Source organism: Mycolicibacterium doricum (genome assembly GCF_010728155.1).
Taxonomy (GTDB): domain Bacteria; phylum Actinomycetota; class Actinomycetes; order Mycobacteriales; family Mycobacteriaceae; genus Mycobacterium; species Mycobacterium doricum.
This window is the reverse complement of record NZ_AP022605.1, coordinates 230,218-343,288: the sequence shown is the minus strand read 5'-3', so window position 1 is coordinate 343,288 and position 113,071 is coordinate 230,218. Positions and strand designations below refer to the sequence as shown.

Annotated in this window: 116 protein-coding genes, 4 pseudogenes and 1 riboswitch (2 of these 121 running past the window's edge); of the genes and pseudogenes, 58 read left to right on the top strand and 62 right to left on the bottom strand. The window is 68.2% G+C overall.

Going from position 1 to position 113,071, the window contains the following annotated elements; genetic code table 11:
• Positions 1–198 carry the 5' portion of a hypothetical protein gene (locus tag G6N07_RS01650; protein ID WP_163784041.1) on the bottom strand. The gene continues 147 nt to the left of window position 1, outside the view, so 198 of the gene's 345 nt are visible here — the first part of the coding sequence; its start codon is at positions 196–198; its stop codon lies beyond the left edge, outside the window.
• Between the two features lie 348 nt (positions 199–546).
• Here G6N07_RS01650 and G6N07_RS21130 point away from each other — a divergent pair.
• Positions 547–675 (top strand): annotated as a pseudogene (locus tag G6N07_RS21130) (zinc ribbon domain-containing protein); the annotation flags it as partial.
• Between the two features lie 237 nt (positions 676–912).
• Here G6N07_RS21130 and G6N07_RS01640 read toward each other — a convergent pair.
• Positions 913–1,965 (bottom strand): UDP-N-acetylmuramate dehydrogenase, encoded by a 1,053-nt coding sequence (locus G6N07_RS01640; RefSeq protein ID WP_085192927.1) that lies wholly within the window; start codon positions 1,963–1,965, stop codon positions 913–915.
• Positions 1,966–1,991: 26 nt separating this feature from the next.
• On the opposite strand from G6N07_RS01640, the gene G6N07_RS01635 reads away from it, so the two are divergent.
• The 5 genes from G6N07_RS01635 (at position 1,992) to G6N07_RS01615 (ending at position 5,622) form a co-directional block, all read left to right on the top strand.
• Positions 1,992–2,501 carry a DUF2505 domain-containing protein gene (locus G6N07_RS01635; RefSeq protein WP_085192926.1) on the top strand — a complete coding sequence of 170 codons (510 nt, stop codon included), beginning with the start codon at positions 1,992–1,994 and terminating at the stop codon, positions 2,499–2,501.
• Positions 2,502–2,524: 23 nt separating this feature from the next.
• Positions 2,525–3,040: a DUF2505 domain-containing protein gene (locus G6N07_RS01630; RefSeq protein ID WP_235849954.1), complete on the top strand. Its 516-nt coding sequence runs from the start codon at positions 2,525–2,527 to the stop codon at positions 3,038–3,040.
• 5 nt (positions 3,041–3,045) lie between these two features.
• On the top strand, positions 3,046–3,849 hold the full coding sequence (locus G6N07_RS01625) for an SAM-dependent methyltransferase (RefSeq protein WP_085192924.1): 804 nt from the start codon (positions 3,046–3,048) through the stop codon (positions 3,847–3,849).
• An 88-nt stretch (positions 3,850–3,937) separates the two neighbouring features.
• Entirely contained in the window at positions 3,938–4,753 is an 816-nt protein-coding gene (locus tag G6N07_RS01620) for a carbon-nitrogen hydrolase family protein (RefSeq protein WP_085192923.1), read from the top strand.
• A complete protein-coding gene (locus G6N07_RS01615; protein WP_085192922.1) occupies positions 4,750–5,622 on the top strand; it encodes an LmeA family phospholipid-binding protein in 873 nt (290 codons plus the stop codon). The genes G6N07_RS01620 and G6N07_RS01615 overlap by 4 nt, the downstream gene beginning before the upstream one ends.
• A 64-nt stretch (positions 5,623–5,686) precedes the next feature.
• Here the strand turns inward: G6N07_RS01615 and deoC are convergent, their stop codons facing one another.
• The 6 genes from deoC to G6N07_RS01585 all read right to left on the bottom strand — a co-directional run bounded on the left by deoC (position 5,687) and on the right by G6N07_RS01585 (position 9,666).
• Positions 5,687–6,367, bottom strand: coding sequence for a deoxyribose-phosphate aldolase (gene deoC / locus G6N07_RS01610; protein WP_085192921.1), 681 nt, complete (start codon positions 6,365–6,367; stop codon positions 5,687–5,689).
• On the bottom strand, positions 6,367–6,795 hold the full coding sequence (locus G6N07_RS01605) for a DUF2599 domain-containing protein (protein WP_085192920.1): 429 nt from the start codon (positions 6,793–6,795) through the stop codon (positions 6,367–6,369). The genes deoC and G6N07_RS01605 overlap by 1 nt, the downstream gene beginning before the upstream one ends.
• Before the next feature lie 4 nt (positions 6,796–6,799).
• Entirely contained in the window at positions 6,800–7,084 is a 285-nt protein-coding gene (locus G6N07_RS01600; protein WP_085192919.1) for a DUF2516 family protein, read from the bottom strand.
• Positions 7,085–7,126: 42 nt separating this feature from the next.
• Entirely contained in the window at positions 7,127–7,738 is a 612-nt protein-coding gene (locus tag G6N07_RS01595; RefSeq protein WP_085192918.1) for a heparin-binding hemagglutinin, read from the bottom strand.
• A complete protein-coding gene (locus G6N07_RS01590; protein ID WP_085192917.1) occupies positions 7,731–8,252 on the bottom strand; it encodes a helix-turn-helix domain-containing protein in 522 nt (173 codons plus the stop codon). Before G6N07_RS01590 ends, G6N07_RS01595 begins: the two co-directional genes overlap by 8 nt.
• Before the next feature lie 94 nt (positions 8,253–8,346).
• Positions 8,347–9,666 (bottom strand): DUF445 domain-containing protein, encoded by a 1,320-nt coding sequence (locus G6N07_RS01585; RefSeq protein ID WP_085192916.1) that lies wholly within the window; start codon positions 9,664–9,666, stop codon positions 8,347–8,349.
• A 95-nt stretch (positions 9,667–9,761) separates the two neighbouring features.
• Between G6N07_RS01585 and G6N07_RS01580 the strand changes: the two genes are divergently transcribed.
• Both G6N07_RS01580 and G6N07_RS01575 read left to right on the top strand, forming a co-directional pair.
• The gene (locus tag G6N07_RS01580) at positions 9,762–10,469 is read left to right on the top strand and encodes a TetR/AcrR family transcriptional regulator (protein ID WP_085192915.1); all 708 of its coding nucleotides are present in this window, start codon (positions 9,762–9,764) and stop codon (positions 10,467–10,469) included.
• A 128-nt stretch (positions 10,470–10,597) separates the two neighbouring features.
• On the top strand, positions 10,598–10,798 hold the full coding sequence (locus tag G6N07_RS01575; protein WP_179959935.1) for a hypothetical protein: 201 nt from the start codon (positions 10,598–10,600) through the stop codon (positions 10,796–10,798).
• On the opposite strand, the gene G6N07_RS01570 is transcribed toward G6N07_RS01575, so the two are convergent.
• The 3 genes from G6N07_RS01570 to G6N07_RS01560 all read right to left on the bottom strand — a co-directional run bounded on the left by G6N07_RS01570 (position 10,786) and on the right by G6N07_RS01560 (position 14,065).
• Positions 10,786–11,646, bottom strand: coding sequence for a 3-hydroxybutyryl-CoA dehydrogenase (locus G6N07_RS01570; RefSeq protein ID WP_085192914.1), 861 nt, complete (start codon positions 11,644–11,646; stop codon positions 10,786–10,788). The two genes, G6N07_RS01575 and G6N07_RS01570, sit on opposite strands and share 13 nt — an antisense overlap.
• An 84-nt stretch (positions 11,647–11,730) precedes the next feature.
• On the bottom strand, positions 11,731–13,017 hold the full coding sequence (gene aceA / locus G6N07_RS01565; RefSeq protein ID WP_085192913.1) for an isocitrate lyase: 1,287 nt from the start codon (positions 13,015–13,017) through the stop codon (positions 11,731–11,733).
• Between the two features lie 268 nt (positions 13,018–13,285).
• Entirely contained in the window at positions 13,286–14,065 is a 780-nt protein-coding gene (locus G6N07_RS01560) for an acyl-[acyl-carrier-protein] thioesterase (RefSeq protein ID WP_085192931.1), read from the bottom strand.
• 177 nt (positions 14,066–14,242) lie between these two features.
• On the opposite strand from G6N07_RS01560, the gene ramB reads away from it, so the two are divergent.
• The gene (gene ramB / locus G6N07_RS01555) at positions 14,243–15,679 is read left to right on the top strand and encodes an acetate metabolism transcriptional regulator RamB (RefSeq protein ID WP_085192912.1); all 1,437 of its coding nucleotides are present in this window, start codon (positions 14,243–14,245) and stop codon (positions 15,677–15,679) included.
• Positions 15,676–16,209: a carboxymuconolactone decarboxylase family protein gene (locus tag G6N07_RS01550; protein ID WP_085192911.1), complete on the top strand. Its 534-nt coding sequence runs from the start codon at positions 15,676–15,678 to the stop codon at positions 16,207–16,209. The genes ramB and G6N07_RS01550 overlap by 4 nt, the downstream gene beginning before the upstream one ends.
• Positions 16,210–16,216: 7 nt before the next feature.
• Here the strand turns inward: G6N07_RS01550 and G6N07_RS01545 are convergent, their stop codons facing one another.
• Genes G6N07_RS01545 through G6N07_RS01530 form a run of 4 tightly spaced genes read right to left on the bottom strand, consistent with a single transcriptional unit; the run spans position 16,217 to position 18,746 of the window.
• On the bottom strand, positions 16,217–16,486 hold the full coding sequence (locus G6N07_RS01545) for a hypothetical protein (RefSeq protein WP_085192910.1): 270 nt from the start codon (positions 16,484–16,486) through the stop codon (positions 16,217–16,219).
• The gene (gene lpdA / locus G6N07_RS01540) at positions 16,483–17,883 is read right to left on the bottom strand and encodes a dihydrolipoyl dehydrogenase (RefSeq protein WP_085192930.1); all 1,401 of its coding nucleotides are present in this window, start codon (positions 17,881–17,883) and stop codon (positions 16,483–16,485) included. The genes G6N07_RS01545 and lpdA overlap by 4 nt, the downstream gene beginning before the upstream one ends.
• Positions 17,884–17,917: 34 nt before the next feature.
• Entirely contained in the window at positions 17,918–18,475 is a 558-nt protein-coding gene (locus G6N07_RS01535) for a hypothetical protein (protein WP_085192909.1), read from the bottom strand.
• Positions 18,468–18,746 carry a putative holin gene (locus tag G6N07_RS01530; protein WP_179959934.1) on the bottom strand — a complete coding sequence of 93 codons (279 nt, stop codon included), beginning with the start codon at positions 18,744–18,746 and terminating at the stop codon, positions 18,468–18,470. The genes G6N07_RS01535 and G6N07_RS01530 overlap by 8 nt, the downstream gene beginning before the upstream one ends.
• Before the next feature lie 129 nt (positions 18,747–18,875).
• Between G6N07_RS01530 and G6N07_RS01525 the strand changes: the two genes are divergently transcribed.
• Complete coding sequence (locus G6N07_RS01525) at positions 18,876–20,876, top strand: prolyl oligopeptidase family serine peptidase (protein WP_085192907.1); 2,001 nt, start codon at positions 18,876–18,878, stop codon at positions 20,874–20,876.
• Positions 20,877–21,001: 125 nt separating this feature from the next.
• Entirely contained in the window at positions 21,002–22,612 is a 1,611-nt protein-coding gene (locus tag G6N07_RS01520) for an HNH endonuclease signature motif containing protein (RefSeq protein ID WP_163784039.1), read from the top strand.
• An 82-nt stretch (positions 22,613–22,694) separates the two neighbouring features.
• Here the strand turns inward: G6N07_RS01520 and G6N07_RS01515 are convergent, their stop codons facing one another.
• The 6 genes and pseudogenes from G6N07_RS01515 to G6N07_RS20830 all read right to left on the bottom strand — a co-directional run.
• The gene (locus G6N07_RS01515) at positions 22,695–23,975 is read right to left on the bottom strand and encodes a cytochrome P450 (protein ID WP_085189636.1); all 1,281 of its coding nucleotides are present in this window, start codon (positions 23,973–23,975) and stop codon (positions 22,695–22,697) included.
• Between the two features lie 33 nt (positions 23,976–24,008).
• Positions 24,009–24,887: a hypothetical protein gene (locus G6N07_RS01510; RefSeq protein ID WP_085189634.1), complete on the bottom strand. Its 879-nt coding sequence runs from the start codon at positions 24,885–24,887 to the stop codon at positions 24,009–24,011.
• Between the two features lie 18 nt (positions 24,888–24,905).
• Positions 24,906–26,423 carry an aldehyde dehydrogenase family protein gene (locus tag G6N07_RS01505; RefSeq protein WP_085189632.1) on the bottom strand — a complete coding sequence of 506 codons (1,518 nt, stop codon included), beginning with the start codon at positions 26,421–26,423 and terminating at the stop codon, positions 24,906–24,908.
• A 53-nt stretch (positions 26,424–26,476) separates the two neighbouring features.
• Positions 26,477–27,016: a phosphatase PAP2 family protein gene (locus G6N07_RS01500; RefSeq protein WP_085189630.1), complete on the bottom strand. Its 540-nt coding sequence runs from the start codon at positions 27,014–27,016 to the stop codon at positions 26,477–26,479.
• A 1-nt stretch (position 27,017) separates the two neighbouring features.
• Entirely contained in the window at positions 27,018–27,536 is a 519-nt protein-coding gene (locus G6N07_RS01495) for a mycothiol transferase (protein WP_085189628.1), read from the bottom strand.
• Between the two features lie 192 nt (positions 27,537–27,728).
• A pseudogene (locus G6N07_RS20830) lies at positions 27,729–27,806 on the bottom strand (hypothetical protein); the annotation flags it as partial.
• 412 nt (positions 27,807–28,218) lie between these two features.
• Here G6N07_RS20830 and G6N07_RS01485 point away from each other — a divergent pair.
• Positions 28,219–32,607, top strand: a complete 4,389-nt coding sequence (locus tag G6N07_RS01485) for an HAD-IC family P-type ATPase (RefSeq protein ID WP_308214537.1) — start codon at positions 28,219–28,221, stop codon at positions 32,605–32,607.
• Positions 32,608–32,799: 192 nt separating this feature from the next.
• Here G6N07_RS01485 and G6N07_RS01480 read toward each other — a convergent pair whose 3' ends face one another.
• Complete coding sequence (locus tag G6N07_RS01480) at positions 32,800–33,729, bottom strand: universal stress protein (RefSeq protein ID WP_085189626.1); 930 nt, start codon at positions 33,727–33,729, stop codon at positions 32,800–32,802.
• Between the two features lie 154 nt (positions 33,730–33,883).
• Between G6N07_RS01480 and G6N07_RS01475 the strand changes: the two genes are divergently transcribed.
• Positions 33,884–34,618, top strand: coding sequence for a ZIP family metal transporter (locus tag G6N07_RS01475; RefSeq protein WP_085189624.1), 735 nt, complete (start codon positions 33,884–33,886; stop codon positions 34,616–34,618).
• 115 nt (positions 34,619–34,733) lie between these two features.
• On the opposite strand, the pseudogene G6N07_RS01470 reads toward G6N07_RS01475, so the two are convergent.
• Both G6N07_RS01470 and groL read right to left on the bottom strand, forming a co-directional pair.
• Positions 34,734–35,934, bottom strand: a pseudogene (locus G6N07_RS01470) (glycosyl hydrolase family 65 protein); the annotation flags it as partial.
• A 10-nt stretch (positions 35,935–35,944) separates the two neighbouring features.
• Positions 35,945–37,570 carry a chaperonin GroEL gene (groL, locus tag G6N07_RS01465; RefSeq protein WP_085189622.1) on the bottom strand — a complete coding sequence of 542 codons (1,626 nt, stop codon included), beginning with the start codon at positions 37,568–37,570 and terminating at the stop codon, positions 35,945–35,947.
• 475 nt (positions 37,571–38,045) lie between these two features.
• On the opposite strand from groL, the gene G6N07_RS01460 reads away from it, so the two are divergent.
• Complete coding sequence (locus G6N07_RS01460; RefSeq protein ID WP_085189620.1) at positions 38,046–39,728, top strand: DEAD/DEAH box helicase; 1,683 nt, start codon at positions 38,046–38,048, stop codon at positions 39,726–39,728.
• On the opposite strand, the gene G6N07_RS01455 is transcribed toward G6N07_RS01460, so the two are convergent.
• The 4 genes from G6N07_RS01455 to G6N07_RS01440 all read right to left on the bottom strand — a co-directional run bounded on the left by G6N07_RS01455 (position 39,718) and on the right by G6N07_RS01440 (position 42,938).
• On the bottom strand, positions 39,718–39,969 hold the full coding sequence (locus tag G6N07_RS01455; RefSeq protein ID WP_235849663.1) for a hypothetical protein: 252 nt from the start codon (positions 39,967–39,969) through the stop codon (positions 39,718–39,720). The genes G6N07_RS01460 and G6N07_RS01455 overlap by 11 nt on opposite strands.
• Before the next feature lie 153 nt (positions 39,970–40,122).
• Positions 40,123–40,938, bottom strand: coding sequence for an HAD-IIA family hydrolase (locus G6N07_RS01450; protein WP_085189618.1), 816 nt, complete (start codon positions 40,936–40,938; stop codon positions 40,123–40,125).
• 45 nt (positions 40,939–40,983) lie between these two features.
• Positions 40,984–42,444 carry a PH domain-containing protein gene (locus G6N07_RS01445; protein WP_085189616.1) on the bottom strand — a complete coding sequence of 487 codons (1,461 nt, stop codon included), beginning with the start codon at positions 42,442–42,444 and terminating at the stop codon, positions 40,984–40,986.
• Positions 42,441–42,938: a PH domain-containing protein gene (locus tag G6N07_RS01440; protein WP_085189614.1), complete on the bottom strand. Its 498-nt coding sequence runs from the start codon at positions 42,936–42,938 to the stop codon at positions 42,441–42,443. Before G6N07_RS01440 ends, G6N07_RS01445 begins: the two co-directional genes overlap by 4 nt.
• Positions 42,939–42,991: 53 nt before the next feature.
• Between G6N07_RS01440 and G6N07_RS01435 the strand changes: the two genes are divergently transcribed.
• The 13 genes from G6N07_RS01435 to G6N07_RS20025 all read left to right on the top strand — a co-directional run bounded on the left by G6N07_RS01435 (position 42,992) and on the right by G6N07_RS20025 (position 56,860).
• Positions 42,992–43,912: an SDR family NAD(P)-dependent oxidoreductase gene (locus tag G6N07_RS01435; RefSeq protein WP_085189612.1), complete on the top strand. Its 921-nt coding sequence runs from the start codon at positions 42,992–42,994 to the stop codon at positions 43,910–43,912.
• A gap of 2 nt (positions 43,913–43,914) precedes the next feature.
• Complete coding sequence (moeA, locus tag G6N07_RS01430; protein WP_085189610.1) at positions 43,915–45,114, top strand: molybdopterin molybdotransferase MoeA; 1,200 nt, start codon at positions 43,915–43,917, stop codon at positions 45,112–45,114.
• Positions 45,115–45,149: 35 nt separating this feature from the next.
• Positions 45,150–45,857 (top strand): phosphatidylserine decarboxylase, encoded by a 708-nt coding sequence (locus G6N07_RS01425; RefSeq protein ID WP_085189608.1) that lies wholly within the window; start codon positions 45,150–45,152, stop codon positions 45,855–45,857.
• 41 nt (positions 45,858–45,898) lie between these two features.
• The gene (pssA, locus tag G6N07_RS01420; protein ID WP_275990500.1) at positions 45,899–46,720 is read left to right on the top strand and encodes a CDP-diacylglycerol--serine O-phosphatidyltransferase; all 822 of its coding nucleotides are present in this window, start codon (positions 45,899–45,901) and stop codon (positions 46,718–46,720) included.
• 1 nt (position 46,721) lies between these two features.
• On the top strand, positions 46,722–48,968 hold the full coding sequence (locus G6N07_RS01415; protein ID WP_085189604.1) for an AAA family ATPase: 2,247 nt from the start codon (positions 46,722–46,724) through the stop codon (positions 48,966–48,968).
• Positions 48,969–49,128: 160 nt separating this feature from the next.
• Complete coding sequence (locus tag G6N07_RS01410; protein WP_085189602.1) at positions 49,129–52,029, top strand: Na+/H+ antiporter subunit A; 2,901 nt, start codon at positions 49,129–49,131, stop codon at positions 52,027–52,029.
• Positions 52,026–52,499: a Na(+)/H(+) antiporter subunit C gene (locus G6N07_RS01405; RefSeq protein ID WP_085189600.1), complete on the top strand. Its 474-nt coding sequence runs from the start codon at positions 52,026–52,028 to the stop codon at positions 52,497–52,499. Before G6N07_RS01410 ends, G6N07_RS01405 begins: the two co-directional genes overlap by 4 nt.
• A gap of 101 nt (positions 52,500–52,600) precedes the next feature.
• Complete coding sequence (locus G6N07_RS01400) at positions 52,601–54,208, top strand: Na+/H+ antiporter subunit D (protein WP_085189598.1); 1,608 nt, start codon at positions 52,601–52,603, stop codon at positions 54,206–54,208.
• The gene (locus tag G6N07_RS01395) at positions 54,205–54,771 is read left to right on the top strand and encodes a Na+/H+ antiporter subunit E (RefSeq protein WP_085189596.1); all 567 of its coding nucleotides are present in this window, start codon (positions 54,205–54,207) and stop codon (positions 54,769–54,771) included. Before G6N07_RS01400 ends, G6N07_RS01395 begins: the two co-directional genes overlap by 4 nt.
• The gene (locus G6N07_RS01390; protein WP_085189594.1) at positions 54,768–55,055 is read left to right on the top strand and encodes a monovalent cation/H+ antiporter complex subunit F; all 288 of its coding nucleotides are present in this window, start codon (positions 54,768–54,770) and stop codon (positions 55,053–55,055) included. Before G6N07_RS01395 ends, G6N07_RS01390 begins: the two co-directional genes overlap by 4 nt.
• Entirely contained in the window at positions 55,052–55,414 is a 363-nt protein-coding gene (mnhG, locus tag G6N07_RS01385) for a monovalent cation/H(+) antiporter subunit G (RefSeq protein WP_085189592.1), read from the top strand. The genes G6N07_RS01390 and mnhG overlap by 4 nt, the downstream gene beginning before the upstream one ends.
• The gene (locus G6N07_RS01380) at positions 55,401–56,150 is read left to right on the top strand and encodes an SAM-dependent methyltransferase (protein ID WP_085189591.1); all 750 of its coding nucleotides are present in this window, start codon (positions 55,401–55,403) and stop codon (positions 56,148–56,150) included. Before mnhG ends, G6N07_RS01380 begins: the two co-directional genes overlap by 14 nt.
• Positions 56,151–56,176: 26 nt before the next feature.
• Complete coding sequence (locus tag G6N07_RS20025) at positions 56,177–56,860, top strand: DUF222 domain-containing protein (protein WP_372507542.1); 684 nt, start codon at positions 56,177–56,179, stop codon at positions 56,858–56,860.
• A gap of 235 nt (positions 56,861–57,095) precedes the next feature.
• Here G6N07_RS20025 and G6N07_RS20020 read toward each other — a convergent pair.
• Positions 57,096–57,257: pseudogene (locus tag G6N07_RS20020) on the bottom strand (hypothetical protein); the annotation flags it as partial.
• Between G6N07_RS20020 and G6N07_RS01370 the strand changes: the two are divergent.
• A complete protein-coding gene (locus tag G6N07_RS01370; RefSeq protein WP_232062683.1) occupies positions 57,178–57,363 on the top strand; it encodes a DUF433 domain-containing protein in 186 nt (61 codons plus the stop codon). The pseudogene G6N07_RS20020 and the gene G6N07_RS01370 sit on opposite strands and share 80 nt — an antisense overlap.
• A complete protein-coding gene (locus tag G6N07_RS01365) occupies positions 57,360–57,725 on the top strand; it encodes a DUF5615 family PIN-like protein (RefSeq protein ID WP_085189587.1) in 366 nt (121 codons plus the stop codon). Before G6N07_RS01370 ends, G6N07_RS01365 begins: the two co-directional genes overlap by 4 nt.
• A 365-nt stretch (positions 57,726–58,090) precedes the next feature.
• Here G6N07_RS01365 and G6N07_RS01360 read toward each other — a convergent pair whose 3' ends face one another.
• From G6N07_RS01360 to G6N07_RS01345, 4 genes are all read right to left on the bottom strand, one after another.
• On the bottom strand, positions 58,091–58,579 hold the full coding sequence (locus G6N07_RS01360; protein ID WP_085189585.1) for a hypothetical protein: 489 nt from the start codon (positions 58,577–58,579) through the stop codon (positions 58,091–58,093).
• Positions 58,576–58,806, bottom strand: a complete 231-nt coding sequence (locus G6N07_RS01355; protein WP_085189583.1) for a hypothetical protein — start codon at positions 58,804–58,806, stop codon at positions 58,576–58,578. The genes G6N07_RS01360 and G6N07_RS01355 overlap by 4 nt, the downstream gene beginning before the upstream one ends.
• A gap of 88 nt (positions 58,807–58,894) precedes the next feature.
• A complete protein-coding gene (locus G6N07_RS01350; RefSeq protein WP_133055524.1) occupies positions 58,895–59,119 on the bottom strand; it encodes a hypothetical protein in 225 nt (74 codons plus the stop codon).
• The gene (locus tag G6N07_RS01345) at positions 59,116–59,313 is read right to left on the bottom strand and encodes a hypothetical protein (protein WP_085189581.1); all 198 of its coding nucleotides are present in this window, start codon (positions 59,311–59,313) and stop codon (positions 59,116–59,118) included. The genes G6N07_RS01350 and G6N07_RS01345 overlap by 4 nt, the downstream gene beginning before the upstream one ends.
• Before the next feature lie 429 nt (positions 59,314–59,742).
• On the opposite strand from G6N07_RS01345, the gene G6N07_RS01340 reads away from it, so the two are divergent.
• The 3 genes from G6N07_RS01340 (at position 59,743) to G6N07_RS01330 (ending at position 62,627) form a co-directional block, all read left to right on the top strand.
• Entirely contained in the window at positions 59,743–60,042 is a 300-nt protein-coding gene (locus G6N07_RS01340) for a hypothetical protein (RefSeq protein WP_085189580.1), read from the top strand.
• A 117-nt stretch (positions 60,043–60,159) separates the two neighbouring features.
• Positions 60,160–61,422 carry a hypothetical protein gene (locus tag G6N07_RS01335; protein ID WP_133055523.1) on the top strand — a complete coding sequence of 421 codons (1,263 nt, stop codon included), beginning with the start codon at positions 60,160–60,162 and terminating at the stop codon, positions 61,420–61,422.
• Positions 61,422–62,627, top strand: a complete 1,206-nt coding sequence (locus G6N07_RS01330) for an SNIPE associated domain-containing protein (RefSeq protein WP_085189576.1) — start codon at positions 61,422–61,424, stop codon at positions 62,625–62,627. Before G6N07_RS01335 ends, G6N07_RS01330 begins: the two co-directional genes overlap by 1 nt.
• 357 nt (positions 62,628–62,984) lie before the next feature.
• On the opposite strand, the gene G6N07_RS01325 is transcribed toward G6N07_RS01330, so the two are convergent.
• Positions 62,985–63,866: a putative transposase gene (locus tag G6N07_RS01325; protein ID WP_163784037.1), complete on the bottom strand. Its 882-nt coding sequence runs from the start codon at positions 63,864–63,866 to the stop codon at positions 62,985–62,987.
• On the opposite strand from G6N07_RS01325, the gene G6N07_RS01320 reads away from it, so the two are divergent.
• On the top strand, positions 63,838–64,095 hold the full coding sequence (locus G6N07_RS01320) for a hypothetical protein (protein ID WP_197913002.1): 258 nt from the start codon (positions 63,838–63,840) through the stop codon (positions 64,093–64,095). The two genes, G6N07_RS01325 and G6N07_RS01320, sit on opposite strands and share 29 nt — an antisense overlap.
• Before the next feature lie 9 nt (positions 64,096–64,104).
• Here the strand turns inward: G6N07_RS01320 and G6N07_RS01315 are convergent, their stop codons facing one another.
• The 6 genes from G6N07_RS01315 to G6N07_RS01290 are packed head-to-tail and all read right to left on the bottom strand — an operon-like array spanning position 64,105 to position 67,816.
• Entirely contained in the window at positions 64,105–64,731 is a 627-nt protein-coding gene (locus tag G6N07_RS01315) for an LON peptidase substrate-binding domain-containing protein (protein ID WP_165756751.1), read from the bottom strand.
• 18 nt (positions 64,732–64,749) lie between these two features.
• The gene (locus G6N07_RS01310; protein ID WP_235849660.1) at positions 64,750–65,151 is read right to left on the bottom strand and encodes a hypothetical protein; all 402 of its coding nucleotides are present in this window, start codon (positions 65,149–65,151) and stop codon (positions 64,750–64,752) included.
• Positions 65,152–65,160: 9 nt separating this feature from the next.
• Entirely contained in the window at positions 65,161–66,291 is a 1,131-nt protein-coding gene (locus G6N07_RS01305) for a glutamate--cysteine ligase (RefSeq protein ID WP_085189677.1), read from the bottom strand.
• Positions 66,269–66,994, bottom strand: a complete 726-nt coding sequence (sodC, locus tag G6N07_RS01300) for a superoxide dismutase[Cu-Zn] (protein ID WP_165756750.1) — start codon at positions 66,992–66,994, stop codon at positions 66,269–66,271. The genes G6N07_RS01305 and sodC overlap by 23 nt, the downstream gene beginning before the upstream one ends.
• Before the next feature lie 10 nt (positions 66,995–67,004).
• The gene (locus G6N07_RS01295; protein WP_085189569.1) at positions 67,005–67,457 is read right to left on the bottom strand and encodes a LytR C-terminal domain-containing protein; all 453 of its coding nucleotides are present in this window, start codon (positions 67,455–67,457) and stop codon (positions 67,005–67,007) included.
• A 50-nt stretch (positions 67,458–67,507) separates the two neighbouring features.
• Positions 67,508–67,816 carry a nucleoid-associated protein NapA gene (locus G6N07_RS01290; RefSeq protein WP_011557996.1) on the bottom strand — a complete coding sequence of 103 codons (309 nt, stop codon included), beginning with the start codon at positions 67,814–67,816 and terminating at the stop codon, positions 67,508–67,510.
• Positions 67,817–67,938: 122 nt separating this feature from the next.
• Here G6N07_RS01290 and G6N07_RS01285 point away from each other — a divergent pair, with 122 nt between their 5' ends.
• From G6N07_RS01285 to G6N07_RS01275, 3 genes are read left to right on the top strand one after another with little or no spacing between them, the layout of a single operon-like run.
• Positions 67,939–68,532, top strand: coding sequence for a peptide deformylase (locus G6N07_RS01285; protein ID WP_208859787.1), 594 nt, complete (start codon positions 67,939–67,941; stop codon positions 68,530–68,532).
• 5 nt (positions 68,533–68,537) lie between these two features.
• A complete protein-coding gene (locus tag G6N07_RS01280) occupies positions 68,538–69,440 on the top strand; it encodes an N-acetylglutamate synthase, CG3035 family (RefSeq protein WP_085189565.1) in 903 nt (300 codons plus the stop codon).
• 3 nt (positions 69,441–69,443) lie between these two features.
• Positions 69,444–70,247, top strand: a complete 804-nt coding sequence (locus G6N07_RS01275) for an exodeoxyribonuclease III (RefSeq protein WP_085189563.1) — start codon at positions 69,444–69,446, stop codon at positions 70,245–70,247.
• Here the strand turns inward: G6N07_RS01275 and G6N07_RS01270 are convergent.
• A complete protein-coding gene (locus tag G6N07_RS01270) occupies positions 70,237–72,996 on the bottom strand; it encodes a helix-turn-helix transcriptional regulator (protein WP_085189561.1) in 2,760 nt (919 codons plus the stop codon). The genes G6N07_RS01275 and G6N07_RS01270 overlap by 11 nt on opposite strands.
• 230 nt (positions 72,997–73,226) lie before the next feature.
• Positions 73,227–73,337: riboswitch (TPP riboswitch) on the top strand.
• On the opposite strand from G6N07_RS01270, the gene thiC reads away from it, so the two are divergent.
• The 9 genes from thiC (at position 73,328) to G6N07_RS01220 (ending at position 81,939) form a co-directional block, all read left to right on the top strand.
• A complete protein-coding gene (gene thiC / locus G6N07_RS01260) occupies positions 73,328–74,890 on the top strand; it encodes a phosphomethylpyrimidine synthase ThiC (RefSeq protein ID WP_085189673.1) in 1,563 nt (520 codons plus the stop codon). Its footprint overlaps the riboswitch before it by 10 nt.
• Positions 74,891–74,934: 44 nt before the next feature.
• A complete protein-coding gene (gene thiD, locus G6N07_RS01255) occupies positions 74,935–75,726 on the top strand; it encodes a bifunctional hydroxymethylpyrimidine kinase/phosphomethylpyrimidine kinase (RefSeq protein ID WP_085189675.1) in 792 nt (263 codons plus the stop codon).
• 17 nt (positions 75,727–75,743) lie between these two features.
• Positions 75,744–76,367 carry an alpha/beta hydrolase family protein gene (locus G6N07_RS01250; RefSeq protein ID WP_085189671.1) on the top strand — a complete coding sequence of 208 codons (624 nt, stop codon included), beginning with the start codon at positions 75,744–75,746 and terminating at the stop codon, positions 76,365–76,367.
• Between the two features lie 15 nt (positions 76,368–76,382).
• Complete coding sequence (locus tag G6N07_RS01245) at positions 76,383–76,901, top strand: septum formation family protein (protein WP_085189669.1); 519 nt, start codon at positions 76,383–76,385, stop codon at positions 76,899–76,901.
• 45 nt (positions 76,902–76,946) lie between these two features.
• Entirely contained in the window at positions 76,947–78,437 is a 1,491-nt protein-coding gene (locus tag G6N07_RS01240; protein WP_085189559.1) for a flavin-containing monooxygenase, read from the top strand.
• A 37-nt stretch (positions 78,438–78,474) separates the two neighbouring features.
• Entirely contained in the window at positions 78,475–78,741 is a 267-nt protein-coding gene (locus G6N07_RS01235) for a DoxX-related protein (protein WP_085189557.1), read from the top strand.
• 94 nt (positions 78,742–78,835) lie between these two features.
• The gene (locus G6N07_RS01230) at positions 78,836–80,083 is read left to right on the top strand and encodes an APC family permease (protein ID WP_085189555.1); all 1,248 of its coding nucleotides are present in this window, start codon (positions 78,836–78,838) and stop codon (positions 80,081–80,083) included.
• Positions 80,084–80,089: 6 nt separating this feature from the next.
• The gene (locus tag G6N07_RS01225) at positions 80,090–81,364 is read left to right on the top strand and encodes a uracil-xanthine permease family protein (RefSeq protein WP_085189553.1); all 1,275 of its coding nucleotides are present in this window, start codon (positions 80,090–80,092) and stop codon (positions 81,362–81,364) included.
• A 203-nt stretch (positions 81,365–81,567) separates the two neighbouring features.
• Positions 81,568–81,939 (top strand): alpha/beta hydrolase, encoded by a 372-nt coding sequence (locus G6N07_RS01220; protein ID WP_085189551.1) that lies wholly within the window; start codon positions 81,568–81,570, stop codon positions 81,937–81,939.
• On the opposite strand, the gene G6N07_RS01215 is transcribed toward G6N07_RS01220, so the two are convergent.
• The 5 genes from G6N07_RS01215 to thiO all read right to left on the bottom strand — a co-directional run bounded on the left by G6N07_RS01215 (position 81,927) and on the right by thiO (position 86,933).
• Positions 81,927–83,363 (bottom strand): M20/M25/M40 family metallo-hydrolase, encoded by a 1,437-nt coding sequence (locus tag G6N07_RS01215; RefSeq protein ID WP_085189549.1) that lies wholly within the window; start codon positions 83,361–83,363, stop codon positions 81,927–81,929. The two genes, G6N07_RS01220 and G6N07_RS01215, sit on opposite strands and share 13 nt — an antisense overlap.
• Entirely contained in the window at positions 83,363–84,868 is a 1,506-nt protein-coding gene (locus tag G6N07_RS01210; RefSeq protein WP_085189547.1) for a M28 family metallopeptidase, read from the bottom strand. The genes G6N07_RS01215 and G6N07_RS01210 overlap by 1 nt, the downstream gene beginning before the upstream one ends.
• A 76-nt stretch (positions 84,869–84,944) precedes the next feature.
• Positions 84,945–85,703, bottom strand: coding sequence for a thiazole synthase (gene thiG, locus G6N07_RS01205; RefSeq protein ID WP_085189545.1), 759 nt, complete (start codon positions 85,701–85,703; stop codon positions 84,945–84,947).
• The gene (gene thiS / locus G6N07_RS01200) at positions 85,696–85,893 is read right to left on the bottom strand and encodes a sulfur carrier protein ThiS (protein WP_085189544.1); all 198 of its coding nucleotides are present in this window, start codon (positions 85,891–85,893) and stop codon (positions 85,696–85,698) included. Before thiS ends, thiG begins: the two co-directional genes overlap by 8 nt.
• Positions 85,890–86,933, bottom strand: a complete 1,044-nt coding sequence (gene thiO / locus G6N07_RS01195) for a glycine oxidase ThiO (RefSeq protein ID WP_085189542.1) — start codon at positions 86,931–86,933, stop codon at positions 85,890–85,892. The genes thiS and thiO overlap by 4 nt, the downstream gene beginning before the upstream one ends.
• Positions 86,934–87,073: 140 nt before the next feature.
• Here thiO and thiE point away from each other — a divergent pair, with 140 nt between their 5' ends.
• Positions 87,074–87,787, top strand: a complete 714-nt coding sequence (gene thiE / locus G6N07_RS01190) for a thiamine phosphate synthase (protein WP_085189667.1) — start codon at positions 87,074–87,076, stop codon at positions 87,785–87,787.
• On the opposite strand, the gene G6N07_RS01185 is transcribed toward thiE, so the two are convergent.
• Positions 87,741–88,241, bottom strand: coding sequence for an NUDIX hydrolase (locus tag G6N07_RS01185; protein WP_085189540.1), 501 nt, complete (start codon positions 88,239–88,241; stop codon positions 87,741–87,743). The genes thiE and G6N07_RS01185 overlap by 47 nt on opposite strands.
• A gap of 132 nt (positions 88,242–88,373) precedes the next feature.
• On the opposite strand from G6N07_RS01185, the gene glnX reads away from it, so the two are divergent.
• The 3 genes from glnX to G6N07_RS01170 are packed head-to-tail and all read left to right on the top strand — an operon-like array spanning position 88,374 to position 92,946.
• Positions 88,374–89,693, top strand: coding sequence for a protein kinase G-activating protein GlnX (gene glnX, locus G6N07_RS01180; RefSeq protein WP_085189538.1), 1,320 nt, complete (start codon positions 88,374–88,376; stop codon positions 89,691–89,693).
• Complete coding sequence (locus G6N07_RS01175) at positions 89,693–90,667, top strand: glutamate ABC transporter substrate-binding protein (RefSeq protein ID WP_085189536.1); 975 nt, start codon at positions 89,693–89,695, stop codon at positions 90,665–90,667. Before glnX ends, G6N07_RS01175 begins: the two co-directional genes overlap by 1 nt.
• Complete coding sequence (locus tag G6N07_RS01170; RefSeq protein ID WP_085189534.1) at positions 90,667–92,946, top strand: serine/threonine-protein kinase PknG; 2,280 nt, start codon at positions 90,667–90,669, stop codon at positions 92,944–92,946. Before G6N07_RS01175 ends, G6N07_RS01170 begins: the two co-directional genes overlap by 1 nt.
• 53 nt (positions 92,947–92,999) lie before the next feature.
• Here G6N07_RS01170 and G6N07_RS01165 read toward each other — a convergent pair whose 3' ends face one another.
• The 3 genes from G6N07_RS01165 to fgd form a co-directional block, all read right to left on the bottom strand.
• Positions 93,000–94,184, bottom strand: a complete 1,185-nt coding sequence (locus tag G6N07_RS01165; protein WP_085189532.1) for an acetate kinase — start codon at positions 94,182–94,184, stop codon at positions 93,000–93,002.
• On the bottom strand, positions 94,184–96,268 hold the full coding sequence (pta, locus tag G6N07_RS01160; protein WP_235849658.1) for a phosphate acetyltransferase: 2,085 nt from the start codon (positions 96,266–96,268) through the stop codon (positions 94,184–94,186). Before pta ends, G6N07_RS01165 begins: the two co-directional genes overlap by 1 nt.
• Before the next feature lie 95 nt (positions 96,269–96,363).
• Positions 96,364–97,374, bottom strand: a complete 1,011-nt coding sequence (gene fgd / locus G6N07_RS01155; RefSeq protein ID WP_085189530.1) for a glucose-6-phosphate dehydrogenase (coenzyme-F420) — start codon at positions 97,372–97,374, stop codon at positions 96,364–96,366.
• A gap of 80 nt (positions 97,375–97,454) precedes the next feature.
• Between fgd and G6N07_RS01150 the strand changes: the two genes are divergently transcribed.
• On the top strand, positions 97,455–98,186 hold the full coding sequence (locus tag G6N07_RS01150) for an MBL fold metallo-hydrolase (RefSeq protein WP_085189528.1): 732 nt from the start codon (positions 97,455–97,457) through the stop codon (positions 98,184–98,186).
• Positions 98,187–98,227: 41 nt separating this feature from the next.
• Here the strand turns inward: G6N07_RS01150 and G6N07_RS01145 are convergent, their stop codons facing one another.
• From G6N07_RS01145 to purT, 5 genes are read right to left on the bottom strand one after another with little or no spacing between them, the layout of a single operon-like run.
• A complete protein-coding gene (locus G6N07_RS01145) occupies positions 98,228–98,722 on the bottom strand; it encodes a GNAT family N-acetyltransferase (protein WP_085189526.1) in 495 nt (164 codons plus the stop codon).
• Positions 98,723–98,775: 53 nt separating this feature from the next.
• Entirely contained in the window at positions 98,776–99,999 is a 1,224-nt protein-coding gene (locus G6N07_RS01140) for an O-succinylhomoserine sulfhydrylase (protein WP_085189524.1), read from the bottom strand.
• Positions 99,996–100,409: a rhodanese-like domain-containing protein gene (locus tag G6N07_RS01135; protein WP_085189523.1), complete on the bottom strand. Its 414-nt coding sequence runs from the start codon at positions 100,407–100,409 to the stop codon at positions 99,996–99,998. Before G6N07_RS01135 ends, G6N07_RS01140 begins: the two co-directional genes overlap by 4 nt.
• Positions 100,410–100,428: 19 nt before the next feature.
• On the bottom strand, positions 100,429–100,887 hold the full coding sequence (locus tag G6N07_RS01130) for an Rv0361 family membrane protein (protein WP_085189521.1): 459 nt from the start codon (positions 100,885–100,887) through the stop codon (positions 100,429–100,431).
• 3 nt (positions 100,888–100,890) lie between these two features.
• Complete coding sequence (purT, locus tag G6N07_RS01125) at positions 100,891–102,150, bottom strand: formate-dependent phosphoribosylglycinamide formyltransferase (protein WP_085189519.1); 1,260 nt, start codon at positions 102,148–102,150, stop codon at positions 100,891–100,893.
• A 176-nt stretch (positions 102,151–102,326) separates the two neighbouring features.
• Between purT and G6N07_RS01120 the strand changes: the two genes are divergently transcribed.
• Together G6N07_RS01120 and G6N07_RS01115 are read left to right on the top strand one after the other, a co-directional pair.
• Entirely contained in the window at positions 102,327–103,529 is a 1,203-nt protein-coding gene (locus G6N07_RS01120) for a cytochrome P450 (protein ID WP_085189517.1), read from the top strand.
• Positions 103,530–103,536: 7 nt separating this feature from the next.
• Entirely contained in the window at positions 103,537–103,731 is a 195-nt protein-coding gene (locus tag G6N07_RS01115) for a ferredoxin (protein WP_085189515.1), read from the top strand.
• Here the strand turns inward: G6N07_RS01115 and G6N07_RS01110 are convergent.
• From G6N07_RS01110 to G6N07_RS01100, 3 genes are read right to left on the bottom strand one after another with little or no spacing between them, the layout of a single operon-like run.
• Positions 103,688–104,338, bottom strand: a complete 651-nt coding sequence (locus G6N07_RS01110; RefSeq protein ID WP_085189663.1) for a hypothetical protein — start codon at positions 104,336–104,338, stop codon at positions 103,688–103,690. The genes G6N07_RS01115 and G6N07_RS01110 overlap by 44 nt on opposite strands.
• Entirely contained in the window at positions 104,338–104,970 is a 633-nt protein-coding gene (locus G6N07_RS01105; protein ID WP_085189513.1) for a PaaI family thioesterase, read from the bottom strand. Before G6N07_RS01105 ends, G6N07_RS01110 begins: the two co-directional genes overlap by 1 nt.
• Complete coding sequence (locus G6N07_RS01100) at positions 104,967–106,265, bottom strand: adenylosuccinate synthase (RefSeq protein ID WP_085189511.1); 1,299 nt, start codon at positions 106,263–106,265, stop codon at positions 104,967–104,969. The genes G6N07_RS01105 and G6N07_RS01100 overlap by 4 nt, the downstream gene beginning before the upstream one ends.
• A gap of 70 nt (positions 106,266–106,335) precedes the next feature.
• Between G6N07_RS01100 and G6N07_RS01095 the strand changes: the two genes are divergently transcribed.
• The 3 genes from G6N07_RS01095 to G6N07_RS01085 are packed head-to-tail and all read left to right on the top strand — an operon-like array spanning position 106,336 to position 108,725.
• Entirely contained in the window at positions 106,336–106,950 is a 615-nt protein-coding gene (locus tag G6N07_RS01095) for a peptidase M50 (RefSeq protein ID WP_085189509.1), read from the top strand.
• Positions 106,951–106,993: 43 nt separating this feature from the next.
• On the top strand, positions 106,994–107,773 hold the full coding sequence (locus G6N07_RS01090) for a site-2 protease family protein (protein ID WP_085189507.1): 780 nt from the start codon (positions 106,994–106,996) through the stop codon (positions 107,771–107,773).
• Positions 107,774–107,825: 52 nt separating this feature from the next.
• On the top strand, positions 107,826–108,725 hold the full coding sequence (locus G6N07_RS01085; RefSeq protein WP_085189505.1) for a cation diffusion facilitator family transporter: 900 nt from the start codon (positions 107,826–107,828) through the stop codon (positions 108,723–108,725).
• A 19-nt stretch (positions 108,726–108,744) separates the two neighbouring features.
• Here G6N07_RS01085 and G6N07_RS01080 read toward each other — a convergent pair whose 3' ends face one another.
• Positions 108,745–109,161: a DUF3151 domain-containing protein gene (locus G6N07_RS01080; RefSeq protein WP_085189661.1), complete on the bottom strand. Its 417-nt coding sequence runs from the start codon at positions 109,159–109,161 to the stop codon at positions 108,745–108,747.
• A gap of 98 nt (positions 109,162–109,259) precedes the next feature.
• On the opposite strand from G6N07_RS01080, the gene G6N07_RS01075 reads away from it, so the two are divergent.
• On the top strand, positions 109,260–109,964 hold the full coding sequence (locus G6N07_RS01075; protein WP_085189503.1) for an Rv0361 family membrane protein: 705 nt from the start codon (positions 109,260–109,262) through the stop codon (positions 109,962–109,964).
• Here the strand turns inward: G6N07_RS01075 and fbaA are convergent.
• Positions 109,961–110,998: a class II fructose-bisphosphate aldolase gene (gene fbaA / locus G6N07_RS01070; RefSeq protein WP_085189501.1), complete on the bottom strand. Its 1,038-nt coding sequence runs from the start codon at positions 110,996–110,998 to the stop codon at positions 109,961–109,963. The two genes, G6N07_RS01075 and fbaA, sit on opposite strands and share 4 nt — an antisense overlap.
• Positions 110,999–111,155: 157 nt before the next feature.
• On the opposite strand from fbaA, the gene G6N07_RS01065 reads away from it, so the two are divergent.
• Positions 111,156–111,851 (top strand): VTT domain-containing protein, encoded by a 696-nt coding sequence (locus G6N07_RS01065; protein ID WP_085189499.1) that lies wholly within the window; start codon positions 111,156–111,158, stop codon positions 111,849–111,851.
• On the opposite strand, the gene G6N07_RS01060 is transcribed toward G6N07_RS01065, so the two are convergent.
• Positions 111,848–112,870 (bottom strand): nitronate monooxygenase, encoded by a 1,023-nt coding sequence (locus tag G6N07_RS01060; protein ID WP_085189497.1) that lies wholly within the window; start codon positions 112,868–112,870, stop codon positions 111,848–111,850. The genes G6N07_RS01065 and G6N07_RS01060 overlap by 4 nt on opposite strands.
• Positions 112,871–112,987: 117 nt before the next feature.
• Positions 112,988–113,071, bottom strand: partial view of an LLM class F420-dependent oxidoreductase gene (locus G6N07_RS01055; protein WP_085189496.1) — the 3' end only. Its footprint extends 828 nt past the window's final position; 84 of the gene's 912 nt are visible here — the last part of the coding sequence; its start codon lies beyond the right edge, outside the window; the stop codon is at positions 112,988–112,990.

Sequence of the window (113,071 nt, the reverse complement as noted above, 5' to 3'; positions counted from 1 at the left end):
CGCGACGGTGTGTTTGAAGAAGCCGCCGTCGACCTCGGCGAAGGTCTCCAAGCGTGGTCGGACGCGCGATCGGGCAAGCGCAAAGGCAAGCGAGTCGGATTTCCCCGGTTCAAGAAGACCGGGGCTGTTGCGTCGTTTCGGCTGCGCAACAAACACCCCAACGGCAAACCCGCCGCGATCCGGATAGCCGGACCACAACAGGCCCCGCCGACCTGCACCCCGCCCGCCTGCACCCCGCCCGCCTGCACCCGGCCCGACCCGACGATGCCGGCGGCTGGGTCGGTGTGGACCGGGGCTATCGGCGTTTGTGGTGGCCGCCACCGCAGACGGCGCCGAGGCTGCCCGCACTGATGACGCGCCCAAGGCGCTGGCCACCGGCATCAAGCAGCAGCGCCGGTTAGCCAAGTCGTTGTCACGCAAGACACCATCGTGTCGCCAATGTGCGCCGCCATTTCCTGCACCAGGTATCGGGCGAGCTGGTCAAGACCCACGACCGGATCGTCATCGAGAACCTCAACGTGGCTGGCATGCTGGCCAATCACCGCAATGGCCCGCGCCATCTCCGATGCCGGCTGGTCGCAATTCGCCCGGATGCTGCGCTACAAGCAGGCGTGGCGCGACGGGCAGCTCCTCGAGGCCGACCGCTGGTATCCTTCGACCCGCCTATGTCCCGAATGCGGCGTCGTCGACAGCGCGATGACGCTGGCCGATCGGGCAGCGACACCAACGCGGCTGGCAATCTGGCCCGCTGGGGCCACGCCCATCACGACGACCTTCATCGATCCCCGGACCCCCAAGCAGCAGGCCGGGCACCCAATGCCCGCCGACGAGCCGGCTCTGGCCAACACCCCCGTGTCCACCGACGCCCGAGAAGGGCGGCGCCGAACACACACCACCGTTGTTCGACACGCTTTAGACAGCGCAGCCGACCAGCGTAGGTTCGGGTGTGAGTTCGATCCCGAAGGTGTTGCGCACACCTTCTCGCACCGTCCTGGCCAGCGCGATGACGTCTTCGGTGGTGGCATGCCCCCGATTGGTCACAGCGAGCGCATGTTTGGTCGAGAGCCGGGCCGGGGCGCCGTCACCGGGGTAGCCCTTCCCGAAGCCCGCATGCTCCACCAGCCAGCCGGCGGCGAGCTTCAGCCCGTCCGCCGCGGGGTAGCTGGGCACCGGGCCGTCCACCGCCGCGGCGAGGCGTTCGTAGTCCGCCGTCGTGACCACCGGGTTGGTGAAGAAGGATCCGACGCTCCAGGTGTCGCGGTCGGGTTCGTCGAGCACCATGCCCTTACCGCGGCGCAGCGCCAGCACCGTTTCGCGCACCGCAACCGGATCGGCGTGGCCGCCCGGCTCCACGTGGAGCGCCCGGGCCAGTTCGCCGTAGCGCAGCGGCACGCTGCGTCCCTCGACGTCGAGTGCGAACTCCACCTCGAGCACGACGGCGTGGCGGGAGTGCTTCAGCACGCTGGTGCGGTATCCGAACGCCATGGCCTCCGACGTCACCCAGTCGTCGCGGCCGGTGCGGCGGTCGAACAGCCGGACCCGACTGATGGTGTCGGCGACCTCGGACCCGTAGGCGCCCACGTTCTGGACCGGTGTCGCCCCTGCCGAACCGGGGATACCCGACAGGCACTCCAGACCGCCGAGGCCGTGCGCCAGCGCGGTGACCACCACGTCGTCCCAGTTCGCTCCCGCCTCCGCGCGCACGATGCCGTCGGTCACGGTGATCTCGCTGTTGGCCACGCGGACCACGGTGAGGTCGTCCATGTCGTCGGCCAGCACCACGTTCGAGCCCCCGGCGAGGATCAGCGCATCACGGCTTACGGGGGCGCGCAGTGCGGCGAGGAGCTGTTCGGTGCTGCTCGCGGTGATCAGCCGACGCGCGACGGGCCCGATCCGCAGCGTGGTCAGCGGGGCCAGCGCGACGTCGGCTTGGATGTCTGCGCCCGCGAGTTCCTGACCGGCCACGGGCGGTAACGGTAGCCTGGCCAGCTATGCCGCGCTCATTCGACTTGGCCGCCGACTACCAGGGGACCGTCGAAGAGGTCCACCGCGCGCTGCGCGACGAACGGTACTGGCTGGCGCGGCTGGCGGACTCCGGCGCCGACCACGCGACGCTCGACGGGCTGTCCGTCGGCGACGACGGCAGCGTCGACGTCACCACCACCCAGGTCCTGCGCGCCGACCGGTTGCCCGGCGTGGTGGCGCAGTTCCACCGTGGCGACTTGTCCATCCAGCGTGAGGAGAGGTGGACCGGGGTGCAGGACGGACGCGCCACTGCGAGCGTCACCGGCTCCATTCCCGGAGCCCCGGTCTCGCTGACCGGGACGGCGGTGTTGTCGCCCAGCGGCACGGGCGGGTCCCGGCTGGAGCTGAAAGTCACCGTGGAGGTGCGCGTGCCGCTCGTCGGCGGGAAAATCGAAAACTTCATCGGCAACGGCCTGGTCGATCTGATCATCGCCGAACAGCGCTTCACCACGGTGTGGATCACCGAGAACGTCTGACCCGACGCGTACCGTAAGTGGCCATGGGACGGCGGATGGAGGACACCGTCGTCTTCGACGCGCCCGCCGCGCACATCCACCAGCAGTTGACCTCCGAGGACTATTGGTGCGCACTGACCGAGGTGTACCGCGCGCTCAACCCGCGTACCGAGCTGACGCTGTTCCGCTCTGACGCCCGTGGCACCGACATCGCGCTGCGCCAGGTGATGCCGCGCGACGACCTGCCGCCGATTGCCCGCAAGGTGATGCCGGTCGACGTGGTGATCACCCGCGAACAGCACTTCGATCCGTTCGACGACGCGTCCGCGCGCGCCGAGGGCACCTTCACCGCAGTGATGCCGCACGCGCCGGGCCGGCTCGACGGCCGCTACCAACTGGCCGACACCCCGACCGGCAGCCGATTACTCGTGTACAGCAGCTGCAAGGTCTCCATCCCGCTGGTTGGCGGCACCCTCGAAGACCTCATCCTGACCAACATGCGAATCCTCTTCGACGGTGAGCGACGCTTCACCGCCGGACGGGTCTCCGACCGACGCTGACACCGATGACGCACCGTCCGACCACCCCGATCGGCGTTCCGACCCGGGGCACCACCGGCCACAACCGGCTACGCCGCAGCGATCGCTGGCTGGTGCACTCTGCGCGGGTCCGCACCGCGTTGCTGTCGGCCGCCGAACCGCTCGTCGTCGACCTCGGCTACGGCGCGCTGCCGGTCACCACCCTGGAATTCGCGTCGCGGCTGCGGTCGGTGCGCCCCGACGCGCGGGTGGTCGGCCTGGAGATCCACCCCGGGCGGGTCGCTGCCGCCCGCGCCGCTGCGGCGACGGACGTGGAGTTCGCGCTGGGTGGCTTCGAACTGGCCGGGCTGCGGCCGGTGCTGGTGCGCGCGTTCAACGTGCTGCGCCAGTACCCGGTCGACGCCGTCGCCGGGGCGTGGGGAGTCATGCAGAGCCGGCTGGCGCCGGGCGGGCTGATCGTCGACGGCACCTGCGACGAGCTCGGGCGCCGCTGCGCCTGGGTGCTGCTCGACGCCGTCGGCCCGGTCAGCTTCACGCTGGCCTGCGATCCATTCGCCATCGCGCGTCCGTCCGATCTCGCCGAACGCCTGCCCAAGGTGCTGATCCACCACAACGTGGCCGGTCAGCGCATCCACGGGCTGCTCGCCGCCGCCGACCGGGCATGGGCCGGCGCGGCGGGCCACGGCGTGTTCGGCCCGCGGATCCGCTGGCGCGCGATGCTCGATCTGCTCGCCGGCGAAGGGTTTGCGGTCGAGCCGCCGCGACGCCGGATGCGCGACGGGGTGCTCACCGTGCCGTGGGCGACGGTCGCGCCGGCGGGCGCGCCATAGGGCCGGGTCGCGCCGGCGGGCGCGCCATAGGGCCGGGTCGCGCCGGCGGGCGCGCCATAGGGCCGGGTCGCGCCCGTAGGCTGAGTTCATGCGGATCGCGTGCGCACAGATCGCCGCGGGCACACACCCTGCGGCGAATCTCGAGGTGGTGGAGCACTTCACCGGTCGGGCTGTCGACGCCGGTGCCGAACTCGTGCTGTTCCCGGAGGCGACGATGTGCCGGTTCGGCGTCCCGCTGGCACCGGTCGCCGAACCGCTCGACGGACCGTGGCCGACGGCGGTGAGGTCGATCGCCGACCGGGCCGGCGTCACCGTCGTCACCGGGATGTTCACCCCCAGCGGCGATGGTCGGGTCCTCAACACGCTGCTCGCAACCGGCGGCGGAGTGGACAGCCACTACCACAAGATCCACCTCTACGACGCGTTTGGTTTCCGCGAATCCCGCACTGTCGCAGCGGGTTCGGAGCCGGTCACGATCACCGTCGGCGGTGTCGTGGTGGGCCTCACGACGTGTTACGACATCCGCTTCCCTGAGCTCTACGTCGAGCTGGCGCGTCGCGGTGCCGAGCTGATCACCGTGCACGCCTCATGGGGTGCCGGCCCGGGGAAGCTCGACCAGTGGACACTGCTGGCGCGTGCCCGCGCGCTGGACGCCACCGGATACCTGGCCGCCGTCGACCAGGCCTACCCGGATGACGAGGTGGCCGCCTCCGGACCGACCGGGATCGGCGGCAGCCTGGTCGCATCGGCGACCGGTGACGTGGTGGTCAGCGCAGGCGCCGAGCCCGAGCTACTGGTCGCCGACCTCGACCTCGACGCCGCACGCACGGTGCGCGAGACCATCGCGGTGCTGAGCAACCGCGCGGAAGCCCACTCACCCGGTACGGCAGAATCGCGGGCGTGACTGATCCCTGGGCCCGTCCGGCCGACCAGCAGCCAGTCCCTACTTCCCCGCCGTTCCCGCAGGGTGCGCCGCCGTCGGCACCCGGTGCCGGCGCAGAACCGCCGAAGGAACGCGGCTCGGTGCCGGCCAAGGTCAAGGACATGTTCAGCGATCCGCTGTCGATCGTGCTAGCCGTCGTCGTCGTGGTGGCGCTCATGGCGGCCGGTCTGCTCGGTGGCGAACTGTACGCGCGCAACCGCGCCGACGACGTGGTCTCGCGGGTGGTGTCCTGCATCGTCGAAGATCAGGCCACGGCATCGTTCGGCGCGATGCCGCCGTTCCTGCTGCAGCACATGACCGGCCACTACACAAACATCAACATCGAGACGGCGGGTAACCAGATCCGCAACGCCCAAGGTATGAAGGTCGGCATCGACATCGAGGATGTCCGTCTGCAGGACTCCGCGAACTCCAGTGGCAGCATCGGCTCGCTGGCCGCGAACATCACCTGGTCCTCGGAGGGCATCACCCAGACGGTGCAGGACGCGATCCCGCTGTTCGGCAGCTTCCTGACCGGGGTGAGCACCAACCCGTCGGGCGGCACCATCGAGCTCGAGGGCGCGCTCGGCCACATCACGGCCAAACCCGAGGTGTCCAACGGCGGCATCACGCTACAGGTCCAGGAGCTGACCGGGCTCGGGTTCACGCTGCCGCGCGAGGCCGTGCAGCCTGCGCTGAACGCATTCACCGCCGGGCTGACGGAGAACTATCCGATGGACATCAAGGCGCAGAGCATCGAGGTGACCGAGACCGGTATCACGGCGCTGTTCTCGACACAGAACGCAGCGATCCCCAAGGGTAGCGAGGACCCCTGCTTCAACGGGGTCTGAGCTAACGGGGGCTGAGCTAACGGGGGCTGAGCTAACGGGACCTGAGGTAACGGGGGCTCTGAGGTCAGCCCAGGTGGTCGAGCACGGCGCGGGTGCCCGAAAGGCCCAACCGGGTCGCACCCGCGTCGAGCATCGCGATCGCGTCGGCGGCGGTGCGGATGCCGCCGCTGGCCTTGACCTCGACCTGCGGCCCGACCGCCGCAACCATGATCTCGACCGCACCCGCCGAGGCCCCGCCGTACGGGTGGACGCCCGTGGAGGTCTTGACGTATTGGGCGGCGGCGGCCTTGGCGGCCAGGCATGTGTCCACCAGCACGTCACGCCCGCCCTGTTCGAGCAGCGCGGCCGATTCCACGATCACCTTGAGCACGGTGCCCTCGCCGATCGCGGCGCGCACCGCGGCGATGTCGGCGCGCACCGCCTCCATGTCACCGGCCAGCGCGGCTCCGACGTCGATCACCATGTCGATCTCCTCAGCACCCGCGGCGACGGCGAGCGCGGCCTCGTGCGCCTTGACGGCCGACAGGTGCTTACCGGACGGGAAGCCGACCACGGCCGCGATCTTCGCCGTGAAGGGGCGGGCATGAACGGCGGCGGTCACCATCGACGGGGACACGCAGGCCGCGTAGACGCCGAGTTCCTCGGCCTCCTGCACAAGCATCGCGACGTCGCCCTCACTGGCCTCCGGCTTGAGGAGCGTGTGGTCGACGAGTGCGGCCACCCGTTCGCGGGTCCACCTGCTCATCAGAACGGCTCTTCGGTACCGCCGGGATTGCATCCGGCGGCGAGCATCTGCTCGACGGGTACTTCCGGCCGCCACGGCTCGAGGTTCCAACTGCTCTTCCCTGGTGCCGCGAACTCGGCGAACTGCCAGTGGCAGTCGAACTGTTCGCGCATACCGGGAATCGCGGCCTCAGGTGAGGCGGCGAGCACCTCCGCCCAGGCGTGGTCGGCTTCGACGGCGGTGGCTACCTGGCCGGCAGCCTGCCTGCCCGCCGCCGTCGGATAGACGCGCAGGCTCGACAGGTCGCCCCACTTCGCCCACGTGACGCGGTCGATGTACGGCGGCGGTGGGGCGGGTTGCGCCGAGGCGACGGGTGCAGCGGCGACCTGCAGGGCCATCGAGAGGGGCAGCAACAGAGCCGCCGTCACGGCGGCGACAGAGATGCGCACCGAGCTACCGCGACTTTCCCTGGATCTCGAGGATCTTGGGCCGCACATCGACGAGGTAGACACCAGCCGCACAGGCGCAGACCGCGGCGCCGAACGCGTCGCGGAACAGCAGGAGGATCAGCACACCGCCGCCCAGGATCGCCAGCCATACCGGCTTGGTGAGTTTCCCGGCCGCTGTGTAGGCGTCGGGGCGCTGGATCGCGGCGTGGACGAAGGAGTACACGCCGACGACCAACACGATGAGGACGAGACCCAGGATGATGACGCCCGCAAGGTCGGCAAGTATCACCTCACCACCCTATGCGGGCGTCCTGCTGTGGTCGAATCCGACTTACTTCTGGGTGACCTTCTTGGCCGGAGCCTTCTTGTCCGGAGCCTTCTTGGCGGGGGCCTTCTTCGCCGGCGCCTTCTTGGCGGCCGTCTCGACCGGCTCGGCGACCTGCTCGGTCTTCGTCGGCAGCTCGACGCCGACCAGCTTGGCGGCGCGCTCCCCGACGGCACGGGTCTGCGTCGCCACGTTGCCCAGGGCCTGCTCGGTCAGCTCGACGGCCTGGTCGGTGTAGCTCTCGACGCGGTTGGCGGCGTCGGTGAGGCCGGGCTGGCTGCGCAGGCGCTCGAGTGCGGCTTCGCCACGTTCGACGAGCTTGGCGTAGGCGCTCTGCGCGGCCTCGGCGTAGCCCTCGGCGGCGCGGCGCAGCTCGTCGGCGGTCAGCCGCTCACGGAGCTCGGTGACCTGTGTCGGAAGCTCTTCCTGCAGCTTGGTGATGCGGGCTCGGCTCTCTTCGACGCGGCTGTTGGCGTCCGAGCGCGCTTCTTCGGCGCGGTCACGCAGGCTCGCGACGATCTCGTTGACGGTGGCCAGCGCGAGGTCGGCGGCGCCGACCGCGGCGAGCAGCGGGGCCTTGAGGTCTTCGATGTCGACCTGGGGGTTCTTCTCAGCCATGTTGAATGTCCTTTCCGGGATCTTGAGGTGTGCTTTCTCGTGTGCGTTGGATCGGGTCGCCATTGCTCTGTTCGTCTTCAGTCGTCGGCTCCTCGTCTACTTCACTGTCGGCTACTACTTCACTGTCGGCTACTACTTCACTGTCGGCTACCTCGTTCTGCCGGGAGAACGAGGTGTAGATGTCGAGCAGCACCTGCTTCTGCCGCTCGGTGATCGCCGTGTCGTTGATGATGGCGTCGCGGACCTGTCCGGCTTCGCTGGGTTCGAGGATCCCGGCTTGCACGTAGAGCACTTCGGCCGAGACCCGCAACGCCTTGGCGATCTGGTTGAGCACGTCGGCGGACGGTTTCCGCAATCCCCGCTCGATCTGGCTGAGGTAGGGGTTGCTGACCCCCGCCTTCTCGGCCAGCTGCCGCACCGACACCTGCGCCGCTTCTCGCTGGCTCCGGATGAAACTTCCGATGTCCTGCGCGGCGTTGGTCACCACAGCGGCAAGATTCTCGTCCTGCGACATGGGTGACGACCCCCTCGAAACACGAGCATCCGATCGACGACATCGTCAACCGTACGCGGGGGTGCTAACTGTTGCAAGCGCTAGCTAGCGCAGGTCAGAACAGTAGCTGAGCTATCGAGTAGATGACCAGGCCCGCCAGCGACCCGACCACGGTGCCATTGATCCGGATGAACTGGAGGTCGCGGCCGACGTGCAGCTCGATGCGGCTGCTGGCCTCGTCGGCATCCCAGCGCTCGACGGTGTCGGTGACGATCGTGGTGATCTCGGCGCCGTATTCGCCGACCACGTGCTGCGCACCGCGGATGACCCAGTTGTCCACCTTGTCGCGCAGTTCGGCGTCGTCGCGCAAACTCTCTCCGATGCGCATGACGGAGTCCGCTATCCGCGCGCGCAACGTCGACGACGGATCGTCGACCGATTCCAGGATGATGCGCTTGGCGGCGCCCCACGCCGTCTCGGCCGCCCGCGCCACCTCGTCGCGCGCCATGATCTGCTCTTTGACGTTCTCCGCGCGCTGAATGGTGGCCTCGTCGCTCTGCAGATCGTCGGCGAACTCGAACAGGAACTTGGTGGCCGACCGGCGCAGTTCGTGGTCGGGGTTGCGGCGCACCTTGTCGGTGAAGTCCATCAGCTCGCGGTGGATCCGGTCCCCCACCAGGTGGTCAACCCAGCGCGGCGACCACTGCGGCGAGTCGCGCTCGATGACCCGCTCGATGACCTCTCCTGCGTTCAGCGACCATTCGAACGCCCGGTCGGCGAGCAACTGGATCAGCGCTTCCTGGCGGCCCTCATGCAGCAGCTGCGAGAGCACCCGACCCACCGGCGGCCCCCACTGCGGTTCGGCGATGCGCTTGACGATCATCCGGTCGAGCACCTGCTGGACGTCTTCGTCGCGCAACATCTCCACCAGCACCCGCAGCACGTTGGAGGCTTCCGTGGCGACGCGTTCGGCGTGCGACCGCTCAGCCAGCCACTTGCCCAACCGGCCTGCAACCTCGGCGTCGCGCAGTTTGGTCTCGACATTCTCCGGCGACAGGAAGTTCTCTCGGATGAACTCGCCCAGACCCTCGCCAAGCTGGTCCTTCTTGCGTTTGATGATCGCGGTGTGCGGGATCGGGATGCCCAGTGGGTGCCGGAACAGCGCGGTGACCGCGAACCAGTCGGCGAGTGCACCCACCATGCCGGCCTCCGCGGCGGCGCGCACATACCCGACCCACGGGGCGGCCCCCTGGGACTGTGCCCAGGTGCAGAGCAGGAAGATCACCGTGGCGCTGAGCAGGAAGGCCAGTGCGACGGATTTCATGCGCCGCAGGCCGCGACGGCGTTCGGCGTCGGCGGCCGAGTCCGCGCCCGCTATCGCCTCGGCGAAGCTGGGCCGTTCGGACCGCTGTGTAGGTACCACGGGTTCCATCATCCGCCATCGGTGAATCGGCAGTGCGCTCCGACGCGGCTGTCGACGCCCATCCGCCGTAGTATCGAGACGGACTAGTGAACGGGACTACGGGGATAGTGACACAACAGACCCCGCCTTTGGCGGTCAAGACCGATGGTCGGAAGCGGCGCTGGCACCAGCACAAGGTCGAGCGTCGCAATGAATTGGTCGACGGCACCCTCGAAGCGATCCGCCGCCGGGGCAGCAACGTCAGCATGGACGAGATCGCCGCGGAGATTGGTGTTTCCAAGACCGTCCTGTACCGCTACTTCGTCGACAAGAACGACCTCACCACCGCGGTGATGATGCGGTTCGCCCAGACGACGCTGATCCCCAACATGGCCGCCGCGCTGATGTCGAACCTGGACGGCTACGACCTGACCCGCGAGATCATCAAGGTCTACGTCGAGACCGTGGCCAACGAGCCCGAGCCGTACCGCTTCGTGATGGTGAACAACTCGGCGAGCAAAAGCAAGGCCGTCGCCGACTCCGAGCGGATCATCGCCCGCATGCTCGCGGTGATGCTGCGCCGCCGGATGGCCGGGGCCGGGATGGACACCGGTGGCGTCGAGCCGTGGGCCTACCACATCGTCGGCGGCGTGCAGCTGGCCACGCACTCGTGGATGTCGCATCCACGGATGAGCGCCGACGAGCTCATCGACTACCTGACGATGCTGTCGTGGAGTGCGTTGTGCGGCATCGTCGAAGTGGGCGGGTCGCTCGAGAAGTTCCGTTCCGAACCGCACCCGTCCCCGATCCTGCCTCGCCGATCGATGGAGCAATGAGCCGGGAACACGATCCGGCACCGTGGTCACACGATCCACATGTCCACCTCCGGTTCGGTCCGGGCGACAAGGTGGCCGACAGCGACTCCTCCGCGACACCCATTCGGTACTGCTAATTCCTGCAGGGCATGGACACCGCGGGCAACGGCGGCATCGTCAAACCCATTGTGGGAGCAGCCCACCGAGGAGGGCGCCTGGTCCGGCCGGACGTGTGGGGTGCGAACTATGACGAGATCAACGCCTTCGAGCACGAAATCGTCGACGGCGGCGCGTCGATCGTCACGGTGGCGGTGCTCAACAACAGTGCGCTCGGCGCTCAGTACGTGTAGAAGCCTTGGCCCGACTTCTTGCCCAGCTGGCCGGCCTCGACCATGCGCAGCAGCAGCGGCGGCGGCGCGTAGTGGCCGTCCTTGAGCTCGTCGAACATCGCGTCGGCGATCAGCTTCATGGTGTCCAGGCCGATCAGGTCGCTCAACCGCAGCGGACCCATCGGATGAGAGAGCCCGGCCACGATCGCCTTGTCGACGTCCTCGGCCGTCGCGAAGCCCGCCTCCACCATCCGGATCGCCGACAGCAGATACGGCACCAGCAACGCGTTCACCACGAAACCGGAGCGGTCGCTGCAGCGCACCACCTGCTTACCCAGCACATCGCCGGCGAACCGCTCCACCCGCTCGATTGCCGCATCCGACGTCACCAGCGTGCCGACGAGTTCCACCAGTGGCAGCACCGGTACCGGATTGAAGAAGTGCAGGCCCAGCACGCGGCCCGGATTCCGCGTCGCCGCAGCGAGTTTCATGATCGGAATGCTGGAGGTGTTCGACGCCAGCACCGCATCGGGGTCGCTGATGACCTCGTCGAGCTCGGCGAACACCTTGCTCTTGACCGCCACGTCTTCGATGATCGCCTCGATCACCAGTTGACGGTCGGCCATATCGGCGAGGTCGGTGGTGAAGCTCAGTTTCGCCAGCGCCGCCGACTTCTCCCGGTCGGTGACCTTGCCCGCGCTCACACCCCGCTCGAGCGATTTGGTGATCCGGTTGCGGCCGGCCGTGACGAGCGCGTCGGTGGTCTCGAAGACCAGCACGTCGACACCGGCGCGGGCCGACACCTCGGCGATGCCTGCGCCCATCTGCCCGGCGCCGATGACGCCTACTCGTTCGATCGGATTGCTCACTGCTGAACTTCCTTCTGTCGTGCGGCAGGCCCCGCCCAACACTTCTGGGCGGGGCCTGCGCTGTGAACTGTGCCGATCAGGCGATCAGTGAAACTGTCCCTCTTCGGTCGAACCGGTCAGCGCCGTGGTCGAGCTGGTCGGGTCCACGGTGGTGGCAATCCGGTCGAAGTAGCCGGCACCGACCTCGCGCTGGTGCTTGGTCGCGGTGTAACCGCGCTCCTCGGCGGCGAACTCGCGCTCCTGCAGCTCGACGTAGGCGGTCATCTGGTTGCGGGCGTAGCCGTAGGCCAGATCGAACATCGAGTAGTTGAGGGCGTGGAAGCCGGCCAGCGTGATGAACTGGAACTTGAAGCCCATCGCGCCCAGTTCCTTCTGGAACTTGGCGATCGTGGCGTCGTCGAGGTGCTTGCGCCAGTTGAACGACGGCGAGCAGTTGTAGGCCAGCATCTGGTCCGGGAACTCGGCCTGCACGCCTTCGGCGAACTTGCGGGCCAGCTCCAGGTCCGGGGTGCCGGTCTCCATCCAGATCAGGTCGGAGTAGGGCGCGTATGCCTTGGCGCGGGCGATGCACGGCTCGATGCCGTTGCGCACCCGGTAGAAGCCTTCCTTGGTCCGCTCACCGGTGATGAACGGCTCGTCGCGCTCGTCGACGTCGGAGGTGATCAGCGTGGCGGCCTCGGCGTCGGTACGGGCGATGACGACGGTCGGCACGTCGGCGACGTCGGCGGCCAGGCGAGCCGAGGTCAGCGTGCGGATGTGCTGCTGGGTCGGGATCAGCACCTTGCCACCGAGGTGGCCGCACTTCTTCTCCGAGGCCAGCTGGTCCTCCCAGTGCGAGCCCGCGACACCTGCGGCGATCATCGCCTTCTGCAGCTCGTAGACGTTGAGCGCACCACCGAAGCCGGCCTCACCGTCGGCGACGATCGGGACGAGCCAGTTCTCGACAGAGGTGTCGCCTTCGACCTTGGCGATCTCGTCCGCGCGCAGCAGCGCGTTGTTGATGCGGCGGACCACCTGCGGCACCGAGTTGGCCGGGTAGAGGCTCTGGTCTGGGTAGGTGTGGCCGGACAGGTTCGCGTCACCGGCAACCTGCCACCCGGACAGGTAGATGGCCTTCAGGCCGGCACGGACCTGCTGGACGGCCATGTTGCCGGTCAGCGCGCCGAGGGCGTTGACGAACTCCATGTCGTGCAGCTGGTTCCACAGCACCTCGGCGCCGCGGCGGGCCAGCGTCTGCTCCTCGACGACGCTGCCCTGGAGGGCGACTACGTCTGCTGCGGAGTACTCGCGGGTGATGCCCTTCCAGCGGGGATTGCTGTCCCAGTCCTTCTGGATCTCTTCGGGGGACTTCGGCGTGCCAACGGTCGACATGGGTCGAGCTCCTTCGTTTACTTGCACCGCTGCCGGCGCGGCCGGAGTTCCCGGCTTGTTAACACCCGCAGGGATTCACTGCCTTGCTAATTCGAGGATGCCCTACGCCATAACCGCAGGTCCACCCGTTTCAATCGTGAATTTTTGCCAAGACACCCGCGGAACTTGCAAATGTTGCGAAGTCCTGAACGGCTTGACCGGTTCAGTAGCTACTGGCCGGTAACCTGTTTCCGCTGGTCAGTACGCCCGTACTGTTAAACCGGGAACGTCATAGCGGGAAGATACAGGCGACGGCTTTGGTCTCCTCACCGACGGCATATGTGAGCGTTGTAACAGTCCGGTCCGTCAGATCTGCGCCGAACTTTTCGGTCGAACCGGGCGGATGAACGTGCGAGACGATCTCCAGCTTGTCCCCGAGCGCCACCGGGAGGTTGTGTTCGATGGTCGCCCGCAGCGGCGCCTGCAGCAGCTCGGGATGGTTGTGGAGGTATTCCTCGACCACCGACCAATACACCGAGTTGTTCATGTGGTCGAAGATGTCGATGTCGCTGACCCGGACCGGGTAATCGCGGATCTCGTGGGCGTCGTCGCGTGCGCCGGCACTCAGGTACGCCTTCCAACGCAGCCTGTCGACGTTGGTGGTGCGCTGCAACCCGGCGATGAAGTCGTCGCTGATGCGCGCCGGCCCCTGGGTCTCCCGGTTGATGTTGATCCAGAAGGCCTCGGACTCCATGAGGCCGCGACCGCGCTTCCCGTCGATGCGTACCCGCATCTCGCACCACCGGTTCGACGTCCCCGAGCACCAGCGCCGCAGCCGCAGCATGTCCTGGAACTCGATGGGACGGATCAGATCGATCATCGTGCGGCGCACGATCCAGAGCGGGTGGGTCTTCTCGTAGCCAAGCTCACGCAGGTGGTCGGTGCCGATGTCCTGGATATGACGCGTCGCGGCGTCGAACTTCAGCCGCCCGGTGCGGTCGACATCGGCGACCCGCAGCGGCCAGCCGGTGTCGAAGACGTCGGGGTGCGGATCCGGTACGGGCATCATGGTCTTGTTCAGTCCGGTGCTGCCTGTGGACCCGCCTGTTGGCGTCGTGCCGGTCACCTCTGGTCCTTCCTGACTACCTGGCTCGCGCGTTCGTGCCGGGCGCCCCGATACTGCCACAGCACCAGGTATGTGAAGACTGCAAAGGCCGTTATTCGCACTGTTGTTACGCTGGTTGACATGGCGAAAACGTTCGTGGGGTCGCGCATCCGGCAGCTTCGCAACGAACGCGGATACAGCCAGGCAGCCCTGGCGCAGATGCTCGAGATATCGCCGAGCTACCTCAACCAGATCGAGCACGATGTCCGCCCGTTGACCGTCGCGGTGCTGCTGCGCATCACCGAGGTGTTCGGCGTGGACGCCACCTTCTTCGCCTCCCAAGACGACACGCGGCTCGTCGCCGAACTTCGCGAAGTGGCGATGGACCGGGAACTGGGCGTCGAGGTCGACGTGTCGGAGATCGCCGACATGGTCATGGCGCATCCGACACTCGCCCGGGCCATGGTGAACCTGCACCGCCGCTACCGGCTGACCACCGCGCAGCTGGCCGCCGCGACCGAGGACCGCCTCAGCGACGGCAGCGGCTACAGTTCCGGATCCGGGTCGATCTCCATGCCGCACGAGGAAGTCCGCGACTACTTCTACCAGCGGCAGAACTATCTGCACGACCTCGACACCGCGGCCGAAGACCTCACCGTCCGCATGCGCATGCACCGCGGCGACCTCGCCGGCGAGCTGTCCAACCGCCTGTCGACTGTGCACGGCGTCCACATCGTGCGGCGCATCGACCTCGGGGACACGGTGCTGCACCGCTTCGAACCGGGCAGCAAGACACTCGAGATGAGCACCCACCTATCGGCCGGTCAGCAGGTGTTCAAGATGGCCGCCGAACTGGCCTACCTGGAATTCGGCGACCTCATCGACACGATGGTCGACGAGGGCATGTTCACCAGCGACGAGTCGCGCACCCTGGCCCGCCTCGGCCTGGCCAACTACTTCGCCGCCGCAACGGTGCTGCCCTATCGGCAGTTCCACGACGTCGCGGAGAACTTCCGCTACGACGTCGAACGGCTCTCGGCGTTCTATCAGGTCAGCTACGAGACGATCGGGCACCGGCTGTCTACGCTGCAGCGTCCGTCGATGCGCGGGGTGCCATTCTCCTTCGTCCGGGTCGACCGCGCGGGAAACATGTCGAAACGCCAGTCAGCGACCGGTTTTCACTTCTCGTCCAGCGGCGGCACCTGCCCGCTGTGGAACGTCTACGAGACCTTTGCCCACCCGGGCAAGATCCTGGTGCAGATTGCGCAGATGCCCGACGGCCGCAACTACATGTGGGTGGCGCGGACGGTGGAGCGCCGCGCGTCACGCTATGGTCAGCCGGGTAAGACGTTCGCGATCGGTCTTGGATGCGAGTTGCGCCACGCACAACGGCTGGTCTACTCCGAGGGATTGGATTTGAATGGTGGTCCCAATGTCCGAGCGACGCCCATCGGGGCCGGCTGCCGCGTCTGCGAGCGAGACAACTGCCCGCAGCGGGCATTCCCAGCATTGGGCCGCGCCCTCGACCTCGACGAGCACCGGTCCACGGTCTCGCCTTACCTGGTGAAGCAGCCATGACGCGCATCGCACCCGGCGGATTCTGGGAACTGGGGCCGCTGAACTGGGTGATCTCCAGGGCCGGCGCCCGCGCCATCCGCGCCCCGCGGTTCTCTCTCGTCGACGTGCTGGGCCAGCACCCGCTGCTGTTCCTGGCCTGGGGGCCGCAGGCTCTCATGCTGCTGGCATTCGGCAAGCTGTCGCGCCAGGACGCGGAGATCGTCATCCTGCGGGTGGCCCATCTGCGTGAGTGCGAATACGAACTGCAACAGCACCGTCGCCTGGCCCGTAGCCGTGGGGTCAACGCCGACCTGCAGGCGAGGATCTTCCAGGGTCCCGATGCTGAGGGCCTCACCGACCGGCAGCGAGTGCTCATCACCGCGACTGACGAGTTCGTCGTCACCCGAGGTGTGTCACCGCAGACGTGGGCAGTCCTCGCTCGGCATCTGACCAAGAAGCAGCTCATCGAATTCTGCCTGCTCGTCGCGCAGTACGACGGCCTGGCGGCGACGATCAGCACGCTTGGGGTGCCGCTCGACTTCCCGGACTGACCCGGGATTAGAGGTAGGTCACGCCCAGGACGACGATCGAGAACAGCACCGGCGAGACCGCCACACCCCACATGAACGTCGACCACACATGCTGCTTTCGCTGGGACCTGCGCCAGCCGAGGTAGCCAAGCGCGGCGCCCACCACGAACGACACCGCGGCGACCACCAGCACCCAGCTGCTGACGTCGGAGGTGTTGGTGGCCAGCGAGATCCCGATCAGCCACAGGATGTGACCGAGCACGAATCCGCCGACCCCGGCGACGACTTCGTTTCTCAAAAGTTGATCATGTGCCCGGCAAGCCCGTGGAAGGCCTCCTGCAGCGCCTCCGACAGCGTCGGGTGGGTGTGCACGTTGCGGGCCAGTTCGTTGGCGGTGAGGTCCCACTTCTGCGCCAGGGTGAGTTCGGGCAGCAGTTCGGAGACGTCGTGGCCGATGAGGTGGCCGCCGAGCAGCTCACCGTACCGTGCGTCGGCGATGAGCTTGACGAAGCCGGCGGGGGCGCCCATCCCGTGTGCCTTGCCGTTCGCGGTGAACGGGAACTTCGCCACCTTGACGTCGTAGCCCTCTTCGCGGGCCTGCTCTTCGGTCAGCCCGAAGCTGGCGACCTGCGGTTGGCAGAAGGTGGCGCGCGGCATCATTCGGTAGTCGCCGAACGCCAGCGTCTCCGCGCCGGCGATGGTCTCGGCGGCGACGACGCCCATCGCCTCGGCGACGTGGGCGAGCTGCAGTTTGGCAGTGACGTCGCCGATCGCGTAGATGTGCGGCTTGTTGGTGCGCATGTAGTCGTCGATGCCGATGGCCTTGCGCTCGGTCAGCTCGACACCGGCCGCCTCCAGGCCGTAGCCCTCGACGTTGGGTGAGAAGCCGATGGCCTGCAGCACCTTGTCGGCCTTGAGCTCCTGAGACTTGCCGTCCTTGCTCACGGTGACGGTGACCGAGCCGTCGCCCCCCTCGTCCTTGATCGATTCGACCTTGGTGCCGGTGATGATGTTGACGCCCAGCTTCTTGAACTGCTTCTCGATCTCCTTGGAGATTTCGGCGTCCTCGTTGGGCAGCGCGCGCGGTAGGAATTCGACGATCGTGACGTCGACGCCGTAGTTCTTCATCACGTAGCCGAACTCCATGCCGATGGCACCGGCGCCCGCGATGACGATCGAGCCGGGCAGCTCGCGCTCCATGATCTGCTCTTCGTAGGTGACCACGTTCTCCGACAGCGACGTGTTCGGCACGAGTTTGGTGCTGGCGCCCGTGGAGATGATCGCGTTGTCGAAGGTGACGGTTTCGGTGCCGCCTTCGTTGAGATCCACTTCGATCGTGTGGTCGTCGGTGAACTTCCCGTACCCGTGGATCTCGGTGATCTTGTTCTTCTTCATCAGGAAGTGCACGCCGGCGACGCGGCCCTCGGCGACCTTGCGGCTGCGGTCGAACGCGGCGCCGTAGTCGAACGTCGCCTCCCCGCCGATGCCGAAGGTCTTGGCCTCCTTGGTGAAGATGTGCGCCAGTTCGGCGTTGCGCAACAGTGCCTTGGAGGGAATACACCCCACGTTGAGACACACGCCGCCCCAGTACTTGGGTTCGACGACTGCGGTGTTCAGCCCGAGTTGGGCGGCGCGAATAGCCGCGACGTATCCGCCGGGACCGGCTCCGAGAACGACGACGTCATAGTGGGTCACCCTCACCACCCTAGTAGTGGTCGTGGCCGCTGTGTCAGCGTGCGATCCAGCCGAACACGTAGCCGCCGTAGAGCACGGCGGCGCCGGCGGTGGATGCCAGCGGTGCAGACACCAACGCGATCGCCAACGCGGAGCTGGTCGGCTTCTTGGCGATCATGGCGACGATCAGGCCGGCGACCGTGCAGCCGAGCAGGTACACCAGCACGGTGTACACGGGCCATCTCTTGTCGGGGTCCAGGTCGCCGACCCACCAGTAGTAGAGGGCGGCGCCGGCGGCGGCCGCCACCACCCACACCGCGGCGAGCACGAGCGCCAATACCCACCGCTTGAGGAACTGGTAGGAGCCGGGCAGAACGACCGGTTGCGCGGGCGGAACGATCATCGGCTCGGAGTCCGGTTCGAAATCGAGCGCCTGGTACGCGATCGGATCGGGCTCCCGGTCGAGGGTGAGCGTGGGTTCGGGCTTGCCCGCCAGCGGCGTCACCGGATCCAAGTGGCCGAACCCGCCGGTGTCGAACGTCGGCAGGTACGGCGACGTGGGCTCGCCCCCGGCGTGTTCGGCCTTGGCGGTGTCGTTTCCGTTGTCAGCCACCGTTGACCACCTCGATCAGCGCCAGTGCGCCCAACCAGCCCGGCGCAATGGCCAGCACGGACGCTCCCAGCGTGGTGACCCAGCGTCGGCCTGAGCACAGGATCATGAGCACGCCGGCCATGCTCGGCACGCCGACGACGAGCCCGATGACGATGTCGGGACGCACGGTGGCCGTGATGAGCAGCGTCGAGGTGACGGCGGCGACCAGTCCGACCGCGGCGCCGACCAGCATCGCACTGCTCAGCAGCCAGGGGCGGGGCAGCGGAATCACGCATTCGACGATAACGCCGCCGGGCGCCGTCACCCGTGCACGCGCGCGGCGCGCCTCCCGATTATCGGTCGCCCCGTGGAAAGGGGGACTCACCACCTGAGCTGACCGGCGACCGGCGACAATGGTCGAGTGGCTGACGACCCGTACCTGTGGCTCGAGGACATCACCGGCGACGACGCCCTGGACTGGGTGCGACGGCACAACGAACCGACCCTGGCCGACCTCGGCGGTGAGCGTTTCGAACTGATGCGCAGCGAGGCGCTCGAGGTGCTCGATACCGATGCCCGCATCCCGTACGTGCGGCGCCGTGGCGGGTATCTCTACAACTTCTGGCGCGATGCGGCCAACCCACGGGGATTGTGGCGGCGCACCACGTTGGAGAGCTACCGCACCGAGGAACCGGAGTGGGAGGTGCTCATCGATGTCGATGCGCTGGCCCGCGCCGACGACGAGAATTGGGTGTGGGCGGGCGCCGACGTCCTCGACCCCGACCACTCCCGCGCGCTGGTCAGCCTTTCCCGCGGCGGTGCGGACGCCGCGATCGTGCGCGAATTCGACATGAGATCACGCCAGTTCGTCGAGGGCGGCTTCGAGCTCCCGGAAGCCAAGACGGCGATCAGCTGGGAGGACGAGGATACCGTCCTGGTCGGCACGGAATTCGGCGACGGCGCACTGACCGAGTCCGGCTATCCGCGCCTGGTCAAGCGGTGGCGCCGCGGCACGCCGTTGGCCGAGGCGGAAACCGTATTCTCCGGCGATGCGACCGACGTCATCGTCACCGCGTCGGTGGACCGCACGCCCGGTTTCGAGCGGACCATGGTGCGCCGCGCCGTCGACTTCTTCAACGACGAGGTCTACGAGCTGCGTGACGGCGAACTGAGCCGCATCGACGCCCCGACCGACGCCACGGTGTCGGCGCACCGGGACTGGTTGCTCATCGAGTTGCGCTCCGACTGGGACACCGGCACCGAGCAGTACCGGGCGGGGTCGCTGCTCGCCGCGCATTACGCCGAATACCGCAACGGCACACAGCAACTGCAGGTGGTGTTCGAACCCGATGAGCACACGTGCCTGCACCACTATGCCTGGACCAGAGACCGACTCGTCGTGGTCACGCTCGCCGACGTCGCGAGCCGGGTCGAGGTGTACACCGCGGGTGAGTGGACCTCGCAGCCCGTTCCCGGCTTGCCCGACAACACCAACACCGTCGTCGTCGCCGCCGACGACCTCGGGGAAGAGATCTTCCTGGACTCCAGCGGATTCGACACCCCCTCGCGCCTCCTGCACGGGACGGCGGGGGGTGAGCTCACCGAGATCAAGCGCGCCCCTTCGTTCTTCGATGCCGCCGATCTGAAAGTCGACCAGCACTTCGCCACGTCAGCCGACGGCACCAAGATCCCGTACTTCGTGGTCGACCACCGGCACAAGCAGGCCCCCGGGCCGACGCTGCTGGGCGGGTACGGAGGTTTCGAGGTGGCAAGGACCCCCGGCTATGACGGTGTGTTGGGCCGGTTGTGGTTGTCGCGGGGCGGGACGTACGTGCTGGCGAACATCCGCGGCGGCGGTGAATACGGGCCGAGCTGGCATACCCAGGCGATGCGCGAGGGCCGCCACCTCGTCGGTGAGGATTTCGCCGCGGTCGCAGCCGATCTCGTCGAACGGGGCATCACCACGGTCGACCAGCTGGGCGCCCAGGGCGGCAGCAACGGCGGACTGCTCATGGGGATCATGCTGACGCAGTACCCGCACCTGTTCGGGGCTCTGGTGTGCAGCGTGCCGCTGCTCGACATGCGCCGGTTCCATCTGCTGCTGGCCGGGGCGTCGTGGGTGGCCGAGTACGGCAACCCCGACGACGCGGACGACTGGGAGTTCATTTCCGAATACTCGCCGTACCAGAACATCTCCTCCGAGCGCAGATATCCGCCGGTGTTGATCACGACGTCGACGCGTGACGACCGGGTGCACCCCGGTCATGCGCGCAAGATGACTGCGGCGCTCGAGGAGGCCGGGCAGCCGGTGCAGTACTACGAGAACATCGAGGGTGGCCACGGCGGCGCCGCGGACAACTCGCAGGCGGCCTTCCGGGCGGCGTTGATCTACGAGTTCCTGTGGCGAAAATTGGGCGGGTAGCCGTTCACCGGTGGCATTGCGGGCACAATCGTGCCTCCACAACCTTCCCGTGGTGGCCGCAGTTATCCACAACCGGCGACCCGGCCACATAGTTCAGGTCGGTGGGTCCCGGTATCATCGAACGTATGTTCGATACTGTGTTCGCGGGGCTGGACGAGTCCGCGCTGATCGCTGCGATCGGGCAGTCCGCGCGTGAGGAGGCGCAGGCCGGGGCGCGGAAGTTCGCCGCGATCGCGCAGCTGGCGCATCTGAGCGTCACCGAGGACCAGGAACATGACCACTGGGTCTACGACTCCTGGGCTGCGGCGGCATCCGAGATCGGGGCCGCGTTGAACATCGGACACAAACGGGCATCGGGGCAGATGCGGATCGCGGTCGCGTTGCGCGACCGGCTGCCCCGGATCGCGGCGCTGTACCTGCAGGGCGGGTTGAGCACCCGGCTGATCTGCGAGATCACCTGGCGTACCCGCCTGGTGGAGGACACCCGGGTGCTGGCGCTGCTCGACGCCGCGCTGGCCGGCCAAGCGCAGCGGTGGGGGCCGTTGTCCGACGAACGGTTGACCCGCGCGGTCGACGCGGTGATCAACCGGTATGACCCGGATGCAGTCATCCGGGCCAAACAGGTCCTCACGACCCGCGACTTCCGGATCGGGACGTTGCAGGACCCCGACGCGCTGGTCACGGTCTGGGGTCAGCTGCTCGGCTGTGACGCTGAGGTGCTGTCCGCCCGGATCACCGCGATGCTCACCGGGATCTGCGACGACGACCCCCGCACCATCGGCGAGCGGCGCTCATGCGCGGTGGGCGCCATCGTCTCAGGCCACGATCACCTACCCTGCCGGTGCGGATCACCCGACTGCCCGGCGTCAGCGCCGACCAGCTCCAATGTCGTCATCACGGTGATCGCTGATCCGGCCGCCGTCGAGGCCGCCCAGCAGCTGATCGCCGCCGAGGACCGCGCACAACAAAGCCAGCAGGCCCACAGAGCCGAGCCCGCCCCCGGACCGTTTCGTCAAGATGAATCATCGGCGCCGGGATCCGACTCGGTAGCCGACCCCCAGCCAAACCCCGAGCCCGACCCGGAAGTGCCTAATCCTCGTCCTTGCGACCAGGACTCGGGCGTGGCCTTGCTGCCCGGGGTGACGATCCTGCCGATCGCGGCGTTGGCCGAGGCGATCCGCAGCGGCGCGGCGATCAAACAACTCTGGCTACCCGGCGCCGATCCCGAACCGCACTACCGCCCCTCGGCCAAGCTGGCCGCGTTCGTGCGCGCCCGTGACCTGTTCTGCCGATTCCCCGGCTGCACCGTGCCTGCCCAACGCTGCGATATCGACCACGTCGTGCCCTGGCCCTACGGGCCCACCCACGCCTCCAACCTGAACTGCACATGCCGCACCCACCACCTGGGGAAAACGTTCTGGAACGGCTGGCGCGACGAACAATCACCCGACGGCACCGTGACCTGGACCACCCCAGCCGCCCAGCGCTACACCACCGTGCCAGCAAGCCGACTATTGTTCCCCCGCTGGAACACCACCACCACCGAGCTACCGCCGCCGACCCCACCCCCACCCGACCCCGACCGCATCACCAAGATGCCGAAACGACGACGCACCCGCGCCGCCCAGAACACCACACGCATCAAAGCCGAACGCAACCACAACGCCGCCCAACGCGCCGCCGCGCGAGCGATGGCCGACCACACCGCCAGCGCGCCACGACCGCCACCGTTCTGAAGAGCCCGGCATGAATTCTCATTCCCGCGCTGGCCTACGGGGTCACGTATTACTGGCTAGCCACCGGAGAATGCTCAAGCACTCAGGACGGCAATGAGGAGGCCGTCGACGATGTGACCGGCTGAACGGTGAACTCCACCCCGTACTGGTTGAGCGTCACCGGCAACGGCTCGTCCGGCGACAGCTGCGGTGTCGACGACAGCCGGAAGTCCAGCCGGCTCAGCAGGTTCGCCAGCAGCGTGCTCGTCGCGAACAGGACCAGGTTGCGTCCCGGGCACTCGGCGGGGCCGGCGGAGAACGGGACCAGCTGCGGATACGAGCGAGCTCGACCGTCAAGCCAGATGTCGGGGACGAAGTCGTTCGCGAACGGCAGCAGCGCGGGATCGCGGTGGTAGGCCGGCGTCACGATCATCAACCCCGCGCCCTTCTCGATGGTGACCGTGCCGTCGCGCCACGTCGTGTCCTCGGTAGTGTCGCGCAGGATCGTCGGTGTGGTGGGCCACAACCGCACCGACTCCAGGAGGCACGCCCGCAGAAACGGCCGCAGCCGCAGCTGATCCGGTTCGGCGGCGTCTTCGATCGCCCTGGACATGGCCGCGGGGTGGGTGGCGAGCGCGGCCATCGCACGCAGCTGCGCCATTCCCGCCGCGTCGAAGGCGAACAGCCACTGCGGCATCTGGCCCACCGGGTCGACGGCGCCGTGGACGGGTAGGTCGGCGACCGCGGCTGCCAGCGTTCCGATCTGCGGATCCTCGACATACTCGTACAGCCGCTGCAGGAACTTCGCGCGCTTGCGGTGGTGCGGAAGCGACAGGAACGACCAGTTGCCGGCCCGGCGGAGCCGGAGCAGGGCGTCGGTGATCTCTTCGTCGTCACGGGCGCGGTCACCCAGCGCGACCCGCCGCACGATCCGCCACCACGCGGCCATGAATTGGTTGGCGTCCATGGTGCCGCGCGCGGCCACCGTGTCCACCAACTCGCGTGCCTCCGCGGTGATCACATCGGCGAAGGCACCGGCCAGGCGGTGTATCTCGGCGCCGGAGTCGAGTGCGGAATCGAGGGCTTTGCGTTTCTCCCGGTTGGCCGGGTGAAACGGCTCGGGCGCTCCGGCGAGCACCCGGGCGACGTCGTCGGGGTCGAGCACCACCACCATTCGCCGGCCAGGCAGGATCAACTCGACGGGTCCCTTGCCGAATTCTCGCCGCAGCTGTTGCATGCGGCGGACTGCCCTGGCGTCGGCCTGGACGGCCTCCAGCGCCTGCACCGCGGGTTTGCGCCGCGCGATCACCCCGGCGGCGATCGACGCCGACCCCAGATCGGCCAGCGTGGCAGCCGCCCGCAGCCCGGTCAGTCGATGTCCCATGAACCCGCCTTTACCCGGCCGGCAGCCTGCCAATCATCGATCCCTGACCGGGCTGTGCCTGACCACGTCCGGTTGGCGGCGCAGACCCCCGAGCATCGACACCACCACCCCGACCGCCACCAAGACCACACCGGCGATCAACGTCATGTTCAGCCAGTGGTGCAGGCTGTCCTCGGCGTGCAGCACCATCTCATCGGCGATCCGGCGGAAGTCGCCCTCGGCGCGGGTCAGCGCACGGTCGATGTAGCCGTCGGCCACCTCCAGCCCCGCCCATCCGGACGCGCCGACCAACAGTGCCGAAACACCAAGCCCGGCAAGTGCTCTGCCACGCCGGCGCGATCCGGCCAGGGTGAGCAGCGCGAACACCGCAGTGAGCACGGTTAAAACGATGCTCACCCACGGCCCCCACGTCGCGACGGCCTGGAGACGGCCCGGCCGAAGTTCGGGCGACGGCACGGTGACCGGGACCATGAGCGTGTCGGGCACGTCGAGGTCGAGGTTGCCCAGTGTGGCGGCCAACGATGGATCCGAGAGCATCGGCGCGATGTCGATCAGCCACTGGTCGCCGACGTCGGCCTGCGGGATGTCGTCGGTGAACAGCCAGCGGTGCGCGATGCGATTTGCCTGCGCGAACTGCCCGGGGAAGCCCGCGTTACCGGTGTAGGCGGACGTGATCTGGTGCACGAGCGTCTCGTTGAGTCCGTACCCGCGATCGGCCGCCAGCGCGGTGATCTGAGTCGTGAGCTCGTCGGCCATCGCGGCGCGCAGGCGGGTGTCCGCGGCCGCGGCCTCGGCGAGTTTGGCGTAGCCCTGCTCGCTGACGAGGTTCTCCTGCGCCCACACCGCGGGCACGGCAGCGGCCAACAGCACCGTCGTCAGCAGCCACAGCAGGGCTGTCAGAACGGACCGCACGCGGTTGAGACCGGCGCCCTACTTGGCCATGCGACGCGGGCGGATCAGCGCGAGCTTGGTCATCATCGTGTTCATGCGTTTGAGCGCCTTGGCTGAGTTGTTGTAGTAGTTGCCGCCGGCGCCGACATTCGTCCGCGGTGCGACCACCGTCTCGATCCGGCAGTACTTGCGCAAGCCCTCGGGTCCACCGAAGCGGGACCCGATGCCCGACGTCTTCCAGCCGCCCATCGGCGCGGTCGTGCACATCAGGTTGGAGATCACGTCGTTGACGTTGACCCCGCCGCAATCCAATTGCAGTGCGACGGCTTGCGCCCGGTCGATGTCCTTGGAGAAGACCGCGGCCGACAGGCCGTAGGGACTGTCGTTGGCCAGGCGGACGGCCTCCTCGACAGACTTGACCTTCATGATCGGCAGCGTCGGGCCGAACGTCTCCTCGGTCATGCAGGCCATCGAGTGGTCGACGTCGACGAGTACCGTCGGCTCGTAGAAGCTGCCCGGGCCGGTGCGCCGCTTACCGCCCGTGAGCGCCTTGGCGCCCTTGGCGATAGCGTCCGCGACGTGCCGCTCGGTGACGGCGACCTGACCGTCGTCGATGAGCGCCCCGAAGTCGTTGCCCTCACCGGCGCCCATCTTGAGGTTCTTGACGTCGCGTACGACGGCGTCCACAAACTGGTCGTAGACGGATTCCAGAACGTAGACCCGTTCCACCGACACACACGTCTGGCCGGCGTTGAACATCGCGCCCCACACCGCGGCGTGCGCGGCGAGGTTCACGTCGGCGTCCTCAAGGACGATCATCGGGTCCTTGCCGCCGAGTTCGAGGCTGACCGGGGTGAGGCGGCGTGCGGCGCGTTCCATCACCTTCGCGCCCGTGGCGCTGGAGCCGGTGAACTGGATGAAATCGGAGTTGTCGATGACGGCCTCCGACACCTCACGGGCGCCCTGCGCGATCGCGAGGACCTCGGGGGCACCGGAATCCTGCCAGCCGCGCAGCAGCAGCTCGGCGGTCAGCGGCGTGCGTTCGGAGGGCTTGAGCAGCACAGCACATCCGGCCGCGAGGGCGCCGATCGCGTCCATCAGCGCGTTGGCGACGGGGTAGTTCCACGGCGCGATGATCCCGACCACCGGGCGCGGCCGATAGTGCACGGTGATCTTCTTGATCGACAGGAACGGCAGCGCCGCGGGACGCGACTCCGGGGCCAGCGCCTTGTCCATCGTGCGGACGTAGTACGACGTGATCATCAGGATCAGCGGGACTTCCTGGGCGGCGTCGACGGCCGACTTGCCAGTCTCCTTGATCAGCAGCTCTTCGATCTCGGCACGGTGTTCGCCCAGCCACACGGCGTAGCGGGCCAGCACCTTGGCGCGCCCTGTGGCGCCGCGGTTCTCCCAGCCCTTCTGGGTGGTGCGCAGGCCGGCGGCGATCCTCGGCACGTCGGCCGGATCGGTCCAGCGCACCTGCCCGGCGACGCCACCCGTCGCCGGATTGCGGATGGTGCTGTTGTCGAGCGCATCGAGTTCCGGCGTCGCGGTCATAGGCCTATGTTAACCACCCGTTGTGACGCAAATCGCACCCGGGTTGACGCCTGTCAAGTTGCGCGGTCGGGCCGGTGGATGACCAGGCGGGCCGCCCCCGCGACATAGGCGCTGCCGAGCAGTAGCGCGCCCACGGTGTCGGTGAAGTAGTGGAACGAGATTCCGACGAGGACCATGCCGACGATGACGGCCACCGCCGCGGCCACCACCACCGACAGCCGGCCACCGGCCGCGAGCACGACCATGCCCGCGACCACCACGAGCGCGGTGATGTGCCCGCTGGGGTAGGCGAGCTCGCCATCGCGGGTGCGGTCGAACACCCGCTTGAACAACTGCGCGGAGACGACGGCCACCGGTGGGCACAGCGCCGCCACCGCGGCCAGCTGCCACCGTCTCCGCCACAGCGCGTAGGTCACCGCGGCCCCGAGCACCGCGATCTGAACCGGCGCCTCGACGAACACCAGGAGCGGGTCGGGGGCGTCGATGGCCAACAGGCGACTGTCCAGGGGTGTCGAACCCTTGCCCACCAGCCGGCCGAGCACGAACATCGCGCCCACGGCGACCAGCGGCCACCAGTGCAGCGCGGTCCTCATCTCAGTGTGAGATGCCCTGGATATAGGCGGCCTGACCGAGGTGTTGAGCGCAGTCGTCGATGATGCTGACCAGCCGGGCGCTGGCGGTGACCGGGGGATCCCACCGGCGGTCGACGATCCGGGAGAGGTCGTCGGGGGTCACGGAGGCGATGTAGGCCAATGTCGTCTTGTGCACCGCGGAGTAGTAACCGGCCAACAGATCGGCCGGCACCCGAACCTTGCCGACGTCGTCGGGGCTGTGGCCGTAGCCGGTGTCGTCGCGCGGTAGATCGAGCGCGAACTGATCGACCCATCCCTCACGGGTCCACACCTGCTCGATGCCGGCGATCTCGCAGAGTTGGGCGTCCTGCACCCGGGCGCTGTGCCATAGCAACCAAGCGATGCTGTTGGCCGTCGCCGTCGGGCGGTAGAGCGCCACCTCGTCGGTCAGCTCGTCGGTGAGATTCTCGACGTGCTCGATCAGGCGGGTGAACGAGTCACGCAAAAGTTCGCGGGCGGCGGCCGCATCCGAGTCAGGCATAGGGCCAACCTACTCAGCGAACGTCACGTCTGCTGGCATGGTGTAGCCGGCCAGCTGATTCCGAAGTGATCGATCGTCTCGTCACCGTTCATTCGGGTTGATGACTTTCGACCGGCTCGGCGGTGAACCGTACGTCGGCGACGTGGCGGTGACGGACGGGGTGATCGCCGCGGTCATGGGGAACTGCGGTGTGGCGACGTCACGCAGTTGTTGGGGCGTCACCCGCAGCCCCCGCAGAACATCGTCGTTGATGACAACGCGGCCGCCACTGGTCCAGTGCGCCCAAGTCGCTGCGCGACGCAGGGCCTTTAGATCATGAGTCGATGGGACTTTCGGCCGCGGTCCCGGCGCCGGCCGGTCGGTAACGTCGTGCCCATGTCCACACCGACGCAACCCATTTCCATCCTTTCCGAAAGCGAATGCTGGGAGCTGATGTCGAGCGCCCCGCGGCTCGTCACCAGCGTCGACGGCTAACCGGAGATATTTCCGAGCAGCGCGGTAATCAACAACGTGTTATTCGAGGCCGACGACCACAACGTCGTCGGGGGATGTCGTCGGGGGATGTCGTCGGGGGATGTCGTCGGGGGATGTCGTCGGGGGATGTCGTGTGATCGTGACCCTCGTTCGTGACCCTGCGGTGTGCGAGCCCGAAAGGCCCTGAGTTGACGAGCGTTGAACTGACATGCTGACCCGCCTGGCCACCGCCCCACTGCGCGCAGCGGCGACGAGCATGCAGGTGGCCATGACCGCCGGAGCCACCGTTGCCGGCTTGACCGCCGGTACCGCTCTGGTCGTCGGTGGTGTGGTGGCCGATGCTGGTGAGGCCGTGGCCCAGAAGGCGGCCGGTGTCGGCGCGCTGGCCCGGGCGGCCACTGCCGTCACCGCCGAAGCGCTCGGCGGTCCGCACGCCCGGCGCGTCAGCGCCAACGGTGCACGGCGCTGGATAGAAGTACGGGGCCTCGACGGGCCCGATGCGGCGGCCGTGGGGGCCGCGGTGCTGACGGCGGTGCGTGGGATGCCGGGAGTGCAGCGCGCGGTGCTCAATACGGCGGCATCGCGAGTGGTGGTCACCGTCGACGACGGCGGCCCCTCCACCCCGCAACTCTGTGAAGTCGTGGCGCAGGCCGAGTGCGGCGCCGCCGCATCGCCAAGGCGGAGGGCCTCTGCGGCCATGGCCGCAGATGATGCAGTGCTCATCGCTCGAACGGCAGCGGCCGCAATCGCGTCAGCCGGTCTCGGGTTCGCGATCACGGGAACCGTGCTGCGGGTACCGCGGTTGTCCAGCGCGCTCGCAGTGCCTACAGCGGTGCTAGACCAGACGCCGCGGTTACGCCGCCACCTCGAGCAGCGGCTCGGAGCCGACGCGACCGATCTGCTGTTCGCTGTGCTCAATTCGACTAATGCAGCGTTGACCTCGTCGCCGACCGCCGCCGCTGGGGAAGCCGCGACCAGGGCGATGCTCGCGGCCGAGGCATGGAACGCGCGGCGGGCCTGGCGGCGACGGGAGCCCGAGCTGGCCGCCGACCCGTCGCCAGGCGGCGCTGCCCGGTTATCCCGCCTGCCTGCGCAGCCGGAGGACAGCGCAGACCGCTACGCCGACCGAGCGGGTGCGATGGGCGTCGGCGCCGCGGCAACTCTGGGCCTGCTCACCAGGAACACCCGACTCGCGGGCGCAGCTGCCATGGTCACCGTGGCGAAGCCGTTGCGGACCAGCCGGGAAGCGTTCGGATGCGCGTTGACGCGCGGCTTGGACGCTCACCACGACGCCGTCGTCATCGCCCCCCGCGCACTGCGCATGCTCGACCGCATCGACGCCGTCGTGGTGGATCCACGGGCCCTGTACACCGAGGAGTTGATGATCACCCGCGTTCGCGGGCCGCGCGATTCACACCGGATATCGGCCTGGGAAGCGGCCAGGGTCGCGCTGGACCAGGGTGGGCTGTCACCCGGGTGGCACCCGCTGTCGGCCATCCCCGATGCCGGCGACCACGGCGAGGCGCTGGTCAGCCCTGTTCGGGATCCGTACGCCTCGGCGCTGCTCGCGGAGGCCCGGCGTGCGAACCTGCGCGTGGTTTCCGTCGAGGACGACGGGTTACGTTCGCTGGCACAGGGTTTCGACGTCCTTCACCCGGTCGACGGATCGGTCGACGACGCGCTGGCCGACGCAGTGAACCGGTCGGCGGCCGACGGCACGACCGTCGCGCTGATCACATCGGCCGACATGCGGTCGCCCCACGCCGCACACCTCACGATCGGTGTGGTGCGTGCCGACGGCCGGCCGCCGTGGGGCGCCGACGTGTTCGTCGGCGACCTCACCGGGGCATGGCGGCTGTTGCACGCCGTGCCCGTCGCCCGTCGCGTCAGCGCCAAGGCGGTGCAGTTGTCGGCATCCAGTTCGGCGATCGGCGCACTGATGTTGGTGCCCGGCGTGGTCGGAAATGGGCCCGCAACGGTCAGCGCCGGCGCGGCGGCGGGGCTGTGGAACGGGTTCATCGCGGGCGCGAAGGTGTTTCGCGATCGGCTGCCCCACCCCGAACCCGGCCACGACTGGCACGCCCTGCCCGCGACGGAGGTCACCCGGCTGCTTCCCCGTCCTGTCGACGGCACCGACAGCGAGCCACCCGGGCCGAAACGAACCGCCGGTGCGGCCGCGGCGGCGTGGCGGGGCGCCCGGGATTTCCTCGCCGAGGTCCGCGCCGACCTCGACGACCCCATCACACCGTTGTTGGTGACCGGGGCAATGGCCAGCGCCCTGCTCGGCTCGGCGGTCGACGCCGCGCTGGTGACCAGCGTGCTGGTGGCGAATGCCGCGGTGTCCGCCGAGCAGCAGCTGCACGCCGAGCGCACCATTGCGCATCTGCTGGCGGTGCAGGAGCCGTTGGCCCGCCGCTGCACCGGCCCGGTCGAGAAGCGTCACCACGAGAAAGTCCCAGCGGACCGACTGCGACCCGGGGACCTCATCGAAGTCGTTGCCGGAGAGGTGATTCCGGCCGACGCCCGGTTGATTGAGGCCGTCAATATCGAGGTCGACGAGTCCACCCTGACCGGCGAGTCGCTGCCGGTGGCCAAGGACACCACCCCGACACCGGGCGCGGCGCTGGCCGAACGGATCTGCATGCTCTACGGCGGAACCACAATCCTGTCCGGAACCGGGATGGCCATCGTCACCGCCGTCGGCGGCGGCATGGAGATCCGGCGCGCGATGGCGATGGCTCCGCGCACGTCGGGCGAGATCGGCCTGCACGCACAATTGCGACACATCACCAAGCGCGCGCTGCCCGTCAGCGTCGCAGGCGGCGCCATGGTCGGCGCGCTCGGCCTGCTCCGCGGGACGCCGTTGCGGCTTGCGCTGTCGGAGGCGGTGTCGGTGGTCGTGGCCGCGGTGCCGGAAGGGTTGGCGCTCGTCGCGACGCTGGCTCAGCTCGCGGCCGCGCGCAAGCTCTCCGACGAGCACGTGCTGGTGCGAAATCCACACTCCGTGGAGGCGTTCGCGCGCGTCGACGTCGTCTGCTTCGACAAGACGGGAACGCTCAGCGAGAACCGGCTGCAGGTGAGAAAGGTGCATCCACTCGACGGTTTCCCTGCGGAGCAGGTGTTGGGCGTCGCCGCGCGCACGACGTTCGCCAGGCCGGGCCACCGTGCCGAGCATGCCACCGACGAGGCGATCCGCGCGGCCGCCGACCACACATCCACCGTCGACTACGACGGGCACGACGCGTTTCTGCCGTTCCAGTCGGATCGCCCGTTCGCGGCCGCGTTATGCGGCACCACGATCGCCATCAAGGGTGCGCCCGAGACGATCGCGAAGGCGCTGACCGAGGACAACGCCGGGTTGGCCCAGACCGTCGGTGACATGAGCGCTGCCGGATTACGGGTGCTGGCGGTCGCAGTCCGCGAGATCGACCGGGACCAGGCCGCTGCGGCGGTGGCCGATCCGCTGACGTTTGAGCGGTTGTGCCGCGGTGAGTTGACGCCGGTGGGCCTGATCGGTCTCGCGGACACTCCGCGGCCGGCCGCGGGTTCGCTGCTCACCGCGTTGGCCGAGCGCAGCATCGGGGTGCGCCTGATCACCGGCGACCATCCGGTCACCGCGCGGGCCGTCGCCGCCGAGTTGGGTCTCGTCGTCGCCGAGGACGAGGTGATGACCGGCAGCGACTGGGAGAGCCTGTCGGCGGGCGAGCGCACACAGGCGGTGGGTCGCTGCCAAGTGTTCGCGCGGATGACGCCCGAGCACAAGATCGAGGTCGTCCAGACCTTGGAGCGGGCCGGCATGGTGACCGCGATGGTCGGGGACGGCGCCAACGACGCAGCGGCGATCCGCGCCGCCAGTGTCGGCGTCGGTGTGGTGGCGCGGGGCAGTGATCCGGCGCGGACCGCCGCCGACGTGATGCTCTTGGACGGACGCATCGAAGCCCTGCTCGATGCCATCGATGAAGGGCACCAGCTCTGGCGTCGGGTGCACTCCGCGGTCAGTGTGCTGCTCGGCGGCAACGCGGGAGAGATCTGCTTTGCGCTGATCACCACCCTGCTCACCGGAAAGTCGGCGCTGAACACCCGCCAGATGCTGTTGGTGAATCTGCTCACCGACGCGCTGCCCGCGGCGGCGCTGGCCGTCAGTGACCAGTACCGCACCGGCGCGGTGTACCACGATGAACAACGGTTGTGGCGCGAGATCGGGATCCGTGGTGCGGCCACCACTGCCGGCGCCACGCTGGCGTGGTTTCTGGCCAGGCCGACGGGCACAGCCGCGCACGCGTCGACCGTGGCGCTCATCGGATTGGTCGGCAGCCAGCTGATGCAGACCATGGTGGACTCTCGCAGTCCGGCGGTAATCGCGACGTCGCTGGGAAGCCTCGCGGTCATGGGGGGCGTGATCAGCACCCCCGGTCTGAGCAGGTTGTTCGGCTGCACCCCCGTCGGGCCGATCGGCTGGAGCCAGGGCGTGCTGGCGGCGGGCCTGGCGACAGCGTTGTCCGCCGTCGCTCCGGATCTGCTGTCCCGCATCGCCGAAGCGGCCCAGAACTGGATTCCGGCACACATCGAGGAACAACCCGGAGGCGATCGCTCATGACAACCACGCAGGCGCTGACCGCTCAATTGGGCGGTAGGGGCGCCAACCTGGCACCATGGTGTGCGCCGGATTACCGGTGCTCGCCGGCTTTTGTCGAGCGGCACCTGGCCGTGCGACCGTCGTGCAGAAGACCCCTGATGTCATTAGCTGATCGCATGGTTCGCCGAGCTCAGACGTCGCTGCCAGTGCCGTTCAGGACCCTGGCAGGGTAGCACCCCGGGACAGCCGGGCGACGATCACCGGGATCCGTGCGGAATTCACAACGGTCCTGCTCACCGAGCCCAACAACATGCCCGGGAAGCCGCCACGACCATGGCTGCCGACCACCACGAGTTGCGCGGAGTGAGCGTGTTCGAGCAACCGCGGTGCCGGCCGGTCCGCCACGACGATCTTCTCGACCACGACGTCGGGATAGCGCTCCTGCCATCCGCACAGCCGTTCGGTCAGCACCTCTGTCTCACGCTCTTTGATGTTGCGCCATTCGATCGGGGCCCAGTTGATGCTGGGAAACTCGAGTGGCCCCATATCGCTCCATGCGTGCAACGCAACCAATCTCGCACGACGGCGCGAGGCCTCGTCGAAAGCGATTTCGGTCGCCAACTCGGAGGTCGGCGAACCGTCGATACCGACGAGGACCGGCGCCTTGGGTGACCGTGCCACAAGCGGATCTTCGTCGTGGATGACTGCTACCGGGCAGTGTGCGTAGTGCACGAGACCCGAACTCACGGAGCCGAGCAGCGCAGTCTCCACCGTTCCGGTGCCGCGGCATCCCAGCACCACCATGGTTGCATCCTGGGACAGGTCGATGAGGGTGGGCACGATCGGTGAGTGCAGCATCTCGGTGGTCACGTTGGCCGCACGACTCGGCGAGGTGGCCTGGAGCGCCAGCGTTTGGGCGTCGTGGAGGATCTGGGAACCTTCGGCATCGAGTGCTTCCAACAACTCCACCGGCGCTTGTGGCCATGGCCCCGCGGGAACGACTGCCGGCGGCACGACATGCACCAGATGCAGTGGCAAATGGCGTAACTCGGCGTCTTGCGCCGCCCATTCCACGGCTGCGGTCGAGGACGGTGACCCGTCGACGGCTGCCACGATTGCGTGATGCTCCGACCGAGACGGCATTCGCTTCTCCCTTGCACAGGCACCCGAACCCCCGGGCCAGTTGCTTCCCTGACGATAGGGCGACTCCATGGCCGGGTCTAGAGTCGTTGGTCCCTGACCAACAGGCACTTGTGCCCGCCGCGAAACCTTTCTGCCGCGGCTACCGTGATTCGCCATGGGGGCGCTGGTCTGGATCGTGGTCGCGGGCCTGGCGATGAGCGCGATAGCCCTTGTCGGCAGCGCCGCCTTGTTGATTCCGGACCGCCACTTCTCGCGGATTGTGATGCCGCTGGTGGGACTGGCGGCCGGTGCGCTGCTCGGTGGCGCCCTCTTCCACATGCTGCCGGAGTCCATTGCCGCGCTCGGCAACAATCTGGCGGTGTTCGCGTGGGTTGGACTGGGCGTCATGGTGTTTCACGTGTTGGAGCAGTTCCTGCACTGGCACCACTGCCATCGGCCGATGGGCCAGCACCGTCCACTCGGCTACCTCATCCTCGCCGCCGATGGACTGCACAACTTCGTCGGCGGCGTAGCAGTCGGCAGCGCATTCATCGTCGACATCAGGTTGGGCATCGTCACGTGGCTGGTCGCCGCGGCACACGAGGTCCCGCAAGAGATCGGGGACTTCGGGATCCTGGTGCACAGTGGCTGGAACGTCCGGCATGCGCTGGCCTACAACGTCGCGTCGGCCTTGACGTTTCCGATCGGGGGCCTGCTCGCCTATTGGCTCGCCGGGCGAGTCGACGTCGCGGTCCTCATACCGTTCGCCGCAGGAAACTTCATCTACATCGCACTGGCCGACCTGTTGCCCGAGCTGACCACCTCGCCCGCGCCGCAGCGCAAAATCACCCACACCGCTTGTTTCGCCGGTGGCCTGCTAGTTCTTTGGGCCATCGCGGCGGTGACGTGAGCACTTCACACCGATTGCGGAGATACCCCACCATCAGGGCACGGTGTTTTCCACTGCCGGGTGCGAGTTGCTGGATCCAACCACGGCATTCGATGACGACCGGCGGGACTTCCTACGGTCCCACGCTGACTTCGGCGCCGCGTCCGCTGACCCGCACGTGCAGGTGGTGACCGGATAGTGGAGCCGAAATGCCAGTGCACCCATCGCTTCTGGCCAGTACGGCGACAACACAATGCGGTTCCCACGTACCTCCAGCCCGGTGAAGCACCGCTCGACGAGGTCGACGCTGCCGGCCATCGCGGCGAGGTGCACCCTTCAGAGGTCGTGCCGCCCTGGATGTCGTCCACATCGGAATTGAGGACGTCACGGAAGAACTCCATCGCCCGGTCGCGGTTGGCGCGAGCGAGCACCCAGGAATGCACGACGGCACTGAGCGTCGAGCCGTGCGAGTTGCGGGCCATGTAGTAGTCCGCCATCGTCGCCCTCGGCCTGCAGGATCCGGTCGAGGCGCTGGATATTGCCGTAGCGCGTCCGGTACGATTCCCAATCCAGTTCCGCGAGTTGTTCGTAGCCCTCGAACTGGTTGATGAGTCCATCGTGGAACGGCACGAACATGCGTCGACTGACGTGATCCCAGCGCTGCAGTTCCTCGACGGCACGCAGGATCACCCAGACCGCCATCACGTTGTGTAGGCGTTGTTGTCGACACCGCCGAAAGGCCGGTCCTAACACCCGGAGTGGAATTCGTCGGGACCGATGACCCCGAGGATGCGGTAGCGATCGGTGGACTCGTCGTAGGTCGTTCTGCTGACCCAGAACCGGACGATCTCCACCAGAAGCTCCACGCCGTAGTCGGCGAGATACGTCAGGTCGCCGGTGACCTGGTAGAAATGCCACACGTTGTAGACGACATAGCCAGCCAGCTTGGCTGCCCGCGCGCGCCTCGATCAGTCGCCGGTAGCGGTAGCAGTAGCGCAGCAGCGCTCGGGTGATCGTCGGGAACCGCAGATTCAGGACCGGGAAGATGAACAGTTCGTCCCAGAACACGTAGCCGCGATAGGCCTCCCCATGCAGGCCCCGCGCGGGCACGCCATGTCGAGGTCTTCGCTGTGGCGGGAGACGGTCTGCATCAGGTGCATCAGGTGTAGCCGCAGCATCTGCAACTCTTCGGGATGACCGTCGATCTCGATGCTCAGCCGATCCCAGATGTGCGTCCAGGCGAGGTTGTGCGCGTCGCGCATCTCGGCGAACCCGTCCTGAGGCGCCAACCATACGAGAAGAGCCCGGGCTGCTTTCCGCAACCCGGGCTCTTCTCCTTGAGTGGACTTAGAAGTCCATACCGCCCATGCCACCGGTCGGGTCGCCCGCGGGTGCGGCAGCCTTTTCCGGCTTGTCGGCGACGACGGCCTCGGTGGTGAGGAACAGCGCCGCGATCGAAGCTGCGTTCTGCAGTGCCGAACGGGTCACCTTCACCGGGTCGGCAACGCCGGCAGCGAGCAGATCCTCGTACTCACCGGTCGCGGCATTGAGGCCGGTGCCGGCTGCCGAGTTGCGGACCTTCTCGGCCACCACACCCGGCTCCAGACCACCGTTGAAGGCGATCTGCTTGAGCGGGGCCTCGAGCGCGACGCGCACGATGTTGGCGCCCGTGGCCTCGTCACCGCTGAGGTCGAGCTCCTCGAGCGACGGGGCGGACTGCAGCAGCGCCACGCCGCCACCGGCGACGATGCCCTCCTCGACGGCGGCCTTCGCGTTGCGAACGGCGTCCTCGATGCGGTGCTTGCGCTCCTTGAGCTCCACCTCGGTGGCAGCGCCGGCCTTGATCACCGCAACACCGCCGGCCAGCTTGGCCAGGCGCTCCTGCAGCTTCTCGCGGTCGTAGTCGGAGTCGCTGTTCTCGATCTCGGCGCGGATCTGAGCCACTCGGCCCTGGATGGCCTCGGCGTCGCCGGCACCCTCCACGATGGTGGTCTCGTCCTTGGTGATGACGACCTTGCGGGCCTGGCCGAGCAGCGAGATGTCGGCGGTCTCCAGGGAGAGGCCGACCTCTTCGCTGATGACCTGACCACCGGTGAGGATGGCCATGTCCTGCAGCATCGCCTTGCGGCGGTCACCGAAGCCGGGAGCCTTGACGGCGACGGACTTGAAGGTGCCGCGGATCTTGTTCACGACCAGGGTCGACAGCGCTTCGCCCTCGACGTCCTCGGCGATGATCAGCAGCGGCTTGCCGGACTGGATCACCTTCTCCAGCAGGGGCAACAGATCCTTGACGGTCGAGATCTTCGACGACACCAGCAGGATGTACGGATCCTCGAGGACCGCTTCCTGACGCTCGGCGTCGGTGACGAAGTAACCGGAGATGTAACCCTTGTCGAAGCGCATACCCTCGGTGAGCTCGAGCTGCAGGCCGAAGGTGTTGGATTCCTCGACAGTGATGACACCCTCGTTGCCGACCTTGTCCATGGCTTCGGCGATCAGATCACCGATGGACTGGTCACCGGCAGAGATTCCGGCGGTGGCAGCGATCTGCTCCTTGGTCTCGACCTCCTTGGCGGACTTCAGCAGCGTCTCGGTGACCTTCTCGACGGCCTTCTCGATGCCGCGCTTGAGGCCGAGCGGGTTGGCACCGGCAGCCACGTTGCGCAGGCCCTCGCGGACGAGCGCCTGGGCGAGCACGGTGGCGGTGGTGGTGCCGTCACCGGCGACGTCGTCGGTCTTCTTGGCGACCTCTTTGACCAGCTCGGCGCCGATCTTCTCGTACGGGTCCTCCAGCTCGATCTCCTTGGCGATGGACACGCCATCGTTGGTGATCGTGGGGGCGCCCCACTTCTTCTCCAGTACGACGTTGCGACCCTTGGGACCCAACGTCACCTTCACTGCATCGGCGAGGGCATTGAGGCCCCGCTCGAGGCCGCGACGGGCCTCTTCGTCGTACGCAATTGTCTTGGCCATTGCGAAGTGTTTCCTCCGATAACGGATGCACGTTCTCGTTGGTCGGATCCGGTGCCCGCGACGGACGGCTCGGGTGTGCCCCGCAGGTGCGGACCCTCGCCTCACCGTCCCGACCTAGCACTCACCGGTCGCGAGTGCCAATTGCATTCTTAGCACTCGGCAAGGGAGAGTGCAAGGCGTCAGCAAGGTCCGGCGAGCACCTCGGCCAACAGTTCACGCGGGACTGTCGAACACCGATCCGATGCGCTACCTGCATCTCCCGTCCGAGGCGTTCTTCGTGCTGTCGGGGTCCGACGGCACCAGGAATAGCGCGTCGGAGTGCAGGCGGGGCGTTGCGCCGAGTGGTCGGGCAGGAGCAGCCGGCCCGACCACGAACGCACGGCGACACACCGTCTGTGCGGCGACGCGCCAAGCAGAGGTGCACGGCCGGAATCCGTTGCGCTAGGCTGCTGCCCGATCAGTGAGGAGTCTTTGGGTGCGGGCTTATGCAGCGCCCGACACCCAGGCTTTGCGTGGCTGGCAGCGTCGGGCATTGGTACGGTATCTTGCCGCCAAGCCGCGCGACTTCCTGGCGGTCGCCACCCCCGGGGCAGGTAAAACGGCGTTTGCCCTGCGCATCGCGGGTGAGCTGCTGGCTGACGGCACCGTGGAGCGGGTCACGGTTGTGGTGCCGACCGAGCACCTGAAGATCCAGTGGGCGCTGGCCGCCTCCCGGGTGGGTATCGCCCTGGACCCAAAGTTCAGCAACTCCTCGGCGCAGACGTCGTCGGAGTACCACGGCGTCGTGGTGACCTACGCTCAGGTGGCCAGCCACCCGACCCGGCACCGGGTGCGCACGGAGAACTACCGCACCCTGGTGATCTTCGACGAGATCCATCACGGCGGGGACGCAAAGACGTGGGGCGAGGCGATGCGCGAGGCGTTCAGCGAAGCCACCCGCCGCCTGTCGCTGACCGGGACGCCGTTCCGTAGCGACGACAGCGCGATCCCTTTCGTCACCTACGTGCCGGACGCCGAAGGTTTGCTGCGATCGGAGTCCGACCATACCTACGGCTATGCCGACGCGCTTGCCGACGGCGTGGTGCGCCCGGTGGTCTTCCTCGCCTACTCCGGTGAGGCGCGGTGGCGCAGCAGCGCCGGCGAAGAGCACGCCGCGCGCCTCGGCGAACCGCTGAGCGCTGAACAAACCGCACGGGCATGGCGCACCGTGCTCGATGCGAACGGCGAGTGGATCCCGGCGGTGCTCAAGGCCGCGGACACCCGGCTGCAGCAGCTGCGCTCCGGTGGCATGCCCGACGCCGGGGCGATGATCATCGCCACCGACCAGACCGCGGCCCGACAGTACGCGGCGCTGCTGACGAAGATGACCGGACGGCAACCCACGCTGGTGCTGTCCGACGACCCCGGGTCGTCGGCGCGGATCGCGGAGTACGCGGCCGGTGACACACCGTGGCTGGTGGCGGTCCGGATGGTCTCCGAGGGTGTCGACGTGCCGCGGTTGGCAGTCGGCGTCTACGCCACCAGTGCGTCGACGCCGTTGTTCTTCGCCCAGGCGATCGGACGGTTCGTCCGGTCACGACGCCCCGGCGAGACCGCCAGCATTTTCGTGCCTTCGGTGCCGGCGCTGCTGGAGCTGGCCAGCCAGATGGAAGCTCAACGCGACCATGTGCTCGGCAAACCTCACCGCGAATCGATGGGCGACGAGGAACTCGTCGAACGCCGCCGCAGTGAGCCCACCGAAGAGGATCGTGGGTTCGAATCACTGGGCGCCAGCGCCGAACTGGACCAGGTTATCTTCGACGGCGCATCTTTCGGCACCGCTACCCCTGCGGGCAGCGAGGAAGAAGCCGACTACCTCGGGATACCCGGCCTGCTCGACGCCGACCAGATGCGAGAACTGTTGCGCCGCAGACAGGAAGAGCAACTGACCAGGCGCACGGCATCGGGTGCGCCGCCCCCGGTCACCCCGTACGGCCAGCTGCGCACGCTGCGCCAGGAGCTCAACACGCTGGTGTCACTGGCGCATCACCGGCTGAACAAACCACACGGGTGGATCCACAACGAACTGCGCCGCATCTGCGGAGGGCCACCGGTGGCCGCAGCGACGTCGGATCAGTTGCAGGCCCGGATCGCCGCGGTGCGCACACTCAAGGCGTGACCGCCGGGGCGTCTGTTGAGGATGTAACCAGTCTCCCCGGCGGTGCTGTGACCAGTTCGTCGAGGTAACCGGGGAACAGTTCGTCCAGGATCTGTGGGCACCGTGCGAGCAGGGCGTGCGGTTGGCAGCCTTGCGGTACACCGCGGCGGGGCACCGGTTCGTCGACCAGACGGTCCCGCTCGACCACCCTGACGGTGTCGTAGTAGTCGGTGGGCACCCGGGCGGCCAAGAGCCCCGCCATGCTCGCTCTGCATACCACCGCGTGCTGACCGATTCTCGGCATCGATCACTCCGCCCGTGGTAGATGTCGCGGCCAACCCAACCAGCACCACAGGTGTCGCGCCTCAGCCGAACGGTTGAGATGGCCGGCCGCAGCCCGCGGCCGGTCGCGGCGTCACAGGCCGAGCAGGCCGGGCAGATCGGCGACCGAGTCGATCACGTGGTTCGGCTGCATCGCGAATTCGTCCGCGGCCCAACGGTCCAGGGTGTCCTGCCGGAACTTCCCGGTACGCACCAGGACACCGGTCATCCCGACCACCTGACCAGCCAGCACGTCGTTGTTCAGATCATCGCCGACGACGTACATCTCGTCTGGGTCGACACCGAGGCGGCTGGCGGCGGCCAGGAAACCCTCTGGCGCCGGTTTCCCGACGGCCGTTGCCTTGCGCCCCGACGTCTCCTCCATCCCGATGAGGTACATGCCGGTGTCGATACGCAGTCCGTCGGCGGTGTTCCAGGATGTGCTGCGGTGCATGGCGACCACCGGAACCCCGCGGGACATCCAGTCGTAGACCCAGCTCAGCGTCAGATGGTCGTACTCGGGGCCGGCGCCGCCGAGCAGCACCACATCCGGCGTCTCGGGAATGTGGTCGGTGCCGTGCTCACCGGCGTACACGAGGTCCACACCGGGCATGTCCTCACCGATTCGCCCGCTGTTGACCAGGAAGCACCGGGCGCCCGGGTAGCGGTCGCGGACGTACTGGGCGGTGAGCACCGCCGCGGTGATGACCTCGTCCGGGCTGACCTGCATACCGGCGTCGACGAGGAGGTCGGCGATCTGCCTGCGCGTCTTGGTCGTGGTGTTGGTCAGATAGGAGCGGGCGACCTGGTGGTCGGCGAGCACGCGCAGAGCCTCGGCCGCACCGTCGATCGGCCGCCACGATGTCACCAGCACGCCATCGATGTCGAACAGCACCCCACCGATCGCCATGCGCCGACAGTAAACCGCTACCGCCGACGCGCAACTCGGGCCCGGTCAATCTCCTGCCCACGGGACATCCCTGACCCACGGCGAGGCAGCCGCGACGATCGACCAGGCACCGTCGGCGGGTACGTCGATGACCCGGTAGGCCTTCTCACCCGCGGCGGTGGCGGCGATCAGCGTGGCCACCCCGGACCGCCGCTGCAAGAATGTCTGACGCACCGTCCACCCGATGATGCCGGGCCCGGCGATACAGTCGCGGCGCCGCTCGAGGCTGCCGCTGCGCGCCACCAGCCAGCCGTCACCGACCCGGTGCCCGAGCGAGCGGACCCGGTCGGCGGCCAGCAGCGCACAGCACCCCGTTAGCACCGCCCACACCACCCACAGCCAGACCGGCGGCACCGACAGCACAGTCGCCGCCAGCAGCGCGATCCCGAGTATCACCGGCACGGCGAGCGCTCTGGTCCACCGGCGCCTCGCCGCCGAGGCCCCGTGACCGCGCAACGGTCCCATGACCTCCTCCTGGCGGGCGATGAGATCGCTCAGCACGGCTCGCGCGGTTGCCGCCGGACACGGCGGCAACAACAACGACGCCTCGCCCGCCCCGCCCACCCCGGTCATCACCGCGTCGAGCCGCGCCCCGCCGAACGCCCTGACCAACAATGGTTCCCGCAGTGTGCCACCGCGCAGTCGGCGCATGTCGTAGGTGCGTTCCTGCCGACGTAGCAGCCCGTGTTCGAGATGCAGGACGTCGGCATCTCTACGCAGGAGCAGGTTTCCGTACGTCAGCAGCGACCGCAGCACCGACAGCACCACAGAGCCGATCAGGACGACGACCACGACGGCGGCCACTGTCGCCGCGACGCCGAAGCGTTGGGTGACGCCGCGGCCGTCCTCGGCCAGGCCGGTACTCCGCAGCAGCGCACCGGCTCCGGCTTGGTACAGGAGACCGGCCGCGGCGGCGATCGTCGCCAGACCGGTGAAGCTGAGCGGGCTGTACCGCAGCCACTCCGGCTGCCAGCGCGCCAGTACCCGGCCCCGCGGTTCGGCATCGCCCGTGATCGTCAGCGAGCCGGCCAGCAGCTCGGCCCGCAGGTGCGGGACCTGGCCGGCCTCCACGGCGTCGAGCGCGAACGCGTCGTCGCCGTGCGCCTCCTGCCCGGTGCTCACCTGCACAACGGTCAACCCGAGCAACCGGTGCAGTAGGCGGGCATCGGTCGACACGGAGCGGATCCTGTTGCGGGGCACCGAGAGTACCCGGCGCTGCAGGACACCCGCGCGCAGCTGTACCTCCTCGGCGTCGATGCGGTACGTCGTGGTGAACCACCGGGCCACCCCGACGGCGACCGTCACCGCCAACGCGGCGACCGCCCACAGCGGATTCCCGGTCGCCGACCCGAGCACGACCGAACCGATCAGCACCGGAACCTGCCGCAGCACCTCGTGCACCGGATGGACCAGCAGCATGCGCGGGCTCAACCGCAGCCATTGGGGCTCCGGTGCTGTGGTGGTCACGTCGCGTCCTGTTCGCCGAGCGCTGTGATGTCGGTCAGCTGCGCGACGATCCGTTCGGCGACCGGGGCGTCGAGGGCGACGATGCGCACGGCTCCGGCCGACGACGCCGTCGTCACCGTCACGTCGGACAACCCGAACAGCCGGTCCAGCAGCCCGCGCTGGGTGTCGACGGTCTGCACCCTGGAGATCGGGGCGATCCGGCGCTCCTGCATCAGCCAACCGGTCCTGGTGTACACCGCCCGCTCGTCGACGGCCCAGCGGTGCACCCGATACCGCCACACCGGCACGACGCCGACGAACAACACGATGCCCAGTAGCGTGCCCACCGCCGCCGCGGCGTGCAGCCACCTATTCGCCGGGTCCGCCGCCCACCAGGCCACCTGCGCCACCGCGAGCACCAGCCACGGCAGCGCCGCCGACGTCGCCCACAGCAGGGGCGCCTTGGCGCTCGGGCGGTTCTCCGGATCGGCCAGGACAAGGGGCGGGTGCTCCATGGTTTGAGCATGGCTCATCGGTGGCTCCCGCTGAAGGCCAGTAGGGTTCTCTCATGAGCCCGAACACCAAATGGACTGCGGCGGACGTGCCCGACCAGGAGGGCCGTGTCGCCGTCATCACCGGCGCGAACACGGGCATCGGTTACCAGGCGGCGGCGGTGCTGGCCGGTAAGGGCGCCCACGTGGTGCTCGCCGTGCGCAACACCGACAAGGGCCGCGCGGCAGCCGAGCGCATCCGCGCAGGAATGCCGCATGCGGACGTGAGCGTGCGTGAACTCGATCTGACGTCACTGGACAGCATCCGCGCTGCGTCTGACGAGCTGCGCGCCGACTACCCGCGGATCGACCTGCTGGTCAACAACGCCGGCGTGATGATGACCGACAAGGGCACCACCAAGGACGGTTTCGAGCTGCAGCTCGGCACCAACCACCTCGGGCACTTCGCGCTCACGGGCCAACTGCTGGACAACCTGCTCCCCGTCGAGGGCTCGCGCGTCGTCACCATCAGCAGCGGCGCACACCGCTTCGGCCGCATGAACTTCGACGACCTGCAGTCCGAACGCGGCTACAACCGTGTCACCGCCTATGGGCAGAGCAAGCTGGCCAACCTGCTGTTCACCTACGAGCTCGACCGCCGGCTGTCGGCCAAGGGCGCGCCGACCATCGCCGTCGCCGCGCATCCCGGCGGCTCCGACACCGAGCTGACCCGGAACCTGTGGCCGGTGCTGCGGCAACCCATCCAGCTCGTATGGGGGCTGCTGGCACAGAGCGCCGAGATGGGTGCGCTACCGACGCTGCGCGCGGCGACGGACCCGGACGTGCGTGGCGGGCAGTACTACGGCCCCGACGGCATCGGCGAACAGCGCGGCCACCCGAAACTCGTGCAGTCCAGCGCCCGTTCGCACGATGCGGCCGCACAGCGCCGCCTGTGGAGTGTTTCCGAAGAACTCACCGGCGTCACCTTCCCCGTCTGAACGTGCGCACTGTCGAACAGCACCAGCGGGTCGTCGCTGGGCTGATCCAGAGGCGTCCGGCGGTCCGGCTGCCGATCGCCGCCACACTGGGCCTCACGCTGGCCGAGGACGTCGTCGCGCCGCTGTCCCTGCCCGGGTTCGACAACTCCGCGATGGACGGATACGCCGTCGTCGCCAAAGACGTCGCGGATGCGACCGGGGACCGACCGGTTCGTCTGCCGGTCGCCGAGGACATCCCGGCCGGGCGCACCGATCCGCTGGTGCTGCAACCCGGGACCGCGCACCGCATCATGACGGGCGCACCACTGCCTCTCGGGGCGACGGCGGTGGTCCCGGTCGAAGCCACCGACGCCGGCACCGGCACCGTGGCGATCCGTTCCCCCGCCCGGGCAGGACAACACGTCCGCACCGCCGGTGAGGACGTCACCGCGGGCACCACGGTCCTGCGGGCCGCAGTGGTGCTGACACCTGCGGCGCTGGGTCTGGCGGCGGCGCTGGGCCTCGGTGAACTCGCGGTCATCCCGCGGCAGCGCGTGCTGGTCATGTCGACGGGAACCGAACTGGTCGCCCCAGGTACTGCGCTGCTCCCCGGGCAGATCTACGAGTCCAATGCCGTCATGCTCGCCGCGGCCGTCCGCGAGGCCGGCGGTGAAGTGGTCGCCTCCCCGATGACCGGCGACGACGTCGACGCCTTCCGCGCAACGCTGGACCGCTACGCCGGACAGGCCGACCTGATAGTCACCACCGGCGGTGTCAGTGCTGGGGCCTACGAGGTCGTCAAGGACGCGCTCGGGGGCTCGCCTGAGGTCGAGTTCACCAAGGTGGCCATGCAACCCGGTATGCCGCAGGGCGCGGGCCGGGTCGGCGGGACGCCCGTCGTCACGCTGCCCGGCAATCCGGTCAGCGCGCTCGTCTCGTTCGAGGTGTTCTTGCGGGCACCGCTGCGCGCGGCGATGGGCGCACCGCAGCCCGAACGCCCACGCCGCAGCGCAGTGCTCACCGACAATCTGACGTCGCCACGCGGTAAGCGACAGTTCCGCAGAGGTGTGTTCGACCAGCACACCGGCGAGGTGATGAGCTACGGGCCGCCGGCGTCGCACCACCTGCGCTGGCTGGCGTCGGCCAACTGTCTGCTCGAGATCCCCGAAGACACCCACGAGCTGCCCGCCGGATCGCGGGTCGACCTATGGGACCTGAGCTAGCCTGCCCGGCACCCCCCGCACGTAGAATCCAGCCGATGGCCAGACGCCCCAGCACCGATGATCTCAGAACCGGCCCAGAGCGGTTCATGGCGCTGGTGAAGACCACCGTTCCGCCGGTCCACCCGGCTGGCTTGCCGTTCATCGGCGCCGGCCTCGCGGTGGCCGCCGCAGGCCGCCGCAACCGCTGGCTGCGGGGCGTGGGGCTGGTCGCCGCCGGTGCCAACGCCGCCTTCTTCCGGCATCCAGCGCGCGTGCCACCGACCCGGCCGGGCGTGGTCGTCGCGCCCGCCGACGGGCTGATCTGCCTGGTCGAGGAGGCCGAACCACCCGCCGAGCTCGACTTGGCTGCCCGGCCGGTGCCGCGGGTCAGCATCTTCCTGTCGATCTTCGACGCCCACGTCCAGCGCATCCCGATCAGCGGTGAGGTGGTCGCTGTCGAACACCGGCCAGGGTTGTTCGGCTCCGCCGAACTGGCGGCGGCCAGCGAGGACAACGAACGCAACAGCGTGGTGATCCGCACCGACACCGGCGTCCAGGTGATCGCCGTGCAGATCGCGGGCCTGGTCGCCCGTCGCATCGTCTGCGACCTCACCACCGGCGACAAGGTGAACATCGGCGACACCTACGGCCTGATCCGCTACGGTTCCCGGCTGGACACCTACCTTCCCGAGGGCACCGAGATCCAGGTGCTGCCGGGCCAGCGCGCGGTCGGCGGCGAGACGATCCTGGCGACGTTTTCGTGATCCAGCCGCGCAGCGTGCCCAAACGCGTCGTCAGCCTGCGCATGCTGCCCAGCGCGATGACGGTCGCCGCGATCTGCCTCGGCCTGTCGTCGGTGAAGTTCGCGCTCGACGGCAGGCCCACCGAGGCCATGGCGTTCCTGGCGGTGGCGGCGATCCTCGACGCCCTCGACGGCCGCATCGCTCGCATGCTCAACGCGACGTCGAAGATGGGCGAGGAGATCGACTCGCTGGCCGACGCGGTGAACTTCGGTGTCGCACCGGCGTTCATCGTCTACGGCACCCTGTTGTCGCAGTCGCGCATCGGCTGGATCGTGGTGCTGCTCTACGCGGTGTGTATCGTGCTGCGGTTGGCCAGGTTCAACGCGATGCTCACCGAAGACCAGCCCGCCTACACCAAGGAGTTCTTCGTCGGGATGCCGGCGCCCGCAGGGGCGATCGGCGCGATCGGTCCGCTGGCGGCCAAAATGCAGTTCGGCGACGGCTGGTGGACGTCGGAGATGGCGGTGGTCATCTGGATTGTCGGCGTGTCGCTGCTGGTGGTCAGCACGATCCCGATGCGCAAGATCCACACGTTCTCGGTGCCGCCGAACATGGTCGCGCCGCTGCTCGCGCTGCTGGCGATCGGCGTGACGGCCTCAATCCTCTACGGCTACCTGGTGATCCTGGTGGTGATCGTGGCCTACGTCGTGCACATCCCGTTCGCGGTGCGCACCAACCGGTGGCTCGCCGCGCACCCCGAGACGTGGGACGACAAACCGCGTCAGCGCCGCGCGATCCGCCGCGCCTCGCGACGCGAGATCCGGCGCACCCAGCCGCACCGTCGTTCGGTGGCCCGCCTCGGCCTGCGCAAACCCGGCCGGTGACATGACGGAGTCCGAACTGTCCGGCCACGAAACCAATCTCAGCCATCTGCGGCTGACGGCGCGGCTGAACACCTCGGCGCTGGACTCCCGGCGCGGGGTGGTGCGGCTGCACCCCGAGGTGATCGCCGCGCTCGGTATACGGGAATGGGATGCGGTGTCGCTCACCGGCGCACGCGCGACAGCCGCGGTGGTCGGCATCGCCCCGTCGGGAATTCCGACCGGGACGGCCCTGCTCGACGACGTGACGCTGTCGAACGCGGGTCTGCGCGAAAACAGCCCCGTCATCGTGGCGCCGGCGACGGTTTACGGCGCGCGGTCGGTGACGGTGTCGGGGTCACGGCTGGCCACCCACTCGATCTCGCCCGCGACGCTGCGGCAGGCGCTGCTGGGCAAGGTGATGACGGTGGGCGACACCGTCTCCCTGCTGCCGCGCGACCTCGGCCCCGGAACGTCCGCGTCGGCGGCGACCACCGCACTCGCCTCGTCGGTGGGCATCACCTGGACCTCGGAACTGCTGACGGTCACCAGCGTCGACCCAGCCGGCACCGTGAGCATCCAACCGAATTCCTCTGTCACCTGGGGCGGCGGGCCTGCCGGCCAGACCGAAACGCCAGCCGCGATGGGAGCGACCGTGGAGTCCACGGTCGGGGAGGCCACCGTCACCACACCGTCGGCGGACACGCCGGCGGTGTCTTACGACGACCTCAAGGGCAGCCACGTCCCGGCCGGCCGGCTCACCGAATGGCTCAAACTCTCCCTCGACGAGCCGTCGTTGCTGCAGACCCTTGGTGCCACGGCACATCTCGGCGTCCTGGTGTCCGGACCCGCCGGGGTGGGCAAAGCCACGCTGGTGCGGACGGTCTGCGCGCAACGGCGACTCGTCGAGCTGGACGGCCCCGAGGTGGGCGCGCTGCACGCCGAGGACCGGCTCAACCGGGTCTCGTCGGCGGTGGCGACGGTGCGCGACGGCGGCGGCGTGCTGCTGATCACCGACATCGACGCGCTGCTGCCCGCGACGCCGGAACCGGTGGGCACGCTGATCCTCACCGAACTGCGCAGGGCCGTCGCGACACCCGGTGTGGCGTTCGTGGCGACCTCGGCCAGGCCGGATGGCGTCGACCCCCGGCTGCGCGACCCGCAGTTGTGCGACCGCGAACTGGGGTTGAGTCTGCCCGACGCCGCCACCCGCAAGGCCCTGCTGGAGGTGCTGTTGCGCGGCGTTCCGGCGCAGGACCTCGAGATCGACGAGGTCGCCGGGCGAACACCCGGTTTCGTGATCGCCGACCTGTGCGCACTGGTTCGGGAGGCGGCTCTGCGGGCGGCCGCGCGCGCCAGTGCCGACGGGGCGCCCCCACAGCTCACCCAGCGCGACCTCACCGGTGCGCTCACCGTGATTCGCCCGCTGTCGAGGTCGGCCACCGAAGAGCTGTCGGTCGGGTCGGTGACGCTCGCCGACGTCGGCGACATGGCCGAGACCAAGCAGGCACTGAGCGAGGCGGTGCTGTGGCCGCTTCAGCATCCCGACACCTTCGAACGCCTCGGCATCGAGCCGCCGCGCGGTGTGCTGCTCTACGGGCCGCCCGGCTGCGGTAAGACCTTCGTGGTGCGCGCCCTGGCCAGTTCGGGGCGGCTGTCCGTGCACGCCGTCAAGGGCGCCGAACTGATGGACAAATGGGTCGGCGCGTCGGAGAGGGCGGTGCGCGACCTGTTCCGCCGCGCCCGTGATTCTGCGCCGTCGCTGGTGTTCCTCGACGAGATCGACGCGTTGGCGCCGCGGCGCGGGCAGAGTTTCGACTCCGGGGTGACCGACCGCGTGGTGGCGTCGCTGCTGACGGAACTCGACGGCATCGAACCGATGCGCAACGTCGTGGTGCTTGGAGCCACCAACCGGCCCGATCTGATCGACCCGGCCCTGCTGCGGCCAGGCCGGCTGGAACGGCTGGTGTTCGTCGAACCACCTGACGCCGAGGCGCGACGCGAGATCCTGCGTACCGCGGGCAAATCCATCCCGCTGGCCACCGAGGGGGAACAAGCCGTCGACCTCGACACACTGGCCGCCGGCCTCGACGGCTACAGCGCCGCCGATTGCGTTGCGCTGCTCCGCGAGGCGGCGCTGTCGGCGATGCGGCGGTCGATCGACGCCGCCGACGTCACCGCGACCGACGTGGAGGCGGCCCGGCAGACCGTGCGCCCGTCGCTGGACCGGGTCCAGGTCGACACGCTGCGCGCGTTCTCCGAAAACCGCTAGGGCGGCCAGCCGGGCGAGCGGAGTGCGGCTGGACCACAAGACCGGCGAAACAGTGCACCGGGCCTGCTTCTGGGGTCGTGGTGGCAGTGCTCAGCACTACCCTGGCTGGGGCTAGGTCGGGCCGAGGTTGACACCCGACCCCAATCAAGATCGGAGTGCCATGCTGGCCATCCTCTGTGCCCATGCGGTCGCCACCGCGTTGGCGCCCCTCATGGTGGCCAGATGGGGACGGATCGTGTTCTATCCGCTGGCGGTCGTCCCGCTGGTCTCCTTGGTGTGGGTTGCGCTGAACTGGCCGGAGCCCGGTGGTGCGCAGACCCTCAACTTCGTCTGGCTGCCCGAGCTGTCCATGGACATCACGCTGCGGTTCGACACGTTGGCCGCGATCATGAGCGTGCTCATCCTGGGTATCGGCGCGCTCGTGCTGTTCTACTGCGGCACGTACTTCCACCATCGCGACGGCCACATCGAGAAGCGTCTGCCCAGTTTCGCCGCCGAGATGGTGGCGTTCGCCGGGTCCATGTTCGGGCTGGTCGTCAGCGACAACATGCTGATCCTGTACGTGTTCTGGGAGACGACTACGGTGTTGTCGTTCCTGCTGGTCGGCCACTACGCCGAACGTGCGACGAGCCGCCGCGCCGCCACGCAGGCACTGCTCGTCACCACCTTCGGCGGGCTGGCGATGCTGGTGGGCATCATCATCCTCGGCAACCGCGCCGGCACCTACCTGCTCTCCGAACTGGTCGCCGCACCGCCGTCCGGGGTCGCCGCCGGGGTGGGGGTGGCGCTCATCCTGGTGGGCGCCCTGTCGAAATCGGCGATCGTGCCGCTGCACTTCTGGCTTCCCGGGGCGATGGCCGCGCCCACCCCCGTGAGCGCCTATCTGCACGCCGCGGCCATGGTCAAGGCCGGGGTGTTCCTGGTGGCACGGATGACTCCCGGATTCGCCGACTCCCCGGTGTGGCGCCCGATGATCGTCACCCTCGGACTTGCGACGATGTTGTTGGCCGGCTGGCGTGCGGTGCGCGAGTACGACCTCAAACTCATCCTGGCATTCGGCACGGTCAGCCAGTTGGGGTTGATCATCATCATGGTCGGCACCGGTGGGCGCGACATGATGCTGGCCGGACTGGCCATGCTGGTCGCGCACGCGATGTTCAAGGCGTCGCTGTTCATGGTGGTCGGTGTCGTCGACCACTCGACCGGCACCCGCGACATCCGGCGGCTGGCCTGGCTGGGCGACCGCAGCAAGCCGCTGCTGATCATCGCCATCGGCGCCACGGCAAGCATGGCGGCGCTTCCGCCGTTCCTCGGGTTCGTCGCCAAGGAGGCCGACTTCGAGGCTGTGTTGCACAGCGCCGCGCTCGGGCCCGCCGCGCCGTGGGTGCTCGCCGGTATCGCGTTCGGATCGGTGTTCACCACCATCTACAGCCTGCGCTTTCTATGGGGTGCGTTCAGCCGCAAGGGGTTGCCGGCACCGAGCGTCCGGGTGCGGGAGATGCACCGCCCTTCGGTCGCGTTCCTCGCCGCACCGGCGGTCCTGGCCGCCGCCGGCCTGGTGTCGGGTCTGTGGCCAGTACCGCTGGACGCCGTGCTCGGCGACTACGCACAGACGGTGCCCGGCGGCTCGGACTACCACCTGGCGCTGTGGCACGGCCTGACCCTGCCGCTGCTGCTGTCGGTGCTGGTGATCGCGACCGGTATCGTCGCGTTCTCCGAGCGGTCCAGACTGCGGCGGGCGCGGGTGGCCTACCTTCCGCTGGGCAACGCCGACCAGGTCTACGACGCGCTGATCCGCGGGCTCGACAGGCTGTCGGTGCGGCTGACCGCGACGACCCAGCGCGGCTCCGTCCCGGCCACCCAGTCGGTCATCCTCTGCACCCTGGTGGCGCTGCCCGCGGCGGCGCTGGCCCTCGGCGCGCGCGACCGGCCGAACTTCGCACTGTGGGATTCGCCGTGGGTGGTCGTAGTCGGTCTGCTGATGCTGGCCGCCGCGCTAGGCGCGGCGGTGATGCGCAACCGCCTGGCCGCCGTCCTGCTGATCGGGGTCACCGGCTACGGCTGCGGTGCGATCTTCGCGCTGCACGGCGCGCCGGATCTGGCGCTGACCCAGTTCCTGGTCGAGACGCTGGTGCTGGTCGTCTTCGTGCTGGTGTTGCGCACCCTGCCCGCCGAAGCCGAGAAGGCCCACATCAACCGCATGCGCCTGCCGCGTGTGGTGCTCTCGCTGGCAGTCGGTGTGACGGTGACGTCGCTCGCGGTGTACGCGATGGCGGCCCGCACGGGTGCGGGGATCGCCGAGTTGATTCCGGACGCCGCCTACTACCGCGGCCAAGGGGCCAACGCGGTGAACGTCCTGTTGGTCGACATCCGCGCCTGGGACACCATGGGTGAGATATCGGTGCTGCTCGTCGCGGCGACCGGCGTCGCCTCGCTGGTGTTCCGCAACCGCCGTTTCGGCACCGCGCCGCGGGTGTCGGACGCCGGCCAGCCCGACATCGGGCGCATCGGCAACTTCGCCAACAGCCGGGCCGCCGGCGACAGAACCTGGCTGCGCGGCAGCGAACTGCGCGATCCGCGGCACCGCTCGCTGGTGCTGGAGGTGGCGACGCGCGTCATCTTCCCGCTCATCATGGTGCTCTCGGCCTACTTCTTCTTCGCCGGCCACAACACTCCTGGCGGTGGTTTCGCCGGCGGTTTGACGGCGGGTCTGGCATTGGTGCTGCGCTATCTCGCCGGCGGCCGCTACGAGCTCGGGGAGACGCTGCCGCTGGATGCGGGGAAGATCCTCGGCGTCGGCCTGGCGCTGTCCGCGGGCACGGCGGTGACGTCGCTTTTCCTCGGTGCGCCCGTATTGTCCTCGGCCGTCGTCGAATTGGAGTTGCCGGTCTTCGGCAGCGTCAAGTTGGTGACCGCACTGTTCTTCGATTCAGGGGTGTATCTGATCGTGGTGGGCCTCGTCCTCGACGTGCTGCGGAGCCTGGGCGCCCAGGTTGACGTGGAGATGTCCCAGCCGAACTCCGGTTCGAGCAGGTCGGCGGCGAAGGTGGGCGCACGGTGACCACCTACCTCGTTCCCCTGGTCTTGATCGGCGGCCTGACCAGTGTCGGTGTCTACCTGCTCCTCGAGCGCAACCTGACCCGAATGTTGTTGGGGCTGTTGCTGATCAGCAATGCCATCAACCTGTTGATTCTCACGGTGGCCGGGCCGTCCGGCAATCCGCCGGTGCGGGGGCGCACCAGCGCAGACGAGGCCTCCACAGCTGACCCGTTGGCGCAGGGCATGATCCTCACCGCGATCGTCATCAGCATGGGGATTGCAGCGTTCATCCTTGCGCTGGCCTACCGCTCCTATCGATTGACCACCGCTGAAGAGGTCGGGAACGACCCCGAGGACACCCGCGTGTCGTCGATGGCCGCCCAGGAGGCCGCCGTTCTCGACGAGGACCGGCCACCCGAACCAGATCTGGCGATCGACACCGACCTGCCCGACGAACTCGATGCGCTGCCGGGTCGGGATGGCTCCCGGTGACGGCGCAGCGAGAAGCGAAGGCGGATCGCGCATGACGGCGCAGCGAGAAGCGAAGGCGGATCGCGCATGACGGCGCAGCGAGAAGCGAAGGCGGATCGCGCATGAGAGTGGCCTCGGTGCTCATGCCGCTGCCGGTGCTGATCCCGACGATCGCCGCTGCGCTGACGCTGTTCGCGGGCCGTCGCCCGGTGCTGCAGCGGGTGCTGGCGCAGGTGGCGCTCGTCGCGGTCGTCGTGGTCTGCGCGACGCTCGTCTACCTCACCGACCGCGACGGCACGCTGGCCCTGCACGTCGGCGGATGGGGCCAGAGCATCCCCGGCATGGGTCCGCTGGGCATCACCCTGGTCGTGGACCGGTTGTCTGCGCTGATGCTGATGGTGTCGTCCATCGTGCTGCTGGCGGTGGTCGCCTACGCCATCGGCCAGGGCATCCGCGACGGTGACGGCCGTCAGCCGGTGTCGATCTTCCTGCCCACCTATCTGGTGCTGTCGGCGGGGGTGTGCACGGCCTTCCTCGCCGGTGACCTGTTCAACCTGTACGTCGGGTTCGAGGTGCTGCTGTCCGCGAGCTTCGTGCTGCTGACCATCGGTGCCAGCGCCGAGCGCGTACGGGCGGGCATCTCGTACGTAATGGTGTCGATGGTGTCGTCGATGATCTTCCTGCTCGGCATCGGACTGGTGTACGCCGCGACCGGCACGCTGAACCTGGCCGAGCTGGCCGTGCGTCTCGACGACGTCTCCGAAGGCACCCGCATGGCGCTGTTCGCGGTGCTGATGGTGGCGTTCGGCATCAAGGCGGCGGTGTTCCCCCTGTCGACGTGGTTGCCCGACTCCTACCCGACCGCACCGGCGCCCGTCACTGCGGTGTTCGCCGGGCTGCTGACGAAGGTCGGCGTCTACGCGATCATCCGGGCGCATTCACTGCTGTTCCCGGGCGGCGGGCTGGACCAGGTGCTGCTGTGGGCGGCGCTGCTGACCATGGTGGTCGGCATCCTGGGCGCGATCGCACAGAGCGACATCAAGCGACTGTTGTCCTTCACGCTCGTGAGCCACATCGGGTACATGGTGTTCGGCATCGCGCTGTCCAGCGACCTCGGCATGGCGGGCGCCATCTACTACGTGGCGCACCACATCGTCGTGCAGACCACGCTGTTTCTCGTGGTGGGTTTGATCGAGCGCCAGGCCGGTGCCTCGACGATGACGCGCCTCGGCGGGTTGGCTGCCGCCAGCCCATTGCTGGCCTTCGTCTTCGTCGTGCCGGCGGTGAATCTGGGCGGGATACCGCCGTTCTCCGGTTTCATCGGCAAGGTCGCGCTGCTCGAGGCCGGCGCAGCCAACGGAACACCACTGGCCTGGGCGCTAGTCGGCGGCGGTGTGGTGACCAGCCTGCTGACGCTGTACGTGGTGGCGCGGGTGTGGACGAAGGCGTTCTGGCGGTCGCGTGAGGACGCACCGGAGGGGCACCTGTCGTCCACCGCGCCCGCGGCGCTGCTGGACGACACCTCCGAATCGGATGACATCCAATTCGTGGACCGTGACCATGTCGGCCGCATGCCCGCCGGAATGCTGGTGCCGACCGCGGCGCTGATCGCGGTCGGCCTGACGCTGACCGTGGCGGCGGGGCCGATCTTCGCCTACAGCGGCCGAGCTGCCGGCGAGGTGATCGACCGCGACCACTACATCACCGCGGTGGTGGGTGAGCGGCCATGAAGGTGATCGAGGGGACGAGGTGGTCACCGCGTCGGCTCGCGCTGCGGGCGTGGGTGCTGTGCTGGTTGACGTTGGTCTGGGTGCTGTTGTGGGGCACGCTTTCTATGGCCAACATCATCAGCGGCCTCGTCATCGCACTGATGATCACACTGCTGCTGCCGCTGCCGCCGGTCCCGGTGGAGGGGCGGGTGCACCTGCTGTCGCTGCTGCGGTTGATCGCCACCGTGGCGTACTACCTACTGGAGTCGTCGGTGCAGGTGGCGTGGCTGGCCGTCAAACCGGGCCCGCCACCGCTGACCGCGGTGCTACGGGCGCACTTCGCGGTGAAGTCGGACCTGGTGCTCGCTCTCGCGGTGAACATCGTGAACCTGACGCCGGGCACCATCGCGCTCGAGATTGACCAGACCAGACGTGTGGTCTACATCCATGTCATCGACGTCGGCTCCGACCGCGCGTTGAGTCGCTTCTACCGTCAGATCGGGCAGTTCGAGCGATTGCTGATCGCGGCTTTCGAACGGGAGTCGGACTGGCGGCCATCGAGTGAAAAGGAGGCGGATCGCTGAATACCGTCTGGATCATCGCGGGAGTGATGCTCAGCGTCGCCGCGGCCGCGACGATGTTCCGGCTGTTGGCCGGGCCGAGCACGCTGGACCGGCTCGTCGCGCTGGACACCCTCATCGCGGTCACCATGTGCGGGATCGGCACGTGGGCGGCGTTCAGCCGCAACACCACCGTGACGTACAGCTTGACCGCCCTGGCTCTGATCAGCTTCCTGGGCTCGGTCAGCGTGGCACGCTTCCGCGTACCCGACGTCGATAGAGCCGACAGGAAACGGAGGGTCCGGTGAACGCCTCCGACGTCGTCGCCAGCGTCCTGGTGCTGGGTGGCTCGACGCTGGCCCTGACCGCCGCCGTCGGTGTCGTCCGGTTCCCGGACACCCTGTCGCGGATGCACGCCGCGACGAAGCCCCAGGTGCTCGGTCTGCTGCTCGTGCTCGCGGGGGCGGCGCTCCGGCTGCGCGGCAATGTCGACGTCGGGATGCTCGTCCTGGCCGGACTGTTCACGGTCATCACCGCACCGGTGATCGCCAACCGTGTCGGCCAGCTCGCCTACGAGGAGCAGAACATCCGAGATGACCTGTTGACCAGGGACGAAATGCTTGAAGTCACCGCGGAAAGGGAACACCGCCGCCATGACCACTCATGACGGCATCGCGAGCGCGCTGGCCGTCGCGCTGGCCAGACGGAGTGGGTCGCACGCCGACTGTCCGTTGTTCGACGACCCGTATGCGCAGGTGTTCATCGACGCCGCGGTGAGCCGGGGGTGTCAGCTCCCGACGGACGAGACGGCCGCACGGATCAACGGGATCGCCAACTACGCCTCCTCGCGCACCAAGTGGTTCGACGAGTATTTCATCGCCGCGGGGGCACACGGCCTCGAGCAGATGGTGATCATGGCTGCGGGTCTCGACGCGCGGGCGTGGCGGCTGCCCTGGGTCAGCGGCACCACGGTCTTCGAGATCGACCAACCCGGGGTGCTGAAGTTCAAGAACGAGGTCATGCGTGAACACGGTGAGAGTCCCGCGGTGTCGCGCTATGTGGCGGTGCCCGCCGACCTGTTCGACGGCTGGCCGGAAGCCTTGCGGGCGAGGGGATTCGACAGCTCCGAACCGACGGCGTGGGCCGTCGAGGGGCTGCTTCCGTATGTCGCGGACGGCCCGCACCTGCTGTTCGACCGCATCCACGCGATGAGTCCGCCCGGGAGCCGGCTGGCCGTGGAGGCGGTCGGGACGGGAGTGGTCGACTGGCTCACCGAACAGGGTTGGCTGGTCACGACGATCGGCGCGCCGGAGTTGATGACGCGCTACGGGCGGTGCGGCGACCACAGTGAGGCCGACGCGAGCATGGACACCACCTTCGTCGACGCGACACGGGGCCGCTGAGGTTCTGGGGCTTATCCCAGCGGTGAATCCATCCACAGGACAGGGGTTTCGAGCGCCCTCGGGTCAGCGCGGTCTGCCATAGTCGAACCTATGTTCGATGGTTCGTTGCCCGGGATCGGTGCAATGGCTGCGCTCACCGCGCGGTCATGCTGCACGACCGCCCCCCCGAAGTCGCCGCGCTGTTCGCGGCCGGAGTCATCCACGACCCACTCGTGCGCGCGATCGTGACCCGCACCGCCTTGATCACCGACCCGACGCTCATGGCCGCCGTCGACGCGGCCCTGGCCGAACACATCGCCACCTGGGGTCCGAAATCACAGAAGAAGACGATCGACGCCATCGACGAGATCCACGACCCCGCAGCGCTACGCCGACCAAAGACGCCCAACACGACCGCGATGTGCACTTCGCAGACCCACGCGAGGCGGCTCCAACGCCGGAGCCGACACCGGGAACCGAAGCCGAGCCGCGATCACCCTCCGAGCCCCAGCCGGAGGCGGCCGGCGCGGAATCAGCCTCGGCCCAACGTCGATCACCCTGCCCCGCCCAGGCTTTCGTGTCCGGGGCCGGCGTCACCAACGCCACCGTGCTCGCGGCCCTCCTCGCCCGCGCCAAGATCCGTTCGATCACACACCCCGGCGACGCCCCGCCCGAACCCCGCTACCGGCCCTCGAGAGCACTGCGGGAATTCGTGCGCTGTCGCGACGTGACCTGCCGCTTTCCATGCGGTTGACCCAGCTGTGACAAACCCGCCACCACCGCAGACGTCGACCACACCATCCCTGGCCGGCCGGACCCACGGGTGCATCGAAGGTGTGATTGCTCTGCCGTTTCGCCCCTGGTCATAAACAAAAGGGCAGGTAGAAGCCATGGCAAGGAATGGGGTGCTGTTTCAGACATGTGAGGTCACCAGCATGAGGTGGGTCGGTAGCCGCTCGGAACCTGCCGACACAGCGTGTCGTGACCGACTAACCTTGTGGGCATGCGATTCAGCCGCGTCACCGTCGATCCGGACATCATGGGGGGCATACCGTGCATCCGGGGCTTGCGTATCCCGGTGGCGACTGTGGTCGCGATGGTTGCTGACCAGATGACGCCGCCGGAGATTCTTGCCGAGCTTCCCGACCTTGAGGAAGAAGACGTCGCCGAGGCTCTGCGCTACGCGGCTGAGGCAGTACGGGAGCGAGAGTTGCCGCTGCGTCCGACCGCATGAAACTGTTGCTGGACGAGAATCTTTCGCCTACACTATCCAGATTTCTCATCGAGGACGGTCATGACGTCGTTCATGTTCGTGACCGTGGATTGGCAAGTGCGACCGATGATGTGGTCCTCGCGTTAGCTGCGGCCGAGGGGCGTGTATTGATCAGCGCAGATACGGATTTCGGCACCTTGCTGGCTCGGTCAGGTGCCAGCGAACCGTCGGTTGTGCTGATACGCCGCGCAGGCGGTCGACGTGCGTCCCTACAAGCCCGCCTGCTCATCGCCAACCTGCCTGTCGTGCAGGACGAGCTAGCCGAGGGTGCCGTCGTCGTGCTCGGCGAGAAGACGATACGCATCCGCCAGCTGCCGATCTAAGCGATCGAAAACGGGGTCGAGTTCCTCGCAGGGAGTAGATTTCCGACTTGCCAGCAACTCAGGCGCCCTGGCCGGGAGTCCACCTGGTGGCACTCGGCTAAGGTCGGGCAGCAATGCTGCCCGTCGCCGCCTTCGTTCCCGGCTACCGGTCAGCCTGCCGTCCACTGTGTACCCGCGGCGTCGAGTGTGCGCCTGCGGATTTGAGCGTGCATCCAGGGCGCGTCACGTCGGTGTGTCGTCGCCCCGGACGCACACTCGACGCCGACCAGCCGCAACTGCCGACCGTTGAGAGGGCAGCTTAACGACTTGTCACCAAGCTCAAATGCCTCTGCCGAAAATGCTGACGATTGGCTCAAGAACCCTCTCTACCCGATGGTGTCAGGGTCCTCGACCGGATCGCCGAACAGCGTGTTGACCTCGTCGCGGTTGACCTCGATGTCCTTGAGCAGCTCGCCCCGCGGGCCGTACAACGAGATGCGCACTGTCTTCCGTGGGTCGGCGTCGGGGTCGGCTGGACCCGTGACACCGGTGGGCTCCGGCGGTCCCGGTGGTTCACGCCGCAGTCGCTCCCGCGCCCACTTGACCGCCCCGGTCACGATCGCCGTGGCAGTGTCGCCGATCAGACCCGCGGCGGCGCTGACGGCGATGAAGACGGCGATGGTCTCGACGACGCCTAACCCGAAGCCGCCCCCAGGGCGGTAACTCAGCTCGGCCGTTACGCCCTCGGCGGCGAGGTAGGTGGGAAGCTCCTCGGCAACGGCCCGCTGCGGGGGACTCCCGTCGTGGATGGTGCCAATCACCTCGACGCGCACGGTGATCGGTGAGCGTGCGGTGTCGGCCGGATCGTCCGTCATGCGCGAATGTTATCGGTCCGGCTGACGCCGATGTCGCTTCGTGAAGAACGCTTCATCTTATCGAACCTGATACGCGTCAACGCGTCGCTTTCGAGGCGAGTTTGAAACTTCGCCCAGGTCTTGTCAACTCGCGCGAAGTCGCTGTCCATCCGGGCCCGCGTCTTTTCGATCGCGAGCAGCGCTATAGCGACGACCAGGTAGCTCTTCTGTTCCTCGGTGAGGCGCAAAGGCGAGACTCGTCGTAGACCCGCTGGGTCCTTCGTGACGAAGGCAACAGTAGTCGCTGCGAGGTGATCGCGAGGTTGTGGTCGTCGGTCATGGTCGTCTCTCTTGCTTGTCGGCGGTGAGTTGGCGGACGCTCCACAGCGTCCACCCACGCGGGGCGGCTGCCTTGCGGGCGGCGACAAGGGCGGCCCAGCGCTGGGGGCGAGTGCCGGTCCCGCCGAAGTGGTTGAGGCAGCACAGCCCGGGCGGGTAGGTCAGATTCCGCCACCAGTCGTGGTCGGCGTACTCGCCGTCAACGTCGCAACGGCGCTTCACGGGCGTCGCCGTTTGCTGTTGGTGAGGTCGAGTGCCTGCGTGAGGCGGTCGGCCAGCCTGCGATGCTCGCGCGGCCCCGCATAGAGCGGGTTGGGGCGAGTCTGTCCCATCGAGCCGGGGACGACGGGGCTTGATTCAGTCAGGGCGGCACTCATTTCGTCGATTTCGTCGAGGATTCGGGCCAGTTCGTGCACGATCTGGCGCTCTGTTGGCGACGGCTCGAACTCGCGGAAGATAGCCCGCCATAGGGCTCTACCTCAGCTTTTGAGGTTGGCGGGGCCCTTCGGGGTCATGTGGTGGTCTCCAAAAAAGGGTGCGAACGGGTTGTGCGAAAAGAATTTGGCACAGGTTGTCCGGCCGTTGTGCGGCACAGACTTTCGCACCCCCTACCTGCGGCACCCGGGGCGCCGGGCAGTCGGGTCAAAAGAAAGCCGCCGCTGTGAAATTCGTCGGCTCGTCGCTCTAGGAATCGGTCCGCGGGCCAGGGGGCCGACGCTTCGCTTCAAGATCGGTACCTCCCGCTCCCTGACGCTCAGAGACTTGGGGAGCGACCGACTACCGAGGCAATCACTCCATCGCAATCGCCGCCACATCGAGCGGTCCATCGTGGAGAATGATACGCCGTGACGGACCCACGCTGCACGACACTCAACCACGGCGATGTTGAGGGCGCCAGAATGATCGATACCGAGCGTGCTCTGCGGCTGATTCTGGCGCGTCTGGAAGAGGATCACCACGCCGCTAGTCTCCTCATGGAGCAGATCGGTGAGTGCGACGCCTGTATCGGCGGACTTATCTCATACCTTCTCGCCTTCTGCTCGGACATCATGTACGAACTCGAGAGTTCACAGGACGACCTCGCGATTGACCGGGTCGAACAACAACTAGCGGACGTTCTAGAGGACATGCGGACTCACCGCTGAGGGCTGGCCTCTCGGCGGTTCAAGAGCCGCGGCCCGACGCTGCGGAGCGAACTCGGTGCCTAGTCCTCTCCAACCGTCCGTTCTCTCGCGCTTACCGCACGAAGTACAATTCGCGGCGTGGGGAGACGTGGATTCTTTGCCGAATTGCACCATCAACAGCGTTTAGCTGAGCAACGCCAGCGGCGGCAACATAACACGGCGGTTCAGGCGCACAACCGTGCAGTTCGGGAGTCCATTCGGGCGCAGCGTGAATATGAGCGAGCGGTTGCACAGGCGGAGCGCGCGTCCGCACTCGAGCAAGCACTGGCTGAACGCGCCGCGAGAGAGGCTCATGTCCGTGCGCAGAAAGCGTTGGCTGAGTCGCAGACCGCACAGGCAGTCGAAGCGTTCGAGCAGATCGATTCTCTGCTGGCCGCAACACTGGAGGTCGATGACTATGTGGACATCGACTCGCTAAAACAGACGGTCCAACACCCACCCTTTCCGCGCGAGGACTTGAAAACACCCCTACCGGAGCCCGTCCTAGAACCACCGCCCTCGGAGCCGCAGTTTATCGCGCCAGCGGCGCCCACAGGGATATCGAAGCTTTTAAACAAGCAAAAGCATGCCGAGGCGCACGCCAAGGCGCATTCGGAGTGGGTTACTCGCCACGAACGGTGGGCCCACCACGTCAAGCATCTGCTGCCTGCCAGGAATGCGAACTTGCTTGAGGATCACACTGCGGCAAAGCAGGAAAGGGCTGAACTTCTGGCTAAGGCAATGGAAGAGTACCGAAGTGACTGTGCGAGGCGCGAACGTGATGTTGCGGAGGCCAACGAGAGGCTTGAGAACCTCAAGATGTCGCTGGCCGCAGGTGATGCGGAAGCCATCAACGAGTACGTCGGAATTGTTTTAGGGAACTCGGTGTATCCCGAGGCATTTGAGGTCGACTATGAGTTCGAGTTTGATGCGAACCTTGGCGAGCTGACCATAACCACAATTGTTCCGCCTCCGTCAACCATGCCCAACATCAAAGGTTATAAGTACGTCGCCAAGACTGACGAGATCCGCGAAACACCCTGCACTCAAAAGGAGCAACGAGATCGCTATAACGGTGCAGTGGCGGCTGTGGCCATCCGAACATTCCACGAGGTGTTCGAAAGCGATCGTGACGGGCGTATACAGAGCATTTCATTGATGGTTCAGACGGAGACCGTCAACCCAGCAACCGGATTGCACGAATCATTTCCACTTGTCGGCGCTGCGGCTGATCGTCAAGAGTTCTCTCGGTATGAGCTGCGCAATGTCGACCCTATACAGACGTTGAATCATATGCGAGGTGTCGTGTCGAAGAACGCATTCGCGTTGCAACCGATCAGCACCGCGCGAGGAATCCGCTGATGACCCAAGCCAACCACTCAAGCGCCCGAATTGCAGAGCTTGCGCGTGAGAACGAGCTGTTGCGAGAGCGATACGAGGATGCTCTCGCTGAGATCGACCTATTGAAGCGGGATGTCGAGGCGCTGCACGACGTTGGCATCTACTACTACCGGCATCCACTGGACAACGCGATTGCCTACCAGGATGCGTTGGAAGCAATCAAGGCGCAGGTCAGGGCGTACGTAGCCGAAGGACGCGCGATCGAATCGTCCACGCGGTTCACGTTTGACAACTCATTGGCAAAAGGTCGCAAGATGACCGCTGAACTCGCCAAGCTCATGCTGCGCGCATATAACGCCGAGGCCGAAAATTGTGTGCGCTCCGTCAAGGCTGGCAATCTCCCGTCCGCCGAGAAGCGCCTCGGAGCAGCCGCAAAGTCGATCGCGCGTTACTCCTCAATGATGGAAATGCACATCAACCCCGACTATCACGACCTACGCCTACGTGAACTCGAGCTGACCGCAGATTACCAGATGAAGGTGCAGGAGGAACGGGAAGCGGCTCGTGAGGAACGGGCGCGGCTCCGAGAAGAGCAGCAGGCAGAACGAGAATTGCGCGCTGAACGAGACCGCCTCGAGAAGGAACGCGCCCATTATGCGAACGTGCTGGAAGCGTTGTCGGGCGCCGGAAGCGACCAAGAGCGGAGGGATCTGGAAGGCAAAATCGATGAGATAGACCGACGTATTGCCGAGAATGATTACCGCGCTGCGAACATTCGTGCGGGCTATGTCTATGTCATCAGCAACGTCGGTTCTTTTGGACCGGGTATTGTGAAGATCGGACTCACCAGGCGCCTAGAGCCTATGGACCGGGTTCGCGAACTAGGTGACGCGTCAGTACCCTTCGGCTTCGATGTACACGCGTTGTTTTTCTCAGACGATGCAGTTGGCGTTGAAGCGGAGCTGCACCGCCGCTTCGCCCACACCCGGGTCAACAGAGTCAACCTGAGACGCGAGTATTTCTATGCCACACCAGCCGAGGTTAAACTAGCGCTCATCGAGATCGCAGGCAACCTACTCGAGTTTGCGGAACACGCTGAGGCTGAGCAGTATCGCGCCAGTGAGCTAATGCGGAGGGCCGAACAGAGGCCAGGTGGTTACGGCATTGGCGGCGTCGGAGTAGGCCTGCCGGATGGCAGCATCGCTGTGGAGGGCGCCCGGCGCTGAGTCGGTGGGGCAGGTTGCGAATCGTGATGCTGCGGCGGAAACCTTCCCCGTTCCGCACCTGGGATAGGTCGGGCACCGTGTCGGCAACGCGGTCGACGAAGCGGTCGAGTTCCGCGGGTAGGTGACGGCTGTCGGAGATGGCGCGCGATGTCGTTGCCGGTCATGGGGAAGCTCCAAGGGGAATGGCCGTTGCCGCGCGGGCAAAACGTCCCGTTGAGGACGCTGGCACTATTGCCCGGCGGCAAGGCCACACCACATCATTTGAAAGGATGGGCCAGCGCCACCATGGAGAAACGACTGGCCCCCCGCCGATCCGGTGATCAGGACTTCGGACATAGCGACGGAATGGTTGCAGGGTCATCGGTGGGATCTGATGCTGTAGCGCAGCGTGAGGCTGGTGCCGGGGTAGATGGTGTTGGTGTCGTTGAGGGCTTGGCAGAGTTCGTCGATCGCGGCGGTGTGGCGGGGCGCGGGTAGTGGGTCGCGGCGGATGTGCAGGGTGTTGGTGGCGGTGTCGGGGATGATGTCGCCGGAGCGGGCGAGGGCGGTGCGGATTTGGGTGTGGGCTTCGTCGTCGGCGCGGGTGTAGCCGGTGCCGGTGAGGATCGCCCGCGCTAGCGATCGCATGGTGTTGAACGCGGCGACGCGGATGGCGTGGTGGATCAGTTTGGTCTCGGTGTCCAGCACCTGTTGGCCGGGGTGGACCTGGGCGAGCGGCAACCGGGCCGGGATCACCTGGTGGGCGGTCAGCGCCGCCTCGAGGGTGGCGTGGGCGGTGTGGGTGTCGGTGTTGATGGTGTTGATCATCGCGTTGATCAACACTATCGAGGTTCCGGGTTGCGGCGAGTGGGCGGACAGCAGCGCGGTATCGCTAGCGTTCTCGGCGGAACGCAGTGCGCGGCGGGCCTTTTCGACATCGCGGTAGGCGAGCTTCTTGGCCGGGTTGGGCACCATCCGGTCCGCGTCGTCGTCGGTGGCTGTGGCGTGGGAGTCGAGGTCGAAGTGCATGCGGGCATAGCGGTAGTGATTCTCCTGGCGCCAGCGCGATCCCATCCGGTAGCGGATCTCACCCGGCGTCAGGTCGCGCCGCGTGGTCAGGATGTGCATCTGGCGGGTTCGAGCGGTGTTGTACAGGCTGATCTGGCGCATCGCGAACGTTTCGCCCTGGCGTGGCCCGTCGGTGATGTCCAACTCGACCTCGGTGTCGCGATTGGCTGAGGACTTCTGGACCGCACCCACCGGACAGACCTACACGACCCACCCCGGCAGCGCCGTGCTGTTCCCGACCCTGTGCACCCCCACACCGCAGGCGCCACGGCGACCCGCCGAGATCGAAGACACCGACCGCGGCCTCACAATGCCCACCCGCCGCCGCACCCGTGCCGAAGACCGCCAACGCCGCATCAACGCCGAACGCAAACTCAACGACGACTTCGTCGCCGAACGAAACAAACCGCCCCCGTTCTGACGCGGGGGGTCACTCGGAGAGTTGGAACTCCACCATCGCCGTGACAGTATCGACGGCATCACTCAACGCGGCCAACCGCGCCGACACCGAGGGCGCCGACAGCACGGCATACTTGTCGGCCTGCCCCATCGGCACGCGGGCCGCCAAACCGTACAAGCGCTTCACGACGTCGGACTCCTCGGGCCCCAGCACCGCCGAGCGGCCGCCGAACCGAGAACCCCGTGCGGCGGCGATCCTTTCGTACAACGCGACGATGCGGTCTTCTACGTCGAGCACCGCCGCCGAGTCGATCGATCCCGGTTCGTCTTCCCACACCTCGATATCCGCCCGTGGATACGGCGCATCATCCAGCCACTGCGTCACCCGGATTCGTTCGCCCATCACACATCTGAGGCCGAACCGTCCCCTGCCCAGGTCGGCGTGTTCGACGATCCGGGCGAGCGCCCCCACGTCGCTGCGGCGGTCACCGCCACCGACCTCACGGCCCGCCTCGATGAGCACCACACCGAACACCGGATCGACCATCGCAAGGCAGTCCTGGACCAGCCCGACATACCGCGGCTCGAAGATCCGCAGGGGCAGCTCCTCACCGGGCAGCATCGTCGCCTCGAGCGGGAACATCGGTGTCACGGTCATCGGCTCACGGTCATCGGATCAATTGAAGCCGCCCCCGACGACTACGTCGGAGACGAGCGTCGCCGGGTCGGCGAACGTGCACATCGCGCTGACCATCGTGATCCACAGGTCCGGGCTGAGCGCGATGAGTTCGTTCTGTTCGCCGATCGCCTCGATCACCTGGCGCTGTGTCGCCGGGTCCATCCCGACGTAGTCGCCGCAGGTGGTGGCCGCCAGACCGGCCGGCGGCGCGCCGGGCTGCGGCGCGCGCGTCGTCGGATCGGGTGCCCGGGCCCTGGTCGTCGGCGACGGACTGGGCTCGGTGGTCATCCCGGTGTGGTCGGGATCGGCCATCGGCGTCCCCGTCGTCACATTGCTACAGCCGGCGGCCGTGAGCGCACCGACCACGCAAGCCGTCAGCACCCATCGCCGCGCCGTCATCCGCCCAGCCTATAGCTGCAGTTCGGCGACCAGGGCGTCAACGACCGTACGCAGGTCACCGTCATTCTCCTCGGCGACCCGGCGCTGCCGCTGGTAACTGGCCCCACGGTGGTAGATGTCGGCGACCCCGGCGAGCTCGTCGGCGCAGTCCAGCGATTGCGCCACCGGCTGCAACCGGGTCAGCAGGTCGTCGAGATCCTCGGTGACCAACCGCTCGTTGCTGTCGGCGTCGAGGATGATCTCGGCGTCGAGCCCGTAGCGCGCGGCCCGCCACTTGTTCTCCTGCACGTGCCAGGGCGGCATGACCGGCAACTGCTCGCCGGCATCGAGCCGGCGGTCGAGGTCGACGACCAGGCAGTGGGTCAAGGCGACCAGGGAACCGAGTTCGGCGATGTTGGACACCCCGTCGAAGACGCGGATCTCCACGGTTCCCAGGTGCGGCGAGGGCCGGATGTCCCACCGGATCTCGTTCATGTGGTCGATGATCCCGGTCTTCTTCTGATCGTGGACGAAGCGTTCGAACTCCGGCCACGACCGGAACTGGAACGGCAGACCCGCGGTCGGCAACTGCTGGAACATCATCGCCCGGTTGCTGGCGTATCCGGTGTCCGAGCCGGCCCAGTACGGCGAGGACGCCGACAGCGCCAGCAGGTGCGGGTACTGGTTGAGCAGCGAAGAGATGATCGGCATGACCTTGTGCGCCGACGACACCCCGACGTGCACGTGCACCCCCCAGATCAGCATCTGCCTGCCCCACCACTGCGTGCGCTTGATCAGCTCCGCGTAGCGCGGTGCGTCGGTCAGCTGCTGTGTCGACCAGTTGCCGAACGGGTGTGTGCCGGCACAGAACAACTCCATGCCGCGGTCCCGCACGATCCGCCGGACGGTCTGCAGGGTGTCGCGCAGATCGGCCATCGCCTCACCGGAGTTCTCACAGATTCCGGTGACCACCTCGACGGTGTTGCGCAGCAGCTCCTTGTGCACATGCGGGGTGTCGCCGATCTCGGCGATGACGACGGCCGCCTCGTTGCTCAGGTCACGGGTGTGGGCGTCGACGAGCGCGAACTCCCATTCGACGCCGACGGTGGGCCGGGGTGACCCGGCGAAGTCGATGCGACTACTCGGTGGGACGGATGACACCGCACGCCACCCGCCCACCGGCGTCACCGGTGGCCATGGTCGTCTGGTCCGGGCCCGGGGTTCCGTTGACCTGGTTGTAGCGCTCCGGCGGGATGTTGGCGAAGTTGTCGGCCTTCTCGTGGATGATGATCGCGGTGCCCTCACCCGAGGTGAGGTCCTCGGCGGTGAACGAGTCGGTGGTGGTCACGACCATCGCCGAACCGTCCTCGCGGACCTGCAGTGAGGTGAGGTCACCGCTGGCCGGAGGCCCGCTCTTCCCCTCGGTCTGGAAGTGCCCGCCCGCGGAGTTGAAGTCGCCCGGCGCGCCCCCGCTGGGAGCAACGGAGTTGGGCTCACACTTGCCGACCTCGTGGACGTGCATCCCGTGGAACCCGGGTTGGAGCTGGCCCGAAGCGACCGTCTGGACGGTGACGGTGGCGTAGCCGCCGCTGAAGTCGAACTCCGCGGTCGCCACGGTGGTGCCGTCGGGGTTCTTGAGTTCGGCGGTCAGCTTCTGGCCGCCCTCGCCGCGGCCTCCCGAGCCGCTTGCGCCCGCGTCCCCTTCGCCGGGAGGCGCCGACGGCGACGGTGAACCGGTCCACACCGACGGCGTGGTGCCCGGCTCGCTGGACACCGGCTCATTGGGGGTGCAGGCGCTCAGTACGAGCGCGGGAACGGCGAGCACGGCGGCGACGGCGGCGGATGTGAGACCGGACTTGAGCATGGTCGAGAGCCTAACCGGTAACTGCCACGATGACGCCTGGTGGTTGTTCGGCCAGCGCAGGCACCCGCGGCTCGACCGGCGCCTCCAGCAGTCGACCCACATCTTCGGCGGCCTCTTGCTCTCCGTCGCCGAAGTAGACGGTCGTCGCGGTGACATCTTCGAGGGTCAGGTTGCCGGTTTCGGCAACGGTCCAGCCCTCGTCACGCAACCGGGTCGCCACGCCCTCGGCGGCGCCTGCCACGTCGGAGATGTTGAACACCCGCACCTCGGGACGCGCGTCGGCCGGTGGGGACGGGTCCGGCGACGGTGTGGCGGTCGTCGTGGTGGCGACCGTGGTTTCGTCGCCCGACGAATCATCCGATCCCAGCGCCTGGAACCCCACCAACAGGAAGACGATGCCGAGGAAGAGCAGCACCATCACGATGGCGCGCAGAGGAAGTCCGGAGGATTCTCGCTGGTTCATCACGCCCCACTCTATCGAGCGGGTCGTCGCGCCCCCCACGACGCGCGGGGTCAGGTGACCTCGAAGCCCAACCGGCGCGCGGCCCGCGCCTTCTGCCGGCTGGCCCGTAACCGGCGCAGGCGTTTCACCAGCATAGGATCGGCCGCCAGCGCCTCCGGCCGGTCGACGAGCGCGTTGAGCACCTGGTAGTAGCGGGTGGCCGACATCGAGAACAGCTCTTTGATGGCGTCTTCTTTGCTGCCCGCGTATTTCCACCACTGGCGCTCGAACGCCAAGATGTCGAATTCGCGCCTGGTCAGTCCTGCAGGCAGATCAGAGTCGTCGCCGGATTGCTCAGTCTGCGCCATGGCGCCGTCCATATTGCTCCTCGGACCCTCCGACACTCGAAATGACATCCATGCGGTTCGGCGCTCATTCAATCACGGCTGCAAGAGTTGAGGCGTCACCGATGCGGGCGAGTCGGCTCACTAAGCTGCTCGTCGTGGCAGTCGTTCCGATCCGCATCGTGGGAGACCCCGTCCTCCGCACCGAGACCACCCCGATTCCCGTGGGTGAGGACGGATCGCTGCCCGCCGAGGTGGCCGATCTCATCCGCGATCTCTACGAGACGATGGACGCCGCCAACGGTGTCGGCTTGGCCGCCAACCAGATCGGTGTCTCAAAGCGGGTGTTCGTCTACGACTGCCCGGATTTGCGCGGCCGTGCGGGCCGGCGCCGCGGGGTGGTGGTCAATCCGGTCCTGGAGACCTCAGAGGTCCCGGAGACCATGCCCGATCCCGACAACGACGACGAGGGCTGCCTGTCGGTGCCCGGGGAGCAGTTCCCCACCGGCAGGGCGGACTGGGCGCGGGTCACGGGGCTGGACGCCGACGGCACGCCCATCACCGTGGAGGGCACCGGTCTGTTCGCGCGGATGCTGCAGCACGAGACGGGGCATCTCGACGGATTGCTCTACCTCGACAGGCTGATCGGCCGGCACGCCCGCGCGGCAAAGCGCGCGGTCAAGAACAACGGGTGGGGGGTGCCCGGACTTAGCTGGAAGCCGGGCGAGGATCCCGACCCGTTCGGCCACTGAGTTCCGTGCCCGAGCTGCCCCGCCCCGGTACCCGGGTGAGCCTGCGCTACCGGCGACCCGTCGGTTCGGTCCCACCGCTCAACGACGTCGTCGGCCACCTGCTCGAACGCGACCCGATGGTCCGGATCCGGACGAAAACTGGTGAGTGTGTGCAGGTTCGACCAGCCGATGTGGTCACCGTGCGGGTGCTCACCGACGTCCCCGTGAAGGCGTCGCAGATCCGCGCCGTCGAGCACGCGGCGGCGTTGGCGTGGCCGGGCCTGCAGCGGGAGTGGGTCGACGGCTGGCTGCTGCGGGCCTCCGACGGGTACACCCATCGCGGTAATTCGGCTGTGCCCCTTGACATCGACGCCAGTATGGCAACCGTGCCGGCGATCAGGGACTGGTACGCCCGACGCGGCCTCACCTCCTGGCTGGCGGTTCCCGACCGGTTGCTGCGACTGCCCCGCGATCTCGCCGAGGCGGACGTCCACCTGGAGAGCATCGTGATGGTGCGCACCCTCGGCGACGACACTGCGCCGGCGGTCACAGTCACCGCGCAGCCCGATACCGCCTGGCTGGGCGTTTACGAGCGCGACGTGCCCGTCGAGGTGTTGACGGCGGTGGTCGACGGACGCGTGGCGTTCGGCCGCATCGACGACGCCGCGGTGGGCCGCGCGGCCGTCACCCCCGCTCATGACGGCGCCCGCTGGGTGGGACTGTCGGCCGTGCGGGTCGCCGAGCATCAGCGCCGCCGCGGCCACGCTCGCACCCTGTGCGCGGCGCTGCTGCAGTGGGGCGCGCGCGGCGGCGCAACGCACGCCTACGTGCAGGTGCTCGCCGACAACGACGGCGCCATCGCGCTCTACGAGTCGATGGGTTTCACCGCGCAGCACCGGGAGCGCTACGTCGACGCTTCTAGGCTGTAGCGCATGCGGCTGGCCACCTGGAACGTCAACTCGATTCGCGCCCGGGTGGACCGGGTCACCGACTGGCTGGGGCGGGCCGACGTCGACGTGCTCGCCATGCAGGAGACGAAGTGCAACGACGATCAGTTCCCCACCATGCCGTTCGCCGCGCTCGGCTACGACGTCGTGCACTGCGGGTTCAACCAGTGGAACGGTGTCGCGATCGCATCGCGGGTGGGCATCGACGACGTGGCGGTCGGATTCGACGGCCAACCCACCTGGGGTGACAAGCCCGACATCGAGGCCGCGGCCGAGGCCAGAGCCCTCGGGGCGACCTGCGCGGGCGTCCGGGTGTGGAGCCTGTATGTGCCCAACGGGCGGTTCGTGGACTCGCCGCACTACGCTTACAAGCTGGAATGGCTTGCTGCCCTGCGCAACACCGCCCACGGCTGGTTGACCGAGAACCCCACTGCGCCGATCGCGATGGTCGGCGACTGGAACATCGCCCCCACCGACGAGGACGTGTGGAGCGTCGAGGCTTACCAGGACAGCACCCATGTCACACGGCCCGAGCGCGAGGCCTTCGCCGCGATCGTCGACGCCGGATATGCCGACGTGGTGCGCCCGTTCACTCCGGGGCCGGGGGTCTACACCTACTGGGACTACACCCGGCTGGCGTTTCAGAAGCGGCGCGGTATGCGTATCGACTTCATCCTCGGATCGCCTGCCTTCGCCGACCGGGTCACCCACGCCGAGATCGTCCGCGAAGAACGCAAGGGCAAGGGCGCCAGCGACCACGCGCCGGTGATGGTGGACATCAGGAGTTGAGCGCCCGGGAGGAGTTGAGCGCCCGGGCGAGTTCACTGCGTGAGCGGAGGCCGAGTCTGCGATAGACGCGAGATAGATTCGCCTCGACGGTCTTCTCGCTCACGAACAGCGCGGCGGCGATCTCACGATTCGTCAAACCGTGCGCGGCCAGATCGGCGAACCGGCGCTCGGATTCGGCAAGGCTGCCGGGCGCCTGCCGCCCGGTCAACCCGTCGAGCTCGGCGCGCGCCTGCCGGGCCCACGCCTGCGCACCCATACGCTCGAAAGCCACGAGCGCGCTCGAGACGGTGGCGGTGGCGGCGTCATAGCGGCGGCGCCGGTGCTGCAGCCGGCCGACCACGAGTTGGGTGCGGGCGAGTTCGAGCGGCATCGACAGCCGCCGGTGCTCGGTCAGCGCGCGCTCGCCGGCGGTGATGGCGCCGGTGAGGTCACCGCGTGCGGCGAACAGCAGCGCCCGACAGCGCGCACCGACAGCCAGCATCCACGGACGGTCCAGACGAACCCCGTTGTCCTCCAAGGCCTTGACGAGTCGTTCGGCGTCGTCCAGGCGGCCGACGCCGATCAGCGCCTCCGCGGCGTCCGGCAGGAACGGCGCCGTGACGAGCTCCGTGGACGACGGCATCGCCGACCACCCCTCGACCGCCGGGCTGAGCAGGTCCACGGCGGCCCGGTGGTTGCCGAGTGACAGTTCGAGGAATCCGAGAGTGGCGACCACCCACACCCCGAGCCGGCTCGACCGGCAGCGCTCCCCGACGGTGAACGCCTGCGCCGCGAACCGGCGGGCCTGCTCCTCGCGGCCGAGGTGAGCGCTGACCATCACACGCACGATCAGCGCGATGAACAGCGGGAGATCGCCGTGTGACTGCAGCGCACGCTCGACGCTGTCCACAGCCACCCGCTCCGCCGCGCGCAGCTCTGCCCGCCAGATGTTGACCTGCGCGAGGTGGAAGTCGAGAAACGACCGTTCGCTTTCGTCACCCCGTTCGATGCTGTGTCGGGCGATCGCGGTGAACTGGTCGGCCGCCTCGTCGAGGCGGTCGGTCCACAGCATCAGCAGTGCGTGCAGCGTGCGCGGCCGCGCCGCCAGGGGCATGTCCTGCGGCTCGTCGAAGTCGAACACACCCGCCAGTTCCGCCTCGTCGATGCCCTCACCGATCAGGAACCGCATCATCGCGCGCATCGGACGGGCTTGGCTGACCAGATCGGCTCGCCGCACCGTCGTGGCCTGGGCCACCGCCTCTTCCGCACGCTGCACGGCGTTGTCCACGCGCGCCGCGTTGAACTCCATCAACGCCAGCATCACCAGCATCTGCACCCGCCGATCGGTGCTGACACCCGGTTCCTCGATGGCCCGCTCGAGCAGCGTCGGGGCATCGGCCGAGCAGTTGTCCCAGAGCCGCACCAGACCCAGCAGGTGAAATGCCCTGGCTCGCATCTCACCGGGTTTCATCTCGGCGATGCTCTGCTCGAGCACCTCTCGTGCGCGTGTCGTGTTCCCCGCCTCGAAGTGGCACGCCGCCGCCCGCAAGCCCCGTTCCGGGGAATCACCGCCGCAGGCGCGCGCCATGTCGAGCAGTTCGGCGGCCACCGCGGGAGCGCCACGCATATGTGCCGATTCGGCCGCCTCGTCGAGCGCCCTGATCGTCTGCTCGTCGGCGCCGTCGCTGGCGAGAGCGCGGTGGCGGGCTCGGAACTCGGCGTTCTCGACGATGTCGGCCAGTCGGCGGTGCATCGACCGTCGAGCGTCCAGCGACGCCTCGGCGTACACCCCGCGGGCCAGCAGAGGATGCCCGAAGGCCACCTTGCATCCGTTGATCTCGACGATGCCGTGTCGTTCGGCCTCCTCCAGGGCGGCGACGGTGCGCTCGACGTCGTCTCCGACGGCCCGCGTCACCAGGTCCACGGTGGGCGACGCGATACAGGCGGTGGCCAGCAGCACTTCCCGGGTGTGGTCGGGCAGGCCCGCGATCCGTGTCCGCACCCAATCGGCGAGGGTGGCGGGCAGTTGCCCGGTGAAGGCGGTGTCCTGGTTCAGCGCCCGCGCCAATTCGAGTGCGTAGACCGGATTTCCGCCCGAGACCTGGTACACCCAGTCCATCTTGGGGCGGGTCAGCGACTGGCCGAGCTGATGGCTGATCATGGCGTGGAGGCCGCCGACCGTCATGGGGTTGACCTGGGCTCGGTTCAGGCGCTCCGGACGCGACGGTTCCAGCAGCAGGTCGGTGCGATCACCGTCGCCCCCGCGCACGGTGGCGAGGAAGCCGATGGCCCCCGAGGACCGACGCGCCACCGACCCGAGGACGGCGGCGGTCGGCGGGTCGAGCCACTGCATGTCGTCGATGGCGACGAGCACGGGGTTGTCCCGGGCCAGCCGTTCGAGCACCGAGCGGACGGCGGCGGCCACAGCACGCTGATCGGTGCCGGGGCCGGTGTCGTGGGCGTGCGAAAGGACCCGGTCGATCGCGAGCCGCTGCGGTGCTGGCAGGTGCTCGAGCACGGCGGTGTCGACGTCGGCGAGCAACTCGGCCAGCGACGAGTATGCGGGCGCCGATTCGCTGGGCACCGCATTCGCCGACAGCACCCGGAAGCCGCGGGCGCGGGCGCGTTCGATGCCGGCGCGCCACACGGTGCTCTTGCCGATCCCGACGTCGCCTTCGAGCACCAGCACGCAGGTGCCCGTCGACACTGCGGCGAGCAGGTTGTCGACAGCGCTCAACTCCGCATCGCGGCTGATCAGCTGCAGGGGCACCCACGTATCTTGGCAGCAGTTGACGGGTGGTGTGGGCCGGATCGTCATCGTTGCCCGGTGTCACGTGGGCAGTAGGTGTCACGTGGGCAGTAGGTGTCACGTGGGCAGTAGGTGTCACGTGGGCAGTAGGTGTCACGTGGGCAGTAGTTCGACGGCGAGCGGCCGGGACTGCGCCTCGGCCTTCCCGCGGTTTCCCTCGCAGGCGATCTGCGCTACGTTGAGCGACGCACCACCGACCACACGGGAGCGCGCACCGAGCGTGCTGAGAGGACAACTGGGGTTGTCGACCGTCCGAACCTGACCGGGTAATTCCGGCGTAGGGAGATTTTCGATGACTGATATGTGCGCGCCCATCACCGGCAGCAGCAAGGTCTACCGCGACGTCGACGGCATGCGGGTGCCGTTCCGGCGGGTCGAGCTGACCAACGGGGAGCACCTGGACCTGTACGACACGTCGGGTCCGTACACCGACCCCGAGGCCGACATCGACCTGAGCAGGGGCCTGCAGCCACGGACCCGCGTCGTCGGTGACCGCGGCACGCAGTTGCAGCGGGCCCGCGCCGGCGAGGTCACCGCGGAGATGGCGTTCGTCGCGGCCCGCGAGGGCATACCTCCCGAGGTCGTCCGGGCAGAGGTCGCCGCAGGGCGTGCGGTGATCCCGGCGAACCACAACCATCCCGAACTGGAGCCGATGATCATCGGCAAGGCATTCAGCGTGAAGGTCAACGCCAACATCGGCAATTCGGCGGTGACGTCGTCGATGGCCGAAGAGGTCGACAAGATGGTCTGGGCGACCCGCTGGGGCGCCGACACGATCATGGACCTGTCCACCGGGCGCGACATCCACCTGACCCGCGAGTGGATTCTGCGCAACTCACCCGTCCCCGTCGGGACGGTGCCGATCTACCAGGCGTTGGAAAAGGTCGGTGGCGATCCGACGCGGCTGACGTGGGACGTCTACCGCGACACCGTCGTCGAGCAATGTGAGCAGGGTGTCGACTACATGACCGTGCACGCCGGGGTGCTGCTCCGCCACATTCCCCTCACCATCGACCGTGTCACGGGCATCGTCAGCCGTGGCGGTTCAATCATGGCGGCGTGGTGTCTGGCTCACCACACCGAGTCGTTCCTGTACACCCACTTCGCTGAACTCTGCGAGATCCTGGCCCGCTACGACGTGACGTTCTCGCTCGGTGACGGGCTGCGACCCGGGTCGATCGCCGACGCCAACGACGAGGCGCAGTTCGCCGAGCTGCGCACCCTCGGTGAGCTGACGAAGATCGCGAAGAACCACGGTGTGCAGGTCATGATCGAAGGACCGGGCCATGTGCCGATGCACAAGATCGTCGAGAATGTCCGGCTGGAACAGGAACTCTGCGATGACGCGCCGTTCTACACCCTCGGTCCGCTGACCACCGACATCGCACCCGCCTACGACCACATCACCTCGGCCATCGGGGCGGCGATGATCGCCCAGGCCGGCACCGCGATGCTGTGCTACGTCACACCGAAGGAACACCTGGGGCTACCCGACCGCAAGGATGTCAAGGACGGGGTCATCGCCTACAAGATCGCCGCACACGCAGCCGACCTCGCCAAGGGGCACCCGCGCGCCCAGGACCGCGACGACGCACTGTCGAAGGCGCGGTTCGAATTCCGCTGGCACGACCAGTTCGCCCTGTCCCTCGACCCCGACACCGCGCGGGACTTCCACGACGAGACGCTGCCGGCCGAGCCGGCCAAGAGCGCCCACTTCTGTTCGATGTGTGGCCCGAAATTCTGCTCGATGCGGATCACCGCCGATCTCAAAGACTCCATCCGCGAGGCCATGGATGCGAAATCGGCCGAGTTCGCCGAGCACGGCAACCGTGTCTACCTCCCGTTGACCTCGTGAACTACCTGCCACTCACGCCGCCCGGTCAGACCCCGGCACGGGTGATGACCATCGCGGGCACCGACTCCGGCGGCGGCGCCGGTATCCAGGCCGACTCGCGCACCTTCGCCATGCTGGGCGTCCACGGTTGCGTCGCGGTGGTCGCCGTCACCGTGCAGAATTCGGTGGGCGTGAGGGGCTTTCACGAGATCCCGATCGACGTCGTCATCGGCCAGATCGAGGCGGTGGTCTCCGACATCGGCATCCAGGCGGCCAAGACCGGGATGCTGGCCTCCTCGGAGATCATCACCGCCGTCGCCGACACCTGGCGCCGCCTGCAACCGGCGCCGCTGGTGGTCGACCCGGTGTGCGCGTCGATGCACGGCGATCCGCTGCTGCACCCCACGGCGCTCGACGCGTTGCGCACCGAACTGTTCCCGATCGCCACGCTGGTCACCCCGAACCTCGACGAGGTGCGGCTGTTCACCGGCATCGAGGTGGTCGACCCCGCATCCCAGCGGGACGCCGCGCGGGCCCTGCACGCGCTCGGGCCCCAGTGGGCGCTGGTCAAGGGCGGCCACCTGCGCTCTTCGGCGCACAGCCCCGACTTGCTCTTCGACGGCTCCGAGTTCTACGAGTTCGACGCCGTGCGCATCGACACCAGCCACGACCACGGCGCGGGCGACAGCCTGGCAGCCGCCATGGTGTCCGCGCTCGCCCACGGCTACTCGGTCCCCGACGCGGTGGCGTTCGCCAAACGGTGGGTGACCGAATGTCTGCGCGCCGCATACCCCTTGGGGCACGGCCACGGTCCGGTCTCCGCGCTGTTCAGGCTCAGCGCAGATGACACTCGGTGACACTGGGCCTCATGACACTGGGCCTCGATGACATCGCCGGTATCGCCCACGAGCCGCAGGGCACACCACGAGGAGTGGTGCTGCTGACCCACGGCGCCGGCGGAAGTCGCGACACGCCGCTACTGGTCAGTTATTGCGACGAGTGGGCCGGGCGAGGCTGGCTGGCCGTGCGCTACAACCTGCCCTACCGAAGGCGCCGCCCCAAGGGCCCACCGTCCGGGTCGGCCGCCGCGGACCGGGCGGCAGTGGCCGACGCGGTGGCCGCGGCGCGCGAACTGGCCGACGGACCGGTGATCGCCGGCGGACACTCCTACGGCGGCCGGATGACGGCGATGGCGGTCGCCGATGACGGGATTGCCGTCGACGTGCTGACGCTGTCGTCCTACCCGCTGCATCCGCCCGGCAAGCCGGACAGCGCGCGCACCGAACACCTGCCCCGCATCGGCGTGCCGACGGTGTTCGTCCACGGCACCGCGGATCCGTTCGGGAGCATCGACGAACTGGCCGCGGCCGCGGCGGTGGTCGGCGGTCGGACAGAAGTCGTCGAGATCACCGGCGCGCGCCACGACCTCGGGTCCAAGGTGCTCGACGTGCCGAGACTGGCGGCCGACGCGGCGCTGCGCCTGCTGGCCAACGGTTAGGGTCGAGTCGTGACCATGCCGCCGGGCCCGCCACCCCCACCGCAGCCGTACGCCGGGATGCCGCAGCCCGGGCCGACGCCGCCCCCCGAGAAGAGCAAGCTCTGGTTGATCCTGGGTCTGGTGGCGCTGGCCGTCGTCGTGATTGCGATCGCCGTGGTGCTCTTCGTCGTCCTGGTGCTCCGCGCGGGCACCGTCACAGCAACGCAGGTGAAGCTCGGCGACTGTCTGTCGGAGATCCCCGATGGCAGCCAGGTCCGGACCCTGGAGACGATCGACTGCGCCGAACCCCACGCCGGTGAGGTGTTCGCCGTGCTCCAGATGCCCGACGGCGACTTCCCCGGCCAGGATGCGATGGTCAAGTACGCCAACCGCTGCGCGCCCGAACTGGCGAGTTACTCGCCGGCGGCGGTCACCGACGACCTGGTGCGGCTGTTCGTGCTCTTCCCCACCGACGAGACCTGGTCCGACGGGGACCGGGCGGTGACCTGCGTCGCAACCCTGGACCCGCCGCGGGCGGGATCGCTCAGGGGCTGAGGACGGGCAGGTCGGACGCACCGGTACCTGGGGTACCGTCTACTCATGGCTTCGGAGCAGTACGACGCGGTCATCGTGGGCGCCGGGTTCGCCGGGATCGGCGCCGCGATCCAGCTCAAACGGATGGGCTACGAGAACTTCGTCATCCTCGACCGCGAGGACGACCTCGGCGGCACCTGGCATGTCAACCACTACCCGGGCCTGGCCGTCGACGTCCCCACCACCACCTACAGCTATTTCTTCGAACCCAACCCCAGGTGGTCGCGGCTGTTCTCCACCGGTGCGGAAATCAAGCAGTACGCCGACCACGTGGCCGACAAGTACGACGTCCGTCGCCACATCCGCTTCAACACCGCCGTGGAAGGCGCCCGTTGGGACGAAGACGGACAGCTCTGGTGCGTTGCGCTCCCCGAGGGGCAGACACTGAGCACCCGCTATCTCGTCACCGCCACGGGATTCCTGTCGCAGCCGCGCACGCCCGACATCCCCGGCATCACCTCGTTCGAGGGCCGGGTCCTCCACACCACCGACTGGGACGACAGCTTCGACCCGTCCGGCAGGCGGATCGGGATCATCGGCACCGGCGCCACCGCGGTACAGCTGATCCCCGAACTGGCCAAGACCGCCGGGGACCTCACCGTCTACCAGCGCACCCCGATCTGGGTGGCCCCCAAGGTCGACGTGCGGATCTCCGAACGCACCAAGCGGCTGTTCGCCCGGGTGCCGTTGCTGCAACGGCTGGTCCGCCTGATCACCGACACGATCTACGAGCTGATGATCACGGTCGGCGTCGTGAATTACAAGGTGCCGCTGTTCCGGCGACTCAACATCTCCGCGATGGACCTGTGCAAGCTGAACCAGTTCGCGGCGATCCGCGACAAGGAACTGCGCCGCAAACTGACCCCCGACTACGACATCGGCTGTAAGCGGCCGACCTTCTCCAACAGCTACTTCCGCACGTTCACCAAACCTCATGTGCATCTGCAGGCCGACGGTATCGAACGGGTCGAGGCCGACGGCATCGTCAACGCCGACGGCACCAAGACCGTGATCGACACGCTGGTGCTGGCCACCGGGTTCGACCTGTGGGAGGCCAACTTCCCGGCGATCGAGGTCATCGGCCGGGGAGGCCGCAACCTCGGGAAGTGGTGGCGCGAAACGCGTTTCCAGGCCTACCAGGGTGTCTCGATGCCGTACTTCCCCAACTATCTCAGCCTGGCCAGTCCGTACGCGTTCCTCGGTCTGAACTTCTTCAACACCATGGAGTACCAGATGCGGTTGATGGAACGGCTCTTCACCGAGGTGCACCGCCGTGGCGCGACGACGTTCGAGGTGACCGAGGAAGCCAACACCCGCTACCTCGAGCGGATGACCGAAGCGCTCGGCAGTTCCCTGTGGACACTCGGCAATTGCGCCTCGTCGCGGTCCTACTATTTCAACCCCAGCGGCGAACCGTCGCTGCTGCGCCCGATGTCGACGCGCGACGCCATCAAAGAGGCGTCCGAGTTTCCACTGAGTGATTACCAGATCGCTTGAGCGGGACCACCAGAATCCCTGAGAGAGAGGAACATCCGTGCCGCAACAAGACAAGCGTGCCGCCAAGCTGACCGGGTTGGCCATCGCCGGTACCGGTCTGACCCATTTCGTCCGTCCGCAGTTGTTCGAGCCCCTCACCGTGGCGGCGTTCCCGCAGAACACCCGTCGCCACACCTACACCAACGGGAGTATCGAGACGGTGATCGGTCTGGCGTTGGCCGGCCGCAGGACCCGCAAGTTCGGCGTGGCCGGTCTGCTGGGCTACGCGGCCTACTTGGCGGGCAACACCGTTGGCAAGCGGTAGCGGCCGAGCACGGTCGGGTCCACCAGCCGGCGACCAGCGCCCGACCAGCGCCCGCGAGTCGCCAGCGATCGCCGAAACTGCCTAACATCACCGTGTGAACCTCCGCGGGCGCCCGGCGCTGTCGCGACGGCTCAGTCTCATCGACGCGGTCGTCATCGGCCTCGGCGCCATGATCGGCGCCGGCATCTTCACCGCCCTCGCCCCCGCGGCCGCTGCAGCCGGTGGCGGCCTGCTGATCGGCCTGGCCGTGGCGGCGGTCGTGGCGTACTGCAACGCCACCTCTTCAGCGCGCCTCGCCGCGCGCTATCCGCAGTCCGGGGGCACCTATGTGTACGGCCGGGAACGGTTGGGGCAGTTCTGGGGGTACCTGGCGGGTTGGGGCTTCGTCACGGGCAAGACCGCCTCGTGCGCGGCCATGGCGCTGACCGTCGGTGTCTACGTCTGGCCCGACAATGCGCGCGTGGTCGCGGTCGCCGCCGTGGTTGCGCTCACCGCGGTGAACTACGCCGGGATCCACAAGTCGGCACTGCTCACCCGCGTCATCGTGGCGGCCGTGTTGGCCGTGCTCGCCGTCGTGGTGGTGGTCGTCCTCGGTTTCGGCGACCCCGCGGGCGACCGGTTGGACATCGGGACGACGACCACGGTGGGCGGGGTACTGCAATCCGCCGGACTGCTGTTCTTCGCGTTCGCCGGATACGCCCGGATCGCGACCCTCGGCGAGGAGGTGCGCGACCCGGCGCGGACCATCCCACGGGCCATCCCGATCGCCCTGGGCATCGCGCTGGCCGTGTACGCGGTCGTGGCCATCACGGTGCTGGCCCAGTTGGGAAGCTCGACGCTTGCCGTTTCGACGGCCCCGCTCGCCGATGCCACCCGGGCGGCCGGCTTCTCGGGGTTGGTTGCCGTCGTCGCCGCCGGCGCTGCAGTCGCCGCGCTCGGCGCGCTGCTCGCGTTGATCCTCGGTGTTTCTCGCACCACCCTGGCGATGGCACGTGACCGTCATCTGCCGCCCTCACTGGCCACTGTGCACACCCGGTTCGGCACTCCCCACCACGCGGAGGTCGCGGTGGGCGTGGTGGTCGCCGTGCTGGCCGGGACCGTGGATCTGCGCCAGGCGATCGGATTCTCGTCGTTCGCGGTACTGATCTACTACGCGATCGCCAACGCGTCGGCGTGGACGCTGGGCTACCGGGTGGTGCCGGCGATCGGGCTGGCCGGGTGCCTGCTGCTGGCATTCGCGCTGCCGTGGTCGTCGGTGCTCGCGGGCGTCGCCGTGCTCGCGGTCGGCGCGCTGGCCTACGTGGTACGACGCGCGCGAGGCAGCGGCGACAGTGCACGATAGGCAACCGTGATACCGGCCGAAACCAGGTGGTCGTGGAAGCCCGTCGAAGCCCGCTCGGATGCCGACTTCGTCGTCGCCCCGGAGGAGCGCCTGAGCTGGCCGCGCACCATCGGCCTTGGTGCCCAGCACGTGGTAGCCATGTTCGGTGCGACGTTCCTGGTGCCGGTGCTGACCGGCTTCCCGCCCGCCACCACGCTGTTGTTCTCCGGCGTCGGTACCATCCTGTTCCTGGTCATCACGGGCAACCGGCTGCCCAGCTATCTGGGTTCGAGCTTCTCGGTGATCGCCCCGGTAACCGCGGCCGTCGCGGCCGAGGGCACCGGCAGCGCACTGGGGGGCATCGTCGCGCTCGGGCTGGTGCTGATCGCGATCGGCGGCGTCGTGCACCTGGTCGGCACCCGCTGGCTCGACATGATCCTCCCGCCGGTGGTGACTGGCGCGATCGTGGCGCTGATCGGGTTCAACCTGGCACCCGCCGCGAAGACGAATTTCAAGGCAGGCCCGGTGGTCGCCACCGTCACGCTGGTCTTGCTGGTGGCGACGCTGGCGTTCTTCGGAGGCATGATCGGCCGGTTAGCGATCTTCCTCGCGGTGCTGATCGGATACCTGCTGGCCCTGGCGATGGGCGATGTGGACACCTCGGCGATCGCGGCAGCGCCCTGGGTCGGGCTCCCCGACTTCCAGGCGCCGTCGTTCTCACTGGCGGTGCTGCCGATGTTTCTGCCCGCGGTGGTCGCGCTCATCGCCGAGAACATCGGGCACGTGAAATCGGTCGGGCAGATGACCAAGACGGACATGGACCCCCTGGTCGGCCGGGCACTGGCGGCCGACGGTGTCGCGACCACGCTGGCGGGCTGGGGCGGTGGGTCCGCGACGACCACCTACGCGGAGAACATCGGCGTCATGGCCGCCACCCGCGTGTACTCGACGGCCGCGTACTGGGTGGCCGCGGTCGTGGCCATCGCCCTGTCGCTGTGCCCGAAGATCGGCGCGGCGGTCTCGGCGACACCGGCCGGCGTGCTCGGCGGTGCGACGGTGGTGCTCTACGGCCTGGTCGGTGTGCTCGGCGTGCGGATCTGGCTGACGAACCATGTCGACTTCTCGCTACCGGTCAACCAGCTGACCGCAGCGATTCCGCTCGTGATCGGCATCGCTGACTTCACCTGGCAGGCAGGCGACCTCACGTTCACCGGCATCGCGCTCGGGTCGATCGCCGCGCTGCTGGTGTACCACGGCATGCGCCTGCTGGGTTGGCGGAGTACACCCAGGTCGGGCGGGTAGTACGGTCCGGGCGAAACGCAACGTTGCGGTGTTCGCCCTCATGTTGTCCCTCCTCGCGTGCGGCATGGAGCCGGCACCCGAACGAACTTGACCTGGGCGGCGGCCGGGCCGGGCTGCTCTACGTCCCTGCCGGGTATCGCGCCAACACACCTGCACCGTCGTCGTCATGTTGCACGGCGCGGGCGGGGACGCGCACGGGGGGGATGGACCCACTGTTGCGGTTCGCCGACGAGTTCGGAGTGCTGTTACTAGCACCGGCCAGCGGAAAGGCGACGTGGGATGTCGTCGTTGGCGGCTTCGGACCGGACGTGACGGCCATCGACCAGGCGCTGGCGGACGTCTTCGCCCACTACACCGCCGACCCCGACCGCCTCGCGGTGGGCGGCTTCTCCGACGGCGCCTCCTATGCGCTTTCGCTGGGGATGACCAACGGCGACCTGTTCACCCACATCCTGGCGTTCTCGCCCGGATTCGCCGCGCCGGGTGACGCCGTGGGGCGGCCCGCGATTTACATCTCGCACGGCACCGCCGGTTGCATCGTGGCACCTTGGCGCCGGGGTGACTACCCGCGGTGACGCCGGTCGCGTGGCGGCACCCCGTTGACGCCGTCGGTCGACTGCGCGTACGCGCCGACTGCGAAGGCGACCGCGGGGCCCATGACACTCAACGCGTGACGATCGACGTTGTCGATCCCGTCGCGCCGGGTGTGGTAGTTGGGGTCGAACGGCGCGCCGGCCCGTCCCCCCCACAGCCGTGCCTGCACGTCTGTCTTCTGTTGCGCAGCACCGGTGGTGGTGCCTCCGAAGGGCACTCCAGCGGTCATGAACGGGTGGTAATCGGTGCGATCACTCAACGGCATGTCGGCGGGCCGCACACCGGCCTGGTTGAGGTACCCCGCGAGCAGACGCTCGATACCCGCCGACCCCTCCGGCACGGACACCGGTACGGTCGCCGCGGACTGGTCACCGTCGTAGGTGAAGTACCCGGCGTTGGGTGAGCCGAGCATGTCGAAGTTGAGGTACAGCGCGATGTCGTCGAGCTGTTCGGCGTGGAGTCCGCGGAGATAGGCTCGTGATCCCTCCAGACCGATCTCCTCGGAACCCCAGAACGCGAAACGGACCGCGTTGGCGACCCGCGGCGAACTGCCCAGCTGCAGCGCGGTCTCCAGAACCGCGGCCACGCCGGTGGCGTTGTCGTTGATGCCCGGTCCGCCCGCCACGCTGTCGAGGTGCGCGCCTACCATCACCACATTGCGGGTGTCCCCGGTACGGGTCTGCGCCAACACATTGCGCGACTTCGCCATAACCGGCTGCCCGTCCAGACGTAACCGCACCGGCGCCGTCGTTCGGCGCAGCGCGGCGTTCGTGTCCGGGTCGATGATCCCGACCGGGACGGTGAGCTCACGGTAATACCCGGGCGTGAACAGTCCCGCCGGGCTGCCGTTGCCGCCACCGCCGGTGACCACGAGCAACCCGACGGCACCCTTGGCGACAGCGACGTCCTGTTTGACGACCACCGAGCACCCGGTGTCGTCGAGAACCACGATCGCGCGGCGGACGTCGACCCCGCCGTAATCGCCTGCGCTGCAGCCGGCGGGCCTACCTGGGCGCAGGGTCACGGCGTCGACACCAGCCGGGCCGGTGTCCACCAGCAGCGACGCCTTCTCCACCGGGTATGCGCGGCCGTTGACAGTCAACCGCGGGGCACCACCACGAGTGCCGCCGTAGCGGTCGAACTCCGGGGTCTGCACGTCGAACCCCTTGCCGTGCAACAGACCGGCAACATAGTCGACGCTGGCATCGAACCCCGCCGTACCCTGCGCGCGGTTGCCGCCGTGGCGTTCGGCGATGTCTTGCAGCGCCTCGAGGTGAGTGTAGAGCGCGTCGACGGTGACCATGCCTGCCAACTCGCCGGCCGAGACAGCCGGCGGCGGGGCGGGTGACGAGCAGGCCACCACGAGCGCCACCGCCACGCCGATGACCGCCCAGCGGATAGGCATCAGGAGCCGACGGGGTGCCGCGTGCGGTCGTCGCGGATCGGGATTCCGTTGCGACCGCGCTGGTCCTGCGCGTAGAGCCCAACCACGTACGCCACGCCGCCACCGTTGATCTCCATCGCCGTGCGGTCGATGCGTGTCAGATCGTCTTCCTTCTTGTGATAGTTCGGATCGAAGGGCTGGCCGGCTTCACCACCCCAGCGCTCGGCCTGCTCGGGGGTCTTCTCCTCTTCGGCGCCGGAGAACAAGCCACCCGCCGGAATGCCGGCGAGGGTGAAGCCGTCGTAGTCGGAGCGGCCGTCGAAGCTGGTGTCCTCGGGGGGTTTACCGGCGTCGTGGAGGTACCGCGTCAACGTGCGTTCGATACCGGCCGACCCTTCCGGTACCCGGGGCGAGCCGGCCTCCGGGTTCGGCGGTGCGGACTGATCGCCGTCATAGGTGAAGTAGCCGGGGTTGGGCGAGCCCAGCATGTCGAAGTTGAGGTAGAGCGCGATGTCCTTGAGCTGTTCCTCGTCCAGCGACTCGACGTAGTCCCGGGATCCGAGAAGGCCCTGCTCCTCGGCACCCCAGAATCCGAAGCGCACCGCGTTGCGCACGTCGGGTTCGACACCCAGTTGCAACGCCGTCTCGAGGACGGCGGCGACGCCGGAACCATTGTCGTTGATCCCGGGGCCTTCCGGAACGCTGTCGAGATGCGCACCCGCCATCACCACGTCGGAGGTGGATCCGGTCGTGGTCTGGGCGATCACGTTGCGGGTGCGCTCGGTACGCACACCGGCCTCCAGCCGCAGAGTGGCCTGCCCGGGGGAGTCGCGTAGCTCGCCGCCGACGGCCTTGGTGACGCTCACGACCGGGATCTTGACATCGGTGTCGTGGCCGACGGTGCCGCTCACCACCTCCCCGTCGACGTTGTTGGCCACCACCAGCGCCACCGCACCACGTTCGGCAGCGACGGCCTGTTTGACCCCGAACGGGCATTCACCTCGGTCCACCAGGACCACCGCACCCTGCACGGGCAGCCCGTCATAGTCGGAGGCCGTGCACCCGGGCGAGTCTTCGACGCGGGCAGCCACCAGCGGGCCTCCGACGCCCTGCGGGGCGGTGCCGATGGTGTAGTCCAGCGGTTTGGCGGCAATGGTGCGGCCATCGACGGTCAGCTGTGGCTCCTCGGCGAACGGCAGCCGGACCTCGAATTCAGGAGTCTGCACGTCGAAGCCATTGTCCTGCAGGGCCTTGACCACATAGTCGACGCTCGCGTCGTATCCCGGTGTGCCGAGGGCACGATTGCCGCCGTGGGCGTCGGCGATCTTCTGGAGTTCGTCGAGGTGACCCGTCATCGCGTCCGCGGTCACCTTGCCCTTCAGCGCAGCGCCGAACTCTTCGGCCTCGGGTGCGGTCGCCTGGGTGGACGGCGGAGGGGCGGGGGCCGCTTCCTTGCCGTCGCCACAACCGGTCATACCTGCCGCGACCGCCGCTATCGACAGCATCGCCAGCATCTCGCGCACCATTGCATCCACGTTAGCGGCTGGAGCTGTGGGCTCGGTGGCGCCGACGGGTCGCGGCGCATCGGGCACCGTGCCGGACTCACAGAGCCGGACTGGACGCCTGCGCCCAGAAGCGCTTCGGGATGCGGCCGGCGTGGCGGGCCAGGTGCCCCGCGGTCACGGCGGCGGCCATCGCGGCGGCCATCGCCGGCGGGTCGGCAGCCCGGGTCACCGCACTGGCCAATAGCACGGCCTGACAACCCAGTTCCATCGCAAACGCAGCATCGCTGGCGGTGCCGATACCGGCGTCGAGGATCACCGGGACGTTCGCGGCGTCGACGATCATCTCGATGTGGTGGGGGTTGGCGATCCCCAGCCCGGTGCCGATCGGTGAACCCAACGGCATGACCGCGGCGCATCCGATGTCCTCGAGTCGCCGCGCCAGCACCGGATCGTCGTTCGTGTAGGGCAGCACCGTGAAACCGTCGTCGACGAGTTGCTCAGCGGCGCGGATCAATTCGACGGCGTCGGGCAACAAGGTGCGTTCGTCGGCGATCACCTCGAGTTTGACCCAGTCGGTGCCGAGAGCCTCCCGGCCGAGTTGCGCGGTGAGCACCGCCTCCGCGGCACCTCGACAGCCTGCGGTGTTGGGTAACGGGCTGATGCCGAGCCGGTGCAGCAGCTCGAGCACGCCGGTGCCGGTTTCGGCGTCGACGCGGCGCATCGCGACGGTGGTCAGTTCGGTGCCCGACGCGATCAGAGCCTGTTCGAGCACGGCAAGATTGGCCGCCCCTCCGGTGCCCAGGATGAGACGTGACCCGAATTCACGCCCGCCGATGGTGAGATTCTGGTCAGCCACCCTGCACCGCCGTCACCACCTCGACACGGGCGCCGTCACGCAGCGGCATCTCCCACTCCCCCCTCGGAAGCACCGCCCAGTCGACGGCCACCGCAATACCCTTCTCCGAGAATCCCATCCGAGCGACCAGCTGTGCGACCGTGATCTGCTCGTCGAGGTGGACGTCTTCGTTGTTGACGGTCACGTTCATGTCCTGACTCCCTGTGTCGTCTGCAGTTCGGTGGCGACCCGTTCGGCGGTCCACGGTGCGAGCAGGAAGCCGTTGCGGCCGTGCCCGGCAGCTACCAGTGTGCGCTGGTCGAGCCACTCGACGAGAGGCAACCCGTCAGGTGTTGTCGGCCGCAGCCCCGCCGCGCATTCGGCGAACTCGTACTCCCCCAGCGCCGGCATGACCGTGCACGCGTCGTCGAGCAGGTCACGCACTCCGGTCACCGCGGGCGCCGTGTCGCGGCCGTGCTCGTATTGCGTTGCGCCGACGACCACCCCGTCGCCGCGCGGCACCAGGTATACCTGCCTGCCGTGAACGCGGGCGCGAACCACCCGGCGTGGAACCGGCATACACCCGCGCCGCCAGCGCAGGCGCAGGACTTCGCCCTTCACCGGGCGGATCGGTAACCCGGGCCACAACACCGGCGCGTCGACGCCGTTGGCGAGCACCCGAAGGTCGACGTCATCGACGGCGGCAAGATCGGCGACCGGCGGCGCCCACCGCACCCCGAGTCGGGTGCAGTGCGCCTCAAGCGCGTCGACGACGGCGCGGTTGTCGACGGCCAGTTCGGTGTCGGCGACGAAGCCGTGCCTGATGCCCTGCGCCAGCAGCGGTTCGATGTCACGGGCGGCTGTCGTGGGCGTGACGGGGTGGCCCTGGGCGGCCAGCCATTCGCCGACGGTCTTGAGGTCGGCAGCGTCGGCGCGGTCCACCGCCACCACGAGTGACTCCCGGGCGGTCACCACGTCGGCGGGAAGTCCGTCGAGGAAATCGTCGTGCCACAACCGCAGCGAGTGCAGCCCGATGCGCAGCAGTTCGTGCTCCCCCGGCCAGCCCTCGCTGTGCGGGGAGAGCATTCCACCGGCCACCCATGACGCGCCCTTCGCGGGACTGCGGTGCACCCGCACCGACCAGCCGTCGAGCGCGGCGCGGCGCGCGACCGACAGCCCGATGACCCCGCCGCCGACGACGGCGAGTGAGCGGGATCGCGCCGGTGAGCCGGCAGTCCTGTCCAGTGGCATGGTCCTCCCTTCGCCGGCATGACCCGGATCAGGTGCGACGGTAAGGGCCGGATGTTCGGGCCCACTCTCAGTCCCGCTGTCCCCGGGACTCCCGTGTCGGCCATCAACCCTACCCGCGCGCGAAGCGCTACCGTCGCCGTGTGCGTGAACCCCTCGACCGGCTCGGCGCATCCCTTGCGCAAGCCTCGCTGTACCTGTGCACAGACGCCCGCCGCGAACGCGGAGATCTCGCCGAATTCGCCGACGCGGCGCTCGCCGGAGGCGTCGACCTGATCCAGCTGCGCGACAAGGGGTCACCCGGCGAACAACGCTTCGGGCCGCTCGAGGCGCGCGAGGAACTGGCCGCGCTCGAGATCCTGGGCGACGCCGCCCGCCGCCACGGAGCGCTGCTGGCGGTCAACGACCGCGCGGATGTCGCACTGGCCGCCGGCGCCGACGTGCTGCACCTCGGTCAGGACGACCTGCCGCTGCCCGTGGCCCGTCGCATCATCGGTCCGCGCCCGCTGATCGGCCGCTCCACCCACGACAGCGTTCAGGTCGGCGCCGCGGTGGCCGAGGAGGTGGACTATTTCTGCGTCGGTCCGTGCTGGCCCACGCCGACCAAACCCGGACGCCCCGCCCCCGGCCTCGACCTGGTCCGCCAGGCGGCGGCGCTGAGGACCGACAAGCCGTGGTTCGCGATCGGCGGTATCGACGAGGAGCGGCTGCCCGAGGTGCTCGGAGCAGGTGCTCGCCGGATCGTCGTGGTACGCGCGATCACGGCCGCCGACGACCCGGAGGCGGCGGCTCAGCGCCTCAGGGACGCGCTCACCGCCGGCCGTCGACGAGCGGGAAAGCCGCGGTCACCGTCCTGAGGCGTTCCCAACTGGCGGCGAAGCCCGGGTGCAGGGGCAGGGAAGCGACGTCCTCCTCGGGGACCCAGCGCAGTTCGGCGCTCTCCCGGTTGGGCACGGTGTGCAGCAGTTCAGGGGCGTCGGCGATCACGGTGGTGTAGGTCCACGACGCGCCGTCGGAGCCGACGACTTCTGCGGTCACCACGGTGGTCCGCACGATCAGCTGATCGGCGCAGAGCCCCGCCTCCTCGTGCGCCTCGCGCACCGCGGCCTGTTCGGGGGTCTCGTGGCTGTCGCGGGCGCCGCCGGGCAGGCCCCACGTCCCGCCCTGATGGCTCCACGGCGCCCGGTGCTGCAACAACACCGCGGCCGAACCGTCCGAGCGCGGCGCACGCAGCAGCAGACCGGCCGCGCCGTGCCTGCCCCAGTAGCGGCCGCCGTCGGAGAACACCCAGCCGTCACCGTCGCCACGCACCCGTACAGGATAGGGCCGCACCCACCCGGGCGGCCCTTCTCGATTGGGCGCGAACCGTGACAGAACCTCTTAGGATTCTTTTATAGAGTCGGACGGTCGGAAAGTTGTCGGATAGATGAGGACCGCGCGCAGGTGACTGTGGAGTTGGCGCATCCCTCGACCGAGCCGCTGGCGTCCCGGTCGCCGACCACTCCCGCCCACCCACGCTGGTGGTTCCTGTGGACCACGCCGGGCCGCATCCTCACCATCGGTGTCGTGCTGGCTGCTCTGGCGATCGCCAGTGCGTTTGCCACGTCGACGACCATCAACGACCGTCAGCAGGCGCTCACCACCGTCCTCAACCACACCGAACCGCTGTCGTTCGCCGCCGGGGAGTTGTACAGCCGGCTGTCGGTGGCCGACGCCGCCGCGGCGACAGCGTTCATCGCCGGCACCGAACCCCGCGACGTACGCCAGCGCTACGAACAGGCCATCACCGATGCCGCGGTGGCCCTCACCCGGGCCTCGAGCGGGCTGACCGACGAGGAGCTGGTGCAGTTGCTCGGCCGGATCAACGCCGAGCTCGCCGTGTACACCGGACTCGTGGAGACGGCGCGAACCAACAACCGGGCGGGCAACCCGGTCGGCTCGTCGTATCTGTCCGAGGCGTCGTCGCTGATGCAGACACAGATCCTGCCGGACGCCCAGCGGCTGTACGAACGGACCTCGGCGCAGGTCGACCAGGAGACCGGCGCATCGACCCGCATCCCGGCGCCGGTCATCCTCGTCGTGCTCGCGACACTGTTGTTCGGTCTGTTCGCCAACCGCTGGCTGGCCCGGCGGACCAGGCGGCGGGTGAACATCGGGTTCGTCGCGGGCGGTATGGCGGTGCTGATCATGGTGTTGTGGGTCGGCACCGCGCTGGCCATCTCGACCACCGACAGCCGCAACGCCAAGGGCACCGGAGCCCAGTCGCTCAAGACGATCACCACCCTGGCCATCACCGCGCAGCAGGCCCGCGCCGACGAGACGCTCGCCCTGATCCGCCGTGGTGACGAGGAGGTCCGCAAACAGTCCTACTACCAGCGGATCGACGGTATGCAGAAGAAGCTGGCGGACTACCTCGCGAGCGAGGACGCCATCGACAGCGCCGACCTGATCGCCGCGGAGGACCTGCTGTCGCGGTGGCGAGCGGCCGACGACCGCATCAACGCCTACATCGCCGTCGGCAACTATCAGGCCGCCACCCAGGTGGCGCTCGGCACCGGCGAGGACGATTCCACGCCGGCGTTCGACAAGCTCAACGACGCGCTGAGCAATGCGATCGAGCAGAGCCGAAGCCAGCTGCGCAACGACATCCTCAACGCACGACGGGTGCTGTCGGGTGCGACGGCAGGTGCGGCGGCGCTCAGTGCGATCGCGGCGGTGGCGGTGGCGCTGGGCTTGTGGCCACGACTCAGTGAGTACCGGTGATGGCGATGAGGTCGGTCCGGCTGCTCGCCTCACTCACCACTGCGGTGGTGATGCTGGCCGGTTGCGGGCAGGCGGTCTCGGTGGTACCGACCCCCGGTGTGACGCTGGCGCCACCCACCCCGGCCGGCATGGCGGAGTTGCCGCCCGAACAGGCGCGGTTGCCGATGCCCGACAACGACGACTGCGACCGTAGGGCGAGCCTGCGCCCCTTCCCCACTCGCGCCGAGGCCGACGCCGCAGTGGCCTACATCCGTGAGCGCGGCAGGCTCATCGTCGGGCTCGACATCGGCAGCAACCTGTTCTCCTTCCGCGATCCCATCACCGGCAACATCACCGGTTTCGACGTCGACATCGCCGGTGAGATCGCCCGCGACATCTTCGGCAGCCCAGCCCCGGTCGACTACCGGATTTTGTCGTCGGCGGACCGGATCGTCGCACTGCAGAACAACCAGGTCGACGTCGTGGTCAAGACCATGACGATCACCTGTGAGCGCAAGCAGCAGGTCGGCTTCTCGACGGTGTACCTCAACGCCAGCCAGCGGATTCTGGTTCCGCGGGATTCGGCGATCACGCGGGCCGCGGACCTGTCGGGCCGGCGGGTGTGCGTGGTGAAGGGGACGACGTCACTGCGCCGGGTCCAGCAGATCAGCCCCCCGCCCATCATCGTGGCCACCGTCACCTGGGCGGACTGCCTGGTGGCGTTGCAGCAGCGGCAGGTCGACGCGGTCAGCACCGACGACGCGATCCTGGCCGGGCTGGTGACCCAAGACCCCTATCTGCACATCGTCGGGCCGAGTATGAACCAGGAGCCCTACGGAATCGGGGTGAACCTGGAGAACACCGGGCTGGTGCGGTTCGTCAACGGGACCCTGCAGCGCATCCGCAGCGACGGCACCTGGTACGCGCTGTACCGCAAGTGGTTGTCGGTGCTGGGCCCGGCGCCCGCACCACCGGCGGCGAGGTACGTCGACTGATGGCCACGTCCGAACACGACCTCGACCCCGCTGTCGACGAGGAACCCGGCACCCAACCGGCCAGCCTGGACGACCTCGATCCGGATTCGGCGTCGACGATGCGGCCGATGGCCACCCAGGCGGTGTTCCGCCCGGGCTTCGAGGACTCGGACAGCATCGGCGTGCACACCGGGGACACCGAACCGCAGGAGCACGCCACCACGGCGATCCGAACGCTGTCGCCGGTCCGCAGGCTCGGCGGCGGGCTGGTCGAGATCCCACGGGTGCCCGCCAAGGATCCCCTCCAAGCGCTGATGACCAATCCGGTGGTCGCCGAGAACAAGCGTTTCTGCTGGAACTGCGGGCGGCCGGTCGGGCGTTCGACAACGGGCGGCAAGGCCCAGTCGGAGGGCTGGTGCCCGCACTGCGGCAGCCAGTACTCGTTTCTGCCGCAACTCAATCCAGGTGACATGGTCGCCGACCAATACGAGATCAAAGGCTGCATCGCCCACGGCGGTCTGGGCTGGGTGTATCTGGCGTTCGACCACAATGTCAACGAGCGGCCGGTGGTGCTCAAGGGTCTGGTGCACTCCGGTGACGCCGAGGCGCAGGCCATCGCGATGGCGGAGCGGCAGTTCCTTGCCGAGGTGACGCATCCGGGGATCGTGAAGATCTACAACTTCGTCGAGCACGAGGACAAGCACGGCAACCCGGTTGGTTACATCGTGATGGAGTACGTCGGTGGGACGTCACTCAAACAGGCGAGGGGGAAACGGCTTCCGGTCGCTCAGGCTATCGGTTACATGATGGAGATCCTGCCGGCGCTGGGCTATCTGCATTCGCTTGGGCTGACCTACAACGACCTCAAACCCGAGAACATCATGCTGACCGAGGACCAGGTCAAGCTGATCGACCTCGGCGCGGTGTCGACGATCAACTCGTTCGGCTACCTGTACGGCACACCGGGTTACCAGGCACCCGAAATCGTGCGGACGGGGCCGACCGTGCAGAGCGACATCTACACCGTCGGGCGCACGCTGGCGGCCTTGACACTCGAATTGCGCACACGCAAGGGCCGTTACGTCGAGGGGTTACCCGCGGACGATCCGGTGCTCGCCCAGTACGACTCGTTCGGCCGGTTGCTGCGCCGCGCGATCGACCCGGACCCGCGGCGGCGGTTCGCCAGTACCGAGGAGATGTCGTCCCAGCTGCTCGGTGTGCTGCGTGAGGTGGTGGCCCGCGACACCGGCGTACCGAGACCCGGTCTCTCAGTGGTGTTCTCGCCCACCCGTTCGACGTTCGGCATCGACCTGCTGGTCGCCCATACCGATGTCTACGTCGACGGGCAGGTTCACTCGGAGAAGCTGACCGCGCGGGAGATCGTCAGGGCGCTACCCGTGCCGCTGGTGGATCCGTCCGACGTCGGCGCCGCGGTGTTGTCGGCCAGCGTGCTGAGCGAGCCGGTGCAGACGCTCGACCAGTTGCGTGCCGCCCGTCACGGTGCGCTGGATTCCGAGGGCATCGACCTGTCCGAATCCGTCGAGTTGCCGCTCATGGAGGCACGCGCGCTGCTCGACCTCGGTGACGTCGCGAAGGCCACCCGCAAGCTCGACGACTTGGCCGCCCGCGTCGGTTGGCGGTGGCGGCTGGTGTGGTTCCGCGCGGTCGCCGAACTGCTGTCGGCCGATTATGACGCCGCCACAAAGCATTTCACCGAGGTGCTCGACACGCTGCCCGGCGAGTTGGCGCCGAAGCTGGCGTTGGCGGCCACCGCCGAACTCGCCGGATCCGACCTCGACCAGGCGCCGTCGCGCAAGTTCTACGAGACGGTGTGGGGTACCGACCACGGCATCATCTCGGCGGGATTCGGTTTGGCCCGGGCGCAGTCCGCCGAGGGCGATCGGGAGGGCGCTGTGCGCACCCTCGACGCGGTTCCGGCCACCTCGAGGCATTTCACGACCGCCCGGCTGACCAGTGCGGTGACGCTGCTCTCAGGGCGGTCGTCGAGCGAGATCACCGAACAGCAGATCCGCGACGCCGCCCGCCGGGTGGAGGCGCTGCCCGACACCGAACCACGGGTGCTGCAGATCCGGGCGCTCGTGCTGGGCACCGCGATGGACTGGTTGGTCGACAATTCGGCGAGCACCAACCACATCCTGGGCTTCCCGTTCACCGAGCACGGACTACAGCTCGGCGTCGAGGCGTCGTTGCGTGCGCTGGCACGCGTTGCGCCCACCCAGGCACACCGTTACGCACTGATCGACCTGGCCAATAGCGTGCGCCCGATGAGCACGTTCTAAAGGCACCCTCACGGCACACTGGGGCGCCGCTGGTACACGGTCACGCGCCAGCGTCAGATCACGTCGAGGCAGGCCCGCGCGATCGCCAACTCCTCGTTGGTCGGGATGACGAGCACCGTGGTCGGCGATGTCTCGGCGGAGATGCGGCGAGCTGCATGTGACGGGCTCTCGTTGAGATGCTCGTCCAACTCGATACCCAGCCGGCCCATGCCCGAGAGCGCATCGCGTCGCACCGCGGCGTCGTTCTCGCCGACCCCGGCGGTGAAGACGACGACGTCCGTGCTGCCCAGCAGCGCGAGGTAAGCCCCGATGTACTTGCGCAGCCGGTGAATGTACACGTCGTAGGCGAGTTGCGCTTGTTCGTCACCGCTTTGGATGCGCTGATGCAGCAGCCTGAAGTCGATCTCACCACCAAGACCACGTACCCCGGCCCGCTTGTTGAGCATCGTCTCGATCTCGTCGACCGCCATACCAGCTGTCCGCCAGAGATAGGCGAAGACGCCGGGATCGATGTCGCCGGACCGGGTGCCCATCACCAGTCCCTCCATCGGCGTCAAACCCATCGAGGTGTCGACCGGTCGGCCACCGAGGATCGCCGACGCCGAAGCACCGTTGCCCAGGTGCAGCACGAGCTGGCTCAACGACGACAACGGGGCGTCGAGGAACAGTGCGGCCTGCTCGCTGACATACCGATGCGACGTGCCGTGGAACCCGTAGCGCCGGATGTGCCACTGCTCGGCGATGTCCCGGTCGATCGCGTAGGTCGCCGCGGCGGCAGGCAAGTCGTGGAAGTAGGCGGTGTCGAACACCGCGACGTGTGGCAGGTCGGGCAGCGCCTTGCGGGCCACCCGGATACCGAGTACGGCAGGCGGATTGTGCAGCGGCGCCAGCGTAGCCAGCTCCTCGAGCTTTCCGACCAGGGCGTCGTCGATGACGGTGGGCCGATAGAGATCCGGGCCGCCGTGGACGACACGGTGCCCGACGGCGACCAGGCCTGTGCCCAGATCCGCGCCGGCCGCGTCGAACAGGTCGAACGCCGCCCTCAGCGCAGCGTCATGGTCGGCGACGGGGTCGTCGCGGGTCACCTCCCGCTCGCCGTATGTCAGGCTCGCCGAAGAGGATTCCTCGCCGATGCGCTCGACGATTCCGTTCGCCACGGCGCGCCCGGTATCCGGTTCGACCAGTTGGAATTTCACCGACGAGGAGCCGGAGTTGAGCACGAGCACTGTGCGGGCCATCAGTCCCCCTGGGCCTGGATCGCGGTGATCGCGACCGTGTTGACGATGTCTTCGACCAGGGCGCCCCGCGAGAGGTCGTTGACCGGTTTGTTGAGCCCCTGCAGGACCGGGCCGATGGCGATCGCCCCGGCGCTGCGCTGCACTGCCTTGTAGGTGTTGTTGCCGGTGTTGAGATCGGGGAAGATCAGCACGGTGGCCCGGCCGGCGACGGGTGACTCCGGCATCTTCGTCTTGGCGACCGACGGTTCCACGGCGGCGTCGTACTGGATCGGGCCCTCGACGAGCAGGTCGGGTTCCCGCTTGTGCACGAGTTCGGTTGCCTCGCGCACCTTCTCCACGTCGGCGCCGGTGCCGGATGTGCCCGTCGAGTAGGACAACATCGCCACCCGAGGCTCGATGCCGAACCGCGCCGCCGTGCGCGCGGAGGAGATGGCGATGTCGGCCAACTGTTCGGAAGTCGGGTTGACAACGATGGCGCAGTCGCCGTAGGCCAGCACCCGGTCCGCCAGACACATCAGGAAAATGCTCGAGACCGTCGACACGTCGGGCAGGGTCTTGATGATCTCGAACGCCGGACGGACCGTGTGTGCCGTGGTGTGCGCCGCACCGGAGACCATGCCGTCGACCATGTCGTTGTGCACCAGCATGGTGCCGAAGTACGAGACGTCGTGGATGACCTCCCGGGCCTGCTCGACGGTGACGCCCTTGTGCTTGCGCAGTTCGGCATACTGCTCGGCGAACCGGTCGCACAGGTCGCTGGTCCGCGGATCGAGCACCGCCGCGGCGCTCAGGTCGACGCCGAGTTCGGCGGCACGAGCTCGCACCCGTGCCTCCTCCCCGAGGATCGTCAGATCCGCGACGCCGCGCGCCAGCAGGCGGCCCGCCGCTTTGAGGATGCGGTCGTCGTCCCCCTCGGGCAGGACGATCCGCTTGCGGTCCGCCCGCGCCCGGTCGAGAAGCTGGTAGGTGAACATCTGCGGGGTGGTGACCGTCGGGATCGGAATCGCCAACCGGCTCAACAGCTCCGCGGTGTCGACATGGGTCTCCATCAGCGTCAGCGCGGTGTCGATCTTGCGCGCCGACGTGGCGGTCACCCGCCCTCTGGTGCCCGCCACCCGACTGGCGGTCTCGAACGTGCCGTAGTCGGTGGCGACGATCGGCAACCGCAGCCCCAGCCCGGCGACCAGTCTGGCGACCGAAGGATGCAGCTGCAGCCCACCGTTGAGGATGATGCTCGACAACGACGGAAACCCTTCGGCCGCATGGGCGCTGGCGACGACAAGGACCACGTCGGACCGATCGCCGGGTGTCACCACGGTGACGCCTTCGGTCAACCGCTCCAGCACGTGTTCGGCGGTCATGCCCGCGACCAGCACGTCCATCGCCTCGCGGACCAGCAGTGTCTCGTCGCCGCTGATCATGGTGCCGTCGACAGCGTCGCGCAGTTCGGCGACCGACGGCGCAACGAGCACCGGTTCCTCGGGCAACACGTAGGCCTGCGGGCCGCCGTTGCGCTGCAGCGCCTGGCGCACCTCGTCGAGCTGGTCGGGATCACATCGGTTGGCCACCACCGCGGCGGTGTGCGCGTGGTGGACGGCGATCTCGTCGAGGCAAAGGTCGACGACCTGGACGACCTCCTCGGGAGTGCGTCCGCGGGCCTTGACGGCGAGGACGACCGGCGCGCTGAGGTTGGCGGCGATACGCGCGTTCATCGACAGCTCGCTCGGGCTGGCCACGTCCGTGTAGTCGCTACCCACGATCAGCACAGCGTCGCATCGGTCCGCGACGCGGTGGAATCGGTCGACGATATCGGCGAGCGCGTTGTCGGGGTCCTCGTGCAGTTGGTGATAACTCACTCCCACGCAGTCCTCGTACGGCAGGCCTGCCGTGGCGTGGGCCAGCAACAGCTCCAGGATGTAGTCCCGTGCCGGACCCTGCCGGGTGATGGGCCGGAACACGCCCACCTTGGCGGCGGTGGCCGTCAGGCGGTCGAGCAGTCCGAGCGCGATGGTCGATTTCCCGGTGTCGCCTTCCGGCGACGCGACGTAGATCGCAGAGACGCGCGAGTCGGTCTGGTCGGGCACCCTCACAGCCTGCCGCATCAGCGGCATTGCGGCCAGCACACCGCTGACTTCCGGAGAAACGGTCAGGGTCGGCGAAGTTTGTTGTCGAAGACCCGTCAGCCAAGCTTGCGCAGCCGTGGCTCCAGATCCCGCTGGAACAGTTCGAGGAAGCGGCGCTGGTCGTGGCCCGGGGCGTGGAACACCAAGTGGTTCAAGCCCCATCCGACATAGTCCTTGACCTTCTCGACGGCCTCCTCCGGATCTGATGCCACGATCCAGCGCTTGGCGACCTGTTCGATCGGCAACTCGTCGGCGGCCTTCTCCATCTCGATCGGGTCGTCGATACTGTGCTTCTGTTCGGGGGTCAGCGACAACGGCGCCCAGAACCGCGTGTTCTCCAGCGCCAGTTCGGGATCGGTGTCGTAGGAGATCTTGATTTCGATCATCTTGTCGACGTCGTCGACGTTCTTACCGGCCGCGTCGGCGCCTTCGGCGACCGCAGGCAGCAGCCTGTCCCGGTACAGCTCCTCACCCTTGCCGGAGGTGCAGATGAAACCGTCACCAGAGCGGCCGGCGTACTTGGCGACCACTGGCCCGCCCGCCGCGACATATACCGGCACACCACCTTCAGGCACGTCGTAGATCAACGCACCCTTGGTGCGGTAATACTCCCCCTCGAAGTCGACGCGGTCGCCCAGCCACAGCTCCCGCATCAACCGCACCGATTCGCGCAGCCGCGCGAACCGCTCCTTGAAGTCCGGCCAGTCGCCCTCATATCCGGTAGCGATCTCGTTGAGTGCCTCGCCGGTGCCCACACCGAGGAAGATCCGGTTAGGGTACAGACACGCCATCGTCGCGAAAGCCTGCGCGATAACGGCCGGGTTGTACCGGAACGTCGGCGTCAGCACCGACGTGCCCAGCTGCAGGCGCTCGGTGCGCTCACCGACGGCGGTCATCCACGCCAACGAGAACGGTGCATGCCCACCCTCGTGGCGCCACGGCTGGAAGTGATCACTGACCGTCGCGCTGTCCATCCCGTGCGCTTCGGCCGCCACCGCTAGTTCGACGAGTTCCCGCGGCGCGAACTGCTCCGCCGACGCCTTGTATCCCAGTGTGAGTTCAGCCATGGTCTCTCCCTGCTCCTCGCGTGCGCACGCCTCGTTTCTACTCCTCTGCCTACACTCGCGTCCCTGCCTACACTCGCGGCATGGCAGCAGCACTGACAGCCGTGACCGACCGGGTTCACCTCGCGCGGACCGACCTGGTGAACTGGACGCTGGTCGCCGACGACGCAGGCGTGCTGCTCATCGACGCCGGCTTTCCCGGGCACCGCGACGACGTCGTAGAGTCCGTACGGCGGTTGGGTTTCGGAGTCGACGACATCCGCGCAATCCTGTTGACACACGCTCACGTCGACCACTTCGGTTCGGCGATCTGGTTCGCCGAGACGCACGGCGTGCCGGTCTACGCCCACGCCGACGAGGTCGGCCACGCCAAACGCGACTACCTCGAACAGGTGTCTCCGCTCGCCGTCGCCAGACATGCCTGGCAGCCCCGCTGGCTGAAATGGTCGTTGGCCATCAGCGGCAAAGGCGGGACACACCGCGGTGGCATCCCGACCGCCCAAGCCCTGACCGACGAGGTCGCCGCGACGCTGCCCGGAACCCCGAGAGCCGTCCCGACGCCCGGCCACACCGGCGGCCACTGTTCCTACCTCGTCGACGGCGTACTCGTCAGTGGCGACGCGCTGGTGACCGGTCACCCACTGCTCACCGACATCCGCCCGCAGCTGCTGCCTGATCTCTTCAACCACGACCAGAGGCGCTGCGTGGGCAGCCTCGCCGCGCTGGCGTCGCTACAGACCGATGTACTGCTGCCCGGACACGGTCCGCTGTGGCGCGGACCGATCGGCGAGGCTGCGCAGGCCGCCGCCCGCTAGGCCAACGGTCGCGTGTGACGCTCGCGCAGCTGACAAAGCGGTCACCGCAGCAGCTTGGCGAACGCCACCGGGTACACCTCCTCCTCCGCGGGAAGGGGTTCGGCGAGGCGCTGATAGCCGGCCGCGAGATAGAGCGCCTCGGCCTCGGGCTGGCGGTCGCCGGTGGTCAGGTAGATCCGGCGGTAGCCGCGGGCGGCGATCTCCCGTTCGAGTTCGGCGAGCAGTGCGCGGCCGAAACCCCGTCGGCGATGCGCGCTGTCGGTCCAGATGCGTTTGAGTTCGGCGGTCTCGGCTCCCTCGACGACACCGAAGCGGCGGAACGCCCCGCCGGTGACGGGGGTGTCGCCCAGCAGCCCGATCAGCAGGGCGCCGTGGGGTGGGGAGAACTCCGAGGCCGGGTAGCGGCGCAGCCACGCGAGGATCGCCTCGGCGCGGCCCTCGTACCGGTCGGCGTATTCGACGGCGAGTTCGGCGAGCAGGGGCTCGGCCAGCGGGTCGCTCTGATCCACGGCTAGGAACCGCAAGTCTGCGATCACCGGATCACCTTTTCAGGCCCTCTTTCCGGGCCCGCCGCGGACTTCCCGCGACACTAACTGAGTGCCCGGTCGAGGTCGCGGATCAGATCATCGGTGCCCTCCAGCCCGACCGAGACCCGCACCACACCGTCACCCAGACCGATCGCGGCGCGGCCCTCCGGGCCCATCGCCCGGTGCGTGGTCGTGGCGGGGTGCGTGATCAGCGATTTGGCGTCGCCGAGGTTGTTCGAGATGTCGATCAACTGCAGCTTGTCGAGCACCTCGAAGGCCCGGTCCTTGCCGCCGGACAGTTCGAACGTGACGACGGTTCCGCCGCCACACATCTGCCGCTTGGCCAGGTCGTACTGGGGATGGGACTGGAGGAAGGGGTATTTCACCCAACCCACCGACGGATGCTCCTCGAGGAACTCCGCGATCCGCTGCGCCGATCGGTTCGAATAATCCAACCGCACCGCCAGCGTCTCCAACCCCTTGAGCAGCGTCCACGCGTTGAAGGCGCTGATCGCCGGGCCGGTGTGGCGCATCAGCTTCTGCACCGGACCGTCGATGTACTCCTGTGACCCGAGGATCGCGCCGCCGAGCACCCGGCCCTGCCCGTCGATGTGCTTGGTACCGGAATAGACCACCACGTCGGCGCCCAGCGGCATGCCCTGCTGCAGCAGCGGCGTCGCGAAGACGTTGTCCAGCACCACCGTTGCGCCGGCCGCATGAGCCATGTCGGAGACCGCGGCGATGTCGACCAGGGACTGCATCGGATTCGACGGCGTCTCGAAGAACACCGCCTGTGTGGGGACCGACAGCGCCTCCTCCCACTGCGCGAGGTCGTCCCCGTCGACGAACACCGTCTCCACACCCCACCGCGGCAGGATCTCGTTGCAGACCACGAAACACGAGCCGAACAGCGAACGCGCGGCGACCAACCGGTCACCGGCGCCGAGCAACGCGCCCAGCGACGTGAACACCGCCGCCATACCGGTCGCCGTCGCGAAGCAGGCGGGCGCACCCTCCATCAGGCGCAGCCGTTCCTCGAACATCGTGATCGTCGGATTGCCGTACCGTGAGTAGACATACCGGTCGATCTCCCCGGTGAACGCCTTCTCCGCCTCGGCGGCCGACGCGTACACGTATCCGGAGGTGAGGTACATGGCCTCGGCGGTCTCCTCGAAACCGGATCTCAGCAGACCGCCGCGCACACCGATGGTCGCCTGCCCGACCCCTTCGGGCAGCTCGGCGGGCCTGCGGACCGACGGCACCTCGTCTTGACGGCCGGCGCTCATGACTGCTTCCAGGGCAGCCCCACGGCTTTCCAGCCGCTCCCGCCACGATGGGCAGCCTCGTCGAGGTTGCCCTCGAAACCGTCGAGGATGTTGTACGACGGTCCGATCCCCGCCTCGGTCGCGGCTTCCGCTGCGCCGATGGAGCGGTTGCCGGAGCGGCACAGGAACACCACCGGACGCTCGCCCGGCGTGACGCCCGCGTCCTTCAGATCGTCGACGAACCGCTGGTTGTGGGTGCCGTCGGTGTGGTTCCACTCGATGAACACCGCATCGCGGGACAGCGGCGACAGATCGGGCACGCCGACGAAGCGCCACTCGGCCTCAGTGCGGACATCGACCAGAACGGCGTTCGGGTCGCTGTCGAGTAACTGCCAGGCCTGCTCGGGCGTGATGTCTCCCGCATAACTCACGGCCGTGAGTCTCGCACACCTAGCCAGAACCGGTCGAACACACCTTCCATGCTCCGTCCTCCCGGACGAAGGTCGTCGCCACCCCGAACTTGTCGTCTTCGGACTTGTCGAAGTGATAGGTGACCGTGGCGGTGGCTCGGTCGCCGTCGACGGCGACGTCGCTCACCCCGTCGAGGAACCGGGCGCCCTGCTCGGCGGACGACGTGCGTTGCCGCTCGAGCACTTCGGCTTCAGTCGCATGCTCGGCACGGCAGGTGTACTGCTGGAAAGCCGAGTAGTCCTCGCGCTGCAGGGCGTCGTTCTGCGCGGCGGCGGCCCGGCCGATCAGCTGTTCGGGGGTCGGTTGGTCACCCTCGACGAGGTTGACCAGCCAGATACCGATCACGACGAGCGCAATGATGCCGAGCGCGATGAGGAACGGGACCGCGGTGGGCCGGTCGCTCGGTCGGCCGGTGTACGGATCGGGTCCAGGGGGCACCGGTCACCACAGCCTGCACAGCGCGGCGCCCACCCGGCGGGCGCGGTCCCGGGCGATGATCACATCCGGTGCGGTGGCCAGTGCGACCCCGAGCCGGCGTCGGCCTTCTGTCTCGTCAGCTCGGCCGAACAGCCAGACATCGCTCTCCTGGGTGGCCAGCGCCTCGGCCACCACCGTGGAGATGTCGTCACCCGACGGTTCGGCGACCGAGGTCTCGGTGCCCGCGTAGCGCACCTCCGCGGCGCCGGGCGAGATCATGATCGTGTCGACCGCGAGGCCGAGGATCGCCCGGGCGTGCAGTTCGAACTGCGATAGCCGCTGTGAACGCAGCGTCACCAGTCCGGTGTCCTGGGGCCGGGCCCGGACGTCGGAGAAGTACACCTCGTCGCCGCGCACGAGCAGTTCGACCGCGAAGACGCCCCTGCCGCCCAGCGAGTTGACGATGCGTGCGGCGATCGACTTCGCCGCGTCCAGGGCCGCCGGCGTCATCTGCTGCGGCTGCCACGACTCGAGCGTGTCGCCGTCGCCGGGGCGGTGTCCGATCGGTTCACAGAAGGCCAGCGTGGGGCCGGTGACGCCGGTGCTGCGCACCGTCAGCAGTGTCACCTCGTAGTCCACCTCGACGACCGTCTCGGCCATCACCCGGCTGTGGGTGATCCGCCCCGCGGCGATGGCACGCTGCCAGGCCGGTTCGACGTCCTCGGCACGGAGCAGGACCGACTGGCCTTCCCCGGGCGCGCCGGAGATCGGTTTGACGACGAGCGGGAACCCGGCGTGCTGGGAGACCGCGCCGAGCTCCTCGGCCGAACCGGCGAACCAGAACGGGGCGGTGGGCAGGCCGAGCTCATCAGAGGCCAGGCGGCGCAGCCCCTCGCGGTCCTGACCCAGCCGGGTGCTGCGCGGGGTCGGGAAGACGTCGACACCGCCACGTTCGGCGACCGCGATCAACGCGTCGGCGGCGATGGCGCCCGACTGGGCGACGACGTACCGCGGTTTCTCCCGCTCGATCAGCGCGGTGACGGCTTCGGTGTCGGTCAGCCGCACGACGGCCGAGCGGTCGGCCACCCCGTGCGCCGGCGCATCGGCGTACCGGTCCACGGCCACCACGACCGCACCCAGCCGCTGGAAGGCCAGCGCCAGTTCGCGACTGAGTTCGCCGGCGCCGAGCAGCAGCACCGTGCTCCCGGGTGCGGCCGGTGCGGCCTGCGGGGCAACCACCTCGGGGTCGGTGACGGGTGTGTCGGCGTCGGTTGGTTGAGTCATCGCCCGCCAGCCTGCCAGATGCTCAACCCAGCCGGGAGGTCTCAGCCCACCCGGAGGTCCTCAGCCCACCCGGAGGTCGATGTAGCACCACCGCCAGGACTCCCCCGGTTCGGCTGACCGCATGACGTGGCCCGCACGCGCCGCGACGCCGTAGATCTGCGGTACGTTCGGTTGGTATGACTGCGGCCCCCGCCCTGCCACCGCTCCACATGCAACGCAACGGCTTCGACCCGACCGCCGAGTTGCGCGAAATCCGGGAGTCGGCCGGAGTCCGGATGACCAAGAATGCGTTCGGGATGGACGTGTATCTGGTGACCCGCCACGACGACGTCAAGGCTGTGCTGGCCGACCACACGCGGTTCTCCAACACCCGCCCGCCCGGTTTCGGCGGTGTGGGAGGGGCGCTGTCCGATGCCGAACAGGCCAGAAGGCAGGCGGGCAACCTGCTCGCCAACGACCCGCCCGAACACTCGCGGCTGCGCCGGATGCTGACGCCGGAGTTCACGTTGCGCCGGATCAACCGGCTCGAACCGCGCGTCGTGGCGATCGTCGACGAGCACCTGGACGCGATGGCGAAGGCCGGCCCGCCGACCGATCTGGTGGCCGGCTTCGCGTTGCCCATACCGTCGCTGGTGATCTGCGAACTGCTCGGCGTGCCGTACGCCGACCGGGAGGAATTCCAGCGGCGCAGCGCCCGTCAGCTCGACCTGTCGCTGTCGATCCCCGAGCGGCTCGCGCTGGCCCGCCAGGGCCGTGAGTACATGCACTCACTGGTGAGCCGGGCCCGGCGCACACCGGGCGACGACATCCTCGGGATGCTGGTGCGTGAGCACGGTGACGAGTTGATCGACGACGAGCTGGTCGGCATCGCCGGGCTGCTGCTACTCGCCGGGCACGAGACCACGTCGAACATGCTGGGCCTCGGTGTGCTGGCGCTGCTGCGCCACCCCGAACAGCTCGCCGCGGTGCGCGACGATCCGGCGGCGGTGGGGCCCGCGGTGGAGGAGCTGCTGCGGTGGCTGTCCATCGTGCACAGCGGTATCCCGCGGATCACCACCACCGACGTCGAGGTGGCCGGCGTGGCGATCCCGAAAGGCCAGCTGGTGGTCGTGTCGTTGCCGTCGGCCAACCGCGACCCCGCGTTGGTGGAGGCGCCGGAGGCACTCGACATCGGCCGCGGCACGGTCGGCCACCTCGCGTTCGGCCACGGTGTGCACCACTGCCTCGGTGCGCCGCTGGCCCGCATGGAGATGCGGATCGCGTTCCCCGCGCTGCTGCGTCGATTCCCGACCCTGACCCTGGCCGAACCGTTTGACGACGTGGAGTTCCGCTCGTTCCACTTCATTTACGGGCTGCGGTCGCTGCAGGTGGGATGGTGATGACGCGATGAGGATCGACGCGGACCGTGGGGTGTGCATCAGCGCGGGCAACTGTGTGATGGCCGCGCCGGAGGTGTTCGACCAGGACGACGACGGCATCGTCGTGCTGCTGGCCGATCCGGTGCCCGAGAGCGAGCAGGAGCGCGCCCGGGAAGCGGTCAGGCTGTGCCCGGCGACGGCGCTGCGGGTGGCGCCGGAGTGAGTGCGCGGCAGTAGATGAGCGCGCTGACCACCAGGACCCAGGCCGGGAAGGTCAGCACGAGCCACATGCTGACCTCGGCGGCGGCCATCAGGGCCAGCGCGACGAGGTAGGTGCCGTAGGCCAGCGGTCGGGGCATCAGACCGGTGCGCAACCAGATCGTGGCCAGCGAGACCATGAACACTGCGGCCATCCGCAGCGCGTAGGTCTTGCTCAGGGCGACCACCAGCGTCTGGCCGAATACGGTGAGGTGGTCGTGCGTCGTCGCGCCGCGGCCCGCCACCAGCGCGACGCCCACCGCCGACGCGACGAACATCATCGCCAGGAACAGCAGCCCGCTACCGAGGAACACGGTCGCGAAGAACTTGTCCTCGTACCGGCCGAAGCCGTCCCGGATCACGCCGACGAACCACAGGAACGTGATACCCGCGAACGGCATGAGGACCGCGGCCACACGGAGCTGCGGGGTGGCGCCGTCGACCCACTGCGATCCCGGTTGGGCGCCCGCGGGAAGCGCGGTGTGGATGAGGATCAGTGCCGCTCCGAAGAGTAGGGCGAAGAGCACCCCCGCCAGCGCCGCGGCTCTGGGCGTCGACGGCCTGCGGGGCATCACGGCTGGCCGGGCAGCAGCCGGATCATCAGGCCGTTCGCCTCGGCCAGCAGATTCTCCTCACCGTCGCGCAGCTCGGCGTTGATGAAGGCCTTCCGTCCCTGCGCCTCGCGCACCCAGCCGCGGATCGTGAGCGGGGTGTCGATGGGCGTGACCCTGCGGTAGTCGACGTGCAGGAAGGCGGTGCGGCTGATCGGCCTGCCCGTCGCGTGGACCACCATGCCGAACGTCGAGTCGAACATCAACGGCAGGACACCGCCGTGCACCGCCCTGTTGCCACCCACGTGGTAGCGGCTGAACTGCACGGTCAGCTCGACGCCGTCAGGATCGAACCTGGTGATGCGGTAGGGCGGCATGAGCAGGCTACCCCTACCCGGCAGGGACGGCACCCGGTTCGCCGGTCCGACGCCCTCGGCGGCCTCGAACGGGCCGAGCAGCGCGGTCAGCTCTTCGACGAGATCCGCGGCGCGATCCCATGTCGCGCCGTCCGGGTCAGCCGACACCGCGAGGTCTTGGGCACGGCGCATCGCGGTGAGGAAGCGCCCGAAACCGGGTCCGGGCGTGGCGGGCTTGAAGTCGGGAAAGCCACCGTGCCTGCCGTATTCGGGATCCTCGATCCGCGGGCCGGTCACCGCCGCGCCGCCAGGACGTCGCGGCGCACGATCACCTGGTCACGTCCGGGTCCCACACCGATACACGAAACATGAGCTCCGGCAAGCCCTTCGAGGCGCAGCACGTAATCGCGCGCCTTGGCGGGCAGATCCTCGAATTCCCGCGCCGCGGAGATGTCCTCCCACCAGCCGGGCAGTTCCTCGTAGATCGGTTCGGCACGGGCGATGTCGCTCTGCGTCATCGGCATCTCGTCGGTGCGCTTACCGTCGACCGTGTACCCGACGCACACCGGTACGGTCTCCAGGCTCGACAGCACGTCCAATTTGGTCAGGAAGTAGTCGGTGATGCCGTTGACGCGGGTGGCATACCGGGCGATCACCGCGTCGAACCAGCCACAGCGGCGGGCCCGGCCGGTCGTCACCCCGACCTCCCCGCCGGTCTTGGCCAGGTAGGCGCCGTACTCGTCGAAGAGCTCGGTGGGAAACGGGCCCGACCCCACCCGTGTCGTGTATGCCTTGAGGATGCCGAGCACCGTCGTGATGCGGGTCGGGCCGATGCCGGACCCGACGGCCGCACCGCCCGCCGTGGGGTTGGACGAGGTGACGAACGGATAGGTGCCGTGGTCGACGTCGAGCAGCGTGCCCTGCGATCCCTCCAGCAGCACGGTCTCACCACGCTCGAGCGCGGCGCCGAGCAGCAGCCGGGCGTCGGCGATGCGGTGTTTGAACCCCTCGGCCTGCTCGAGCAGGGTGTCGACCACCTCGGCGGCGTCGAGGGCCTTGCGGTTGTAGATCTTGACCAGCACCTGGTTCTTGAACTCCAGCGCGGCCTCGATCTTCTCGGCCAGCTGCACGGGGTCGAGCACGTCGGCGACGCGGATGCCGATGCGGGCGACCTTGTCCTGATAGCAGGGCCCGATGCCGCGGCCGGTGGTGCCGATCTTCTTGCTGCCTGCCCAGCGCTCGACAACCTTGTCGATGGCGACGTGATACGGCATCAGCAGATGGGCATCGGCCGAGATCAGCAGACGTTCGGTGTCGACGCCGCGCTCCTGGAGGCCGCTGAGCTCGGTGAGCAACACACCGGGATCGACCACGACGCCGTTGCCGATGACGTTGGTGACGCCGGGGGTGAGGATCCCCGACGGGATGAGGTGCAGGGCGAAGTTCTCGCCGGTGGGGAGCACGACGGTGTGACCGGCATTGTTACCCCCCTGGTATCGCACGACCCACTGCACGCGGCCGCCGAGTAGATCGGTGGCCTTTCCTTTGCCCTCGTCACCCCACTGGGCGCCGATGAGCACGATTGCCGGCATGGCTTAGTCTCCCGCTTGATGTGGTGCAGCCGGTGACACACCCTATCCCAGCAGGTCGGGAGGATCGCTCTTGAGTGCCAGAGACAGGGGCGACGGCGTCGTCGTGCTCCGCTTCGCCGGACGCCGCGCACCACGCGGACTGACCGGTCTGGACAACGTGGAGGTAGCCGGTTCGGAGGACATCGAGGCGGCCGCGGCCACCGCCCGCCGGCTGGTCGTCGTCGGTTCCGACGCGGACGTCGCGGCGGTGCTGACCCGGCTGATGCGCAGCGAACGGCTCGGCGTCGAGCTGGCCACCGCCCGGGGCCTGCTCACGGCCCGTACGGCGCTGTCCGGCACTGCCCGGCGGGTGCCGCTGATCAGGGACGACGCCGGGTTCGCGATCGTGGGGTCGGCCGAGTGGCGCGGCGTCGGCCAGGACCTGTTCGGTGAGGCCGTGGTCGACGACACCACCTTGTTCTCCGGCGACGTCGCGGGAGTACGGATCGAGCCGACGGCGGAGATGCCGGGGCTGCGCGCGGCGGTGCTGACCGGACGCGGACGGCCGCACCGCTGGGTGGCCGGGCGGGCCGCGCAGTTGGGGACGACAGGCGCGCGGGTGATCCGCGACGGCGTCGAGGGGGCGCGTGAGGTGAAACGGTCGACGTTCTACCGCCACATCGAGGGCTGGCTGCGGGTCAGCTGACGCTCGGCCGGGTGGGATGCGCGTCGGCCGGTAACGTCGAACCGTGAGCATCCGCCCGCTGCGCCAATCGGTGCGGCCGAGCCCCGTCTTCCTCGCCGTCGTGGCGATCACCGTCGCCGGCGGGGCCCTGGCATGGACGGCGATGGACACCGTGCGGCCACTGGCGTATGCCGGGGTGTTCGTCTTCGTGATCGCGGGCTGGCTGGTGTCGCTGTCCCTGCACGAGTTCGGGCACGCCTACACCGCATTCCGGTTCGGCGACCGCGACGTCGAGATCCGCGGCTATCTGACGCTCAACCCACTGAAGTACTCGCACCCAATGCTCTCGCTCGGGCTGCCGGTGCTGTTCATCGCCCTCGGCGGAATCGGGTTGCCCGGCGGCGCCGTCTACCTGCGGACATCGTGGATGACACCGCGCCAGAAGACACTGGTCAGCCTCGCCGGCCCGAGCGCGAACCTGGTGCTGGCGGTCCTGCTGCTCGGGGCGACGAGCCTGCTGCACGACCCGGCGCACAGCGTGTTCTGGGCGGGTCTGGCGTTCCTCGGGTTCCTGCAGGTCACCGCGTTCGTCCTCAACATGCTGCCCATCCCCGGCCTGGACGGCTACGGCGCGCTCGAACCGCATCTGAGCCCGGACACCCAGCGGGCCCTCGTGCCCGTCAAGCAGTGGGGTTTCTTCATCTTGTTGATCCTGCTGTTCGCGCCCACGCTCAACCAGTGGTTCTTCGGCGCGGTGTACTGGCTCTCCGAACTGTCCGGGGTGCCGAGTGCCCTGACGTCAATCGGCGGTCAGTTGACGCGCTTCTGGTCTGCCTGGCTGTAGCCGTCCTGCGCGGGCCTTGCGATATATGCGACTTTGCGCATAGATTGCTGGCATGGGCGCCGGCCACGATCACCAGCACGGGACCGACACCCGTGTCAGCAGCATGCTCGTCGCCGCGGCCATACTCTCCGCATTCTTCGTCCTCGAACTCGTCACGGCGCTGTGGATCGACTCGATCGCGCTGCTGGCCGATGCCGGGCACATGCTCACCGACCTGGTTGCGATGTTCATGGGTCTGACCGCGGTGCTGCTCGCCCGGCACGGCAGCGCTTCCCCCGCCCGAACGTACGGCTGGCACCGCGCCGAGGTGTTCACCGCCGTCACCAATGCCGCACTGCTGCTCGCGATGGCGGTGTTCGTCCTCTACGAGGCGGTCGAACGGATCGGCGACGCACCGGATGTTCCCGGCGTACCGATGATCGTGGTTGCGCTGGCCGGGCTGGCCGCCAATGCCGTCGTCGTCCTACTGTTGCGATCCGACGCCAAGGAGAGCCTCGCGGTCAAGGGCGCCTACCTGGAGGTCGTCGCGGACACGGTCGGCAGCATCGCGGTGCTCATCGCCGGCATCGTGACGGTGACGACGCGCTGGCCGTACGCCGACGTCGTCGTCGCGGTGTTCGTCGCGCTGTGGGTGCTGCCCCGGGCGATCTCGTTGGCGCGGGCGGCGCTGCGGATCCTCTCGGAGTCGTCGCCGGCGCACATCGACGTCGACGAACTGCGGACGGCGCTGGGCAACGTCGAGGGTGTTACCGAGGTACACGATCTGCACGTGTGGACGCTGGTTCCCGGCAAGGACGTCGTCACCGCGCACCTGACGTCGGCGCGCGATTCGGCTCGGGTCCTCGACGACGCCCGCTCGGTGCTGGCCGCCCGCGGCCTCGACCATGCGACAGTGCAGGTCGAACCGCCGGGCGACACCGCCGACTGCAATTGCGAGAGCAACGACTGGTAGCGCGGGCCGGGCCCGTCGCTCAGCTCAGCCCGAACTCCGCCCGCGCCGACGGATCGCAGTCGTCGAGCAGGTCGAGGCAGCGCTGGAATTCGTCGGTCTCGCCGATCGTGTCCGCCGCGCGGGCCAGCGCGGCCACACAGCGCAGGAACCCGCGGTTGGGCTCATGCCGGTAGGGCACCGGGCCGAAGCCTTTCCAGCCGTTGCGGCGCAGCTGGTCGAGTCCGCGGTGGTAGCCGGTGCGGGCGTACGCGTAGGCGGTGACGGCCTTGTCGTCGGCGAGCGCCTCCTCGGCAAGAGCGGCCCACGCGACCGACGCCGACGGATGGGCCGCGGCCACGATCGCCGGGTTCTCGTTCGCCTCGAGTTCCGCTTCCGCTTCAGGGTCACCTGGCAGCAGTACCGGGTCCGGTCCGAGAAGGTCGCCCATCCGCGTCATGGGACACATTGTGCCGTGCCGGTCGCGGCGAGCGGTCATCGGCCCGAATCGGTCGATAAGCTCCATCAGTAGCGTCGTCGGAGGAGGAACGCAGCGGGATGTCGAACCCACGAGGGCCCGAACAGGGTGACGAGCCGGCCGTGCCGTCGGACGGTGAACGCCGCTTCACCGCGCCGTCGAGCTTCGACGCCGGATCCACCCAGAAGATCGATCCGCCGCCAGAGCCCGCGACCGAGGTGTTCCCGAGGCCGGAGACCGGCCACACCGGATCCGCCACCGACCCGTTCGCCGCGCAGAAGGCCGCCGGCCCACAGGTCATCCCTCCACGCGGAGACGCTCCCACGCCGCCGCAGCAGGGGCGGCGCAGTTGGGGCTGGGTGGTGGCCGTCGTGTTGGTCATCGCTGCGCTCGTGGCGATCGCGATCCTCGGCACGATCCTGCTGACCCGCGGGTCCGGGTCGGCGACTTCGCAGGAGGACCAGGTCCGCGCGACAATCGAGCAGTTCGACGTCGCGATCCAGAGCGGCGATCTGGCGACACTGCGGAGCATCACCTGCGGCGCCAAGCGCGACAGCTACGTCAACTACGACGACAAGGCGTGGGAGGAGACCCACAAACGGGTGGCCGCCGCCAAGCAGTACCCGGTAGTCGCCAGCATCGACCAGATCGTCGTCAACGGCGACCATGCGGAGGCCAACGTCACCGCATTCATGGCCTACGCCCCGCAGACCCGCTCGACCCGGAGCTTCGACCTGGAGTTCCGCGACGACCAGTGGAAGATCTGCCAGGCCCCGTCGCCCTAACTCGCCGTGACCGAGCGGCCCTCGCTGTGGAGATCCCGGCAGGCCTCGACGACCCGTTCGACCATTCCCGCCTCGGCCTTCTTCAGATAACTGCGCGGGTCGTAGACCTTCTTGTCGCCGACCTCGCCGTCGACCTTGAGGACACCGTCGTAGTGGGTGAACATGTGCCCGGCGATCGGCCGGGTGAACGCGTACTGGGTGTCGGTGTCGACGTTCATCTTGACCACGCCGTAGCGCAACGCGTCCTCGATCTCGGACTTCAACGACCCGGAGCCGCCGTGGAACACGAAGTCGAAAGGCTGCGCGTCGGAGTCCAGGCCGAGCTTCGCGGCGGCCACCTTCTGTCCCTCCGCCAGCACCTCGGGCCTGAGTTTGACGTTGCCGGGCTTGTACACGCCGTGCACGTTGCCGAACGTGGCGGCCAGCAGATACCGGCCGCGCTCACCCGCGCCGAGGGCGTCGATGGTCTTCTCGAAGTCCTCCCACGTGGTGTAGAGCTTGTCGTTGATCTCGGCCTCGACGCCGTCCTCTTCGCCGCCCACCACGCCGATCTCCACCTCGAGGATGATCCTGGCCGCGGCGGCTTGTGCGAGCAACTCCCGCGCGATCGTGAGGTTCTCGTCGATCGGCACGGCCGATCCGTCCCACATGTGCGACTGGAACAGCGGGTCACCGCCCGCGGCGACGCGATCGGCGGAGATGGCCAGCAGCGGGCGGACGTAGGTGTCGAGTTTGTCCTTCGGACAGTGGTCGGTGTGCAAAGCGACGGTGATCGGATACTTCTCGGCGATCACGTGGGCGAACTCGGCCAGCGCGACGGCGCCGGTCACCATCTCCCTGACGCCCAGCCCGGAGGCGAATTCGGCTCCGCCGGTGGAAACTTGGATGATGCCGTCACTACCGGCGTCGGCGAATCCCTTGATGGCGGCGTTGACGGTCTCCGACGATGTGCAGTTGATGGCGGGGAACGCGAACGAATGCTGCTTGGCGCGGTTCAGCATCTCGGCGTACACCTCAGGGGTGGCAATCGGCATAGAGGAAGTATCCCCCTATTCGGGCGTGATCACCTGGTGAGAACCAAGCGGTACCGCGCGGCGCTGGTCCATCGCGGCGTAGGCCTCGGCCGACGTGGACGAGGGTCAACGGCTCGCTCCGGGTGGCGGCAACCCTGGACCGGTATCTTGGGTACCCATGACGACCACCCATCTGGCCCTCATGCCCGACTTCCTGGATCCGATGACGCTGCTCGGCTACTTCGGGACCTGGGCGCTGGTGGGCCTGCTGGTCGTGATCTTCGTCGAATCCGGGCTGCTGTTCCCGGTACTTCCCGGTGACTCGCTGCTGTTCGTGGCGGGCATGTTGGCGGCCGGGACGGCCGCGGTGGCCGCCGACGGCGGTGAGCCGATCAACTTCCAGCTGTGGCAGCTGCTGGTCTTCATCCCCATCGCCGCGATCCTGGGCGGCCAAGTCGGCTACTGGATCGGCCGCAACGTCGGCACGGCGATGTTCAAACCCGACGCCCGGTTCCTCAAGCAGAAGTACCTCGACGAGGCGCATCTGTTCTTCGAGGCGCGCGGACCGTTCGCGATCGTGCTCGCCCGGTTCGTGCCGATCGTGCGGACGCTGGCCCCCCTCACCGCGGGCGCTGCCCGGATGAGTTATCCGGTCTTCGCGCTGTTCAACATCCTCGGCGCCGTTGTCTGGGGGGTCGGGCTGGTGCTGCTGGGCTACACCCTCGGCCAGTTCGAGATCATCCAGAAGCTGCTCGAACCGATCTTCATCGCCATCGTGCTGGCCTCAGTCGCGCCCATGTTCATCGAGTACTACAAGCGGCGCCGCGCCGCGAAGCAGGCCGGGATCGCCGCTCGGCCGATCGATCTGGCTTAACCGGCGAGCTCGGTCAGGATCGCCGCTGTCGGCTTCTCGGCGGCGTGCCGGTAGCCCGTACCGGCCCACAGGTGGATGACGTCGGAGTCGCCGGCCGCGGCCGCCGCTTTGCGCAGCGGGCTCGTCAGGTGGTGGATCGCGGGATAACCCAGCGGCGCGGAGGCCTCGAACCGGTCGATGAACCGGTTGCGCAGCCCGCGTGCGGGGCGCCCGGTGAATGCACGGGTGAGGACCGTCTCGGTGCGCGATGGATCAGCCAGCGCGGCTTTGTGGGAGGCCGAGGCGCCGCTCTCCTCGGCTCGCAACAGCACTGTGCCGACGGCCGCGGCGGACGCCCCGGCGCGCAGCACCGCTGTCACCTCAGAGGCGGCGGCGAGTCCGCCTGCCGCGATGACGGGTAGACCGACCTTGTCGAGCACCTGTCGCACGAGGTCGGTGAGCGGCACCGGTGCGGGCATGCGCTCGGGAGTGAAGGTGCCCGAGTGCCCGCCGGCGACCCACCCCTGCACGGCGAGCATGTCGACCCCGGCGGCCGCGGACGCCTCGGCTTCCTGCACCGAGGTGACGGTCTGAACGACCGTGGTGCCGGCCTTCTGCAACGCCCGGATGACGTCGCCGCCGGGCAGGCCGAAGGTGAAACTCACGATCGGCACCGGATCGGCGCGCAGCAGGTCGATCTTCGCGTCGAACGCATCGTCGTCGTCATTCGGGTCGGCGGGCAGGGTCAGGCCATAGCGGTCCGCCTCGGATTGGACGGCGGCCGCGTACCGGCGATAGGCGTCGACGTCGATGGGCACCGGGTTCGGCGCGAAGACGTTGACGCCGAACGGGACCGACGCCGCGCGCACGGTCGCGATCTCCGTCCGCAGGGCTTCGGGCGTCTTGTACCCCGCTGCGAGCAGACTGAGGCTGCCCGCGGCGGCGGCCGCGTTGACCATGGCGGCGGTCGTGGCGCCGCCCGCCATGGGTGCGGCGATCACGGGTAGACGGACACCCAGGTCGGTCAGTGGTGACGTCATCGATGCTCCTCGTGGTGATCGTGCCACGAGAATGCGGCCGTCGGCGTCGTGTCCCCCGAAGTTCCGCCGCAGGGCCCCGCATGTCCCCAATAGTGGAGGGCTCCGCCGCGCTGAGAGCTACGTTCTGAGCCCCAGCACGTCGGCGAGCTCACGCAGCGCCGGCCGCGGATCGGCCGTCGGATCGTCGCCGAGGACCTGCAG

Bases quoted from the DNA above. Each gene is read 5' to 3' on its own strand.
- G6N07_RS01290 (WP_011557996.1), bottom strand. From the start codon at position 67,816: ATGGACGGCGCCATGGCGCAGACTGAGCAATCCGGCGACGACTCTGAT.
- G6N07_RS01595 (WP_085192918.1), bottom strand. From the start codon at position 7,738: ATGGCTGAGAAGAACCCCCAGGTCGACATCGAAGACCTCAAGGCCCCG.
- G6N07_RS01410 (WP_085189602.1), top strand. From the start codon at position 49,129: ATGCTGGCCATCCTCTGTGCCCATGCGGTCGCCACCGCGTTGGCGCCC.
- G6N07_RS01060 (WP_085189497.1), bottom strand. From the start codon at position 112,870: ATGACGTCACCACTGACCGACCTGGGTGTCCGTCTACCCGTGATCGCC.
- G6N07_RS01475 (WP_085189624.1), top strand. From the start codon at position 33,884: ATGGGGGCGCTGGTCTGGATCGTGGTCGCGGGCCTGGCGATGAGCGCG.
- G6N07_RS01495 (WP_085189628.1), bottom strand. From the start codon at position 27,536: ATGCCTGACTCGGATGCGGCCGCCGCCCGCGAACTTTTGCGTGACTCG.
- G6N07_RS01150 (WP_085189528.1), top strand. From the start codon at position 97,455: ATGGCAGCAGCACTGACAGCCGTGACCGACCGGGTTCACCTCGCGCGG.
- G6N07_RS01165 (WP_085189532.1), bottom strand. From the start codon at position 94,184: ATGGCCCGCACAGTGCTCGTGCTCAACTCCGGCTCCTCGTCGGTGAAA.
- G6N07_RS01315 (WP_165756751.1), bottom strand. From the start codon at position 64,731: ATGACCGTGACACCGATGTTCCCGCTCGAGGCGACGATGCTGCCCGGT.
- G6N07_RS01380 (WP_085189591.1), top strand. From the start codon at position 55,401: ATGACCACTCATGACGGCATCGCGAGCGCGCTGGCCGTCGCGCTGGCC.
- G6N07_RS01560 (WP_085192931.1), bottom strand. From the start codon at position 14,065: ATGATGCCCGTACCGGATCCGCACCCCGACGTCTTCGACACCGGCTGG.
- G6N07_RS01585 (WP_085192916.1), bottom strand. From the start codon at position 9,666: ATGATGGAACCCGTGGTACCTACACAGCGGTCCGAACGGCCCAGCTTC.
- G6N07_RS01425 (WP_085189608.1), top strand. From the start codon at position 45,150: ATGGCCAGACGCCCCAGCACCGATGATCTCAGAACCGGCCCAGAGCGG.
- G6N07_RS01140 (WP_085189524.1), bottom strand. From the start codon at position 99,999: ATGAGCGCCGGCCGTCAAGACGAGGTGCCGTCGGTCCGCAGGCCCGCC.
- G6N07_RS01115 (WP_085189515.1), top strand. From the start codon at position 103,537: ATGAGGATCGACGCGGACCGTGGGGTGTGCATCAGCGCGGGCAACTGT.
- G6N07_RS01575 (WP_179959935.1), top strand. From the start codon at position 10,598: ATGGACACCGCGGGCAACGGCGGCATCGTCAAACCCATTGTGGGAGCA.
- G6N07_RS01240 (WP_085189559.1), top strand. From the start codon at position 76,947: ATGGCTTCGGAGCAGTACGACGCGGTCATCGTGGGCGCCGGGTTCGCC.
- G6N07_RS01415 (WP_085189604.1), top strand. From the start codon at position 46,722: ATGACGGAGTCCGAACTGTCCGGCCACGAAACCAATCTCAGCCATCTG.
- G6N07_RS01480 (WP_085189626.1), bottom strand. From the start codon at position 33,729: ATGCCGTCTCGGTCGGAGCATCACGCAATCGTGGCAGCCGTCGACGGG.
- pssA (WP_275990500.1), top strand. From the start codon at position 45,899: ATGCTGCCCAGCGCGATGACGGTCGCCGCGATCTGCCTCGGCCTGTCG.
- thiO (WP_085189542.1), bottom strand. From the start codon at position 86,933: ATGCCACTGGACAGGACTGCCGGCTCACCGGCGCGATCCCGCTCACTC.
- G6N07_RS01365 (WP_085189587.1), top strand. From the start codon at position 57,360: ATGAAACTGTTGCTGGACGAGAATCTTTCGCCTACACTATCCAGATTT.
- G6N07_RS01085 (WP_085189505.1), top strand. From the start codon at position 107,826: ATGGGCGCCGGCCACGATCACCAGCACGGGACCGACACCCGTGTCAGC.
- G6N07_RS01440 (WP_085189614.1), bottom strand. From the start codon at position 42,938: ATGGAGCACCCGCCCCTTGTCCTGGCCGATCCGGAGAACCGCCCGAGC.
- G6N07_RS01590 (WP_085192917.1), bottom strand. From the start codon at position 8,252: ATGTCGCAGGACGAGAATCTTGCCGCTGTGGTGACCAACGCCGCGCAG.
- G6N07_RS01210 (WP_085189547.1), bottom strand. From the start codon at position 84,868: ATGGTGCGCGAGATGCTGGCGATGCTGTCGATAGCGGCGGTCGCGGCA.
- fbaA (WP_085189501.1), bottom strand. From the start codon at position 110,998: ATGCCGATTGCCACCCCTGAGGTGTACGCCGAGATGCTGAACCGCGCC.
- G6N07_RS01620 (WP_085192923.1), top strand. From the start codon at position 3,938: ATGCGGATCGCGTGCGCACAGATCGCCGCGGGCACACACCCTGCGGCG.
- G6N07_RS01310 (WP_235849660.1), bottom strand. From the start codon at position 65,151: ATGACGGCGCGGCGATGGGTGCTGACGGCTTGCGTGGTCGGTGCGCTC.
- G6N07_RS01455 (WP_235849663.1), bottom strand. From the start codon at position 39,969: ATGGCGGGGCTCTTGGCCGCCCGGGTGCCCACCGACTACTACGACACC.
- G6N07_RS01170 (WP_085189534.1), top strand. From the start codon at position 90,667: ATGGCCACGTCCGAACACGACCTCGACCCCGCTGTCGACGAGGAACCC.
- G6N07_RS01065 (WP_085189499.1), top strand. From the start codon at position 111,156: ATGACGACCACCCATCTGGCCCTCATGCCCGACTTCCTGGATCCGATG.
- G6N07_RS01485 (WP_308214537.1), top strand. From the start codon at position 28,219: ATGCTGACCCGCCTGGCCACCGCCCCACTGCGCGCAGCGGCGACGAGC.
- G6N07_RS01520 (WP_163784039.1), top strand. From the start codon at position 21,002: ATGTTCGATACTGTGTTCGCGGGGCTGGACGAGTCCGCGCTGATCGCT.
- G6N07_RS01110 (WP_085189663.1), bottom strand. From the start codon at position 104,338: ATGCCCCGCAGGCCGTCGACGCCCAGAGCCGCGGCGCTGGCGGGGGTG.
- G6N07_RS01435 (WP_085189612.1), top strand. From the start codon at position 42,992: ATGAGCCCGAACACCAAATGGACTGCGGCGGACGTGCCCGACCAGGAG.
- groL (WP_085189622.1), bottom strand. From the start codon at position 37,570: ATGGCCAAGACAATTGCGTACGACGAAGAGGCCCGTCGCGGCCTCGAG.
- G6N07_RS01500 (WP_085189630.1), bottom strand. From the start codon at position 27,016: ATGAGGACCGCGCTGCACTGGTGGCCGCTGGTCGCCGTGGGCGCGATG.
- G6N07_RS01395 (WP_085189596.1), top strand. From the start codon at position 54,205: ATGAAGGTGATCGAGGGGACGAGGTGGTCACCGCGTCGGCTCGCGCTG.
- G6N07_RS01215 (WP_085189549.1), bottom strand. From the start codon at position 83,363: ATGCCTATCCGCTGGGCGGTCATCGGCGTGGCGGTGGCGCTCGTGGTG.
- G6N07_RS01630 (WP_235849954.1), top strand. From the start codon at position 2,525: ATGGGACGGCGGATGGAGGACACCGTCGTCTTCGACGCGCCCGCCGCG.
- G6N07_RS01220 (WP_085189551.1), top strand. From the start codon at position 81,568: ATGGACCCACTGTTGCGGTTCGCCGACGAGTTCGGAGTGCTGTTACTA.
- ramB (WP_085192912.1), top strand. From the start codon at position 14,243: ATGGCGAAAACGTTCGTGGGGTCGCGCATCCGGCAGCTTCGCAACGAA.
- G6N07_RS01505 (WP_085189632.1), bottom strand. From the start codon at position 26,423: ATGACCGCGACGCCGGAACTCGATGCGCTCGACAACAGCACCATCCGC.
- G6N07_RS01550 (WP_085192911.1), top strand. From the start codon at position 15,676: ATGACGCGCATCGCACCCGGCGGATTCTGGGAACTGGGGCCGCTGAAC.
- G6N07_RS01625 (WP_085192924.1), top strand. From the start codon at position 3,046: ATGACGCACCGTCCGACCACCCCGATCGGCGTTCCGACCCGGGGCACC.
- thiC (WP_085189673.1), top strand. From the start codon at position 73,328: ATGACTGATATGTGCGCGCCCATCACCGGCAGCAGCAAGGTCTACCGC.
- G6N07_RS01515 (WP_085189636.1), bottom strand. From the start codon at position 23,975: ATGGGACATCGACTGACCGGGCTGCGGGCGGCTGCCACGCTGGCCGAT.
- sodC (WP_165756750.1), bottom strand. From the start codon at position 66,994: ATGCTCAAGTCCGGTCTCACATCCGCCGCCGTCGCCGCCGTGCTCGCC.
- aceA (WP_085192913.1), bottom strand. From the start codon at position 13,017: ATGTCGACCGTTGGCACGCCGAAGTCCCCCGAAGAGATCCAGAAGGAC.
- purT (WP_085189519.1), bottom strand. From the start codon at position 102,150: ATGACTCAACCAACCGACGCCGACACACCCGTCACCGACCCCGAGGTG.
- thiS (WP_085189544.1), bottom strand. From the start codon at position 85,893: ATGAACGTGACCGTCAACAACGAAGACGTCCACCTCGACGAGCAGATC.
- G6N07_RS01330 (WP_085189576.1), top strand. From the start codon at position 61,422: ATGACCCAAGCCAACCACTCAAGCGCCCGAATTGCAGAGCTTGCGCGT.
- G6N07_RS01120 (WP_085189517.1), top strand. From the start codon at position 102,327: ATGACTGCGGCCCCCGCCCTGCCACCGCTCCACATGCAACGCAACGGC.
- G6N07_RS01100 (WP_085189511.1), bottom strand. From the start codon at position 106,265: ATGCCGGCAATCGTGCTCATCGGCGCCCAGTGGGGTGACGAGGGCAAA.
- fgd (WP_085189530.1), bottom strand. From the start codon at position 97,374: ATGGCTGAACTCACACTGGGATACAAGGCGTCGGCGGAGCAGTTCGCG.
- G6N07_RS01635 (WP_085192926.1), top strand. From the start codon at position 1,992: ATGCCGCGCTCATTCGACTTGGCCGCCGACTACCAGGGGACCGTCGAA.
- G6N07_RS01275 (WP_085189563.1), top strand. From the start codon at position 69,444: ATGCGGCTGGCCACCTGGAACGTCAACTCGATTCGCGCCCGGGTGGAC.
- thiD (WP_085189675.1), top strand. From the start codon at position 74,935: ATGACCATCGCGGGCACCGACTCCGGCGGCGGCGCCGGTATCCAGGCC.
- G6N07_RS01175 (WP_085189536.1), top strand. From the start codon at position 89,693: ATGGCGATGAGGTCGGTCCGGCTGCTCGCCTCACTCACCACTGCGGTG.
- G6N07_RS01295 (WP_085189569.1), bottom strand. From the start codon at position 67,457: ATGAACCAGCGAGAATCCTCCGGACTTCCTCTGCGCGCCATCGTGATG.
- G6N07_RS01245 (WP_085189669.1), top strand. From the start codon at position 76,383: ATGCCGCCGGGCCCGCCACCCCCACCGCAGCCGTACGCCGGGATGCCG.
- G6N07_RS01450 (WP_085189618.1), bottom strand. From the start codon at position 40,938: ATGGCGATCGGTGGGGTGCTGTTCGACATCGATGGCGTGCTGGTGACA.
- G6N07_RS01400 (WP_085189598.1), top strand. From the start codon at position 52,601: ATGAGAGTGGCCTCGGTGCTCATGCCGCTGCCGGTGCTGATCCCGACG.
- G6N07_RS01360 (WP_085189585.1), bottom strand. From the start codon at position 58,579: ATGACGGACGATCCGGCCGACACCGCACGCTCACCGATCACCGTGCGC.
- deoC (WP_085192921.1), bottom strand. From the start codon at position 6,367: ATGAGCAGGTGGACCCGCGAACGGGTGGCCGCACTCGTCGACCACACG.
- G6N07_RS01075 (WP_085189503.1), top strand. From the start codon at position 109,260: ATGTCGAACCCACGAGGGCCCGAACAGGGTGACGAGCCGGCCGTGCCG.
- G6N07_RS01080 (WP_085189661.1), bottom strand. From the start codon at position 109,161: ATGACGCGGATGGGCGACCTTCTCGGACCGGACCCGGTACTGCTGCCA.